Annotated in this window: 101 protein-coding genes (2 of these 101 running past the window's edge); 44 read left to right on the top strand and 57 right to left on the bottom strand. The window is 55.3% G+C overall.

The genetic code is table 11. The features are described from left to right. Positions 1-1,620 carry the 3' portion of a transketolase gene (tkt, locus tag AWR26_RS07200; RefSeq protein WP_064564604.1) on the top strand. Its footprint begins 375 nt before the window's first position, so only the last 1,620 of its 1,995 coding nucleotides appear in the window; the start codon falls outside the window, past its left edge; it ends in the stop codon at positions 1,618-1,620. 57 nt (positions 1,621-1,677) lie between these two features. On the opposite strand, the gene AWR26_RS07195 is transcribed toward tkt, so the two are convergent. The 3 genes from AWR26_RS07195 to aegA form a co-directional block, all read right to left on the bottom strand. Next, positions 1,678-2,718, bottom strand: a complete 1,041-nt coding sequence (locus AWR26_RS07195; protein ID WP_064564602.1) for a DUF1176 domain-containing protein — start codon at positions 2,716-2,718, stop codon at positions 1,678-1,680. Between the two features lie 123 nt (positions 2,719-2,841). Then, the gene (nudK, locus tag AWR26_RS07190) at positions 2,842-3,417 is read right to left on the bottom strand and encodes a GDP-mannose pyrophosphatase NudK (protein ID WP_064564600.1); all 576 of its coding nucleotides are present in this window, start codon (positions 3,415-3,417) and stop codon (positions 2,842-2,844) included. Between the two features lie 67 nt (positions 3,418-3,484). Next, positions 3,485-5,464 carry a formate-dependent uric acid utilization protein AegA gene (aegA, locus tag AWR26_RS07185; RefSeq protein ID WP_064564598.1) on the bottom strand — a complete coding sequence of 660 codons (1,980 nt, stop codon included), beginning with the start codon at positions 5,462-5,464 and terminating at the stop codon, positions 3,485-3,487. 448 nt (positions 5,465-5,912) lie between these two features. On the opposite strand from aegA, the gene acrD reads away from it, so the two are divergent. Beyond that, entirely contained in the window at positions 5,913-9,026 is a 3,114-nt protein-coding gene (gene acrD, locus AWR26_RS07180) for a multidrug efflux RND transporter permease AcrD (RefSeq protein ID WP_064564596.1), read from the top strand. Between the two features lie 96 nt (positions 9,027-9,122). On the opposite strand, the gene ypfM is transcribed toward acrD, so the two are convergent. Continuing rightward, entirely contained in the window at positions 9,123-9,182 is a 60-nt protein-coding gene (ypfM, locus tag AWR26_RS07175) for a protein YpfM (RefSeq protein ID WP_100181659.1), read from the bottom strand. A 186-nt stretch (positions 9,183-9,368) separates the two neighbouring features. Here ypfM and AWR26_RS07170 point away from each other — a divergent pair, with 186 nt between their 5' ends. The 4 genes from AWR26_RS07170 to AWR26_RS07155 all read left to right on the top strand — a co-directional run bounded on the left by AWR26_RS07170 (position 9,369) and on the right by AWR26_RS07155 (position 11,603). Further along, positions 9,369-9,806, top strand: a complete 438-nt coding sequence (locus AWR26_RS07170; protein ID WP_064564594.1) for a GNAT family N-acetyltransferase — start codon at positions 9,369-9,371, stop codon at positions 9,804-9,806. A gap of 91 nt (positions 9,807-9,897) precedes the next feature. Next, the gene (locus tag AWR26_RS07165; protein WP_043952732.1) at positions 9,898-10,254 is read left to right on the top strand and encodes an ArsC family reductase; all 357 of its coding nucleotides are present in this window, start codon (positions 9,898-9,900) and stop codon (positions 10,252-10,254) included. 3 nt (positions 10,255-10,257) lie between these two features. Next, positions 10,258-11,385, top strand: coding sequence for a succinyl-diaminopimelate desuccinylase (gene dapE / locus AWR26_RS07160; protein WP_064564592.1), 1,128 nt, complete (start codon positions 10,258-10,260; stop codon positions 11,383-11,385). A gap of 17 nt (positions 11,386-11,402) precedes the next feature. Beyond that, positions 11,403-11,603, top strand: coding sequence for a YpfN family protein (locus tag AWR26_RS07155; protein ID WP_007370882.1), 201 nt, complete (start codon positions 11,403-11,405; stop codon positions 11,601-11,603). A gap of 45 nt (positions 11,604-11,648) precedes the next feature. Here the strand turns inward: AWR26_RS07155 and ypfH are convergent, their stop codons facing one another. From ypfH to dapA, 6 genes are all read right to left on the bottom strand, one after another. Beyond that, a complete protein-coding gene (gene ypfH, locus AWR26_RS07150) occupies positions 11,649-12,341 on the bottom strand; it encodes an esterase (RefSeq protein ID WP_064564590.1) in 693 nt (230 codons plus the stop codon). A 76-nt stretch (positions 12,342-12,417) separates the two neighbouring features. Next, a complete protein-coding gene (locus AWR26_RS07145) occupies positions 12,418-14,433 on the bottom strand; it encodes a tRNA(Met) cytidine acetyltransferase TmcA (RefSeq protein ID WP_064564589.1) in 2,016 nt (671 codons plus the stop codon). Positions 14,434-14,442: 9 nt separating this feature from the next. Continuing rightward, a complete protein-coding gene (ypfJ, locus tag AWR26_RS07140) occupies positions 14,443-15,309 on the bottom strand; it encodes a KPN_02809 family neutral zinc metallopeptidase (RefSeq protein WP_064564587.1) in 867 nt (288 codons plus the stop codon). Between the two features lie 130 nt (positions 15,310-15,439). After that, on the bottom strand, positions 15,440-16,153 hold the full coding sequence (gene purC / locus AWR26_RS07135; protein ID WP_007370878.1) for a phosphoribosylaminoimidazolesuccinocarboxamide synthase: 714 nt from the start codon (positions 16,151-16,153) through the stop codon (positions 15,440-15,442). Between the two features lie 109 nt (positions 16,154-16,262). Beyond that, positions 16,263-17,297, bottom strand: coding sequence for an outer membrane protein assembly factor BamC (gene bamC, locus AWR26_RS07130; RefSeq protein WP_064564585.1), 1,035 nt, complete (start codon positions 17,295-17,297; stop codon positions 16,263-16,265). A gap of 16 nt (positions 17,298-17,313) precedes the next feature. Next, a complete protein-coding gene (dapA, locus tag AWR26_RS07125) occupies positions 17,314-18,192 on the bottom strand; it encodes a 4-hydroxy-tetrahydrodipicolinate synthase (RefSeq protein ID WP_064564584.1) in 879 nt (292 codons plus the stop codon). Between the two features lie 145 nt (positions 18,193-18,337). Here dapA and AWR26_RS07120 point away from each other — a divergent pair, with 145 nt between their 5' ends. From AWR26_RS07120 to focA, 14 genes are all read left to right on the top strand, one after another. Then, positions 18,338-18,910, top strand: a complete 573-nt coding sequence (locus AWR26_RS07120) for a glycine cleavage system transcriptional repressor (protein ID WP_043952726.1) — start codon at positions 18,338-18,340, stop codon at positions 18,908-18,910. Further along, positions 18,910-19,380, top strand: coding sequence for a thioredoxin-dependent thiol peroxidase (bcp, locus tag AWR26_RS07115; protein WP_007370874.1), 471 nt, complete (start codon positions 18,910-18,912; stop codon positions 19,378-19,380). The genes AWR26_RS07120 and bcp overlap by 1 nt, the downstream gene beginning before the upstream one ends. Before the next feature lie 267 nt (positions 19,381-19,647). Then, complete coding sequence (locus AWR26_RS07110) at positions 19,648-20,268, top strand: 4Fe-4S dicluster domain-containing protein (protein WP_064564582.1); 621 nt, start codon at positions 19,648-19,650, stop codon at positions 20,266-20,268. Then, positions 20,268-22,289: a hydrogenase 4 subunit B gene (gene hyfB, locus AWR26_RS07105; protein WP_064564580.1), complete on the top strand. Its 2,022-nt coding sequence runs from the start codon at positions 20,268-20,270 to the stop codon at positions 22,287-22,289. Before AWR26_RS07110 ends, hyfB begins: the two co-directional genes overlap by 1 nt. Positions 22,290-22,302: 13 nt before the next feature. After that, positions 22,303-23,250: a respiratory chain complex I subunit 1 family protein gene (locus AWR26_RS07100; RefSeq protein WP_139227918.1), complete on the top strand. Its 948-nt coding sequence runs from the start codon at positions 22,303-22,305 to the stop codon at positions 23,248-23,250. 16 nt (positions 23,251-23,266) lie between these two features. Next, positions 23,267-24,706, top strand: coding sequence for a hydrogenase 4 subunit D (locus AWR26_RS07095; protein WP_064564576.1), 1,440 nt, complete (start codon positions 23,267-23,269; stop codon positions 24,704-24,706). 11 nt (positions 24,707-24,717) lie between these two features. Next, the gene (gene hyfE / locus AWR26_RS07090; RefSeq protein ID WP_043952721.1) at positions 24,718-25,368 is read left to right on the top strand and encodes a hydrogenase 4 membrane subunit; all 651 of its coding nucleotides are present in this window, start codon (positions 24,718-24,720) and stop codon (positions 25,366-25,368) included. A gap of 4 nt (positions 25,369-25,372) precedes the next feature. Next, positions 25,373-26,956: a hydrogenase 4 subunit F gene (gene hyfF / locus AWR26_RS07085; RefSeq protein WP_064564574.1), complete on the top strand. Its 1,584-nt coding sequence runs from the start codon at positions 25,373-25,375 to the stop codon at positions 26,954-26,956. Between the two features lie 68 nt (positions 26,957-27,024). Further along, entirely contained in the window at positions 27,025-28,686 is a 1,662-nt protein-coding gene (locus AWR26_RS07080) for a hydrogenase large subunit (protein ID WP_139227917.1), read from the top strand. Between the two features lie 11 nt (positions 28,687-28,697). Then, complete coding sequence (gene hyfH / locus AWR26_RS07075) at positions 28,698-29,246, top strand: hydrogenase 4 subunit H (RefSeq protein ID WP_064564570.1); 549 nt, start codon at positions 28,698-28,700, stop codon at positions 29,244-29,246. Further along, complete coding sequence (locus tag AWR26_RS07070) at positions 29,243-30,019, top strand: NADH-quinone oxidoreductase subunit B family protein (RefSeq protein WP_064564568.1); 777 nt, start codon at positions 29,243-29,245, stop codon at positions 30,017-30,019. Before hyfH ends, AWR26_RS07070 begins: the two co-directional genes overlap by 4 nt. Then, the gene (locus AWR26_RS07065; RefSeq protein WP_064564567.1) at positions 30,012-30,425 is read left to right on the top strand and encodes a formate hydrogenlyase maturation HycH family protein; all 414 of its coding nucleotides are present in this window, start codon (positions 30,012-30,014) and stop codon (positions 30,423-30,425) included. The genes AWR26_RS07070 and AWR26_RS07065 overlap by 8 nt, the downstream gene beginning before the upstream one ends. 267 nt (positions 30,426-30,692) lie before the next feature. Next, complete coding sequence (locus tag AWR26_RS07060) at positions 30,693-32,642, top strand: sigma 54-interacting transcriptional regulator (protein ID WP_064564565.1); 1,950 nt, start codon at positions 30,693-30,695, stop codon at positions 32,640-32,642. Positions 32,643-32,765: 123 nt separating this feature from the next. After that, entirely contained in the window at positions 32,766-33,623 is an 858-nt protein-coding gene (gene focA, locus AWR26_RS07055) for a formate transporter FocA (protein WP_064564563.1), read from the top strand. 40 nt (positions 33,624-33,663) lie between these two features. Here focA and AWR26_RS07050 read toward each other — a convergent pair whose 3' ends face one another. Further along, entirely contained in the window at positions 33,664-34,725 is a 1,062-nt protein-coding gene (locus AWR26_RS07050; protein WP_064564561.1) for an AI-2E family transporter, read from the bottom strand. Positions 34,726-34,948: 223 nt separating this feature from the next. Here AWR26_RS07050 and bepA point away from each other — a divergent pair, with 223 nt between their 5' ends. Both bepA and arsC read left to right on the top strand, forming a co-directional pair. Next, complete coding sequence (bepA, locus tag AWR26_RS07045) at positions 34,949-36,412, top strand: beta-barrel assembly-enhancing protease (protein WP_064564560.1); 1,464 nt, start codon at positions 34,949-34,951, stop codon at positions 36,410-36,412. Between the two features lie 12 nt (positions 36,413-36,424). Continuing rightward, the gene (gene arsC, locus AWR26_RS07040) at positions 36,425-36,784 is read left to right on the top strand and encodes an arsenate reductase (glutaredoxin) (protein ID WP_064564558.1); all 360 of its coding nucleotides are present in this window, start codon (positions 36,425-36,427) and stop codon (positions 36,782-36,784) included. A gap of 83 nt (positions 36,785-36,867) precedes the next feature. Here arsC and AWR26_RS07035 read toward each other — a convergent pair whose 3' ends face one another. From AWR26_RS07035 to upp, 3 genes are all read right to left on the bottom strand, one after another. Then, positions 36,868-37,569 (bottom strand): DnaA inactivator Hda, encoded by a 702-nt coding sequence (locus tag AWR26_RS07035; protein WP_216637211.1) that lies wholly within the window; start codon positions 37,567-37,569, stop codon positions 36,868-36,870. Between the two features lie 96 nt (positions 37,570-37,665). Then, the gene (uraA, locus tag AWR26_RS07030) at positions 37,666-38,955 is read right to left on the bottom strand and encodes a uracil permease (protein WP_064564556.1); all 1,290 of its coding nucleotides are present in this window, start codon (positions 38,953-38,955) and stop codon (positions 37,666-37,668) included. A gap of 109 nt (positions 38,956-39,064) precedes the next feature. Then, a complete protein-coding gene (upp, locus tag AWR26_RS07025) occupies positions 39,065-39,691 on the bottom strand; it encodes a uracil phosphoribosyltransferase (RefSeq protein ID WP_043952709.1) in 627 nt (208 codons plus the stop codon). A 235-nt stretch (positions 39,692-39,926) separates the two neighbouring features. Here upp and purM point away from each other — a divergent pair, with 235 nt between their 5' ends. The 4 genes from purM (at position 39,927) to ppx (ending at position 45,534) form a co-directional block, all read left to right on the top strand. Next, positions 39,927-40,964 (top strand): phosphoribosylformylglycinamidine cyclo-ligase, encoded by a 1,038-nt coding sequence (purM, locus tag AWR26_RS07020; RefSeq protein WP_043956809.1) that lies wholly within the window; start codon positions 39,927-39,929, stop codon positions 40,962-40,964. Further along, positions 40,961-41,602 carry a phosphoribosylglycinamide formyltransferase gene (purN, locus tag AWR26_RS07015; RefSeq protein WP_064564554.1) on the top strand — a complete coding sequence of 214 codons (642 nt, stop codon included), beginning with the start codon at positions 40,961-40,963 and terminating at the stop codon, positions 41,600-41,602. The genes purM and purN overlap by 4 nt, the downstream gene beginning before the upstream one ends. A gap of 326 nt (positions 41,603-41,928) precedes the next feature. Next, entirely contained in the window at positions 41,929-43,989 is a 2,061-nt protein-coding gene (gene ppk1 / locus AWR26_RS07010; protein ID WP_064564552.1) for a polyphosphate kinase 1, read from the top strand. Positions 43,990-43,992: 3 nt separating this feature from the next. Next, positions 43,993-45,534 (top strand): exopolyphosphatase, encoded by a 1,542-nt coding sequence (gene ppx / locus AWR26_RS07005; protein ID WP_043952706.1) that lies wholly within the window; start codon positions 43,993-43,995, stop codon positions 45,532-45,534. Positions 45,535-45,546: 12 nt separating this feature from the next. Here the strand turns inward: ppx and AWR26_RS07000 are convergent, their stop codons facing one another. Continuing rightward, the gene (locus AWR26_RS07000; protein WP_064564550.1) at positions 45,547-47,763 is read right to left on the bottom strand and encodes an EAL domain-containing protein; all 2,217 of its coding nucleotides are present in this window, start codon (positions 47,761-47,763) and stop codon (positions 45,547-45,549) included. A gap of 344 nt (positions 47,764-48,107) precedes the next feature. Here AWR26_RS07000 and AWR26_RS06995 point away from each other — a divergent pair, with 344 nt between their 5' ends. Next, the gene (locus AWR26_RS06995; RefSeq protein WP_071531982.1) at positions 48,108-48,299 is read left to right on the top strand and encodes a YfgG family protein; all 192 of its coding nucleotides are present in this window, start codon (positions 48,108-48,110) and stop codon (positions 48,297-48,299) included. A gap of 136 nt (positions 48,300-48,435) precedes the next feature. On the opposite strand, the gene AWR26_RS06990 is transcribed toward AWR26_RS06995, so the two are convergent. From AWR26_RS06990 to AWR26_RS06970, 5 genes are all read right to left on the bottom strand, one after another. Beyond that, entirely contained in the window at positions 48,436-49,707 is a 1,272-nt protein-coding gene (locus AWR26_RS06990) for a DUF4062 domain-containing protein (RefSeq protein WP_064564548.1), read from the bottom strand. A 19-nt stretch (positions 49,708-49,726) separates the two neighbouring features. Further along, entirely contained in the window at positions 49,727-51,715 is a 1,989-nt protein-coding gene (locus AWR26_RS06985) for a tetratricopeptide repeat protein (RefSeq protein ID WP_064564546.1), read from the bottom strand. Positions 51,716-51,830: 115 nt separating this feature from the next. After that, complete coding sequence (locus tag AWR26_RS06980) at positions 51,831-52,148, bottom strand: type II toxin-antitoxin system RelE/ParE family toxin (RefSeq protein WP_064564544.1); 318 nt, start codon at positions 52,146-52,148, stop codon at positions 51,831-51,833. Then, the gene (locus AWR26_RS06975; protein WP_064568972.1) at positions 52,149-52,409 is read right to left on the bottom strand and encodes a type II toxin-antitoxin system Phd/YefM family antitoxin; all 261 of its coding nucleotides are present in this window, start codon (positions 52,407-52,409) and stop codon (positions 52,149-52,151) included. Positions 52,410-52,684: 275 nt separating this feature from the next. After that, positions 52,685-52,933, bottom strand: coding sequence for a helix-turn-helix domain-containing protein (locus tag AWR26_RS06970; protein ID WP_064564542.1), 249 nt, complete (start codon positions 52,931-52,933; stop codon positions 52,685-52,687). 107 nt (positions 52,934-53,040) lie between these two features. On the opposite strand from AWR26_RS06970, the gene AWR26_RS06965 reads away from it, so the two are divergent. The 4 genes from AWR26_RS06965 to AWR26_RS06950 all read left to right on the top strand — a co-directional run bounded on the left by AWR26_RS06965 (position 53,041) and on the right by AWR26_RS06950 (position 55,376). After that, complete coding sequence (locus AWR26_RS06965) at positions 53,041-53,271, top strand: helix-turn-helix domain-containing protein (protein WP_064564540.1); 231 nt, start codon at positions 53,041-53,043, stop codon at positions 53,269-53,271. 89 nt (positions 53,272-53,360) lie between these two features. Beyond that, complete coding sequence (locus AWR26_RS06960) at positions 53,361-53,579, top strand: helix-turn-helix domain-containing protein (protein ID WP_064568971.1); 219 nt, start codon at positions 53,361-53,363, stop codon at positions 53,577-53,579. Between the two features lie 46 nt (positions 53,580-53,625). Continuing rightward, on the top strand, positions 53,626-54,489 hold the full coding sequence (locus AWR26_RS06955; RefSeq protein ID WP_064564539.1) for a potassium channel family protein: 864 nt from the start codon (positions 53,626-53,628) through the stop codon (positions 54,487-54,489). 2 nt (positions 54,490-54,491) lie between these two features. Then, a complete protein-coding gene (locus AWR26_RS06950) occupies positions 54,492-55,376 on the top strand; it encodes a hypothetical protein (protein ID WP_064564537.1) in 885 nt (294 codons plus the stop codon). Positions 55,377-55,545: 169 nt separating this feature from the next. Here the strand turns inward: AWR26_RS06950 and guaA are convergent, their stop codons facing one another. Next, positions 55,546-57,123, bottom strand: coding sequence for a glutamine-hydrolyzing GMP synthase (gene guaA / locus AWR26_RS06945; protein ID WP_064564535.1), 1,578 nt, complete (start codon positions 57,121-57,123; stop codon positions 55,546-55,548). A gap of 112 nt (positions 57,124-57,235) precedes the next feature. Then, entirely contained in the window at positions 57,236-58,702 is a 1,467-nt protein-coding gene (guaB, locus tag AWR26_RS06940) for an IMP dehydrogenase (RefSeq protein WP_043952699.1), read from the bottom strand. Positions 58,703-58,860: 158 nt separating this feature from the next. Between guaB and xseA the strand changes: the two genes are divergently transcribed. The 3 genes from xseA to AWR26_RS06925 all read left to right on the top strand — a co-directional run bounded on the left by xseA (position 58,861) and on the right by AWR26_RS06925 (position 61,665). After that, on the top strand, positions 58,861-60,234 hold the full coding sequence (xseA, locus tag AWR26_RS06935) for an exodeoxyribonuclease VII large subunit (RefSeq protein ID WP_064564533.1): 1,374 nt from the start codon (positions 58,861-58,863) through the stop codon (positions 60,232-60,234). A 64-nt stretch (positions 60,235-60,298) separates the two neighbouring features. Beyond that, positions 60,299-61,324, top strand: coding sequence for a M4 family metallopeptidase (locus AWR26_RS06930; protein ID WP_064564531.1), 1,026 nt, complete (start codon positions 60,299-60,301; stop codon positions 61,322-61,324). Beyond that, entirely contained in the window at positions 61,324-61,665 is a 342-nt protein-coding gene (locus AWR26_RS06925; RefSeq protein ID WP_064564528.1) for a protealysin inhibitor emfourin, read from the top strand. Before AWR26_RS06930 ends, AWR26_RS06925 begins: the two co-directional genes overlap by 1 nt. Here AWR26_RS06925 and AWR26_RS06920 read toward each other — a convergent pair. The 12 genes from AWR26_RS06920 to AWR26_RS06865 form a co-directional block, all read right to left on the bottom strand. Continuing rightward, positions 61,662-61,877, bottom strand: coding sequence for a zinc ribbon domain-containing protein (locus AWR26_RS06920; RefSeq protein ID WP_064564526.1), 216 nt, complete (start codon positions 61,875-61,877; stop codon positions 61,662-61,664). The two genes, AWR26_RS06925 and AWR26_RS06920, sit on opposite strands and share 4 nt — an antisense overlap. Before the next feature lie 297 nt (positions 61,878-62,174). Beyond that, complete coding sequence (locus AWR26_RS06915) at positions 62,175-63,314, bottom strand: hypothetical protein (RefSeq protein WP_064564524.1); 1,140 nt, start codon at positions 63,312-63,314, stop codon at positions 62,175-62,177. Positions 63,315-63,649: 335 nt separating this feature from the next. Next, entirely contained in the window at positions 63,650-65,125 is a 1,476-nt protein-coding gene (gene der / locus AWR26_RS06910) for a ribosome biogenesis GTPase Der (protein WP_007370824.1), read from the bottom strand. Between the two features lie 120 nt (positions 65,126-65,245). Then, complete coding sequence (gene bamB / locus AWR26_RS06905) at positions 65,246-66,424, bottom strand: outer membrane protein assembly factor BamB (RefSeq protein ID WP_007370823.1); 1,179 nt, start codon at positions 66,422-66,424, stop codon at positions 65,246-65,248. Positions 66,425-66,434: 10 nt separating this feature from the next. Then, positions 66,435-67,055, bottom strand: coding sequence for a YfgM family protein (locus AWR26_RS06900; protein WP_007370822.1), 621 nt, complete (start codon positions 67,053-67,055; stop codon positions 66,435-66,437). 36 nt (positions 67,056-67,091) lie between these two features. Continuing rightward, positions 67,092-68,366 carry a histidine--tRNA ligase gene (hisS, locus tag AWR26_RS06895; RefSeq protein WP_007370821.1) on the bottom strand — a complete coding sequence of 425 codons (1,275 nt, stop codon included), beginning with the start codon at positions 68,364-68,366 and terminating at the stop codon, positions 67,092-67,094. A gap of 108 nt (positions 68,367-68,474) precedes the next feature. Continuing rightward, positions 68,475-69,593: a flavodoxin-dependent (E)-4-hydroxy-3-methylbut-2-enyl-diphosphate synthase gene (gene ispG, locus AWR26_RS06890; protein WP_035888176.1), complete on the bottom strand. Its 1,119-nt coding sequence runs from the start codon at positions 69,591-69,593 to the stop codon at positions 68,475-68,477. Positions 69,594-69,619: 26 nt separating this feature from the next. Next, positions 69,620-70,630 carry a cytoskeleton protein RodZ gene (gene rodZ, locus AWR26_RS06885; protein ID WP_064564522.1) on the bottom strand — a complete coding sequence of 337 codons (1,011 nt, stop codon included), beginning with the start codon at positions 70,628-70,630 and terminating at the stop codon, positions 69,620-69,622. Between the two features lie 292 nt (positions 70,631-70,922). Next, positions 70,923-72,089, bottom strand: a complete 1,167-nt coding sequence (locus AWR26_RS06880; protein ID WP_064564520.1) for a bifunctional tRNA (adenosine(37)-C2)-methyltransferase TrmG/ribosomal RNA large subunit methyltransferase RlmN — start codon at positions 72,087-72,089, stop codon at positions 70,923-70,925. A 170-nt stretch (positions 72,090-72,259) separates the two neighbouring features. Next, positions 72,260-72,691 carry a nucleoside-diphosphate kinase gene (gene ndk / locus AWR26_RS06875; RefSeq protein WP_004144312.1) on the bottom strand — a complete coding sequence of 144 codons (432 nt, stop codon included), beginning with the start codon at positions 72,689-72,691 and terminating at the stop codon, positions 72,260-72,262. A gap of 150 nt (positions 72,692-72,841) precedes the next feature. Next, on the bottom strand, positions 72,842-75,103 hold the full coding sequence (pbpC, locus tag AWR26_RS06870; protein ID WP_244256248.1) for a peptidoglycan glycosyltransferase PbpC: 2,262 nt from the start codon (positions 75,101-75,103) through the stop codon (positions 72,842-72,844). Positions 75,104-75,164: 61 nt separating this feature from the next. After that, positions 75,165-80,123 carry an alpha-2-macroglobulin family protein gene (locus AWR26_RS06865; RefSeq protein WP_064564518.1) on the bottom strand — a complete coding sequence of 1,653 codons (4,959 nt, stop codon included), beginning with the start codon at positions 80,121-80,123 and terminating at the stop codon, positions 75,165-75,167. A 281-nt stretch (positions 80,124-80,404) separates the two neighbouring features. Here AWR26_RS06865 and AWR26_RS06860 point away from each other — a divergent pair, with 281 nt between their 5' ends. The 4 genes from AWR26_RS06860 to AWR26_RS06845 all read left to right on the top strand — a co-directional run bounded on the left by AWR26_RS06860 (position 80,405) and on the right by AWR26_RS06845 (position 85,038). Then, positions 80,405-81,949, top strand: a complete 1,545-nt coding sequence (locus AWR26_RS06860) for a PTS transporter subunit EIIC (protein ID WP_064564516.1) — start codon at positions 80,405-80,407, stop codon at positions 81,947-81,949. Between the two features lie 12 nt (positions 81,950-81,961). Beyond that, entirely contained in the window at positions 81,962-83,323 is a 1,362-nt protein-coding gene (locus AWR26_RS06855; RefSeq protein WP_064564514.1) for a 6-phospho-alpha-glucosidase, read from the top strand. A 98-nt stretch (positions 83,324-83,421) separates the two neighbouring features. Continuing rightward, on the top strand, positions 83,422-84,264 hold the full coding sequence (gene sseA / locus AWR26_RS06850; protein WP_064564512.1) for a 3-mercaptopyruvate sulfurtransferase: 843 nt from the start codon (positions 83,422-83,424) through the stop codon (positions 84,262-84,264). Continuing rightward, positions 84,265-85,038: a MurR/RpiR family transcriptional regulator gene (locus tag AWR26_RS06845; protein ID WP_043952686.1), complete on the top strand. Its 774-nt coding sequence runs from the start codon at positions 84,265-84,267 to the stop codon at positions 85,036-85,038. A 30-nt stretch (positions 85,039-85,068) separates the two neighbouring features. On the opposite strand, the gene sseB is transcribed toward AWR26_RS06845, so the two are convergent. The 11 genes from sseB to trmJ all read right to left on the bottom strand — a co-directional run bounded on the left by sseB (position 85,069) and on the right by trmJ (position 93,834). Next, positions 85,069-85,845, bottom strand: a complete 777-nt coding sequence (gene sseB / locus AWR26_RS06840) for an enhanced serine sensitivity protein SseB (RefSeq protein WP_064564510.1) — start codon at positions 85,843-85,845, stop codon at positions 85,069-85,071. A gap of 75 nt (positions 85,846-85,920) precedes the next feature. Beyond that, on the bottom strand, positions 85,921-87,207 hold the full coding sequence (pepB, locus tag AWR26_RS06835) for an aminopeptidase PepB (RefSeq protein ID WP_064564508.1): 1,287 nt from the start codon (positions 87,205-87,207) through the stop codon (positions 85,921-85,923). 98 nt (positions 87,208-87,305) lie between these two features. Next, complete coding sequence (gene iscX, locus AWR26_RS06830; protein ID WP_007370809.1) at positions 87,306-87,506, bottom strand: Fe-S cluster assembly protein IscX; 201 nt, start codon at positions 87,504-87,506, stop codon at positions 87,306-87,308. Position 87,507: 1 nt separating this feature from the next. After that, positions 87,508-87,843 (bottom strand): ISC system 2Fe-2S type ferredoxin, encoded by a 336-nt coding sequence (gene fdx, locus AWR26_RS06825; RefSeq protein ID WP_007370808.1) that lies wholly within the window; start codon positions 87,841-87,843, stop codon positions 87,508-87,510. Position 87,844: 1 nt separating this feature from the next. Next, a complete protein-coding gene (hscA, locus tag AWR26_RS06820) occupies positions 87,845-89,695 on the bottom strand; it encodes a Fe-S protein assembly chaperone HscA (RefSeq protein ID WP_007370807.1) in 1,851 nt (616 codons plus the stop codon). An 18-nt stretch (positions 89,696-89,713) separates the two neighbouring features. Then, the gene (hscB, locus tag AWR26_RS06815; protein WP_064564506.1) at positions 89,714-90,229 is read right to left on the bottom strand and encodes a co-chaperone HscB; all 516 of its coding nucleotides are present in this window, start codon (positions 90,227-90,229) and stop codon (positions 89,714-89,716) included. Positions 90,230-90,300: 71 nt separating this feature from the next. Continuing rightward, positions 90,301-90,624: an iron-sulfur cluster assembly protein IscA gene (iscA, locus tag AWR26_RS06810; protein ID WP_007370805.1), complete on the bottom strand. Its 324-nt coding sequence runs from the start codon at positions 90,622-90,624 to the stop codon at positions 90,301-90,303. 17 nt (positions 90,625-90,641) lie between these two features. Beyond that, positions 90,642-91,028, bottom strand: a complete 387-nt coding sequence (gene iscU, locus AWR26_RS06805) for a Fe-S cluster assembly scaffold IscU (protein ID WP_007370804.1) — start codon at positions 91,026-91,028, stop codon at positions 90,642-90,644. A 30-nt stretch (positions 91,029-91,058) separates the two neighbouring features. Continuing rightward, positions 91,059-92,273, bottom strand: a complete 1,215-nt coding sequence (iscS, locus tag AWR26_RS06800; RefSeq protein ID WP_043952681.1) for a cysteine desulfurase — start codon at positions 92,271-92,273, stop codon at positions 91,059-91,061. A gap of 118 nt (positions 92,274-92,391) precedes the next feature. Continuing rightward, a complete protein-coding gene (iscR, locus tag AWR26_RS06795) occupies positions 92,392-92,883 on the bottom strand; it encodes a Fe-S cluster assembly transcriptional regulator IscR (protein WP_007370802.1) in 492 nt (163 codons plus the stop codon). Positions 92,884-93,105: 222 nt separating this feature from the next. Then, positions 93,106-93,834 (bottom strand): tRNA (cytosine(32)/uridine(32)-2'-O)-methyltransferase TrmJ, encoded by a 729-nt coding sequence (gene trmJ / locus AWR26_RS06790; RefSeq protein WP_007370801.1) that lies wholly within the window; start codon positions 93,832-93,834, stop codon positions 93,106-93,108. Between the two features lie 118 nt (positions 93,835-93,952). Here trmJ and suhB point away from each other — a divergent pair, with 118 nt between their 5' ends. Continuing rightward, positions 93,953-94,756, top strand: a complete 804-nt coding sequence (gene suhB, locus AWR26_RS06785; protein WP_043952679.1) for an inositol-1-monophosphatase — start codon at positions 93,953-93,955, stop codon at positions 94,754-94,756. Between the two features lie 102 nt (positions 94,757-94,858). Here the strand turns inward: suhB and AWR26_RS06780 are convergent, their stop codons facing one another. Then, complete coding sequence (locus tag AWR26_RS06780; RefSeq protein ID WP_064564504.1) at positions 94,859-95,839, bottom strand: nickel/cobalt transporter; 981 nt, start codon at positions 95,837-95,839, stop codon at positions 94,859-94,861. Next, entirely contained in the window at positions 95,830-96,468 is a 639-nt protein-coding gene (locus AWR26_RS06775) for a DUF1007 family protein (RefSeq protein ID WP_064564503.1), read from the bottom strand. Before AWR26_RS06775 ends, AWR26_RS06780 begins: the two co-directional genes overlap by 10 nt. 124 nt (positions 96,469-96,592) lie before the next feature. Between AWR26_RS06775 and csiE the strand changes: the two genes are divergently transcribed. Then, positions 96,593-97,870 (top strand): stationary phase inducible protein CsiE, encoded by a 1,278-nt coding sequence (csiE, locus tag AWR26_RS06770; protein WP_064564501.1) that lies wholly within the window; start codon positions 96,593-96,595, stop codon positions 97,868-97,870. Here the strand turns inward: csiE and AWR26_RS06765 are convergent. Together AWR26_RS06765 and rcnR are read right to left on the bottom strand one after the other, a co-directional pair. Then, the gene (locus tag AWR26_RS06765; protein ID WP_064564499.1) at positions 97,867-99,018 is read right to left on the bottom strand and encodes a 3-phenylpropionate MFS transporter; all 1,152 of its coding nucleotides are present in this window, start codon (positions 99,016-99,018) and stop codon (positions 97,867-97,869) included. The two genes, csiE and AWR26_RS06765, sit on opposite strands and share 4 nt — an antisense overlap. 89 nt (positions 99,019-99,107) lie before the next feature. After that, positions 99,108-99,380 (bottom strand): Ni(II)/Co(II)-binding transcriptional repressor RcnR, encoded by a 273-nt coding sequence (gene rcnR / locus AWR26_RS06760; RefSeq protein ID WP_007370795.1) that lies wholly within the window; start codon positions 99,378-99,380, stop codon positions 99,108-99,110. Between the two features lie 141 nt (positions 99,381-99,521). Here rcnR and AWR26_RS06755 point away from each other — a divergent pair, with 141 nt between their 5' ends. Continuing rightward, entirely contained in the window at positions 99,522-100,418 is an 897-nt protein-coding gene (locus AWR26_RS06755; protein ID WP_064564497.1) for a nickel/cobalt efflux protein RcnA, read from the top strand. Between the two features lie 71 nt (positions 100,419-100,489). Here the strand turns inward: AWR26_RS06755 and glyA are convergent, their stop codons facing one another. Next, on the bottom strand, positions 100,490-101,743 hold the full coding sequence (gene glyA / locus AWR26_RS06750; protein WP_043952673.1) for a serine hydroxymethyltransferase: 1,254 nt from the start codon (positions 101,741-101,743) through the stop codon (positions 100,490-100,492). Between the two features lie 312 nt (positions 101,744-102,055). On the opposite strand from glyA, the gene hmpA reads away from it, so the two are divergent. Further along, positions 102,056-103,240, top strand: a complete 1,185-nt coding sequence (gene hmpA / locus AWR26_RS06745; protein ID WP_064564495.1) for an NO-inducible flavohemoprotein — start codon at positions 102,056-102,058, stop codon at positions 103,238-103,240. A 38-nt stretch (positions 103,241-103,278) separates the two neighbouring features. On the opposite strand, the gene glnB is transcribed toward hmpA, so the two are convergent. From glnB to purL, 5 genes are all read right to left on the bottom strand, one after another. Further along, entirely contained in the window at positions 103,279-103,617 is a 339-nt protein-coding gene (gene glnB / locus AWR26_RS06740) for a nitrogen regulatory protein P-II (RefSeq protein WP_002438074.1), read from the bottom strand. A 74-nt stretch (positions 103,618-103,691) separates the two neighbouring features. Then, positions 103,692-105,029, bottom strand: coding sequence for a two-component system response regulator GlrR (glrR, locus tag AWR26_RS06735; RefSeq protein ID WP_007370790.1), 1,338 nt, complete (start codon positions 105,027-105,029; stop codon positions 103,692-103,694). Further along, a complete protein-coding gene (gene qseG / locus AWR26_RS06730; protein ID WP_064564494.1) occupies positions 105,026-105,763 on the bottom strand; it encodes a two-component system QseEF-associated lipoprotein QseG in 738 nt (245 codons plus the stop codon). Before qseG ends, glrR begins: the two co-directional genes overlap by 4 nt. Next, positions 105,763-107,196, bottom strand: coding sequence for a two component system sensor histidine kinase QseE/GlrK (gene qseE, locus AWR26_RS06725; protein WP_071892623.1), 1,434 nt, complete (start codon positions 107,194-107,196; stop codon positions 105,763-105,765). The genes qseG and qseE overlap by 1 nt, the downstream gene beginning before the upstream one ends. A gap of 534 nt (positions 107,197-107,730) precedes the next feature. Further along, on the bottom strand, positions 107,731-111,618 hold the full coding sequence (gene purL / locus AWR26_RS06720) for a phosphoribosylformylglycinamidine synthase (RefSeq protein ID WP_064564491.1): 3,888 nt from the start codon (positions 111,616-111,618) through the stop codon (positions 107,731-107,733). Between the two features lie 269 nt (positions 111,619-111,887). Here purL and mltF point away from each other — a divergent pair, with 269 nt between their 5' ends. After that, the gene (gene mltF / locus AWR26_RS06715) at positions 111,888-113,447 is read left to right on the top strand and encodes a membrane-bound lytic murein transglycosylase MltF (protein WP_007370785.1); all 1,560 of its coding nucleotides are present in this window, start codon (positions 111,888-111,890) and stop codon (positions 113,445-113,447) included. Between the two features lie 39 nt (positions 113,448-113,486). Here mltF and tadA read toward each other — a convergent pair whose 3' ends face one another. Then, positions 113,487-113,972 carry a tRNA adenosine(34) deaminase TadA gene (tadA, locus tag AWR26_RS06710; RefSeq protein WP_405055567.1) on the bottom strand — a complete coding sequence of 162 codons (486 nt, stop codon included), beginning with the start codon at positions 113,970-113,972 and terminating at the stop codon, positions 113,487-113,489. Between the two features lie 91 nt (positions 113,973-114,063). After that, positions 114,064-114,699 carry a phosphatidylglycerophosphatase C gene (gene yfhb, locus AWR26_RS06705; RefSeq protein ID WP_043952667.1) on the bottom strand — a complete coding sequence of 212 codons (636 nt, stop codon included), beginning with the start codon at positions 114,697-114,699 and terminating at the stop codon, positions 114,064-114,066. 359 nt (positions 114,700-115,058) lie between these two features. Here yfhb and AWR26_RS06700 point away from each other — a divergent pair, with 359 nt between their 5' ends. After that, positions 115,059-115,343: the beginning of a MurR/RpiR family transcriptional regulator gene (locus AWR26_RS06700; protein ID WP_007370782.1), read on the top strand. 564 nt of this gene lie beyond the right edge of the window; 285 of the gene's 849 nt are visible here — the first part of the coding sequence; the start codon lies at positions 115,059-115,061; its stop codon lies off the right edge, out of view.

Here is a 115,343-nt window from a genome sequence, read left to right as displayed (position 1 = left end):
GCGATTGCCGAACGTACGCTGGCCGCGCAGTTTAACCGCCCCGGCCACGATATCGTCGATCATTACACCTATGTCTTTATGGGCGACGGCTGCCTGATGGAAGGCATCTCCCATGAAGTCTGTTCGCTGGCGGGAACGCTGGAGCTGGGCAAGCTGATTGGTTTCTACGACCACAACGGCATCTCCATTGATGGCGAAACCGAAGGCTGGTTTACCGACGACACCGCCAAACGCTTTGAGGCGTATCACTGGCATGTGATTGGTGATATTGACGGCCACTCTCCGGAAGCGGTGAAAAAGGCCATCGAGGAAGCACAAAGCGTGAAGGATAAGCCGTCGCTGATTATCTGCCGCACGGTAATTGGTTTTGGCTCGCCGAATAAAGCCGGTAAAGAGGAGTCGCACGGCGCTGCGCTGGGTGAAGAAGAAGTGGCGCTGACCCGGCAAAAACTGGGCTGGAAATACCCGCCGTTCGAAATTCCCAAAGAGATCTATCAGGCGTGGGATGCCCGCGAACGCGGGACGAAGCAGCAGCAATCATGGAATGAGAAACTGGCGGCCTGGGAGAAAGCGTACCCGGAACTGGCTGCCGAGTTTAAACGCCGCATGAGCGGTGGTCTGCCGGAATCATGGGAGAAAACGACCAGCGAATGGATCAATAATTTGCAGGCGAATCCGGCGAAAATCGCTACCCGTAAAGCCTCGCAGAACACGCTGAATACGTATGGTCCGGTACTGCCGGAGCTGCTTGGCGGCTCAGCCGATCTGGCGCCCAGCAACCTCACCATCTGGTCGGGCTCTAAATCGCTAAAAGAAGATCTTGCCGGTAACTATATTCACTATGGCGTGCGTGAATTCGGCATGACCGCCATTGCTAACGGCATTGCCCACCACGGCGGCTTTGTGCCTTACACCGCCACCTTCCTGATGTTTGTCGAATATGCGCGTAACGCAGCGCGCATGGCTGCGCTGATGAAGGCGCGGCAGATTATGGTCTACACCCATGACTCCATCGGTCTGGGGGAAGATGGCCCAACGCACCAGGCCGTTGAACAGCTTGCCAGCCTGCGATTAACGCCGAACTTCAGCACCTGGCGGCCGTGCGATCAGGTAGAAGCGGCGGTCGGCTGGAAGCTGGCCATCGAGCGCCATAACGGCCCGACAGCGCTGATTCTGTCGCGGCAAAACCTGACGCAAATGGAGAGAACGCCGGAGCAGGTGCAAGCCATCAGCCGCGGCGGCTACATTCTAAAGGAGAGCAGCGGGAAGCCGGATCTGATTCTGATTGCCACCGGTTCAGAGATGGAAATCACCGTCAAAGCCGCCGAGCAACTGAGCGCCGAAGGCGTGAATGTGCGCGTGGTTTCCCTGCCCTCAACGGATATCTTTGATGCCCAGGATGAAGCGTGGCGCGAATCGGTACTGCCGTCGGATGTCAGCGCGCGCGTTGCGGTGGAAGCCGGGATCGCCGACTACTGGTACAAATATGTCGGCCTGAAAGGGGCGATTGTCGGCATGACCGGCTACGGTGAATCCGCTCCGGCAGAAAAACTGTTCCCGTACTTTGGTTTTACCGTCGAAAACGTGGTGGCGAAAGCCAAAGCGGTACTGAAAAAATAAACCTGCGGCGCGCCACGGCTGGCGCGCCCTTTATTTCACCATCCGTCGCGGCTCGCGCTAGCGCGTCACCCACAGCGTGGGCCACGCATCAGGGCCATGCCAGTTATCGCAGGCCGGTTCCTGAGCGTAACGCACCAGGCGAAAACGCTGGCCATCAAAACGCCAGCGGCTCGACACGCCGCAATCCTGCAAACCACGACCTTTCGACAACGTGTTCAGCTCGCCGCTTTTCTCGTCAAATACCGCGTTCATCAGCTCCATCTCATCGTTGCCATTATCCGGCGTAAACGGCAGATGCAGGCGAACGGGCCGTGAGGCGAACGGTTTTTGCCGCGACACCAGCCACGCCAGATCGACAATGTTATACGCACCGGCTTCACAGTCGATTATCAGCAACGCTTTGTCATCGGTGAGTGCCGAAACGCGAACCTGGCGGCGCATCGGATCCAGCGAACACTGGCTGTTGTTCATGCGCCAGTTGCCGTAATCCAGCAAGTCGTTTAGTTCCGCTTGGGTCAGCGGTGTCGGGGCCGCGTTAGCCTGAGCCACCTCTTTCAATGCGGGCGCAGGCGGGACGCTAAGCGGCGGGCCATCGCCTTTTTTAATCCACGCCGTTTCGCTGCCGACGCGTTTTTGCAGCGAATCAATAAACAGCAGCGCGGCTTTCAGCCCCACCAGCGAAATCGTCCCTTTGCTGCCCTGTAGGGTAATGGCCTGCCCTTCCTGGATGGTTTGCAGAAAACGGGCGATGGTTTCGCTATCACTGGTTATCAGATGCCAGGAGGTGATTTGCCAGCGTGCTCCGGCCAGCGTTAACGGTTGTTCGTCAAGCTGCAGGCGGCCAGCGATGGGCGGCTCTTTGGCCGCAGGCAGATCAAGCCCGCCCAGATCGATACGCAGCGTGGCATCGGTTCGCGCACCGGCGCTACGCTCTAACGTCATCACCAGTCCATGGTGTTCGCCGGTGTTACGCGCAACGCAGAAATTCTGGTTATTGCAGGTCACCTGCCAGTCGGAGAAAGATTGTTGTGCAGGCGCAGCCCACAACGGCGCAGAGAAAAGCCCGAACAGCAGAGTGAAAACGCCGCGATAACGCATGAATGGTACAACCCCGGAAGAAGAGACGCAGAACCTGCGTATCTTCTATCTCCGGCTTCGCTTGCTCAATCGGATTTATCGGATAGTTTCATCTGAAACCTCCGGCAATTAACCCTTTAAAATTCAGTCCATTAACCCGGATAATTTCAGGTACTGCAATAAAATCACCGTCTTGCCATCGCGAATCTCGCCGCTGGCGACCATTTCCAGCGCCTGGCTGAACGGAAACTCCAGCACTTCAATATCTTCATCTTCCACGCCGCCGCCATTATTGACCCGCTGCGCATCGACATATTCAGCAATAAAAAAGTGTACCAGCTCAGTCACGCCGCCCGGCGACATATAGAGTTCGAAGACTTTACGCACCTCGCCGACCTGATAACCGGTCTCTTCAATCGTTTCCTTACGGATACAGACTTCCGGTTCATCGTCATCAAGCAAACCGGCGCAAGTTTCAATTTGAGTCCCATGCGCGTTGCAGTTAATCCAGGCCGCCACCCGGAATTGACGAATTAACACAACGCTCTGTTTTTCGGGGTTATATAACAATATTGTCGCGCCGTTACCCCGGTCATAAACTTCACGTTTATGACGGATGACCTCTCCGTTCCTTCGCGTCAGGTCATAGGTAATATTGCGTAGAACAAAATAGTTTTCAGAAAGGATTTTATCTTTAATGACTTTAATTTTCAGTGACATACAGGCTCCGCAGCGCTAACACTTAGCGTTATAATATGCCGAAGAGCCTGTTTTGTCGCGCCGGGTGTTAATGCTTATCCGGCGTTTTTACCCCTAACCAGTCCAGCATGCCTTGCGCGGCATGACGCCCTTCCGCCATGGCCGTCACCACCAAATCGGCGCCGCGTACCGCATCGCCACCGGCGAAAATTTTCGGGTTGCTGGTCTGGTAACGGTACGGGCTGTTAACGCTGGCGGCAATACGTCCCCACTCATCCATGCGCACGCCCTGGCGCTCCAGCCACGGCATGGAATGAGGGTTAAAGCCAAACGCCATGATCACCGCATCGGCAGGCATGACAAACTCGCTGCCCGCAATCGGCACCGGGCGACGACGCCCTTTCGCATCCGCTTCGCCCAGTTGCGTTCGCAGCAGACGAATACCGCAAACTTTGCCGCTTTCATTCAGCTCCACGTTCACGGGTTGCACATTAAATTCGAATTCCGCCCCCTCATCGCGAGCGTTTTTCACCTCTTTTTTCGAACCGGGCATATTGGCTTCGTCGCGGCGATACGCGCAGGTCACTTTGCTCGCCCCGTGGCGCAACGCCGTACGCACGCAGTCCATCGCCGTATCGCCACCGCCCAGCACCACGACATTCAGGCCTTCGGTATTGATAAACGGCTCTTCCGCAATTTCCGGCAGCCCCATCAGTTGTTTCGTATTGGCAATCAAGAACGGCAGCGCATCATACACGCCAGGCGCGTCGTCGTTCGGCAGATTGGCCTGCATCGAACGGTACGTTCCCACGCCGATAAACACCGCGTCGTAATCACTCAGCAGCGTATCCAGCGCAATATCCTTGCCGATTTCGCAGTTCAGCTCGAAACGGATGCCCATCGCGCTGAAGATCTCCCGGCGGCGCGCCAGCAGCGACTTATCCAGTTTGAAGGAGGGAATACCAAAGGTCAGCAGACCACCAATTTCGGGGTGACGGTCAAAGACGGTCGCGCTGACGCCATGACGCGCCAGCACATCCGCGCAGGCCAGCCCGGCAGGACCGGCGCCGATAATAGCGATATGTTTATCCACTGCCTGCACCTGGCCTAAATCCGGCCGCCAACCCTGCGCCAACGCCCGATCGGAAATGTAACGCTCGATATTGCCGATGGTCACCGCGCCATACTCGTCGCGCACCGTGCAGGCGCCTTCACATAAACGATCCTGCGGGCAGACGCGACCGGTTATCTCCGGCAGGCAGTTGGTTTGATGGGAAAGCTCAACGGCGGAGGCAATATCGCCCTCTTTCACCCGCGCAACCCACTGCGGAATATGGTTATGCAGCGGACAGGTCCATTCGCAGATGCTGTGTTCGCCGCAGCTCAGACAGCGTTGCGCTTCACGCTGCGCCTGGTCAGCGCGAAACGGCAGGTAGATTTCATCAAAGCCGCACTTGCGTGCCGCCAGCGGCAGTTTATCCGGCTCTCCGCGCGCGGGCGTTTTACGCATCTGCCGCACCTTGCGATCGTCAAAAGCGGGTGTCAGCGCCGCAACGCTGTGCCACGGCTGAACTTCATGGCTTGCGGTACGCAGACGGCGTGTTTTTGCCAGATTCGCCAGCACGTCGCTATTCACCAGTTGCAGCGCGTCTGCCGGACAATGTTGCGCGCAGGCCGGACCTTCAGCGCGCCCCGCGCAGAGATCGCATTTGTGCGCTGTCGCTTTTACCTGACCTTCGCCAACGGGCGTGACCAGCACTTGCATGGTGCCGAACGGACAGGCGACAACGCAGGATTTGCAGCCAATACATTTCTGCTGGTTAACCTGCACCGAATCATCGACGCGGCTAATGGCGCCGTTCGGGCAACTGCGGGCACAGGGCGCCGTTTCACAGTGATGACAGGTCACTGCGCTGCGCTGCTGCTGATGTTTAATAACTGTAATTCGCGGATGAAATTGTTCGGGGCTTAATACATGTTGCTCATCGTTATGCGCCATCACGCAGGCAACTTCACAGGCTCGACATCCTATACATTGTTGGCTGTTCGCCATAATAAAACGATTCATGGCAACCTTCTTTTTATTTAATTTGTTTAACCCTGGTTTTAATCAGGCATTGTATTTACCGGGAGTCTTAAAGACAGGCAATGTTCAATTGCCCAGAAAGGTTATCTATTTGTCACGAACTTGTAGCAGATCAATTTCCTGACGCATTTAGGAACAAATACGTCTGCTTGCAGGGCTAAAAAAAGGCGCCGTGTAGCGCTACCATCAGGCGGGTGTTTTTTTCCGCCAATAGCGCAAATAATCAATAACTGTGAAAAAACGTCTTTAGACTGGCGAAATGGCGGGAGAAAATTTGGGTTAAAATAGCTTCGGCAACGATACGCCTTAAACAGGCATGATAATTTACATTTTCTCCTTTTTTTCTCCACGATTGGTTTCGGCATTGCCGCTACATTGATGCAAGCAATGTGACTATAACGATACGCAGCGATATGAGGTTTTCTTTCTGATGGCGAATTTTTTTATTGATCGCCCCATTTTTGCGTGGGTGCTGGCGATCCTGCTCTGTCTTACGGGGACACTTGCCATTATCTCTTTACCTGTCGAGCAATATCCTGATTTAGCACCACCGAACGTTCGTATTACTGCTAACTACCCTGGCGCTTCGGCGCAAACGCTGGAAAATACCGTCACCCAGGTTATCGAGCAGAATATGACTGGCCTCGATAATCTGATGTATATGTCATCACAAAGTAGCTCAGCTGGCCAGGCGACGGTGACGCTGAACTTTAGCGCCGGAACCGACCCGGATGAAGCCGTGCAACAGGTGCAAAACCAGTTGCAGTCCGCGCTGCGTAAGCTGCCGCAGGCGGTACAGAATCAGGGCGTAACGGTGCGTAAAACCGGTGATACCAACATCCTGACCATCGCCTTCGTCTCCACCGACGGATCGATGGATAAACAGGATATCGCCGATTATGTCGCCAGTAATATTCAGGACCCAATCAGCCGCGTCAACGGCGTCGGCGATATCGATGCGTACGGTTCGCAATATTCGATGCGCATCTGGCTCGACCCGGCAAAACTCAACAGCTACCAGCTCACCGCCTCCGACGTGACCAAAGCCATTTCGTCGCAGAACGCGCAGATCGCTGTCGGCCAGCTTGGCGGTACGCCTTCCGTTGACCGCCAGGCGCTTAACGCCACCATCAATGCGCAGTCGTTATTACAAACGCCGGAACAGTTTCGCAATATCACACTGCGCGTCAACCAGGATGGATCTGAAGTACAGCTGGGCGATGTGGCAACGGTGGAACTGGGCGCAGAAAAGTATGATTACTTAAGCCGTTTTAATGGGAAAGCCGCCTCCGGTCTGGGGGTAAAACTGGCCTCCGGCGCTAACGAAATGGAGACCGCCGAACTGGTGATTAACCGGCTTAACGAGCTGGAACCCTTTTTCCCGCATGGTCTGGAATATAAAGTTGCTTATGAAACCACGTCGTTTGTAAAAGCCTCCATTATCGACGTGGTGAAAACCCTGCTGGAAGCGATCTTGCTGGTATTCCTGGTGATGTATCTGTTCCTGCAAAACTTCCGCGCCACCCTGATCCCCACCATTGCCGTACCGGTCGTGCTGCTCGGTACGTTCGCGGTGCTCTACGCCTTCGGTTACAGCATCAACACCCTGACCATGTTCGCCATGGTGCTGGCTATCGGTCTGTTGGTGGACGATGCGATTGTGGTGGTCGAGAACGTCGAACGCATCATGACCGAAGAGGGGCTTTCGCCCAGGGAAGCGACGCGCAAATCGATGGGCCAGATTCAGGGGGCGCTGGTCGGGATTGCGATGGTGCTGTCGGCGGTGTTTGTGCCGATGGCTTTCTTTGGCGGCACCACGGGCGCTATCTACCGTCAGTTCTCCATCACCATTGTGTCGGCGATGGTGCTGTCGGTACTGGTGGCGATGATCCTCACCCCAGCGCTGTGCTCGACGCTGCTGAAACCGCTGCACAAGGGCGAGTTGCACGGTCAGAAAGGGTTCTTCGGCGCATTTAACCGTGTTTTCGACCGCAACGCGCATCGCTATGAGACTGTGGTGGGGAAAATCCTCCATCGCAGCCTGCGCTGGATTCTTCTCTACGTGCTGCTGATTGGCGGCATGGTGTTCCTCTTCCTGCGCCTGCCCACTTCGTTTTTGCCGCTGGAAGACCGCGGGATGTTTACCACTTCCGTGCAATTGCCGAGCGGCTCAACGCAACAACAGACGCTAAAAGTGGTGCAAAAAGTCGAAGATTACTTTTTCACCCATGAAAAAGAGAATGTCGAATCGGTCTTCTCTACCGTCGGCTCCGGCCCCGGGGGGAACGGGCAAAACGTTGCACGTCTGTTTGTCCGCCTGAAAGACTGGGATGCGCGTAACCCGACAACCGGCAGCGCCGCCGCCATTATTGAACGCGCCACCAAAGCGTTTAACCGCATTAATGAAGCCCGCATCTTTGCCAGCAGCCCGCCAGCCATCAGCGGGTTGGGCAGTTCCGCCGGTTTTGATATGGAGTTGCAGGATCACGCCGGAGCGGGCCACGATGCGCTGATGGCGGCGCGCGACCAGCTACTGGAGATGGCAGCGAAAGATCCGGCGCTGACCCGCGTTCGCCATAACGGCCTCGACGACAGCGCACAGTTGCAAATTGATATCGATCAGCGCAAAGCGCAGGCGTTGGGCGTGTCGATTGATGATATCAACGACACGCTGCAAACGGCCTGGGGTTCCAGCTACGTTAATGACTTTATGGATCGCGGCCGTGTGAAGAAAGTCTACGTGCAGGCCGCCGCGAAGTACCGCATGTTACCGGACGACATCAATCTCTGGTACGTGCGCAACAGCAGCGGAACGATGGTCCCTTTCTCAGCCTTTGCCACCTCGCGCTGGGAGACCGGTTCGCCGCGCCTCGAACGTTACAACGGCTATGCCGCGCTGGAGATTATCGGGGAGTCCGCTCCCGGCGTCAGTACCGGTACGGCAATGGATGTGATGGAGAAGCTGGTCAAACAGTTGCCGACCGGTTTTGGGCTGGAGTGGACGGCAATGTCCTATCAGGAACGGCTCTCTGGCGCGCAGGCTCCTGCGCTGTATGCCGTGTCGCTGCTGGTGGTGTTCCTGTGTCTGGCGGCACTGTATGAGAGCTGGTCGGTGCCATTCTCGGTGATGCTGGTCGTGCCGCTCGGCGTGATCGGTGCGCTGCTGGCGACCTGGCTGCGCGGGCTGGAAAACGATGTTTATTTCCAGGTGGGCCTGCTGACGGTTATCGGCCTGTCGGCGAAGAACGCCATTCTGATTGTTGAATTTGCCAACGACATAAATGCGAAAGGTGAAGATCTGCTGGTTTCAACGCTGCATGCGTGCCGCCAGCGTCTGCGCCCTATTTTGATGACCTCGCTGGCCTTTGTCTTCGGCGTGCTGCCGATGGCGACCAGCACCGGGGCCGGTTCCGGCAGCCAGCATGCGGTTGGTACGGGCGTTATCGGCGGGATGCTCTCCGCCACCCTCCTGGCCATCTTCTTCGTACCGCTGTTCTTTGTGTTGGTGCGTCGCCGCTTCCCGCTGAAAGAGCGCGCGCAATAAGGCCAGCAAAAAGGCGACTCCGAAGAGTCGCCTTTTTTTATGTGATTAGTCACATTTTATTTTTAAGCCGTCACTGCTTAACGATTCGTCAGGAAATTATTTACGAAGCATACCTTCGATAAAATCTTTCCAGTTCCCCAGTTCATGTTCAATCATAACAACCTCTCTTATTATTGCCGCCATTCTACTAAACACCCTGATGACTGTGAAGGTATTTTAACTGATTGCTTCACTCATCATTAGCAGGGTATTTTTAATGGAGCTGTGTTAACTATGCGCCGGCAATTCGGTTTTTACTGTGAGTGATAGCAATATTCCACAGGCTCTATAAGGATAAATAAAATGGCGATCACATTGTACGATAAATCCGCAATTGAAGGTGTTGACTGGCAGGAAATGGCAGCGCTGCTCGCCGCCGGTGGGCTCAATCAGCGCGATCCGGCGTTAGTCGAACAGGCATGGCGTAACAGTAGCTTCTGCTGGTTCGGTTACCATGAGGGGAAACTGGTCGCCACGGCGCGCGCCATCAGCGATCTGACATGGGCCAGCTATGCGGCGGATATTGTTGTTGCGCCTGAAATGCAGGGCCGCGGTTATGGTAAGCAGTTAATGATCAGTATTGTTAATACGTTATTACCCTTCGGCAAAATATTTATATATTCAGTTCCGGAAAAGACAGGATTTTATCAACAATATGGTTTCCGTTTTTTAACCACTGGAATGGTATGCGCAACATCTGAAACTTTATTCAAAATGGAGCAAAGCGGTTACATTCGTTAAAACCGTATTAGCAGAAGAATGATATTTTCATTACATTTCGTTATTCTAATTTCTTGTGCAAATATCCAAAAATGAGACAACAGGATTCACCATGATCACAATGTACGGCATTAAAAATTGCGACACCATCAAAAAAGCGCGCCGCTGGCTGGAAGCGAATCAGGTGGAGTATCGCTTTCATGATTACCGCGCTGACGGCCTTGATGCCCAATTATTACGTACATTTATTGATGAACTTGGCTGGGAAGCCCTGCTGAATACCCGCGGAACCACCTGGCGTAAGCTGGATGAAAGCCTGCGCGCCACCATTACTAACGCGGATGCCGCCGCCGCGCTGATGCGCGAAATGCCGTCAATCATCAAACGCCCATTGCTCTGCGCGCCCGGTAAGCCTATGCTGCTGGGTTTCAATGAATCCAGTTATGAGAAGTTTATCAACGAGGTGTAGTTTATGTCGTGCCCGGTTATTGAGCTGACACAGCAGCTTATTCGTCGCCCTTCTCTGAGTCCAAATGATGAAGGTTGCCAGGCGTTAATGATTGAACGTCTGCGCGCCATCGGTTTTACCATTGAGCCGATGAATTTTGGCGACACGCTCAACTTCTGGGCATGGCGCGGCCAGGGAGAGACGCTGGCGTTCGCCGGGCATACCGATGTGGTGCCTGCCGGCGATGCCGATCGCTGGATCAACCCGCCGTTTGAACCGACCATTCGCGACGGCATGCTATTTGGCCGCGGCGCGGCAGACATGAAAGGTTCGCTGGCGGCGATGGTAGTCGCCGCAGAACGTTTTGTCGCACAGCACCCGCAGCATAAAGGACGCCTTGCCTTTTTGATCACGTCTGATGAAGAAGCCAGCGCCGCCAACGGTACGGTAAAAGTGGTTGAGGCGCTGATGGCGCGCAACGAACGTCTCGATTATTGCCTGGTCGGCGAACCCTCCAGTTCGGAAGTGGTTGGCGACGTGGTGAAAAATGGTCGTCGCGGCTCCCTGACCTGCAACCTGACAATTCACGGCGTGCAGGGCCATGTGGCTTACCCGCATCTGGCCGATAACCCGGTACACCGCGCTGCGCCAATGCTCAACGAGCTGGTGGCAATTGAGTGGGATCGCGGCAATGAATACTTCCCGCCGACCAGTATGCAGATTGCCAATATCAAAGCCGGCACCGGCAGCAATAACGTCATTCCTGGCGATCTGTTTGTGCAGTTTAACTTCCGCTTCAGCACCGAACTGACCGACGAGATGATTAAAGCGCAGGTGCAGGCGCTGCTGGAAAAACATCAATTGCGCTACACCGTAGAGTGGTGGCTTTCCGGCCAACCCTTCCTGACCGGGCGCGGCAGGCTGGTTGATGCGGTGGTGAACGCTATCGAGCACTATAATGAGATCAGACCGCAACTGTTAACCACAGGCGGCACGTCCGATGGGCGTTTTATCGCGCGTATGGGCGCGCAGGTCGTTGAACTGGGGCCGGTGAACGCGACCATTCATAAAATCAACGAGTGTGTGAATGCGGCGGATTTGCAGCTGCTTGCCCGCATGTATCAACGCATTATGGAACAACTCATTGCCTGACGGGTCTGGAGGATTGCATGGACTGGCTTGCTAAATATTGGTGGATTCTGGTGCTGGTGTTTTTGCTCGGCGTACTGCTGAACGTGATCAAAGATCTTAACCGCGTCGATCACAAAAAATTCCTCGCCAATAAACCCGATCTGCCGCCGCATCGTGATTTCAACGACAAGTGGGATGACGATGATGACTGGCCGAACAAAGACCAGCCGAAAAAGTAACCCCCCGCTAACGCATTCACCCCCTGCCGGGGGTGAATTTCGCTTTTACAGGAATTCAATAATATCGTCATCGTTCGGCTTACCGGCGCTCAACGCTTCGTCAAAGTAGTGTTTCGGCACGGTGTAACGCAGATGATTTAACGCCAGTTCGATACTGCGATTGTCAATTGCATGGCCTAAATCATCGACGATATCCAGCGTCACATCCCCGCCAAGACACAGCAATGCTTCCTGTGCGCTTACCGCCCACGCCAGGTCAATCACCCGATCTTCACCGCCATGAATAAGATGGATCGTCTGGGCACTGACCGCATTTTCCGGCAGGCTGGCGTAACGACCGTTAAAAGCGATCACCCGAGATGCCAGATCCGGCTGCGCCTTCATCCCTTCCAGCGCCATAATTGCGCCCTGCGAGAAACCGATAAGCGCCGTCGCCAAAGGGCTCACGCCGCTCTGCTGCTGCCAGTAACGCACAATGTCGATAAACTGCGGCATCACCGCATCTACACGCTGCTGGCGATTCTCTTCCGTCACACCCTCAACGGAGAACCATTGGCTCCCCGGACCTGCGGCTTCAATGCCGCCAATGCTGACAATCAGCGCCTCGGGGAAGTGCGGAACAAACCAGCTACCAATTTCGCCCATGGAGACCGGATTATCGCCAACACCATGGAACAACAGCAGGAGCTGTTTCGCCGGGGCGAGTGGGCTTTGCACAACAAAATGGTCATGTTTCATGATGGTCTCCTTAATCGTTGAGTGCAGTTTACGCCCGGCAGTTATAATGACCATGCCATTTAACTGAATGAGATAGTTAAAAAAACTGCATTTTCTGCACCTGTTCTTTCAGGGTAAGGGTGCGCCGCGCATCGAGCTGTTGCAGTGCCTGTGCGGCTTCACTCCGCTGCTGCGCCAGCAACGCTTTGCGCCCGTGAAGCGAAAGGCGCTGGCACACGGTCTGCTCGCTCTCCCCGTCTGAAAGCTGCCCGCGCAGCGCCACCAACGGTAACGCACTGTGTCGCAGCAGACGGGATAACGCGCCGACGGCGGCAGAGAGCGGACGATGAGCAAAAGCAAACCCGGCCAGCTCCTGCCAATCCTCTTCATTAAGGGTAGACGCCTGCACGACGGGCAAAGACAACTTTTCCTCGCGCCAGGGCGCAAGCCAGGGAAGATCGCGCGCCAGACGCTGCTGCTCACGTTCCGCCAGCACCTGGCCTGACGTCGTCAGGGGCAATATGGCCATCGCCGTATAACAGCCACTACTGGCTTCCTGATGGCTGCCCAGACGTACCAGCACAAACCCGCAACGCTGCCAGAAACGCCACAGCGCGGGCGTAAAGCCAAAGCTGACCGACAGATAATCGCAGCCGTCGGCCTGCGCCTGCGCACGGGCAATTAGCGCCCGGCCAATGCCTTCACGCTGGCAACCGGGATGCACGGCGATACGGCTGACGCGCAGCCCACGCAGCGTGGCGGCAAGCGGGTTTCCGCCATGCGCCGCCAGCGATTGCGCCACCAGGTTGCCGCGGGGACGACGAAAACCGGCCCACACCGCCTGGCTCAGCGTCGGGCTCAATCCGCCCTCATCCACCAGCCAGAGTGCAGCCACCACGCTCTGTGCCTTTTGCGCCAGCCAGAAATGTTGCCCTGGCGCATCCATCATGCGTCGCAGATCGAGGGGCGAAGTGCGGTAGTGGGCGCTCGCCAGCAGACGGTATAACGCCGCAGGCCGCGAAGGCGTTTTCTGCCAGGCATCTTGCGCCAGCGGCAAAATTGTCACCTCACCTGCGGGCGCCTCGCCAATCTGCGCATCATCAAACAGCAGCAGGTTTTCAATCACCTGCTCCAGCGGGCAACCTGATGCCCAGCGCAGCGGCGTATTCAGTGCCTCAAATTGCAGATGGGGAAAGCCGGCGCAGAATTTCAGCAGAAACCCCTGCCCGGTGCCTTCATAGCCCTGAACCGTGGTAGTAAGCAGAACATGCCGAAAGGCGGAGACGAGCGTATGCAGCAAAGGGCCGGGGATAGCAGCCGCCTCATCCACCACCAGCCAGCCTGGATGGCTGCCGCTGTGCGCAATCCGCTGCGCCAGCGCATCCGGTGCCATAAAAGAAAAATGTTCTCCGGCGTAAGCCGCCAGCACATCCGTGGCGGCACGTGCAGGTGCAGTTACCGTGGCGGGAGCCGACAGCCGCGCAATGTGCATACCCGCCAGCGCCGATTTCCCTCTTCCGCGCGGCGCAGTGACAACCATCACGCCGGGCGGCATCGTCTGTAATCGTGCGAGGATCCGCACCTGCTCCTGCGCTGGCGCCCCGGTTGCGGGATGCCAGTCGGCACGCGGAATTTCAGCGGGGAGAGTGAAAGGTTGGCCTTCGCGCCAGATCAGCACCTGGTTGTCAGCCAGTACGGTTCGACAAAAATGCCCGACAAAAACCGGTACCGGAATGGGATCAAAGGTATCGCTCCAGCGTGCGCTGTCAGCATCCGGCTGTTGCGGCCACACGCTGAAGGGCGGCGTAAGCAACACCAGCCAGCTACCGGCGGTTAATGTCCCGGCGAGCGCAGCAAAAGCGGCGACATCAAAACCCGTGCGGGCGTCAAACACCGCATGTTGAAACTCGCGCCCCAGCAGCGTGGTCAGCGCGCGCGGCGCGCAGTACAGCGGCCAGGATACGGCATCGCCCACCCACAGCCAGTCTCCGGGAAGCGTTTCGCGCAGCGTGCTGGCCTGCGCTTCACACCAGCCGGGCGAGCCGCTGACCACCAGCAAGCGGCGGATGCCCTGCCGCGCCATCTGTGCGCTCAGTTCAGCAAACGGTGACATAGCAGAAGGTCAGAGACGCCCGCTGAAGGTGTCGCACTGCGCCGGATCGCCGCTGTCCATACCGCGTTTAAACCAGCTGTAACGCTGCGCGGAAGTGCCATGGGTGAAGGTCTCCGGGAATACAGCTCCCTGGCTGCGCTGCTGCAACCGATCGTCGCCTATCGCCTGCGCGGCATTCAGTGCCTCTTCCAGATCGCCTGCCTCCAGCACACCTTGCTGCTGCATGCTGTGCCCCCAGACGCCCGCATAGCAATCGGCTTGAAGCTCCATGCGTACAGAGAGTTCATTGGCCTCTTTTTGCGTCGCATTCTGTTGCAGGCGACGAACTTTGGCTTCTGTTCCCAGCACTTTCTGCACGTGATGCCCCACTTCATGGGCAATAACGTAGCCCTGGGCAAAGTCACCGCCCGCGCCGAGTTTATTTTTCATTTCGTCATAAAAGGAGAGATCAATGTAGACCTTGCTGTCCGCCGGGCAGTAGAACGGCCCCATGATCGATTGCCCTGTGCCGCAGCCAGTATTGGTATGGTTGCGATACATAACCAGCTTAGGTTGCGGGTAGGTTCGCCCCATCTTTTGGAAAATTTCGCCCCAGGTATCTTCCGTCGAAGCGAAAATCACGCTGGTGAAACGTGCGGATTCATCTTCCTGCGGGCTGATACTCCGTTGCTGCTGCGGAGCGGTATTGATCGGCTGCCCGGTGAGCAAACCTGTCAGATCAACGCCGTAATAGCTGGCCACCATCACCACAAACAGCAGGATCAACCCTCCTTTGCCGCCCGGCAGGCGAAACCCCGGCCCGCGCATTGATGGCCCGCCCGACTCATTGCGCCGGTCCTCTACGTTGCTACTTTCTCGACGCCCTTGCCAGCGCATAACTTACTCCCTATCCCAATGATGGACACTGTATATATGATCGTAGGCGCTCAGGGAAGGATTAGCACGGGAAAAAAGATGCGGAAATCCAGAGGATGCAGGCATCCTCTGGCGATAATGCGGAGTGGATTTAGTCTAATTTCACGCCCAGACGATGGGCAACGGCTTCATAAGCCTCGATCAGGCCGCCGAGGCTCTGACGGAAACGGTCTTTGTCCATTTTGTCCAGCGTCTCTTTGTCCCACAGGCGGCTACCGTCCGGTGAAAACTCATCGCCGAGCACCACTTCACCTTTGAACAGGCCGAACTCCAGTTTGAAGTCGACAAGAATCAGGCCAGCATCATCGAACAGTTTTTTCAGCACGTCGTTCGCTTTGTAGGTCAGCTCTTTCATACGCGCGAGGTTTTCTTTGTTCACCCAACCGAAGGTTTCGCAGTAGGATTCGTTGACCATCGGATCGTGCATGGCGTCGTTTTTCAGGAACATATCGAACAGCGGTGGGTTCAGCTCGATGCCTTCTTCAATGCCCAGACGCTTAACCAGCGAGCCAGCCGCGCGGTTACGGATCACGCACTCAACCGGCACCATATCCAGCTTTTTCACCAGGCATTCGGTATCGGAGAGCAGTGCTTCCATCTGGGTCGGGATGCCCGCTTCCTGCAATTTGCTCATAATGAAATGGTTGAACTTGTTATTCACCATGCCTTTACGATCGAACTGCTCAATGCGCGCGCCATCCCCTGCTGACGTATCGTTACGGAATTCGAGCACCAACAGATCCGGGTTTTCGGTACTGTATACGGTCTTCGCTTTGCCGCGATACAACTCAGCTTGCTTTTGCATCTTTCTTACTCCAGGTGTGATGATTTAGAGACGATTTCGCTATTTTACGCCGACGCACACGTTTGCGTCACCAAAATTAAAAAAGGCCGGAGTTTTCCGGCCTTAGGGATTAATGGTTGAACGCTGACTGGAATGCCGCGACCAACGCATCGTTTTGCGACTGCGTCAGAGTATGACCTTTCGGATCGATAAACTGGAGGCTGCTGCGGTTGTCCAGATCGCCGACCTGCAACTTGTAGTCGCCGGCGGAGAGGCCCGGATCGCGCGCGCCCAGATCCCGCCAGCCGCTGTCAGACAGTGGCTTGTAGGTCACGGAAAGGCTGCCGGTAGAACGGGTGCTGTCGGTCACTTTCATGCCCACTTTTTCCAGCACGCCCGGCAGGCGCTGCCATACAATGTTGAACGGACCACGTACCACCAGCATTGGCAGACCGGTATCATCCGCGCTGCTCTGGACGTCCAGCGAGGTAACGCTGCGTTTTTCAGCGGCGTTCTGCGCGTCGGTGGCGGATTTATCCAGACCGCCGGAGATGACGTTCAGCATTTCGGTGCTGTAGCGCTGCAACGATGCCGCGTCAGCCACCGGTTTGCCCGCCTGCTCCAGGTTCAGCAGCTTAACCACCACTGCCTGCTGATAGCCCTGCGGTTTCACCGAGATTTGATAACGGCCGCGATACTGCTGATCCTCATCCAGACGGTTCCAGTCAACCCAGCCGGTGGTCAGGCTTTGCGACGCATCGTCACGTTTGTCGATGCTGTAGTTTTGCGCCTGAATAATGCTGACAACCTGCGGCCACAGCGTGCTGTTGCGGCCATTTTCTACCATCAGCGTTGCGGTATCACCCGTAAACTGGGTACGCGCGCCACTCACCAGCGCCAGCGGCTGTGCCGGCGGGCGGATATCCAGCGCTTTACCGACTGCGCCGCTGCCGTTCGTGACAGGGATATTGTAATCACCGTTTTGCAGCGGAAGGATCATTCCTGCCGGCGCATGAAGTTCAGCAAGCGGTGCAGCATCCAGATAGGATTCGTCACCGCTAACCTGACGCTTGTAACGTGAATCGGAACTACAGGCGGCGAGCAACATCACAAGTGAAACACCCGCTACCTTCGCCAGGCGCGACTTCTGTACTGAGTAAGCCATCAAATCTCCCTAAACTTTACAGCAGACCGGCATGCTTAAGCGCTGCACGGACAACCTCACGACCGCTATCGGTGATCGGCGTCATCGGCAAACGTAGCGTATCGGTTGCTACAAGTCCCAACTCCTTACATGCCCATTTGACCGGGATCGGATTGGGTTCGACAAATAGTTTGTTGTGTAACGGCATCAGACGCTGGTTAATCACGCGCGCTTCGGCGAAATGCCCCTGGATCGCCAGTTTGCACATTTCGGCCATGTCTCGCGCCGCGACGTTAGCGGTCACGGAAATAACGCCGTTGCCGCCGAGCTGCATAAAGTCCAGCGCGCTGGCATCATCACCGCTCACCAGAATAAAGTCGTCTGAAACCAGCTCTTTGATCTGATGAACACGCGTTAAGTTCCCGGTTGCTTCTTTAATACCGACAATATTTTTAATTTCCGCCAGGCGACCCACGGTTTCCGGCAGCATATCGCAACCGGTACGCGACGGCACATTATACAGAATTTGCGGCAGGTCAGTATGTTCGGCGATGGCTTTAAAATGCTGGAACAGACCTTCCTGAGTAGGACGGTTGTAATACGGCGTGACGGTCAGACAGCCAACAATGCCGCTGTTATTAAAGCGCTTCGTCAGGCTGATGGCTTCTGCGGTGGCATTTGCGCCCGTCCCGGCAATAACAGGGATGCGCCCTTCGGCCAGTTCCACGGTCATCATCACCACATCGGCATGTTCTTCGTGGCTTAGCGTGGCGGATTCACCGGTAGTCCCTACCGATACGATCGCCGAGGTTCCGTTGGCGACATGATAATCAATCAGTTTCTTCAGGCTTGAGCGGCAGACTTTACCTTGCGAATCCATCGGCGTGACAAGCGCGACAATACTTCCCGTGAACATGGGCCATCCTCTGTGCTAACAAGATTCTCAATGGTACGTGCGGTGCTGTAAGAAAAGCAAGAGACCTGAGGCTCAGTGGCGGTTGTATGCCGGTTTTTTTTATGCTTTCCTTATGATTACCTCACGTTTGACAGGAAGCACAGGTTTGACGACCTCATCACAACATTTTTTGGTTATCACTGCGCTGGGGGCCGACCGGCCTGGCATTGTGAACACGATCACACGCCACGTCAGTAGCTGCGGTTGTAATATTGAAGACAGTCGCCTGGCGATGCTGGGGGAAGAGTTCACTTTTATTATGTTGCTTTCCGGGTCGTGGAATGCCATTACGTTGATTGAATCCACCCTGCCGCTGAAAGGCGCAGAGCTGGATTTACTCATCGTCATGAAGCGTACCGACGCCCGTCCACGCCCTGATATGCCCGCCACCGTTTGGGTGCAGGTTGACGTTCCTGATTCACCGCATTTGATCGAGCGCTTTACGGCGCTGTTTGACGCACACAAGATGAATATTGCCGAGCTGGTTTCGCGCACGCAGCCGGGAAATAAAGATGATGTCCCGCAGTTATTTATCCAGATCACCGCTCACAGCCCGGCCTCAGAAGACGCATCAAATATTGAGCAGGCGTTCAAAGCCCTATGTACAGAACTGCACGCGCAAGGCAGTATAAACGTCGTTAACTATTCTCAGCATGATGAACAGGATGGAGTTAAGTAATGAATCCACTGAAAGCCGGTGATATTGCACCGAAATTTAGCTTGCCCGATCAAGACGGAGAACAAGTAAATTTGACCGACTTCCAGGGACAGCGTGTTCTGGTTTACTTCTACCCGAAGGCGATGACACCAGGATGTACTGTCCAGGCCTGCGGCCTGCGCGATAACATGGACGAGTTGAAGAAAGCGGGCGTAGAAGTGCTGGGTATCAGCACGGATAAGCCTGAAAAACTGTCCCGTTTTGCCGAAAAAGAGTTGCTCAATTTTACGCTGCTGTCTGATGAAGACCATCAGGTATGCGAGCAGTTTGGCGTCTGGGGTGAAAAATCCTTTATGGGTAAAACTTACGACGGCATTCACCGTATCAGCTTCCTCGTGGATGCAGACGGCAAAATTGAACATGTGTTTGATGATTTCAAAACCAGCAACCACCACGACATCGTGCTGAACTGGCTGAAAGAAAACGCCTGATTGCGCCTCCTTTTCCGAGGGCGAATCCCCCCGATTCGCCCTTCTCGCTTCTCTCTTCGCGCCTTATTTGAAGTCGATCACATTTCGTCCCCGCGCCTCGACACTAGTGCCGACAGATTATTTTTCGCTCAGCGCTGACCATCACTTTTGTCCGCTCCCGGCCACGCAAAAACACACAACCACCTGAAATATAAAGATTTAACATTCTGGCACACCTTGTGCTAAGGCAGGTTCAACGAATTTTGCCTTCATTAACAAGGAGCCGTCATGAACCGCTTTGTGATTGCCGATCCCGAGTGGTGTATAGGATGCAACACCTGCCTTGCTGCGTGTTCGGATGCCCATAAACTTCAGGGATTACAACAGCATCCGAGGCTCACACTGGTGCGAACGCAGACGAAAACCGCACCCGTGCTCTGCCGCCACTGCGACGACGCGCCCTGCAAACAGGTGTGCCCGGTCAACGCCATCTCCTTCCAGGATGAGGCGGTTTATCTCAATGAAACTCTGTGTATCGGCTGCAAGCTGTGCGGTCTGGTCTGCCCATTCGGCGCGATCACGCCATCCGGCAGCCGTCCACTGAATATTCCCGCGCGTTACGAACATCATTTGCCGGAAGAGCAACTGCGCGATGTGCCCGCCAGCCCGAACACCGACCACCCTTTTTTGCGCTGGAATGCGGGCGTGCAGACCATCGCAGTGAAATGCGATCTCTGCCACTTCCTGCCGGAAGGACCATCCTGCGTGCGTGCCTGCCCGACCAACGCCCTGCATCTGGTGACGGATTCCGCGATGCTTAAGCAATTAAAAACCCGCAGAGAGCTGGCCGCTCTGAGTTCGACAGAGATCACTTTCGCGGCCGTTTCCCCTTCGTCGGAGCAACGCTAATGGATGCACTGCAATTATTGATGTGGTCAATCGTGCTGTACGTTGCTGGCGGCGTGGCCTCGCTGTTGCTCTCCCGTCAGCAAATTCTGGCCATCAACGTCGCCGGCATCTCGGCAATGCTCGGCGGATTATTAGGTATTGCCAGCGCACTGGTCGCACTTGGCGGCGGCGAAACGCTCGTCTGGCAGGCCGCCGGGCCGTTTGATTTCGCCCATTTTATGGTGCGCCTCGACAATCTCAGTGCCTTTATGCTGCTGGTGATTTCCTTGCTGGTCACGCTGTGCGGGCTTTATTCGCTGGCCTATGTCCGCGAATACCTCGGTAAAGGGCCGGGTGCGATGGGGTTCTTTATGAACCTGTTTATCGCCTCGATGGTCGGGCTGGTGGTGATGGACAACGCCTTCTGGTTCATTGTGCTGTTCGAGATGATGTCGCTGGCCTCGTGGTTTTTGGTTATCACCGACCAGGATGACGAATCGATCCGCGCCGGGATGCTCTACTTCTTTATTGCCCACGCCGGTTCTGTGCTGATCATGATCGCCTTCTTCCTGATGTGGCGGCAAAGCGGCAGCCTGGATTTCGCCAGTTTCCGTACCCTGTCGCTGTCACCGGGTACCGCTTCGGCGGTGTTCCTGCTCGCCTTCTTCGGCTTTGGTGCCAAAGCCGGGATGTTGCCGCTGCACAGTTGGTTGCCACGCGCTCACCCGGCTGCACCGTCCCACGCCTCGGCGCTGATGTCCGGCGTAATGGTGAAAATCGGTATCTTCGGCATTATCAAAGTCGGCATCGACCTGCTCGGTCATAGCGGCATTCCGCTGTGGTGGGGCGTGGTGGTGCTGGCTTTTGGCGCAGTCTCTTCGGTGCTCGGCGTACTGTATGCGCTGGCCGAGCACGACATCAAACGCCTGCTGGCGTGGCACACGGTGGAAAACATCGGCATCATTTTGATGGGCGTCGGCGTCGGCATGGCGGGGATTGCGCTGCACCAACCGGTGATTGCCGCTGTCGGCCTGCTGGGCGCGCTGTTCCACCTGCTCAATCATGCCTTGTTTAAAGGGCTGCTGTTTCTTGGCGCCGGGGCGATTATCTACCGTCTGCACAGCCGCGATATGGAAAAAATGGGTGCACTGGCGAAACGGATGCCGTGGACAGCGGGCGCATTTCTGGTGGGCTGCCTCGCCATTTCCGCAATGCCGCCGCTCAACGGTTTTATCAGCGAGTGGTACACCTACCAATCGCTCTTCTCCCTGACGCGCATCGACGCCATCATTCCGCGCCTCGCCGGTCCCGTCGCGATAGTGATGCTGGCGATCACCGGGGCGCTGGCCGCGATGTGCTTCGTCAAAGTTTACGGCATTAGTTTCTGCGGTAACCCGCGCAGTGAAAAAGCCGATCAGGCGCGGGAAGTGCCGTGGCCAATGATTGCCGCCATGCTGGCGCTGGCGCTGCTCTGCATTGTGTGCGGCGTCGGTGCCAGCGTCGTCGCGCCGCACCTGTTGCAGGTTGCGCTTTCACTTACCGCCAGCACGTCTCTTGCCGTCACTCAGGGCGCAACGCTGGTTCCCGGCGACGCACAACAGGCCATGCTGACACCCTCCACCCTGTTCCTGCTGTTGATTGCTCTGCCGCTACTGCCCGGCCTGTTCTGGTACATCAACCGCCAGACGCGCGGCAACTGGCGACGCAGCGGCGATGCCTGGGCCTGCGGTTACGCATGGGAGAAAGGCATGGCACCTTCAGCAGGCAGCTTTACCCAGCCGCTGCGGGTGATGTTCGGCCCGCTGTATCGCCTGCGTAAACAGCTCGATCCCACCACGCCTCTGCAACAAAGCCTGGGAGGCATTACGCAGATAGCCAGCCGTACCGAACCCTTCTGGGACGACAAAATTATCCGCCCGCTGGTCAGCATGACTCAGCGTATTGCCCGTCTGGTGCAGTACCTGCAAAGCGGGGATTTCCGTCTCTATTGCCTGTATATGATTGCCGCGCTGGTGATCCTGCTGCTGACGATTGCGCTGTGAGGAGGGAATGACGATGTTAGAACAGACTTCTGCATGGTCACTGGGGGTGTTTGCGCTGTGCCAGGCTGCCCTGTTACTGGCGCTGACGCCGCTGTTTACCGGTATTTCGCGCCAGATCCGCGCCCGTATGCACTCAAGGCGCGGGCCGGGGATCTGGCAGGATTACCGCGACCTGCAAAAACTTTTGAAACGCCAGGCAGTGGCACCCGCCTCTTCCGGGTTGATGTTCCGCGTGATGCCGTGGGTGCTGCTCAGCAGTATGTTGCTGGTAGCGATGACATTACCGCTGTTTATCCGCACCTCGCCCTTCGCTGGCGCAGGCGATCTGATCACCCTGATTTATCTTTTTGCGCTGTTCCGCTTTTTCTTTGCCCTTTCCGGCCTTGATACCGGTAGCCCCTTCTCCGGCCTCGGTGCCAGCCGCGAACTGACGCTGGGCATCCTGGTGGAGCCGATGTTGATCCTTTCGCTGTTGGTGCTGGCGCTGCTGGCCGGTTCCACCAATATCAGCGCCATCAGCAACACGCTGGCATCAGGCTGGATCTCGCCGGTCGCCACGCTGTTGGCATTACTCGCCTGCGGGTTCGCCTGCTTTATTGAGATGGGCAAAATCCCCTTCGATGTCGCAGAAGCCGAACAGGAGTTGCAGGAAGGGCCGCTGACCGAATACTCCGGTGCGGGTCTGGCGCTGGTGAAATGGGGCATCGGGCTGAAACAGGTCGTAATGGCCGCGCTGTTTCTGGCGCTGTTTTTCCCCTTCGGCAATGCCGCCAGTCTGAGCATCGGCGCGATAGTGCTGTCGCTGGTTATCACGCTTATCAAATTGCTGGTGGTGTTCGTTCTGGCGTCGCTGGTGGAGAACTCGCTGGCGCGCGGACGCTTTTTGCTGACGCATCACCTTACCTGGCTCGGCTTCAGTCTGGCTGCGCTGTCGTATGTTCTCTGGTTAACCGGTCTGTAAGGAGCACAGGAAAACGATGGAAACTCTTGCTTTGACGACGCTGCTGCTGCCCTTTATCGGCGCGCTGATCGTCTCACTGGCTCCCCGGCGAACCGCCCCGCAGCTCGCCACGCTGTTTGCCCTGCTGGCGACGGCGGCGACGCTGTCGCTGGCGCTCAGTTTCTATAGTGCCGGGCGCGAAGCGGTGGATATTCCGCTGCTGGCGGCAGGCCAGATAGCACTGTTTGGCCTCACGGTCGATCGCGTCAGCACACTGATCCTGTTTGTGGTGGTGTTCCTCGGCCTGTTGGTAGCGCTCTACTCAACCGGCTATCTGACGCGCGGTAACCGCGAACATCCGCACGATGGCAGCAACCGCTACTACGCCTTTTTGCTGATTTTTATCGGCGCGATGTCCGGGCTGGTGCTCTCTTCGACGTTGCTGGGACAACTGCTGTTTTTCGAAATTACCGGTGGCTGTTCCTGGGCGCTGATCAGCTATTACCAGAGCGAAAAATCACAGCGCGCGGCCATGAAAGCGCTGCTGATCACCCATGTTGGTTCGCTGGGATTATATCTGGCCGCCGCCACGCTGTTCCTCAACACCGGCACCTTTGCCCTGAGCGCCATCAGCCAGTTGCAGGGCACGCCAACCTTGCTGGTGTATGGCGGCATTCTGTTTGCCGCCTGGGGGAAATCAGCCCAGTTGCCGTTACAAGCCTGGCTGCCGGATGCGATGGAAGCGCCAACCCCGGTGAGCGCTTACTTACATGCCGCGTCAATGGTGAAAGTCGGCGTCTATATTTTCGCCCGCGCCATCGCCGAAGGCGGCCAGATACCGCATGTCATCGGCTGGGTCGGCGTGACGATGGCGACGATAACGATGGTCTACGGCTTTTTGATGTACCTGCCGCAAAAAGATATGAAGCGGCTGCTGGCGTGGTCAACCATTTCGCAACTGGCGTGGATCTTCCTCGCGCTGTCGCTCTCCACCTTCGGTTCGCCGCTGGCCTTCAAAGCGGGGATTGTTTACATCTTCAACCACGCGTTCGCCAAGAGCCTGTTCTTCCTCGTTGCTGGCGCACTGAGCTATAGCTGCGGCACGCGCCTGTTGCCGCGCTTGCGTGGGGTGATGCGCACGCTGCCGCTGGCGGGCATCGGCTTTTGCGTTGCCGCGCTGGCCATCACTGGCGTTCCGCCGTTTAACGGCTTCTTCAGCAAATTTCCCCTCTTTGCCGCCGGGTTCGCGCTGTCGAATAGCTACCCGATCCTGCTGCCGGTGATGGTGCTGGCGCTGGTGGAATCGGTCGCCAGCTTCGGCTGGTTTATCTACTGGTTTGGCCGCGTCGTACCGGGCGAAGCGAGTGAAGAGGTGGCACAGGCCGCACCGTTGCCGTGGGCAATGAAACTGGTGCTGGTCATTCTGATTGTGATGTCGCTGTGCTCTAGCGTGATTGCTGCGGCGTGGCTTGGATAAGGGAGTCGATGATGACGGGAACTTTGCTTGTTAACAATCTGGCGGGGCTGATGATGTTCACCTCGCTGCTGGTCACCTGCGCCAGACGCTACTCCGTCTCCTGCTGGTTGTATGCCCTGCAATCACTGGTGCTGGTCTCCATCTTTTTCACGCTGTCGCAGTTGCTGGATGCGGAACAACTGCTGATGTGGTCGTTCAGCGCCTTCTTCACCAAGGTGCTGCTGGTGCCGCTGATTATGGGTTATGCGTTTCGCAAGATGGCGCCGGATGGCGCAGGGGAACGGCTGTTTGGCCCGGCGACGCTGGTGCTGATGGCTGCCGCCATTGTGCTGCTGTGCTGGTTTGTCGTCCGTCCGGTACAACTGCCGATGGTCGCCCAGCTTAAACCAGCGCTCGCCGTCGCCCTCGGCCACTTCCTGTTAGGTCTGTTGTGCATCATCAGCCAGCGCAACATTTTGCGCCAGGTGTTCGGCTACTGCCTGATGGAAAACGGCTCGCACCTGGTGCTGGCGCTGCTCGCCTGGCGCGCGCCGGAACTGGTTGAGATCGGTATCGCGACGGATGCCATTTTCGCCGTGATTGTGATGGCGCTGCTGGCAAGGAAAATCTGGCGCACCCACGGCACGCTGGATGTTAACAACCTCACGGCGCTGAAGGGGTAATACCATGAGTCATGCATTGATGTTCACGCTGTTGCTGTTGACGCCGCTGGTTGTCTCTGCGCTCTGTTTTGCCTGCCGGTTGAGCGGGAATGCGGCGCGGACGATGGTCACGGTGGTGCACTCACTGGGCATTACGCTGTTACTGATTGTCGCTTTGTGGACGGTGGCAGAAGCCGTGCAGGAAGGGGAAATCTTCGGCGCGCACCGCTGGCTGCACATTGATAGTTTGAGCGGTCTATTTTTGTCGCTGCTGGGAATTATCGGTTTTCTCACCGGGCTGTATTCGATTGGCTATATGCGCCATGAAGTTGATCACGGCGAGATCAGCGTATCCACGCTCTGTTACTACTACGGTTTCTTTCATCTGTTCCTGTTCACCATGTTACTGGTTGTGACCAGCAACAACCTGATTGTGATGTGGGCAGCAATTGAAGCCACCACCCTCAGTTCAGCATTTCTGGTGGGTATTTACGGCCAGCGCTCCTCGCTGGAAGCGGCGTGGAAATACATCATCATCTGTACCGTTGGTGTGGCGTTTGGTCTGTTCGGCACCGTGCTGGTGTACGCCAATGCCGCCAGCTTTATGGCCGAGCCGGATCACGCCATTTTCTGGACGGAAGTGCTGAAAGAGAGCAGCAAACTCGACCCGACATTAATGGTGCTGGCATTTGTCTTTGTGCTGATCGGTTTTGGCACGAAAACCGGCCTCTTCCCGATGCACGCCTGGCTGCCGGATGCGCACAGTGAAGCGCCCAGCCCGGTGAGCGCCCTGCTCTCGGCGGTGCTGCTCAACTGCGCGCTGCTGGTGCTGATTCGTTACTACATCATTATTTGTCACGCCATTGGCGACAGCTTCCCGAATACGCTCCTGCTGGTGTTCGGCATGCTGTCGGTTGGCGTTGCCGGCTTCTTCATTCTGGTTCAGCAGGATATGAAACGCCTGCTGGCCTACTCCAGCGTGGAAAATATGGGGCTGGTGGCAGTGGCGCTCGGTATCGGCGGGCCGCTCGGCATCTTCGCCGCGCTGCTGCATACCCTCAATCACAGCCTCGCCAAAACGCTGCTGTTCTGCGGTTCCGGCAATGTGTTGCTGAAGTACGGTACCCGCAATCTGGATGTGGTGTGCGGCATGTTGAAAGTGATGCCGCTGACCGCCGTGCTGCTTGGTGGCGGTGCGCTGGCGCTCGGCGGTATGCCGCCATTCAACATCTTCCTCAGTGAATTTATGACCGTCACCGCCGGGCTGGCGGCTGAGCACCTGGTGGTAACGCTGGTACTGCTGTTGCTGCTGACGCTGGTGCTTGGCGGGCTGGTGCGCATGGTCGCCAAAGTGCTGTTCGCCACGCCGCCGCAACAGGTTGCCAGCGGTGAACTGGGCTGGCTGACCACCGTTCCGATGGTGCTGTTACTGGTGATGATGCTGGTGATGGGCACCCATATTCCACAGCCGGTCAGCCGTTTGCTGGCCGGTGCCTCAAGCATCGTACTGTCCGGCGACGATGAGCGCCCCACCCGGCTGAGCTGGCTGTGGGCCACGTTTGAGACTACCGCCACATCGGCAACACCATCGCACGTCCAGGGAGAGTGAAAGTGAGTTATTTAGCAAGCGTGAACCACCAGCAGCCGCGCGGCAATGCCTGCCTTGCGGCGTTGAAAATGCAGTTTCCCGGCGCGGTGCTGGAAGAGGAACGCCAGACCTTCGAACAAGTCACCATTACGGTGAAAATCAACCTGTTGCCGGAGATTGTTCACTATCTCTATTACCAGCATGATGGCTGGTTGCCGGTACTGTTTGGCAACGACGAACGCAGCCTGAACGGCCATTATGCGGTCTATTACGCGCTGTCGATGGAAGGGGCGGAAAAGTGCTGGATCGTGGTGAAGGCGCTGGTTGATGCCAATACGCGGGAATTCCCGTCGGTGACGCCGCGCGTGCCCGCTGCCGTGTGGGGCGAACGTGAGATCCGCGATATGTACGGGCTGATCCCGGTCGGCCTGCCGGATCAACGTCGGCTGGTCTTACCGGACGACTGGCCGGACGATCTGCATCCGCTGCGCAAAGACACCATGGATTATCGCCTGCGCCCGGAACCGACCAGCGACACGGAAAATTACACCTTTATCAATGATGGCGGCAATTCTGCGCGCATCGTACCAATTGGCCCGCTGCATATCACTTCTGACGAACCAGGCCACTTCCGTCTGTTTGTCGATGGTGAGCGGATTGTCGATGCCGATTACCGTCTGTTCTATGTGCATCGCGGCATGGAGAAACTGGCGGAAACCCGCATGGGCTATAACGAAGTGACGTTCCTTTCGGATCGGGTTTGCGGTATTTGCGGTTTTGCCCACAGCGTCGCCTACACCACCTCGGTGGAAAACGCGCTGGGCATTGTGGTGCCGCAGCGTGCGCACACCATCCGCTCGGTGTTACTGGAAGTGGAGCGGCTGCACAGCCACCTGCTTAACATTGGTCTTTCCAGCCACTTTGTCGGTTTCGACACCGGGTTTATGCAGTTTTTCCGCATCCGCGAGAAGTCGATGACCATGGCGGAGCTGCTGACCGGCTCGCGCAAAACCTACGGTCTGAACCTGATTGGCGGTATTCGCCGCGACATTCTGAAAGAGCAACGCGTGAAGACCATCCAACTGGTGAAAGAGATGCGCGCCGAAGTGACACAACTGGTGGATATGCTGCTCTCGACGCCGAACATGGCACAGCGCACCCAGGGCGTCGGCATTCTTGACCGCCAGGTCGCGCGGGATTTCAGCCCGGTGGGGCCGCTAATTCGCGGTAGCGGTTTCGCCCGCGATCTGCGCTTCGATCACCCTTACGCCGACTACGGCAGCCTGCCGAAAACCCTGTTCACCTGGCCGGATGGCGATGTCTTCTCGCGCGTGATGGTGCGGGTAAAAGAGGTGTTTGATTCGCTGGCGATGATTGAGTTTGGCCTCGATAACCTGCCGGATACGCCGCTGCTGACCGAGGGCTTCAGCTACCAGCCGCATAAATTCGCCCTCGGTTATGTTGAAGCGCCGCGCGGGGAAGATGTGCACTGGAGCATGCTCGGCGACAACCAGAAGCTCTACCGCTGGCGCTGCCGTGCGGCCACCTACGCCAACTGGCCGGTGCTGCGCTATATGCTGCGCGGCAACACCGTTTCCGACGCGCCGCTAATTATCGGCAGCCTCGATCCCTGCTACTCGTGCACGGACCGCGTCACGCTGGTTGACGTGCGTAAACGTAAATCGACGACCGTGCCCTATAAAGAGATCGAACGTTACGGCATTGAACGTCGCCACTCGCCGCTGAAGTAAGGAAAGAAACGATGCTGAAATTGTTGAAGACCATTCTCAGGGCGGGCGAACCCACGGTGAAATACCCGTTTGCACCGCTGGAGGTGTGCCCCGGTTTTCGCGGTAAACCCGAACTGGATCCGTTGCAATGCATTGCCTGCGGCGCCTGCACCACCGCCTGCCCGGCAAATGCGCTGACCATGGAAACCACGCCAGAGGAAAACCGCCGCGTCTGGCAGTTGTTTATTGGCCGCTGCATTTACTGCGGCCGTTGCGAAGAGGTGTGCCCGACGCGGGCGATCCATTTGTCAGAAGAGTTTGAACTGGCGGTCACCCGCAAAGCCGATTTGTATGTGCGCGCGACATTTCGTTTGCAGCACTGCACCGAATGCGGCGTGCCTTTCGCGCCGGAAAAATCGGTCGCGCTGGCGGTTGAACTGCTGACACTCAGCCAGAACAACCCGCAACTGGCCGATTCCCTGCGTGCGCAAGCATGCATCTGCCCGGCCTGTCGGCGTCGCGCCGCGCTGGAACACCACAACAGCACCAACATTCATTACTATCTTGAGGAGCAAGCATGAGTTCCGACCTGAAGATACTGTCGCAGCATGTCAGCCAGCCGGTGCAGCTTGATGAGTCAGCGCAAAAAATCAAACAGCTTCTACTGCGCGATATCCAGCGTTCCGCCTATGTTTACCGTGTGGATTGCGGCGGCTGCAACGGCTGTGAAATCGAGATTTTCGCCGCCATTACGCCGCTGTTCGACGCCGAGCGCTTTGGCATCAAAGTGGTGGCTTCGCCGCGCCACGCCGACATCTTGCTGTTTACCGGCGCGGTGACCCGCGCGATGCGCATGCCCGCCTTACGCGCCTGGGATGCCGCGCCCGATCATAAAATTGCTATCTCCTACGGCGCTTGCGGCGTCGGCGGCGGGATTTTCCACGATCTGTACTGCGTGTGGGGCGGCAGCGACACCATCGTGCCAATTGATGTCTGGATCCCCGGCTGCCCGCCGACACCAGCGGCCACCATTCATGGTTTCGCGGTAGCGCTAGGCCTGCTGGAGCAGAAACTGCACGCGGTTGACCATATCCAGACACCTGACGAAACGGCCAGCGTCAACTGGCCTGCCCTGCCGCTGGCGCTGCGCGTGGCCCTTGAGCGCCAGGCGCGGCAACTGGCGGGTTATCGCCAGGGGCGCGAAATCGTCGATCATCTTTTTGCGTTGCTGAGCGAAGGCGAGATCGGCCAGCGCGCATCACGGGTGAATGCCTGGCTGCAACAGGCGGCGGATCCCCGGCTGACAGTGATCGTGCAGCAATTAATGCGTGAGCTGGAGCGCCACCATGTCTGAGCAAACGGCGCAGGTGATGTTCTGGACGCTGCGGCAAAAGTTTGTCGATGACAGCGTTGAACTGGAGGAGAAAAGCCGCCAGGTGATGTACTACTCGCTGGCTATTGGTCATCACGTTGGGGTGATCGATTGCCTCAACGTCGCGCTGGCCTGCCCGCTGGACGCCTATCAACAGTGGCTGCCGCTGATGGAAGACGCCGATGCGCGGCGCAAAATGCAGGGGCTGCTCACTTTCGGCGAAATTGTTATCGACGCCAGCCATGTCAATCTGCTGGCACCCGATTTCGCGCGGCTGGCCAAAACGGCGGAGGAACCGTGGCGCGGCTGGAGCCGCCAGCTATTACAACACTTACAGGATATGGCCAACGAACCCGCACTCTATTTAATGGTGCGCCGGGTGGATTAATTTCATTCACCTTGTTTATACGTGAAGCCTGTAACATTACAAATTAGAGGGGTATTGTACCCTTGTGCTGGTTTTTACGTCCGAGGACATAACAACAGTGAAAACCGGTTAACTGGTGAGAAAACTGCTTTTATTTGCATGCTTTTTAGCAGGTCATTCAGGTTGCAGTCAGGGAAAACGCAGCGAATCTGGCATCAGCCAGGCAAGGAAAGGCAACGCACCTGCGGCATAAATGACGCTCGCTAAATCTGGAAGGGCGACGTATCCATGATCTTACAGCAGTTGCTGGAACAGAATGAAAAGGCTTCACTTCTTCAGGCGTTTATCCCCCTGCCGCCCCCCTTCAGCCCCGTGCAGTTTATTGAATTACGTCTCAATAACGCCCCTTTCTGGCGCTGTTTTGATGATGGCAGCGCGGCGTTTTGCACGGCCGAATACAGCGGCACAATCAGCGACAGTTCGCTGCATATGGTGCTGCTGGAAGGCAGCGAGGTGGCGGAACTGCGCTTTGTGCGCACCGACGGCGGCACGTTCAATCCGCAAGAGAATGCGCTGTTTGCCTGGCTGACGCGGCTGGCGACGCAGGCGCTGGAGGAGATGCTGGCGAGCGAAAAACTCCGCCAGTCGGTTACGGCGTTGCGCGAAGAGCGCGATCATCACCGGGTACTGGTGGACATCACTAACTCGGTGCTGTCGCACCTCGATCTTGACGATCTGGTGGCGGATGTTTCGCAGGAGATCCACCGCTTTTTCGGCATCGATAATATTCGCATGGTACTGCGCGATACGCTGCATTCACACCAGCTTAACTGCCACGTCACCCATTTTCCCAGTTGCCCGCCTGAGACGGAGCGATTCCCGCTACGTAGCGAAAGCCCGGTGTTGCTGGCCGCACTGAACGAACATCACAGCGCGCTGCTCCAGCAGGATCAGGATGCGGCGCTGTGGCACAGCGATGCGATGCTCAGCCAACTGGCGCTGCAGGGGCTGAACACGGTGTTTATTTTGCCGCTGGCCTACAGCCACCAGTCCACGGGCGTGCTGCTACTGGCGCACCACGAGGCATCCGTTTTCAGCGAACAAAATTGTCGATTGCTACAGCAGATCGCCGACAGAATTGGTATCGCCGTCGATAATGCCGACGCGTACCGCAAAGTTATCCATCTGAAAGAGAATCTGAACAGCGAAAACCGTCAGCTCAACGAGCAGATCGCCTCCAGCCAGAGTTTCGGCGACATTATTTACCAGAGCGAGGCGATGCGCGATGTGCTCCAGCAGGTCAATATTGTCGCCCTGAGCGACAGCACGGTGCTGATCCTCGGCGAAACCGGCACCGGGAAAGAGATCATCGCCCGCGCGCTGCATCAGATGAGCCCGCGTAAAGATAAACCGCTGGTGAAAATCAACTGTGCCGCGATCCCCTCCAGCCTGCTGGAAAGCGAGCTGTTTGGTCACGACAAAGGCGCCTTTACCGGCGCGATCAACACGCATCGCGGACGCTTTGAAATGGCCGATGAGGGCACGCTGTTCCTTGATGAGATCGGCGATATGCCGCTTGAACTGCAACCCAAGTTGCTGCGCGTATTGCAGGAGCGCGAGATCGAACGCATCGGCGGCAACCGAACCATCCCGGTGAATGTGCGGGTGATCGCCGCCACCAACCGCGATCTGCGCCAGATGGTGATCGACCGCGAGTTTCGCAACGATCTCTTTTATCGCCTGAATGTCTTCCCGCTGGTGCTGCCGCCGCTGCGCGAGCGCCCGGATGATATTCCGCTGCTGGCGCGCTATTTCACGCAGAAACTGGCGCGTCGCCTGAACCGCACCATTGATACCATCCCGGCGGAGACTCTCCGCCAGTTAATGCGCTACGAATGGCCCGGCAACGTGCGTGAGCTGGAGAACGTGATTGAACGCGCGGTGCTGCTCTCACGCGATAACACGCTGAATCTGCACCTCAATGCGCAGCCGGTCAGTATGGTGCAGCCGGTGGTTCACGATCCTTTTCCCTTCCCGCTGCCGAAAGTGGCGGAGATGATGCACCCCGAACCGCCGGAAAATGACGAAGAGGAGCGGGCGCGCATTATTCAGGTACTGCGCGAAACCAACGGCATCGTCGCCGGCCCTCGCGGTGCGGCTGCGCGGCTTGGCATGAAGCGCACCACGTTGTTATCGCGCATGCAGCGCCTCGGTATTGCGGTACGCGAAGTGCTGTGATCATTTCTGTGAACGGGTTGACACTTTCCCGCTGATTCTCCTGCCCCGGCTGGTACGGGCTATGCATATGACGGCGAGTGGCCTGAAGCCACGCCTTCATTGACATTGCATCAGGAGAATCAAATGGATACCGGCAGCGCGTTTGACCTGCGACTTCCTGCGGAAATGGCAAAAGTCGCCGAACAGTCAGGTTTGTATAAAGTCAGCAAGAAGAAAGAGTTGTCGTTCTTTCTCGCGGTAACGGCGGGCGTATTTATCTCGATTGCTTTTGTCTTTTATATCACCGTCACTAGCGGGCCTGCGCCTGCCACCGCGCTGGCAAAACTGGCGGGCGGCGTCTGTTTCTCGCTGGGGCTTATTCTGGTGGTGGTGTGCGGCGCGGATCTCTTTACCTCAACCGTGCTGACGGTGATGGCGAAAGCCAGCGGCCTGATAAGCTGGCGGCAACTGATCGGCAACTGGATCATTGTTTATCTTGGCAATCTGGTCGGCGCGCTGTTTTTTGTCGCGCTAATTTGGTTTGCCGGGCAGACGATGAGCAGCAACGGCCTGTGGGGGCTGAACGTGCTGCAAACCGCCGATCATAAAATGCATCACACCTTTATTGAGGCGGTGTGCCTCGGGACGCTGTGTAATCTGATGGTCTGCCTGGCGGTGTGGATCAGTTATTCCGGCCATACGCTGACGGACAAGATTATGGCGATGCTGCTGCCGATCGGCATGTTTGTCGCCAGCGGTTTTGAACACAGCATTGCCAATATGTTTCTGCTGCCGCTGGCGGTCATTATCCGCGATTTCGCCCCGGCAAGTTTCTGGGCGGCGGTGCACAGTTCACCGGATAACTTCCCGGCGTTAACCGTCAGCAAGGTGATTACCGATAACCTGATTCCGGTTACCCTTGGCAATATTATTGGCGGCGGGGTGTTAGTCGGCGTGACGTACTGGATTATCTATCTGCGTAATGACCATGCCGGGCATTAAGCCCGATGCCGGGCGGCTGCGCGTGCGCCGCCCGGTAGCGCTACTCTTCGATGGCAGGCGAATCCGGCCAGGCGTGGATCACCGCCTGAATCAACGTGGCGAGCGGAATGGCAAAGAAAACGCCCCAAAAACCCCAGAGCCCACCGAAAATGATCACCGACAGAATGATCACCAGCGGGTGCAGGTTTACCGCCTCGGAGAACAGCACCGGCACCAGCAAATTGCCGTCCAGCGCCTGAATAATCAGATACACCGCAAAGCAGCTCCAGAACTCAGTGCCGAGGCCAAACTGGAACAGCGCCACGCCGACCACCGGAATGGTGACCACAAAAGCGCCGATGTAAGGGATCAGCACCGAGAAACCGACCAGTACCGCCAGCAGCAGCGAATAATTAAGGCCAAACAGAATGAAACCAATCCAGGTAGCGATGCCGACGACAATCATCTCCAGCACTTTGCCGCGAATATAGTTGGTGATCTGCTGGTTCATCTCTTTCCACACCTGCCCCGCCAGCCCACGATTGCGCGGCAAGACGCGGCGCACAGCGTTGAGCATCTGCTCTTTATCTTTGACGAGGAAGAAGACCATCAGCGGCACCAGCACCAGATAGACCGCCAGCGTCAACAGCCCCACCAGCGAAGCGAGGGAGTATTTCACCACCGAGTCGCCCATTGTCAGCATGCGCGAGCGCATATTTTCCGCCATCGCATCAATAATGCCCGCATCCATTAGCGCCGGATAACGGCGCGGCAGCGTGGCGGCGAAATCAGAGAGTTTGCTCAACATGCCGGGCATGTCACGGATCAGGTAAATTCCTTGCTGCCAGGCTATCGGCATCACCACAAAGGCCATCACCAGCAGAATGCCGACAAACAGCACCAGCACAATCGACGCCGCCCAGCTGCGCGAACAGCCGATTCTTTCCAGACGAACGGTTGGCCACTCCAGCAGGTAAGCGATAACCAGCGCCACCAGCAGCGGCGCAAGCAGGCCGCTAAAGAAGAAGAGAATACAGAATCCGGCAAGCAGAATGACCAGCAGCGCAATCGCCTCCGGGTCGCTGAAGCGACGGCGATACCACTGCATCAACATTTCAAGCATAACGTTCCTTCATGAGCCTTGTGGGCTGAGGGGTAAGAAGTGGAATTGTATCGAAATGTCACAAAAAAGACTTCGCTTTTCGTACGCTTTACGGGAAACATAACAGGCGACCGTTCGGGATGTTTTTTCCCGGCGAAGACCGCTAAACTTGCCGGGCATTTAAGCCGGAACGACGCAAGAAAAATCCGGTCATACAGGTGTTTTCAAATATACAGGTGAGGTTATGTTCAGGCAGTTGAAACGAACGCTGGTCGCAACCCTTATCGCTACAGTGGCGGCAGGTACGGTTATTCCGGCATGGGCCGATTCGGCAGACAGCCTGCCAGACATGGGCACGTCCGCCGGCAGTACGCTCTCCATTGGCCAGGAGATGCAGATGGGCGACTACTATGTGCGCCAGCTGCGCGGCAGTGCGCCGCTGATTAACGATCCGCTGCTGGTGCAGTACATTAATGCGCTGGGCATGCGGCTGGTGGCACATGCTGACTCGGTAAAAACCCCCTTTCACTTCTTCCTCGTCAATAACGACGAAATCAACGCCTTCGCCTTTTTCGGCGGTAATGTCGTGTTGCACTCTGCGCTTTTCCGTTACACGGACAACGAGAGCCAGCTCGCCTCGGTGATGGCGCACGAAATTTCCCACGTCACGCAGCGCCACCTGGCGCGCGCGATGGAAGATCAAAAACGCAGCGCCCCGCTCACCTGGGCCGGCGCGCTGGGTTCAATCCTGTTAGCCATGGCCAGCCCGCAGGCTGGGATGGCGGCACTTACCGGGACGCTGGCGGGTACGCAGCAGGGCCTGATCAGCTTTACCCAGCAGAACGAGCAGGAAGCGGATCGTATCGGCATCCAGGTGCTGCAGCGTTCCGGTTTCGACCCGCAGGCGATGCCGACGTTCCTCGAAAAGCTGCTCGATCAGTCGCGCTATTCGACCCGTCCGCCGGAAATTCTGTTAACGCACCCGCTGCCGGAAAGCCGCCTTGCCGATGCGCGTAACCGCGCCAACCAGATGCGTCCGGTGGTGGTTCAGTCTTCGGAAGCGTTCTACATGGCCAAAGTCAGAGCGCTCGGCATGTATAACTCCGGGCGTAACCAACTGACCGACGATCTGCTGGATGGCTGGTCGAAAGGCAATGTGCGTGAGCAGCGCGCCGCGCAATATGGCCGCGCCTTGCAGGCAATGGAAGCGAAAAAGTTCCCTGAAGCGGCGAAAGCATTGCAACCGTTGCTGAGCGCCGATCCGAATAACGCCTGGTATCTCGATCTGGCGACCGATATCGATTTGGGACAGAACAAAAGCGCCGATGCGATTAAGCGCCTGAACGCCGCCAGCGACTTGAAAACCAACCCGGTGTTGCAGCTCAACCTGGCGAACGCCTACCTGGAAGGCGGTCAACCGGCGGAAACGGCGCGGATCCTCAACCGCTACACCTTTACCTATAAAGATGATGTGAATGGCTGGGATCTGCTGGCGCAGGCGGAAGCCGCGCTCGGCAATCGCGACCAGGAGCTGGCCGCCCGCGCGGAAGGCCTGGCGCTGGTGGGCAAACTGGATCAAGCCATCACACTATTGAGCAGCGCCAGTTCGCAGGTGAAACTCGGCAGCCTGCAACAGGCACGTTATGATGCGCGTATTGATCAGTTGCGCCAGTTGCAGCAGCGCTTCAAACCGTATCAGAAGATGTAACAAGGAGAAGAGATGTCAGACGCGGTGCAAATCTACCATAACCCTCGCTGCTCAAAGAGCCGTGAAACCCTGAACCTGCTGAAAGAGAATGGCATCGAGCCGCAGGTGGTGCTCTATCTGGAGACGCCGCCGGATGCGGCAACCATCAAACAACTGCTGCAGATGCTCGGCATGTCCAGCGCGCGGGAACTGATGCGCACAAAAGAGGATCTGTATAAATCCCTGAACCTTGGTGATAACCAATTATCCGAACAGGAATTGGTGCAGGCGCTGGTGGATAACCCGAAGTTGATTGAGCGCCCGATTGTGGTAGCTAACGGCCAGGCGCGTATCGGCCGTCCGCCGGAGCAGGTTTTAGAAATTACAGGTTAAATGTGCTTGCCCGGTGGCGCTACGCTTACCGGGCCTGTAAACCGCGCAGGCCGGATAAGACATCGCCGCCATGCGGCCATGATTTATAACTTGAGAATATCTTTCACAAACGGGATGGTCAGCTTGCGCTGGGCGGTAATGGAAGCGCGATCCAGCACGTCGAGAGTATCGAACAGCGTACGCATTTCTCTGTCCAGCCGTTTGAGCAGAAAACGGCCCACATCTTCCGGCAACTCAAAGCCACGAATGCGTGCTCGCAGTTGCAGCGCCTGCAATTTGTCCTCATCGGAGAGCGGTTGCAGCTTGTAGATCTGCCCCCAGTCCAGGCGCGAAGCCAGATCCGGCAGGCCAAGATTCAACTGGCGCGGCGGACGATCGCCGGTGATCAGCAGCCGGGTTTTGCCCTGTTCAAGAATGCGGTTATAGAGGTTGAAGATCGCCATTTCCCACGGCTCGTCACCGGCAATGCATTCGATATTATCGATACACACCAGCGAGAGTTGATCCATCCCCTCCAGCACTTCCGGCACGAACCAGGTGCGCTTATCCAGCGGCACATAGCCAACGGCATCGCCGCGTCTGGAGAGCTCCGCGCACGCGGCGTGCAGCAAATGGCTACGCCCGGCGCCTTCACGCGACCAGAAATAGATGTATCCGCTGTGTGCCTGGCGCAGAACGTTTTGCAACGCCGCCAGTAAAGAGGGGTTATCACCCGGCCAGAAACTCGCGAAGGTTTCATCATCGGGTAAATATAATGGCAAAGAGAGCTGTGCCGGTGTGTTCAGAGGGACCTCAACAGGGCTTACAAAAAACGCAGCGAGTTTACCATAAAACATGGCAAGGTTTGAACCGGGCGCGAAACCCGGTTCAAACGGCAGGCATTAACCCTTCGCGGCGTCGTTGTCCTGCGCGTCCAGCACCACTTCTTCCGGGCGCAGTACGCTAATCAGTTTGAAGATCAGGCTAAGGCAGACGCCAACAATGGTCGCCAGCGCCATGCCTTTCAGTTCCGCCGCGCCGATGTGCACTTTCGCGCCGCTGACGCCGATGATCAGGATGACGGACGTGAGGATCAGGTTTTGCGCTTTGCTGTAATCGACTTTCGATTCAATCAATACGCGAATACCGGATGCGCCAATCACGCCGTACAGCAGCAGCGATACGCCGCCCATGACCGGAACCGGGATGATCTGGATCGCCGCCGCCAGTTTGCCGACGCAGGAGAGCAGGATCGCGATGATAGCCGCGCCGCCGATAACCCAGGTGCTGTAAACACGGGTGATGGCCATTACACCGATGTTTTCACCGTAGGTGGTGTTCGGCGTGGAACCAAAGAAGCCGGAAATGATCGTCGAGAAACCGTTAGCAAACATCGAACGATGCAGGCCGGGATCGCGGATCAGATCTTTTTTGATGATATTCGCCGTCACCACCAGGTGACCCACATGCTCGGCAATCACCACCAGCGCCGCAGGCAGAATGGTGAAAATGGCAAACCACTCGAAACGCGGAGTATAGAACGTCGGTAGCGCAAACCAGTGCGCCTGCGCGATCGGCGTGGTATCGACAACGCCCATGACGAAGGAGAGCGCATAGCCCGCCAGCACGCCGATAAGAATCGGGATAATCGCCATAAAGCCACGGAACAGCACCGAACCAAATACCGTTACGCCCAGCGTGACAATCGAAATGATCACCGTTTTGCTATCCGCGCTCTGGCCTTCAGCCGGCAGCAGACCCGCCATATTCGCCGCCACGCCGGCCAGCTCCAGGCCGATAACCGCCACGATAGCGCCCATTGCCGCAGGCGGGAACATCACATCCAGCCAGCCGGTACCGGCTTTCTTAACAATAAAGGAGACGATGCAGAACAACACGCCGCACATAATGAAACCGCCCAGCGCCACTTCATAACCGAGCGGCAACAGCAGCAGTACCGGCGAGATAAACGCAAAGCTGGAACCGAGGTAAGCCGGAATTTTCCCCTTACAAATGAAGAGATAAAGCAGCGTCCCGATACCATTGAACAGCAGCACAGTGGCCGGGTTAATGTGGAACAGGATTGGCACCAGCACGGTCGCGCCAAACATGGCGAACAGGTGCTGCAAACTAAGCGGGATCGTCTGCAAAAGCGGCGGTCTTTCACTCACCCCGATAGCACGGCGCGTCATAATGTTTTTCCTCTGAGTGTTGTTGTTTATCTCCCCGTCCTTTGCGGCGGGCAGTTTATGAATCCAAAAAAAAGCCGACTATCAAAGTCGGCTTTCGATTTGTCATGCGTTACTTCGTACCAAAGATTTTGTCACCGGCATCGCCGAGGCCCGGAATAATGTAGCCGTGCTCGTTGAGGCCTTTGTCGATCGACGCGGTATACAGTTCGACGTCCGGGTGCGCTTTCTCCAGCGCCGCCAGACCTTCCGGCGCGGCAACCAGCACCAGCACCTTAATGCTGTGACAGCCCGCGTTTTTCAGCAGGTCGATAGTGGCGATCATTGAACCGCCGGTCGCCAGCATCGGATCAACCACCAGCGCCATACGCTCATCGATGTTGGATACCAGTTTCTGGAAGTACGGTACCGGCTCCAGCGTTTCTTCATTACGGTAGATACCGACCACGCTGATGCGCGCGCTCGGCACATGCTCCAGCACGCCTTCCATCATGCCCAGACCGGCGCGCAGAATCGGCACCACGGTAATTTTTTTACCTTTGATCTGCTCAACCTCCACCGGGCCGTTCCAGCCTTCGATGGTCACTTTTTCGGTTTCGAGGTCAGCCGTCGCTTCATACGTCAGCAGGCTGCCCACTTCTGAGGCGAGTTCACGAAAGCGTTTGGTACTGATATCGTTTTCACGCATCAACCCAAGCTTGTGTTTGACGAGTGGGTGTTTAACTTCCACGACCTTCATACTCTTCTCCTTTCCCCTGACAGGTGGCAGCCACAAAAAAAATCGCCGGATTATACCGCTTTTTTTCCGTTGTGCTACAGGTAGCCGCTTGATCGCGATCAATCAGGCTGGAAAATAGTATATCGGAACTTATAAGGTACGCCCGGCAATAATAGGCTCGCAAACGTTTGCCTGGGCTGCTAGAATTGCGCCGAATTTTATTTCTACCGCAAGAAAACGCGTGGGGACTGAAGCAGTGACCGATAAAACCTCTCTCAGCTATAAAGATGCCGGTGTTGATATTGATGCAGGCAATGCTCTGGTTGACCGAATCAAAGGCGTGGTGAAGAAGACCCGCCGTCCGGAAGTGATGGGCGGTCTGGGCGGCTTCGGCGCGCTGTGCGCTCTGCCGCAAAAATATCGTGAACCGGTACTGGTTTCCGGCACTGATGGCGTTGGCACCAAGCTGCGTCTGGCAATGGATCTGAAACGTCATGACACCATCGGTATCGACCTGGTCGCCATGTGTGTGAACGACCTGGTGGTACAGGGTGCTGAGCCGCTGTTCTTCCTCGACTATTACGCCACCGGCAAGCTGGACGTGGATACCGCCGCCAGCGTGATCAACGGCATCGCCGAAGGTTGTCTGCAATCCGGCTGTGCGCTGGTTGGCGGCGAAACCGCAGAGATGCCGGGCATGTACCACGGTGAAGATTACGACGTGGCCGGTTTCTGCGTGGGCGTGGTAGAGAAAGCAGAAATTATTGACGGCTCCAAAGTGGCCGACGGCGATGTGCTGGTGGCGCTGGCTTCCAGTGGTCCGCACTCCAACGGTTACTCGCTGGTGCGTAAAGTGATCGAAGTGAGCGGCTGCGATCCGCTGACCACCCAACTGGAAGGCAAACCGCTGGCCGATCACCTGCTGGAACCGACGCGTATTTACGTGAAATCGGTGCTGGAACTGATTGAAAACGTTGATGTACACGCTATCGCTCACCTGACGGGCGGCGGTTTCTGGGAAAATATCCCGCGCGTACTGCCGGATAACACCCAGGCCGTTATCGACGAATCCTCCTGGCAGTGGCCGGCGGTCTTCAACTGGCTGCAAAGCGCCGGTAACGTAAGCCGTCATGAAATGTACCGCACCTTCAACTGTGGCGTCGGTATGGTTATCGCACTGCCTGCTACGGAAGCGGATAAAGCCATCGCCCTGCTCAATGCCAAAGGTGAAAACGCGTGGAAAATCGGTATTATCAAAGCATCCGATTCCAGTGAGCGTGTGGTCATTGAATGAAAAACATTGTGGTGCTGATTTCCGGTAACGGAAGCAATTTGCAGGCGATTATCGATGCCTGCAAACAGAAGAAAATCAACGGCACCCTGCGGGCAGTATTCAGTAACAAGGCCGACGCGTTCGGCCTTGAACGTGCGCGGGAAGCCGCAATTCCTGCGCATGCCCTTCTTGCCTCGCAGTTTGCCAGCCGCGATGCCTTCGATCGTGAACTGATGCATGAAATTGACGCCTACGCGCCGGATGTGGTGGTGCTGGCAGGTTACATGCGCATCCTTAGCCCGGCTTTTGTTGCCCATTACGCCGGACGTCTGCTGAATATTCACCCTTCCCTGTTGCCGAAATATCCAGGTCTGAACACGCACCGCCAGGTGCTGGAAAATGGCGATGAAGTACATGGCACCAGTGTGCATTTTGTGACGGAAGAGCTGGATGGCGGCCCGGTCATTTTGCAGGCCAAAGTCCCGGTATTTGACGGCGACACGGAAGAGGAGATCACTGACCGCGTACAAGCGCAGGAACACGCGATTTATCCGCTAGTGGTAAGCTGGTTCGTCGATGGTCGCCTGACCATGAAAGACAACAGCGCGTGGTTGGATGGTGTTTGTTTACCGCCCGAGGGTTATGCGGCTGACGAGTAAGCCTGTTTTTCTTGCCGGATGGCGCGATGCTTGTCCGGCCTACACTCTTTTCCCGGGTCGATTATTGGCCGGATAAGGCGAAGCCGCCATCCGGCGTCAAAAGCGCCGAATGTATTCTTATCCTCGCCATATCTTCATCACATCACGCAAGAAAATAGATAACTGTCATACTTTTTTGGCACAGTTGGACTTCTGTGAGCAAAGCTCGCCATAATAAGTTGTGTCATACGAAGGGACGCCAGCAACGTTCACCTGTAAGTCGCGGACACCGTAAGAACGAAAAGGCCTTGGCTGTGTCCCGAGTAAGAACCGGAGTGTAAACAGGAATGGGTCAGGAAAAGTTATATCTCGAAAAAGAACTAAGCTGGTTGTGCTTCAACGAACGTGTTCTCCAGGAAGCGGCAGACAAAAGTAACCCGCTAATCGAGCGCATGCGTTTTTTGGGAATCTATTCCAATAACCTCGATGAATTTTATAAAGTGCGTTTTGCCGAGCTGAAACGCCGGTTGATCATCAGCGAAGAGCAAGGCACCGCCACCAACTCACGTCATCTGCTGGGCAAAATTCAGTCCCGCGTGCTGAAGGCCGATCAGGAGTTCGACAGCCTCTACAACGACCTGCTGCTGGAGATGGCACGCAACCAAATCTTCCTGATCAACGAACGGCAACTGTCACAAAACCAGCAAAGCTGGCTGCGCAGCTACTTCAAGCAGTATCTGCGTCAGCACATTACGCCGACGTTGATAAACCGCGAAACCAACCTGGTGCGCTTCTTAAAAGATGATTACACCTACCTGGCGGTCGAGATCATTCGCGGCGACAATATCCGTTACGCCCTGCTGGAGATCCCGTCGGACAAAGTACCGCGTTTCGTGAATCTGCCGCCGGAAACACCACGTCGCCGCAAGCCGATGATCCTGCTGGACAACATTCTGCGCTACTGCCTCGATGACATCTTTAAAGGCTTCTTCGATTACGATTCGCTGAATGCCTACTCGATGAAGATGACCCGTGATGCCGAATACGATTTGGTGCATGAGATGGAATCGAGCCTGATGGAGCTGATGTCGTCGAGCCTGAAACAGCGTTTGACTGCCGAACCGGTGCGCTTTGTTTACCAGCGCGATATGCCCGATGCAATGGTAGAAATGCTGCGCGAGAAGCTGACCATTTCCCGTTATGATTCCATTATTCCCGGCGGGCGTTACCACAACTTTAAAGACTTTATTGGCTTCCCGAATGTCGGCAAAGCCAACCTCGTCAACAAACCGATGCCGCGCCTGCGTCACCTCTGGTTTGACAAATTCCGCAACGGTTTCGATGCCGTTCGCGAACGCGATGTGCTGCTCTATTACCCCTACCACACCTTCGAACACGTGCTGGAGCTGCTGCGCCAGGCGTCATTCGACCCGAGCGTGCTGGCGATTAAAATCAATATTTATCGCGTGGCGAAAGACTCACGCATTATTGATTCGATGATTCATGCGGCGCACAACGGCAAAAAAGTAACCGTGGTGGTGGAGCTGCAGGCGCGTTTCGATGAAGAAGCCAACATCCATTGGGCGAAACGGCTGACGGAAGCGGGCGTACAGGTGATCTTCTCGGCTCCGGGTTTAAAAATTCACGCCAAACTGTTCCTCATCTCTCGCATGGAAGGTGAAGAAGTGGTGCGCTACGCACATATTGGTACCGGGAACTTTAACGAGAAAACTGCGCGGCTGTATACCGACTACTCGCTGATTACGGCCGATGCACGCATTACCAATGAAGTGCGCCGGGTGTTTAACTTTATTGAGAACCCGTATCGCCCGGTGAATTTCGATTACCTGCTGGTGTCGCCGCAAAACTCGCGCCGCCTGCTGTATGACATGATCGATGCCGAGATCGCCAACGCGCAGAATGGACAGCCTTCTGGCATTACGCTGAAGCTGAACAACCTGGTGGACAAAGGGTTGGTGGATCGCCTCTATACCGCCTCCAGTTCCGGCGTGCCGGTGAATCTGCTGGTGCGCGGGATGTGTTCGTTGATCCCGGAGCTTGAAGGCATCAGCGAAAATATTCGCGTGATTAGCATCGTTGACCGCTATCTTGAGCACGATCGCATCTATATTTTTGAGAACGGCGGCGATAAGCGAGTCTGGCTCTCTTCCGCTGACTGGATGACCCGTAATATCGATTACCGTATCGAAGTGGCGGCACCGCTGCTCGATCCCCGGCTTAAACAGCGCGTTCTGGATATCATTGACATTCTGTTCAGTGATACGGTAAAAGCCCGGTACATTGATAAAGAACTGAGCAATCGCTACGTGCCGCGTGGCAATCGTCGCAAAGTACGCGCGCAATTGGCGATTTACGACTACATCAAATCACTCGAGCAGCCTGATTAATCTATGCCGATACAAGAAAAGATGCCCCGCCCGGAGGAGTTCGCCGCGGTCGACCTGGGTTCCAACAGTTTCCATATGGTGATTGCACGTGTGGTGGATGGGGCGATGCAAATCATCGGCCGCCTGAAGCAGCGCGTGCATCTGGCGGATGGTCTGGACAGCAATAACATGCTGAGTGAAGAGGCAATGGAGCGCGGGCTTGCTTGCCTGTCGCTGTTTGCCGAGCGCCTGCAAGGGTTCGATCCCTCCAGCGTCTGCATCGTAGGCACGCACACGTTACGCCAGGCGCTGAACGCCACGGAGTTTCTGAAACGTGCCGAAAAAGTGATCCCCTACCCGATTGAAATCATTCCGGGCAACGAAGAAGCACGACTGATTTTTATGGGCGTGGAACATACGCAGCCGGAGAAAGGCCGCAAGCTGGTGATCGATATCGGCGGCGGTTCGACGGAGCTGGTTATCGGTGAAGATTTCGAACCGAAGCTGGTCGAAAGCCGTCGCATGGGCTGCGTCAGCTTTGCGCAGATGTATTTCCCCGGCGGTACCATCAATGGGGAAAACTTCCGCCGCGCGCGCATTTCCGCCACGCAAAAGCTGGAATCGCTGGCCTGGCAGTTCCGCATCCAGGGCTGGAATGTGGCGCTGGGCGCGTCCGGCAGTATCAAAGCGGCGAATGAAGTGCTGATCGCCTCAGGCGAGAAAGACGGGTTTATTACTCCGGAGCGCCTGGAAAAACTGGTTGATGAAGTGCTGAAGTATAAAAACTTCAACGAACTGAGCCTGCCAGGGCTTTCTGAGGAACGTAAAGCGGTGTTCGTGCCGGGCCTCGCCATTCTGTGCGGCGTGTTCGATGCGCTGGCGATCCGCGAACTGCGTCTCTCCGACGGTGCGCTGCGTGAAGGCGTGCTGTATGAGATGGAAGGCCGCTTCCGTCATCAGGACATTCGCAGCCGTACGGCGCAAAGCCTTGCCAGCCAGTACAATATTGACCGCGAACAGGCTCGCCGCGTGCTGGAAACCACCACGCAGATGTACGATCAGTGGCAGGCGCAAAATCCCAAACTCAGCAACCCGCAACTGGCGGCGCTGCTGAAATGGGCGGCGATGCTGCATGAAGTGGGGCTGAACATCAACCACAGCGGTATGCACCGCCATTCGGCGTACATTCTGCAAAACAGCAACCTGCCCGGTTTCAACCAGGAACAGCAACTGATGATGGCGACCCTGGTGCGCTGTCATCGTAAAGCGATCAAACTCGACGAGCTGCCGCGCTTTACGCTCTACAAGAAGAAGCAATTTTTGCCGCTGGTTCAGTTACTACGCCTCGGCGTGCTGCTGAACAATCAGCGTCAGGCGACCACTACGCCGCCGACGCTGTTTCTGAAAACCGATGAGAATCACTGGACGCTGCGCTTCCCGCATGACTGGTTCAGCCAGAACGCGCTGGTACTGCTGGATCTGGAAAAAGAGCAGGAATACTGGGAAGCGGTCACCGGCTGGCGGTTAAAAATCGAAGAAGAACAGGCACCGGAAGTGGCGGCCTGAGCCGCCTTCCGCTTACGCTTCGACCAGCGTCTCCAGCGGAACGGGCTTACCAATCAGATAACCCTGTAAATAATCGATACGCAGCGCGACAGCCGCGCTGCGTATCTCTTCGCTTTCAACATACTCCGCCACAACCTGCATTTTTTTCATCCGCGCCAGATGGCAGATAGAGGCGACAACCTGATAGTCCAGGCTGTTTGCAACCATATTGCGGATAAAACTGCCGTCTATTTTCAGCATATCGGCGTTCACATCTTTCAACTGGGCGTAGCTGGCATAACCGGTACCAAAATCATCAATGGCAACCCGGCACCCCATTTTTTGTAACTGGGCGAGCGTTTGCCCGGCCTGCTGGATATTCAGCATCATGCTGCTTTCGCTGATTTCAAAAATAAGCTGCCACGCTTCGATAGCGTAATCCCGCAGCAGGGTTTTTACCTCCTGCGCGAACTGTGCGCGGCAGACAGAGGCCGGGGAAAGGTTGATTGAGAAACGTTGTGCGGGCAATGTCTTGCGGTTATGCGCCATAAAGCGCAGCACATTTTCAATTACCCACAAATCAATCCGCGACGACAGACCGAACTCCTGCGCCACCGGTAAAAACTCACTCGGTCGGATGCAATGCTCCGGATCCTCGCCCAGACGCAGCAGAATTTCATAGTAGTTATCGCCGCGTACGCCGGAAACCAACTGCGCCATTAGCAGAAAATGATTCCCTTCCAGCGCCTTTTGCAGACGATTCATCATCTCGACTTTGCGCTTCAGGCTGCGCTGCATGTTTGCCACGCCCCGGTTTTGCAGGTTTTCCGGCCGGTTGGTGACCAGCGAAATATCGGCGGTGGTAATCATCTCCCCAAGCAGCAGATAGAGATGCTGAACGGGCGAACGAACATAGCAATAGCTGATGCCAACGGGTAACTGCACCTGCATCTCGTCCCAGATGAAAAGGAACTGTTTGATGCGCGCATCCAGTTCATCAATACGCGTCTGCCAGGAGTGGGTATTCAGGCGAATCACCAGATCGTGACCCGAAAGCTGATGAACGGCCTCCCCCTTCTGTAACAACGGCTTTAACCAGTTAGCCAGGTGCTGTTTAAACTGGATGCGAAACATCACGCCATAGTTGCGGCCTAAAAGTTCAAGCGCCGGTATGCGCAGGAAATAGAGCACCGACCACGGGGTATTCGCCAGCTCGCGGCTTAGCGCCCGCAGATTCGGCAGATGGGTCATCGGATCGACCGACGCCAGCCGACGGGTGCGGTTAAGCACCGAACGCCGCCGGTTCGCGATTCCCGCCAGCGCGAGGATCATGAATGTAAATGTCAGGTAACGGGAAGAAATGATAGCGATCTGCACTTCTCTGGAAGCAAAACAGGACAAACTGCGATAAAAATAGTGGACCGTCAGAATCAGCAGCGGCGACCAGACAAACGACATAAACCGGAAGCCGTAACGCATCGATCCCCACAGCATCACCGGCAGCAGCAGCGAGAGCGTATAGTTGGTGTTAAAGATAGTGCTGCAACCGGTAGAAGGCACTAACAGCTGGTACTGCAACCCCAGCACCAGACAGAACCAGACGCACAGTTCCAGCCAGGTCACTTTAGGATCAAATTCCATGCGCAGCTGGGAAAACCATGAGCGTGCATAACGTGGGTGGCGAATGATGCGGATCAGTAAATAACTTAATGTGATGCCCGTTACCGCGCCGGCCAGTAGCCCCTGATATGTGATCAACAGAGACAGATCCAGCACCATTTTCGCCGGCTTGCTCAACTGCTTGCCGAAGAGATTCAGCCAGTTCCCCAGTTCCAGAAGAAGCAGATATAACGTGGCAGGGCATAATACGTGCCAGAGAATGCGCTGATAAATCAGTGATGACGTACCATATGTGACCAGATGTCGGCGAGTGACAAATATTCGATAACCGACCCAGCTAAACAGGACAGGAATCAGTTCTTGCACGCTTTTCAGGAGCGTTCCCAATGGTCCCAAATGCCAGTTATGCCAGATTAACGCAACGATCATGCCTGGCAGCACGGCCCAGCCATAAAATGTCATCAGACTGATCAAGAGCGACATTGGCAGGTAATAGAGAATAACGTTCTGCCCGTAAATCGACGTAAATACATTAGCCAGACTAAATAATGGATAAAGGATAACAGGAAGAACGAACGGCAATGCCCACCATTTATTCTTTAGATAATTATACTTATTAATTAAAGACATAGACACTCAAAGAAGGCAGCCTGATCCGGGCTGAAATTTCAGACAGGCATCCAGCCTGACTTCACAAGGCACAAGGGGAAAGCGGCCGTTTAGCAACAGGGAGAAATTTTAGTTCTAAGCGGTAAGTGAAAATTGATATAAATCAAAAGAAAGGTATCAGTGAGTTTTATTTCCATGTGATTAGTCTGTATTTTTGTTTTTATATTCTCGGCGTAAATATTTAATTTCTCTTATATAATCCCGGACATATGTTTTAACGGACTGCAGGCTTAATTGACCTTCCCCGGAGACTGTGCCTTAATAGCCTTGTCGCCCGTTAATCGGGTATTCCTAAAGGAACCACAGTGAGTCAGGCAACCAGTATGCGAAAACGACATCGATTTGACAGTCGCATGACCCGTATCGTACTTCTCATCAGCTTTGTCTTTTTCTTCGGCCGTTTCGTCTATTCCACCATTGGCGCCTGGTATCATCATCAGGATAAAGTCCAGTCGCAGCAAATCAGTCAGACTATCGATCCCACCGCACAACGTTAAGATTTAACCCGTTTTTTTGAACACGCTAAAACGCGTGGGCTTTTGCACGCCTTTTAAAAACAGCAAAAAAAATCGCCAGCAAATCGGTGAATATTGCTGACGATAAAGGGACGCATTACGTCTGATGGTGCTTACATCACGCCGTCGGGTCGAAACTGGCAAGAAACACATCGGCCTTTTGCGATTTAGCTTGCAGGTTAAAGCGTTGCAGGATGATATCCGCCGCAGGCCCAGGATTAGGGCTCACGTAAATACCCGGCCCGGAGATGCCGGATTCGGTCAGCGCCTTTAACACATGGGCATCACGCAAAGCATGCCCGACAACTGCGACTTTGCGGCCCGCCAGGCTCTGTTTGATCACCCTAAAGAACGCTTCATTAGCCATCACGTTCTGTAAATCCAGCGCCGTCAGCCGCAGACTTTCCAGTTCGGAGATTGTGCCACTCAGCTTAATGATCGAGACTTTGCCCTTTTCCGGCGGTTTCGAATCGGACGGCGTAATGACCACATACGGAATGCCGCTCGTCATGCAGGCAAGTTCGAAGAGTTGATCATAGTTGGTGGTGAGGATAGTTTTGAACTTCTTCACAGCCTCAAAATGGGCCTCTGTTGGCCAGACCTTCTGCGGTGTGTCCAGTAACGCTTTAATATCCTGCAGCAGTGCATCGCGCCCGCGCTGGCTTTCGTAATATCCCGCCACTTCGTCAAACGAGTAGCGGGTGTAAATATCTCTGGCAGCAATATCCGGCCAGAGCTGCGCGGCCAGGCTACTGGTAATCAGATTCGCCGTCGGATAACCGGCAGATATCGACAGCCCTGCGCCGCCGAGAAGCACCCACTTATCATCGTCATGCACCTGCAACGCTTCGGCTGATTGCACAGCGGTATGCGGCGGCGTTAACTGCGTATCGCGCAGACGCAGCAGCTCTTTCAGCGCCGTCTGGGTACAAAAATCCACCAGCGCCTTCGCCACTTTATCAGCAAGATCCTTCGCTAACTCAAATTCCGCGCGAAAATGCCCCGTGTCCCACGCGGCTACTGCCTCGCGAAACGCATCCCGCAGCGTGTCCTCTTTGCTTCCATATTCCAGCTTTTTTATAAAGGGCAACACGGGAATGTTCAGCGCGCGAGCGGCGTCATATTCAAGATGCGTGACGGATTTCCCCTCTCCACCGCCATAACCGCTCTTCGGCTCCCAGCCGTAACTGTCGCCAAGAAGCAGGACAAACAGGTGACAATCGCGGATTTTCGGCTCAATCACCTCCCAACTGGTCTGCCCGTTTGGGCTAAACTCTTCGGCATTTACCGGCTCAAAACCGAGAAAATTCAACCGATCAACCACCTGCTGCCGCTCGTTGCGCAGATCCTTCATCGTGCTGCTAATGAACACGCGTAGTTTATTGGCCATTTATTGCCCCTTAGATTTATCAACGCCTTCCCGCAGCCTCAAACAACGACTTCTCCGCGACGCGCGCCAGCCAGTCGCAATACGCGCTGCCAGCATCTGCCGGCAGATTTTGCCGGTGCGCGGCAAAATCCTCGTCCATGCCGAAGATTTTCCACACCAGCGGCGCAAGACGCGCCGCCGGGCTACCATTGCGTTCAGCTTCGCGCAGCAACTCCAGCGTGCGGCTTTGGTATTCGGCCAGCGCCGCAGACTGATAATCAAAGGCTTTTCCCAGCCCGGAGAGATACATCAGTTTCGGCACCTCAATCTGCGGCCACTGGAGCGCCATATGCAGCGGCCAGTCGAGCATCGCCCGCTCACCCCACATCGCCTCGCGCGGCGTGGTTTTATTCACTACCAGCGTCAGCGTAAACGCCTGCGCCAGCTCGCCCAGATAAATATCCATTGCCTCGGCAGACGGGCGCAGATAAAACGCATCCAGCGGTTGCTGACGCGTAAGCCCGATGACAGCGAGCAGGCGCTGTTCAAGATCGAGCACCAGCGCGCCCAGCTCAGCCTGTTTACTGTGGCCCGCTTCGCTGGCTTTTTTCGTGCGTGTTGCGCAGTCCCACAGGCTCAACGTGATGTGCCACTCGCGCTGTTCTCCTTCCCCGCTACACCCCACGGCACCGGTAACAAAGTAGTTCATGGCTGGCGGGACGATATCAAACAGCGCGTTGCCATCCATTTCACCACCAATCAGCACCGGCCCGCCGCCCTCCACCACCTGCACATAAAAACGGCTGGCGTAGTCGCTCCAGTAGTGCGCCGCTTCGGCAAAATAGAGCGGGATCGCCCGCGACAGACGGCCAATATCATCCTCGCGCTGTGATTCGCTGCGTTCAGGGCCGTCGTAGAGTTTCGACAGGGCAAAGAAACCGACAGTCGGTGCATCTTCCGGCTTCTGTGCGAACAACCAATTGGCGTTGCACAGACCGTAATGCCAGATCGGTTGAGTGAGCGACAGTGTGCTGAACGTCAGTTCGGAAGCATCAGCAGGCGTGGAAGTAGCCGCGTGCTTCTGCATCTCCTGAAAGGCTTTGGCGAATTCATCAAGATGCTGTTTCAGTGGCATATACCCCAGCGCGTACATCCGCGCCAGCAGCTTTTCGCCCTCCTCGACATTGCCCAGCGCCTGCCAGGCTCGCAGCAGATTAAGACCGGCCATTGGCTCGTGGCGGTGTTCGTCATATACCGGAGCCACCAGTTCGGCGATCAGCGGGATCTGCCCGTTATTGCCGAGATCGCCGGAAATCATCATTAGCGCACTGCCGTCATACAGACCGGCACTCAGTACTTCCTGATAGAGTGTGCGGGCAGCAGCAATATCCTGATGTTCCAGATAATGACGCGCCAGCCATAACTGCGCACGCCAGCTACCAGGCAGTGCAGACGCGGTTTTCAGCGCGGCAACATAGGCGTTTTCCCCGCCGCGCTCCTGTTGAATGCTCACCCACCATAACAGGCCGTTGTCCTGATTAGGATCGGCCTGAATCGCCTGCCACAGCGTCTCTTCCGCGCGCTGCTCTTCACCGCGCTCGGCAAACACTTTGGCTAAATTGGTCAGCAATGTGCCGGTTTCGCCCACTTTGGCGATACCCGCCCGCAGCGTATTTTCCGCCGCCACCAGCTCGCCATTTTTCATCAGCACGATGCCCTGGATGGTGTGGCTGCGCTCGGGAAGATAGTCAATCTCCACCAGGCGTTCGGCGGCGGGGATCAAATCCGTAGCAAAACCATCGTTCAGCCCGTTAATGATCACCTGATAGAGCTCGGCAGCGTCGTTGCGTTTCTCTTCCAGCGACGGCAAAAAAACCTTCTCGCGCCACTCGCTGCGCGGGATCTGCATCTCCCGCCCGTAGGCATCGTACGCCACGATCAGCTCGTCGTTTTGCGGTGGTTCAGTAACGTGGGTTTCGGTTTCCGGCGTTTTTTTGCCGCTAATGGCAGAAAGGAGGCGTTTAAACATGGCGTTTGCCTTGTCGGTTGGTGGGTTTTTGGCTGTATCAGCGTAGACCTTAACCGTCGCCGCGTCTAAAGAAAAGCCACTAAATACGAGGGGTTAGTGAGGAAAATGGGTGAATTCAAAAAGATTTCGAGAGTCTTTCAGCCAAATGATGAACGGGAACCCGGCTTTGATGTAATACAGCAAGTACAGCAATGCCCTGGCGAGCAACAATGTAATAAATCATATGGCTGTTACAGGGAAAACTGTAGACACCGGCACCAAGCTCTTCTTCCCTTTTTAGACCCATCGTTGGCATTCCCGCTATTTTTTCCAGCATCTGGCGCATATTTGCCAGGTAATCCCGGGATTGTTGTTTGCCAAAGTTCCTGAACGTGTAATCGCGGATCTCTCGCAGATCACGTTGTGCCTCTTCCGTGAGTATGTATGCTGCCATTTAGTCTTTATCCGCATCCAGCAATTCAGAGAAAAATGCGTCACCATCAACAGTATTGCCAATAGTTATATCGCTGCGAGCGCGTTGAATTTTTGCCTGCAACAATTGCAATTTCATTGCTTCAATTTCCTGGTAGTCTTCTGCTGAGACAACCACCGCCACCGGCTTACCGTTGCGGCTGATCTGCACGGGTTCGCGCTGCACTTTTAACAGCATGTCACCAAACTGAGTTTTTGCTTCGTTCGCGGTCAATGAGTACATCGCCATCACCATTTTCGTCTGAATCGTTCGATTCGTTCATTATAGATAGCGAACAATAAAACGTCACCCATTAAAGCATCATTTGTCGTGGGTTCTATGTCGCGAGTTTATTGACCTCGACCTGTTCAACTGGCATAGACGAACTTCATGCAGATGAATACGGCGGGAAAGACGGCATCAGCGACAGCTTGGGCGACAATGTTGTAGAGAAATGGATGTATTGAGTGAAACGGTAATGACCTAAAACGAGTCATTACCGTTTAACGCTTCACCGTTTATACGCCCTGCTCTTCGCGCACACACTGCCCGGATTTACGCTCCTGGTAACGCGACGGCCAGATGACTTCTGGCTGGGTATTCAGAGCTTCGGCAATTAGCCGCTCCCCTTTCGGCCAGTGCCGGGTTAAGGCATTGGCGAGCGTGGATGAAGCCAGACCCGACTCACGAGAAAGCGCCGCCAACGATGTTCCTTTCTTCTTTAAGCCCGCAATAATATCTGCCGTATGCCAGTCCTGTTGATCCATGGATCTTCTCCTTTCATGTTGACTATGAGTCACATGATAGCACAACATTTTAGAATTGTGACTAATAGTCCGTGGACTTATAGTCATCAAAAGCCAATGCTGTGAGCATGAAAAATGCCGAAGATATCAGAGCCCTGCTGGGACAACGTGTTAGAACTCTGCGCATGGAGGCAGGGCTTTCGCAGGAAAGTTTTGCCGAGAAATGCGGGCTTGATCGCACCTATATCAGCGGTATCGAACGCGGAACCAGAAACCCAACGCTGGAAGTCCTTTATATTCTTGCAACTGCCCTTCACACCGAACTCGCTACTCTGTTCGTTTTTAACGAACCCGGCTGATCGATTTTGCTAATAAGATCAACCAAGCAGCCTGTTATGTGACTCATCGTCCGTGGTCTGATAAGCAACGAAGTACGATGCTGTCGAGCATGGAAAATACAAAAGACATCACAGTGCGTTTCGGGCAACGCGTAAAAACCCTTCGCTTACAGCTCGGACTTTCTCAGGAAGCGTTCGCAGATAAGTGCGGGCTAGATCGCACTTATATCAGTGGGATAGAGCGAGGGGTCAGGAACCCAACGCTGGAAGTTATCGCAGTAATTGCGGATGGTCTTGGGATAGGATTGGATGCTATGTTTAGATTTTGATTTTTTTGCACAAATCCCATTAAAAATAAAATAGATGAGAGATCAAATGGCAGCCAATAATTTTTTTCTTCCTGAAAATAAAAATGTACACTCTCAAAAAGATTTTCTTGAAAAAGAAGAACAAGGAACGTGGGAATCAATAAACTATTACCCTGATGAGTTTAAGTCACCAAACAACACACCATTAATTATTAATGGTAAAAACTTTATAAATATCTCCTTTAAAAATACACTAATAAGAAACGTTAATTTCATTAACTGTTCATTTTCAAATTGTTTACTAATAGGTTCTGTAATTGAATCATGTGAGTTTGTTGATTGTGAGTTTTTAAAAACCAACACGCACAAAATAAAAATCAAGAACTCACTGATTGATCCTCGACAATTTTCGAAAAACTTCGAGCTAAAGCATGATGCAAACATTGCAGTTGATTTATTCCAGGAGCTATATAAAAACTCTAAAAAAGAAGAGCAGCCTCATTACGCTAACGAAAGTCTATACAGAATGAAAGAAGCCCTAGGTTATAACTTAAACTATAAACTTAAGGTCAAAAAAATTACACCAATACAATTTCTGTACGAAAAAATAATAGATAAAATTAATAAAATCACGACTGGATATGGTTTAAAATTAAGTAGAATATTACTATTCGTATTAGTATCCATCCTTTTATTTTCATTGCTAAATTTTTGTTTCAGGGAGGACTTTCACAACGGAAATAATCCCAACGCAAATAGTTTTGTTGATGCAATTTATTTTACGTGTGTGACGATTACTACGTTAGGATATGGAGACATTACACCTACAAGTATAACAACAAAGATAATTATAATTTTCGAATCATTATTTGGTTTTTTATTCTTGTCATTGTTCGTGAGTGCATTTATCAATAAAATATTGAGGTCATAATTGTGTACGCATCTGTACTATTTGGTTCCAAAGCAAAAGGTCTCTCTGATGAATATAGTGACAATGATCTATTAGTTATTTGCCACGATGATGAAAGAGATGCAATTTCAAACAATAGAATTTATTCTAACTATAACATCTCGTTTTTCTCATTTAAACAACTTCATATGATGAGGGATGTTGGCTCATTATTTCTGCAACATATAAAAAAAGATGGGATCATCCTTTACGATAAAGATAACGAATTTAAAAAATTTCTTGATACATGTAATCTAATCTTACCAACCAAGAATGAGATAATGAAATGTGAATCGACTTTATTTTTTATTAAATCAATCCCATATGAACAAGAACTTATAAACTGGAAAGCCGATTTTCTTTATTGTGTCTCACGAGACTATTTAATAAAAAAGTTGGCATTAAACGGCAAACTAGCATTTAGCATTGATGAAATAGTAAGCTCATCTATAAAATGGCTGAATTTTGAAATTGAAGAGTTGTCTGACCTGAAAACACTCAGGAAAATTAAGACAATACATAGAAGCACATCTGTAGATTTTTTAACGAAGGAAAGCACGACAAAATTAACCAATAACTGGTTGCATACTTTGAGTTGCAAATGCAATATTAGTATGGCAAACAGCGATAAAGGAATATTTGATGCTCTTTACAAGGAAACTTACAACTCTACATATGAAGCTCTGAGAACACTAGAAGCATTATCTTTACTTGCTGACAAAAAAGGGTTAAACCATATAGAACAGACTATGATAATGAAATATTTACACTTTCCCAACATGTATAAATCCTTACAAAAATCGAAGTCTCCACTTATAAATAAATATATAAAAGAACTTTATAATTTATTAAATCTGCGCGAGCAGTAATAATAAGACTAATACTACGAGGGTAAAAATATTTCGCATTACTATTCGTACATTTCAATTTATTTGTCTATTTGATGTCTTATCCTTTGGATCTGCCAATATAAAACACCAGCAGCCGCAAAGCTTGCTGGTGTTTTCAGATTTCAGCGCTTAATCAGCAGGAACTAACTCATTCCCACTCGATCGTAGCTGGCGGCTTCCCGCTGATGTCATACACCACGCGGGAAATGCCGTTGACTTCATTGATGATGCGGTTGGAAACGCGGCCGAGGAAATCGTACGGCAGGTGTGCCCAGTGTGCGGTCATAAAGTCGATGGTTTCTACGGCACGCAGGGAGACAACCCAGTCGTATTTACGACCGTCGCCCATCACGCCGACGGAGCGGACCGGCAGGAAGACGGTGAAGGCCTGGCTTACTTTGTTGTAGAGGTCAGCTTTATGCAGCTCTTCAATAAAGATCGCATCAGCGCGACGCAGCAGATCGCAATACTCTTTCTTCACTTCGCCCAGTACGCGGACGCCAAGGCCCGGCCCCGGGAACGGGTGACGGTACAGCATGTCGTACGGCAGACCGAGTTCCAGACCAATTTTACGCACTTCGTCTTTGAACAGCTCTTTCAGCGGCTCAACCAGGCCCATCTTCATCTCTTTCGGCAGGCCGCCCACGTTGTGGTGAGATTTGATGACGTGCGCTTTACCGGTTGCAGATGCGGCAGATTCGATAACGTCCGGGTAGATAGTGCCCTGCGCCAGCCATTTCACGTCTTCCAGTTTCAGTGCTTCTTCGTCGAACACTTCCACGAACACGCGGCCGATGATTTTGCGTTTTGCTTCCGGATCGTTCTCGCCAGCCAGTGCTGAAAGGAAGCGACCTTCTGCCGGAACATGAACAATGTTCAGACCGAAGTGGTCACCGAACATGTCCATCACCTGAGCGGCTTCGTTCAGGCGCAGCAGGCCGTTATCAACGAATACGCAGGTCAGGTTTTTGCCGATGGCGCGGTGCAGCAGCATCGCGGTGACGGAGGAGTCCACGCCGCCGGAAAGGCCGAGGATCACTTTATCGTCGCCAACCTGCTGACGAATGCGTTCAACCGCGTCGTCGATAATTTTTGCCGGGGTCCACAGCGCTTCACACTGGCAGATATCGCGCACGAAGCGCTCCAGCATACGCAGGCCCTGGCGGGTGTGGGTCACTTCCGGGTGGAACTGCACGCCGTAGAAGCGTTTTTCTTCATTCGCCATGATGGCGAACGGGCAGCTTTCGGTGCTGGCAACGGTTACGAAATCGGACGGAATGGCCGTCACTTTGTCGCCGTGGCTCATCCACACGTCCAGCAACACTTTGCCTTCGGCGGTCAGGGAGTCTTCAATGCCGCGAACCAGCGCGCTGTCGGTCTGCACTTCAACCTGTGCGTAACCGAATTCACGCTCGTTAGAACCTTCAACGTGGCCGCCAAGCTGCATCGCCATAGTCTGCATGCCATAGCACACGCCGAGCACCGGAACACCCGCTTCGAACACATACTGCGGTGCGCGCGGGCTGTTCTCTTCGGTGGTACTTTCCGGGCCGCCGGAAAGGATGATACCGCTTGGGTTGAAGTCGCGGATCTGCGCTTCGGTGACATCCCACGCCCACAGTTCACAGTAAACGCCCAGTTCACGCACGCGGCGCGCAACCAGCTGGGTGTACTGAGAACCGAAGTCGAGGATGAGAATACGATGTTTATGAATGTTGTCCGTCATTGACGTTACTTCCGAGGCAAGTGGCAATGAATATACTCGTCGTCTTGCAGGCTGAACCTGAACAGAGAGTATGAAAGTCAGCGCCCGGTGAAAGCACCGGGCGCGGAAATCATTAAGAACCCATGCGGTAGTTCGGGGATTCCTTGGTGATGGTCACGTCGTGAACGTGGCTTTCCTGGATACCGGCACCGCTGATGCGTACAAATTCCGCTTTAGTACGCAGGTCATCGATAGTACCACAGCCGGTCAGACCCATACAGGAGCGCAGGCCGCCCATCTGCTGGTGAATGATCTCTTTCAGGCGGCCTTTATAGGCAACGCGACCTTCGATACCTTCCGGCACCAGTTTGTCGGCAGCGTTATCGCTCTGGAAGTAACGGTCGGAAGAGCCTTTGGACATCGCGCCCAGAGAACCCATACCGCGGTAAGATTTGTAAGAACGGCCCTGGTAGAGTTCGATTTCACCCGGGGATTCTTCAGTACCCGCCAGCATGGAGCCAACCATGACTGCGGCAGCGCCTGCGGCGATAGCTTTGGCGATGTCGCCGGAGAAACGGATACCGCCGTCGGCGATAACCGGAATGCCAGTGCCTTCCAGCGCTTCAACCGCGTCGGAAACCGCGGTGATCTGCGGAACGCCTACGCCGGTTACGATACGGGTAGTACAGATGGAGCCAGGGCCGATACCGACTTTTACCGCACTCACGCCCGCTTCCGCCAGAGCGCGTGCGCCTGCGCCAGTCGCAACGTTACCGCCGATGATTTGCAGATCCGGGTATTTAGCACGGGTTTCGCGAATGCGCTGCAACACGCCTTCGGAGTGGCCGTGAGAGGAGTCGATCAGCAATACGTCAACGCCTGCGGCAACCAGCGCGTCAACGCGCTCTTCGTTACCGGCGCCCGCGCCAACTGCCGCGCCAACGCGCAGACGGCCCTGCTCGTCTTTACAGGCGTTCGGTTTACGTTCTGCTTTCTGGAAGTCTTTAACGGTGATCATGCCGCGCAGGTGGAAACTTTCGTCAACGACCAGCGCTTTTTCAACGCGTTTTTCGTGCATTTTGGCGAACACCACTTCGCGGGATTCCCCTTCGCGAACGGTTACCAGGCGCTCTTTCGGCGTCATGTACACGCTCACCGGCTGAGTCAGATCGGTAACGAAACGCACGTCACGACCGGTGATGATGCCGACCAGTTCGTTGTCGCCGTTCACTACCGGGTAACCGGCAAAGCCGTTACGTTCGGTCAGTTCTTTTACTTCGCGCAGGGTGGTGGTCGGCAGAACGGTTTGTGGATCTTTAACCACGCCGGATTCATGTTTCTTCACGCGGCGAACTTCTTCCGCCTGGCGCTCGATAGACATGTTTTTGTGAATAAAGCCAATGCCGCCTTCCTGTGCCAGCGCAATCGCCAGACGCGCTTCAGTCACGGTATCCATCGCCGCAGAGAGCATAGGAATGTTCAGGCGAATGGTTTTGGTGAGCTGCGTGCTCAGATCGGCAGTATTCGGCAGAACGGTGGAATGAGCGGGAACGAGGAGGACGTCGTCAAACGTCAGTGCTTCTTTAGCAATACGTAGCATGGGCAATATCTCTGACCTGGGGGGTTAAATATTGCCGTGGCATTATACAGAGCGTAACCGATTGCATCCACACTTTTTTGAGAAAAAACTTGCCATCCCCTCGTATCGGGTTACTATCGACTGAATAACCTGCTGATTTAGAATTTGATCTGGCTCACATGTCGTCGTTCCAATCTCCCTCAATTTATACCGTCAGCCGCCTGAACCAGTCGGTGCGCTTACTGCTGGAACGCGAACTCGGTCAGGTGTGGATCAGCGGGGAAATCTCCAATTTTACCCAGCCCGCTTCCGGCCACTGGTACTTTACCTTAAAAGACGATACCGCTCAGGTGCGCTGCGCGATGTTCCGCAACAGCAACCGCCGCGTTACGTTTCGCCCGCAGCACGGCCAGCAGGTGCTGGTTCGCGCCAACATCACGCTGTATGAACCGCGCGGGGAATACCAGATTATCGTCGAAAGCATGCAACCGGCCGGTGAAGGCTTGTTGCAGCAAAAGTATGAGCAACTGAAAGCCAAACTCGCCGCTGAAGGGTTGTTCGATCAGCATTTTAAGCAACCGCTGCCCTCGCCTGCGCATTGTGTTGGCGTGATTACGTCGAAAACCGGCGCGGCGCTGCACGATATTCTGCACGTGCTGAAACGCCGCGATCCGTCTCTGCCGGTAGTCATCTATCCGACTGCGGTGCAGGGCGAAGACGCGCCGGGGCAAATCGTGCGTGCCATTGCGCTGGCGAACGCGCGTCAGGAATGCGACGTGCTGATTGTTGGTCGCGGCGGCGGTTCGCTGGAAGATCTCTGGAGTTTTAATGACGAACGCGTAGCGCGTGCGATTTTTGCCAGCCGCATTCCGGTGGTCAGCGCCGTCGGCCATGAAACCGATGTCACGATTGCCGATTTTGTTGCCGATCTGCGCGCGCCAACGCCTTCGGCCGCAGCGGAAATTGTCAGCCGCAACCAGCTTGAACTGCTGCGCCAGGTACAGGCGATGCAGCAGCGCTTAGAGATGTCGATGGATTATTATCTGGCTGGCCGCAACCGCCGCTTCGCCCTGTTGAACCATCGTCTGCAACAACAACACCCGCAGTTACGGCTGGCACGCCAGCAAACGGTGCTGGAGCGTCTGCAACAGCGCATGCAAAACGCGCTGGATACGCAGTTAAAACGCGCTTCTGCCCGTCAGCAGCGCGTGATGCAGCGTCTGAATCAGCAAAACCCGCAGCCGCGGATTCATCGCGCGCAAAGTCGCGTACAGCAGCTGGAATATCGCCTGAGCCAGAACATTCGCGACCGTTTAAGCACCACGCGCGAACGCTTTGGTTCTGCAATTACCCATCTGGAAGCCGTCAGCCCGCTGGCGACACTGGCGCGCGGTTACAGCGTGACCACCTCCCCGGATGGCGAAGTTCTGAAAAAAACCCGCCAGGTGAAAGTGGGCGATAAGCTCACCACCCGCCTGAATGACGGCTGGGTGGAGAGTGAAGTCAGTAACGTGACGCCCGTAAAGAAACCGCGCCAGCATAAATCACCTTAATTTGTACGATTAATCTATAAGCTGCCCCTATACTTTTGTTGTTCTTTTCATCAAGGAGAGCGACATGAAAACACGCCCGTTTAGCAGCGTTATACCGCCCTATATTCTTCGCCGCATTATCGACCACGGTTCAGAAGTGCAGCAGCGCTGCGCGCAACAAACGTTAACCCATGTACAGACATTGATGGCCCACAGCCACGGCAAGCCCAGCGCGCCGCTGGTCACCTCGCCCGGTGAACTGGTACGCGATATTTATGATGCGCAGCAGAAAGAGAGCCTGCCCGGTAAGCAGGTGCGCTACGAAGGCCAGCCGTCGAATGGTGATGTTGCCGTGGATGAAGCTTATGACTATCTCGGCGTTACCCACGAGTTTTTCTGGCAGGTTTTACACCGTAACTCACTGGATAATAAGGGAATAGTGCTGAACGGCACCGTGCATTATGGCCAGCAATATCAGAACGCTTTCTGGAATGGTCAGCAGATGGTGTTTGGCGACGGCGACGGTGAAATCTTCAACCGCTTTACCATCGCTATTGATGTGGTTGCGCATGAACTCAGCCACGGCGTCACAGAAACAGAAGCTGCGCTGATCTATTTTGAACAATCTGGCGCGCTTAATGAGTCGTTATCGGATGTTTTTGGCTCGCTGGTGAAGCAGTACCACAAACAGCAAACCGCGGATCAGGCCGACTGGATCATCGGCGAAGGGCTGCTGGCAAAAGGGATTAACGGCAAAGGTCTGCGTTCGATGTCTCATCCCGGCACCGCCTATGATGACCCGCTACTGGGTAAAGATCCGCAGCCTGCACATATGAAGGACTTTGTGAAAACCCGTGAAGATAACGGCGGCGTGCATCTGAATTCCGGTATTCCCAACCGCGCGTTTTACCTTGCTGCGACGGCGATTGGTGGCTATGCCTGGGAGAAAGCCGGTTACGCCTGGTACGATACCGTTTGCGATAAAGCGCTGGCGCAGAATGCCGATTTCGCTGCCTTTGCGAAACTGACCATTCAGCACGGCGAAAAACGTTCGGGCCAACAGGTTGCAGACGCAATCGAGAAGGCCTGGAAAGAGGTTGGAGTGTTGTAATGAACGAACCCGAATTGACCGATGATGCGGTGGTTGAAGTCGCCCGTGAAGGCGGGCTGGCTTATATTCCGAAGCTGAGCGGCACGCGAAAAATCGTGATTGCTCAGCTTAACGCGGAACAACGCCAGCGCCTGGTCAATATCCTGCATCAGACCCTGCCGCTCGGGCAACCGCCCGGGCAGCCGGATTCACCGGGGCGCGGCGATCAGCGTTTTTACCGTTTGCAGATAACCTGGACCACGCAGCAGACCGATGTGCTGTTGCTGATCCCGGAAAGTAAAGCGCCACCGTCGCTGGTGGAACTGTGGCGCGATGGCGAAGCCTGCATCTGTAAGCCTTAAAGCGGGGTAAACTCGACGCGTTTTTTAGAGATTAACCCGTGGCCGTGCTGGCAGAAAAAGTCCACCGCGCCGCAGGCTTTTAACACTTCCAGGGGCTGATGGCACTCCGGGCAGTTTGCCTGTACTTCAATATCGTTGCCGCAGCCGTTGCAATGCGCATGCGTTCCCACCAGTTCCAGCGGGTTGTGGCAGGTCGGGCATTTGAGATCCATAACGCTCTCCTCGTTTATTTTTTCACTCCCCTTATCATACACCTTAAGTGACAAAATCCGCCGGGTTCACTTCATCAGCCAACTCGTAACACTTCCACGAACTAAATCTAAAGACTCTGATTTGCAATTGTGGTGGTTGTATTTGCAATGAAAGCGAAAGGCTTTGCAAAAAAAGCCCCAACAACCCAAGCTTCAACATATATTCAACCAGGCATCATTCATTATTCTATTTATTTTTAGACGTTACTTTTTATAAAGAAATAGCCCCTTATTCAGGGGCAGGATTTGAAGCAGAATCTAAAGCGAACTTTTCTTCGCTCCCTCAACCTCTTCTTTACAAGTACTATCATTAGTAAAATTATATTGTAGATATAAATATCCGGTATCGGTACCCGTCGCCCGTACATCGAGAGATACCATACTCAAATTGTTTTTTAATGAAGAGCCTTTTTCCCCTTTCCACTCCGCAGATAAAATACGCTCTTTTTTATTTAATCCCATCACCCAATCTTGTGGTTCTTTCCAGAGGGAACCAGAAAGAAGATAATCTCTTTTGTCGGCTTTACCATAGATAGAGGTTAAGGCATTACTTAACTCCTCAAACTTCGATTTCAAAGCAATTCCATAACTGTCCGTATTAATGCTTTTACCTACAGCGCGTATTTGACAAAGCCCTACTTTGGGGGAGATCTGAAGCCCGAATACCTCGAAATCAGCATTTTGCTTAGGCAATTTCGATGTAGTGTAAAGGTTAACGCTATTTTCTAAAAGCTTAAGTTCAGCCCCGGTCATATCTTCAATATTTTGTTTTGACAAGCCAGCTTCTAACCCGAATGGCCCTTCTGCTGGAGGAAGTTTCGGTGATTGTTGAGGCGTACTATTTTGCTGAGCGGGTTCCTTGTCGACTTTTGCATTACTCATCGGTGGTGTATCAACTTTGATCTCAGCCAGGCCATATTTAGCGATTAAATATTTCTGCTGAAGCATCGCCATGCTTTGTTCTTGCGTAGCAACCGTCGACAATTTCAAAGCCTGGATTAATCCGCCAGAGTACTGGTTAGCATCGGCCTTCGCTTCATCGATTCTGCTATTAAGAGTGTCCATTTCGGCTTTAATGGAGTTGGCAAGTTCCGGGTCAGGTTTTACGCTACTGACGGCTATGTCAATCTTCGCCCCTGCTTCAATCGCATTAATACGCTGTTCCAAAAGAGCCTTATTAGTCTCTAAAACTTCCAGTCTTGCTGTAACCAGATTCTTAATTAGCCCACCCGCAAACTGCTTACCTGTCTCATTCGCAGCAGAGATTTCAGTTTCCGTGCGTGATAATTCATTTTTTAGGTTTGCGACTTCCTGTTTTTGCTCAGAGGTCAATTCCTTTGGGCCACACCCTGTCAACAGGGTTAATGCTATCAATGTTGCTACAACCGTTTTTTTCATATCCCTATCTCATCTTTGAATAATGAGATTAATCCTAACAGGAAGTTTTTTTCTTTTAAACGATTGCAGACCTATCGTCCTCGCTTCGGAAGGACTCGTTATATAAATTGAAAAAGTTGACAGGTTACGGCCTGGAAGTAATTTCATCTGACGAGCCATGCGCCTAACCGGCGCAGGAAAAACAAATAGCCGGTGCCACTTGAAGCATGAAGTGAGAAATCACTACTGCTTTAAATACACGTTATGATTTGTCCGGGCTTAAAACATAAAACCCCTACTTGTTGGCTAGCCAACTTTCGGGGTTCGCTTCAGATTTGCGGGTTTCAGACGAGTAATTACTTACTCTTCTTAATGTGCTTAATCAGGCGCTTACGCTTACGTAACTGGTTCGGCGTCAGGGTGTTGCGCTTATCCGCAAACGGGTTTTCCCCTTCCTTGAACTGAATACGGATTGGCGTACCCATTACATCCAGCGATTTGCGGAAGTAATTCATCAGATAGCGTTTATAGGAATCCGGCAGATCTTTCACCTGGTTGCCGTGGATCACCACAATCGGCGGGTTATAACCACCGGCGTGGGCATATTTCAGCTTCACGCGGCGACCGCGCACCAGAGGCGGCTGATGATCTTCCGCCGCCATATTCATAATACGGGTCAACAGCGCGGTGCTGACGCGACGTGTGGAGCTGTCATACGCTTCGCGTACGGATTCGAACAGGTTGCCAACACCGCTACCATGCAGTGCAGAGATAAAGTGCACGCGGGCAAAGTCAATAAAGCCGAGACGGTAATCCAGCGTCTCTTTCACCTGCTCTTTCACTTCCTGGCTCAGGCCGTCCCACTTGTTGACGACAATCACCAGCGAGCGGCCGCTGTTAAGGATAAAGCCCAGCAGCGACAAATCCTGGTCAGAGATGCCTTCGCGGGCATCAATCACCAGCAATACCACGTTGGCGTCTTCAATCGCTTGTAGAGTTTTGATAACGGAGAATTTTTCCACCACGTCGGTGATCTTACCGCGCTTACGCACACCGGCGGTGTCGATAAGTACGTACTCACGTTCATCGCGCTGCATCGGAATGTAAATACTGTCGCGCGTGGTGCCCGGCATGTCGTACACCACCACGCGATCTTCGCCGAGAATGCGGTTAGTGAGTGTGGACTTACCGACGTTCGGACGACCGACAATCGCCAGCTTTATCGGCAGATCCTGCGGGTTGAACTCCTCTTCCGGCTCTTCTTCTTCGCCATTTTCACGGGCTTCGAACTGCGCCCAGTATTCGGCGTCTTCATCCACCTCTTCCGGCGGATTCAGTTCGTCCATCCACGGCATCAGCACGTGTTCCAGCAGGCTGGTGACACCGCGCCCGTGAGAAGCGGCGATAGCATAAATCTCACCAAGACCCAGCGCGTAGAAATCCGCTGTTGCCTGATCCGGATCCAGACCATCGGTTTTGTTAGCAACAAGGAAAGTCGGTTTTTCGCGTGAACGCAAATGCTTAGCAATAGCCGTATCCGCTGGCATCAGACCCGCACGGGCATCCACCATAAACAGCACGACATCGGCTTCTTCAATCGCCAGCAGCGACTGTTCCGCCATGCGCGTTTCCACGCCGTCTTCAGTGCCATCGATACCGCCGGTATCGATACAGATAAATTCGCGGCCTTCTACTTCAGCACGACCGTACTTACGGTCACGAGTCAGACCCGGGAAATCGGCCACCAGCGCATCACGGGTGCGTGTTAAGCGGTTAAATAGCGTGGATTTTCCAACGTTAGGGCGCCCGACAAGCGCGACCACAGGTACCATGTTTAAAGCCTCATTACAGGAAATTCATTAGCAAAACGGCGCAATTTGCGCGGCGTTTTAAAAACAGGAAAACGGCTCCTGCAACAGGAGCCGTCTTCGGAAACGACAACCTCAGCGCAGTTAGCGCGAGAGTGCGTACAGCGTGCCGTCTTTCGCCTGGATCAGCAGCTTGCCGCCAGCAACGACCGGTTCGGTCAGGAAACCGGAGCTGTCGACTTTCTGCTGCGCGACGAAACGCCCGTCTTCAACGTTGATCCAGTGGACATAACCTTCACTATCGCCTGTCACAATGTAACCATTATACAACGCCGGGGCAGTAAGGTTACGGTGCAGCAGATCGCTTTGCGTCCATAGGGTCACGCCACCGTCGGTGGTCAGCGCCAGAACGCGGTCATTCTGATCGATGATGTAGATGCGATTACCATCAACAACGAAGTCGCTCACTGAGCCCAGCTCACGTTTCCACATGATCTGGCCGCTGCGCAGATCCAGCGCCGTCAGGTTGCCGTTATAAGCCAGTGCATAAACAACGTTGTCCACCACAACCGGCGTGGTATCCACATCGCTCAGGCGATCGATTTCAGTCGGGCCGTTCGCCTGGGAGATGCGCTGCTGCCAGATCATCTGGCCCTGCTGCATCAGTACCGCGCTCACACGACCGTTATCGCCGCCGACAATCGCAGCGCCAAAGGCGGTGGTCGGTGCAGATTCACCGCGCAGAGAGAGCGCAGGCATATCCAGGTTGACCGTCCATTTCACCGCGCCGTCGCTTTCATTTAGCGCCTGCAACTGGCCGTTACTGGTATGAATCAGCACCAGACCGTCGCTCACTACCGGGCGGGAAAGTGCTTCACCAGCAACTTTTGCCTGCCAGGCCTTCGAACCATCGCTGGTATTGAGGGCATAAACCTGCGCTTTCTCAGTACCAACGTACACATGGCCGCCAGAAACGGTTACACCGCCGGAAAGCAGCGCAGCGCGCGTGGAGAACCAGCCGTCTTTCTCTGCCAGATTGACCGACCAGATTTCATGGCCGTCTTCAATGCTGACCGCTTTCACCACGCCGTGACGATCGGCGGCATAGACTACGCCGTCAGCAAATGCCGGGTGCAGATTAGAATAGAAATCGCCGATACCGTTGCCGACGGAAGTGCTCCACGCGGTTGTCGGGGTGAACTGATTTTCAACCACCGGTAGCGGGGACATTTTGACAACATCTTCTTCGCTATTGAACAGGGAACAGCCGCTCAATAACGTCACGGAAAGCAGCCCTGGCAGAAGTAATTTACGCAATTGCATCGGGTCCCTCTTAGATGGACAAATTATTAATTTTCATCTGCATCATTTCGCTGAGCGCAGGAGAGGCATTGTTTTTAATGCCGTTTTCCCATGCGGTGCGCGCACCTTGTTTGTCGCCTTTGCTCAACAGCGCTTCACCGCGCAGATCGGCAACAATTGCCGACCAGCTTTCGCCTTTAACGGCATCCAGCGTTTTGAGCGCAGCGTCTTGCTGCTTCTGCTGCACCTGAACACGCGCCAGACGGACGTTGATCATCGATTGCAGATTTTCATCACTGGTCGCGGCAAGCCCCTGTTGCAATTGCGCGGCTGCTTTATCCAGTTCATTTTTTTCTACGTATTGCTGTGCCAGTTCCAGTGAAGCCAGCGCACCATAAGTGTTTTTGTTGTCAGCGGCAAATTTCTCCGCAGCTGTGAACGACTCTGGCTTATCAGCCTGAAGCGCGGAAATCGCGTTTTCATAGGCCTGCGATGAAGCTCTCGCCGTATCTGCCTGATGGCCGTTCCAGTAACGCCAGCCCATCAGCGCACCAATACCCAAAACAACCCCAACAGCCAGCGCTTTGCCATTTTCGGCAAAGAAGCGCTTGATAGCGTCAACCTGGTCGTTTTCGTTCTCGTAAATTTCCACGCAATCCTTCTCCTTAACGATAATTCACCGGCGAGATTAGCCCAGTAGTGTGCGCAAATGCGCTGCAACGCTATCCTGCGTTACCGTACTCTGTTCACCAGAGCGTAAATCCTTCACCACAACATTACCGTCGGCGATTTCAGACTCGCCGAGCACCAGTGCGACGCGAGCGCCCCACTTATCTGCACGGGCGAATTGCTTTTTGAAATTGCCGCCGCCGTGGTTCATCATCAGCCTCACGCCAGGCAACGCATCGCGTACCTGTTCGCCCAACTGCATTGCAGCGGACTGCGTATTGGCGCCAGACGCCACCAGGTATATATCGACAACGGATTCTGCTTTAAATTCCGGATTAACCGCCTGAACCAACAAAACAAGTCGTTCAAGGCCCATCGCGAAGCCAACCGCCGGAGTCGCGCGACCACCAAGTTGCTCAACCAGGCCGTCATAACGACCGCCTGCGCAGACAGTTCCCTGCGCGCCAAGGCTGGTTGTCACCCATTCGAAAACGGTGCGGTTGTAGTAGTCAAGACCGCGCACCAGACGCTGGTTAACGGTATATGCGATACCGGCGTCATCAAGGAAAGCACACAGCCCGGCGAAATGTTCGCGGGATTCGTCGTCGAGGTAATCACCCAGTTTCGGCGCGTCGTTCAGCAGCGTCTGGATGTCCTGATTTTTAGTATCCAGCACGCGCAGCGGGTTGGTATACATGCGGCGCAGGCAATCTTCGTCCAGCTTATCTTTATGCTGTTCGAGGAATGCGACCAGCGCATCGCGGTAAGTCGCGCGCGCTTCCAGCGAACCAATAGAGTTGAGTTCAAGGGCAACGTGAGAGGCGATACCCAACTCACGCCACCAGCGGGCGGTAAGCATAATCAGCTCCGCATCAATATCCGGCCCTTGCAGACCAAACACTTCGACACCCAGCTGATGGAACTGGCGATAGCGCCCTTTCTGCGGACGCTCGTAGCGGAACATCGGCCCGACGTACCACAAGCGCTGTTCCTGATTGTACAGAAGACCATGCTCGATGCCGGCGCGTACACAGCCCGCCGTACCTTCAGGACGCAGCGTCAGGCTATCGCCGTTGCGATCGTCAAAGGTATACATCTCTTTTTCAACCACGTCGGTCACTTCGCCGATCGCGCGTTTGAATAACGGGGTCTGCTCTACAATCGGCAAACGGATTTCACTGTAACCGTAGCTGCCGAGCACGTTTTTCAGGGTGCTTTCAATGCGCTGCCAGATGGCGGTTTCGCCAGGCAGATAATCGTTCATGCCGCGAATGGCTTGAATATTCTTTGCCACGTTTATTCTCTTTATGAATACAAAAAATGAACCCTCAGGGCAGCGACGAGTCAGGGTCGCGCCGGGCGGGTTCATCATACACGGGAAGCCAGCCGCTTCCCAGCTACGTTATTTTTCTACCTGTTGCACGTCGATGCGGCGCGCTTCATCCAGGATCGACGCTTTTGCGCGAATACGGGCCTCAAGCTGCGCGATCATATCTGCGTTATCAAGACGATCTTTGCGCACGCCGTCTTCATACAGGCCGCTTTTCTTATTACCGCCCGTCACGCCGAGCGTGGAGACCAGCGCTTCGCCAGGGCCGTTCACCACGCAGCCGATAATGGAGACATCCATCGGCGTAATGATATCTTCCAGCCGCTGTTCCAGCGCGTTAACCGTACCGATCACGTCGAACTCCTGGCGGGAGCAGGTCGGGCAGGCGATAAAGTTGATCCCGCGGGAACGAATACGCAGTGATTTCAGAATATCAAAACCGACTTTGATCTCTTCCACCGGGTCGGCGGCCAGCGAAATGCGCAGCGTATCACCGATGCCTTCAGAGAGCAGTAAACCAAGGCCAATAGCGGATTTCACTGCGCCTGCGCGGGCGCCGCCGGCTTCGGTGATCCCGAGATGTAACGGCTGATCGATCTGCTTCGCCAGCAGACGATAGGATTCAACGGCAAGGAAGACGTCAGAGGCTTTCACGCTGACTTTGAATTGATCGAAGTTAAGACGATCGAGGTGATCCACATGGCGCATTGCAGATTCAAGCAGCGCCTGCGGCGTCGGTTCTCCGTACTTTTCCTGCAGATCTTTTTCCAGCGAACCGGCGTTAACGCCGATGCGGATGGGAATATTTTTATCACGGGCGCAGTCAACCACCGTGCGGATACGTTCTTCGTTACCGATGTTGCCTGGGTTGATGCGCAGACAGTCAACGCCATATTCGGCCACTTTCAGCGCAATACGGTAGTCAAAATGGATGTCCGCCACCAACGGAACACTCACCTGCTGTTTGATAAGTTTGAAAGCTTCTGCCGCATCCATCGTGGGGACAGAAACACGAACAATATCCGCGCCGACGCGCTCCAGCGCCTTGATTTGATTGACCGTCGCTTCCACATCCGTGGTGCGCGTGTTGGTCATTGATTGCACAGCGATGGGAGCCCCATCGCCGATAGGCACGTTCCCAACGTAAATCCGTTTCGATTTCCGACGTTGAATCGGGGCCTGGTTATGCATGAAAAATCTCCCGCGTTGCCCGTCTGTTACTGTGTTGCTGATTGTTCGGCATTGAGGGTCAGACGCGCAACCTGGTTAGTTCTGATAAAACGACTCAGATCGACAGGTTTTCCCTGATACTGGATCTGTACTGCTGCCGGTGCGCCAATTTTCAATTTATACGGCGCCTGACCGGTCAGATTCAGCGTGGCATCTTTACGTTGCAGGCCGCTAAACAGTTTTTTACCGGTCGCATCGCTCACTTCGAGCCAGCAGTCTGCATTGAAACTCATCACCAGCGCATTGGTATCGGCGACAGCGCCAGCAATACCTGCCTGATCGGTAGGCAGTTGCCCATTGTTGGCGGTTGCAGCAGGCTGCTGAGCTGATTCAACATTCGCCTGAGACGGAGAAACTACCTGGTTCTGGTTAGCGGTATTCACCGGCGCTTGCTGCGCGGTAGTTGGCGCCTGCGCGGTGGTTGCCGGAGCCGGGGCTTCAATCGGCGTTGAGGAGTTATCATCCGTCGCGGCGGCAGTGGCAGGATCGTTGTTCAACGGTACGCTTTGCGCGTTATTGTTGCTGTTGCTGGCATTAAGTTCCGCAGAGGATTGATCGGCCATCGTGCTGATCTCTTCCTGCTGCGCTTTATGATTCTGCCACCACCAGGCGCCCGTCAACCCCACCACCACAAACAGCACCAGCCAGGTAAAACTCATCAACCAGCCATCGCGTTTTTTGCGCGGTTTGCCTAAAGCAAAGGTCTGCATCGGAGCAACTTTCGCCGCTCTGATCGGCGCTTGCTTCTCGATCATCGGCAGTAATTCTTCTTCGGGGATGTGCACAAGGCGGGCATATGAGCGGATATAACCACGCACAAACGTCGATGCCAGATCGGCAGGCGATCGATCTTCTTCGATATCGCGTACCGTGGAGACCTTCAGACACAAGCGTTCTGCAACCGCCTGTTGGCTGAGTCCAAGTTGTTCACGGGCGCTGCGCAGACGAACGCCAGTGGTTTGTACTTCGTTTTGGTCTTGAGTGGCTTCAGTATTCATTCGCTACAACTACTGGTACGTGAAAAGTAAACATTCAGGCGCGTGTGGCCGCAATGCCCACACGCGCCGCGAAATAACCGGGTCAGTTAAACGTAGACCCACAGTATAAGACTGTCAGGCTCGTCATAACAGAACAGCTTTAGGCACTTTTTGCTAAGCCGTTGTTCCATCACTACATACTGCCCTAAAGTCAGGAGAAACGCACCGTAATTATTATTAGCCTGCATACGTACAGACTAAATATTCGACATATGTATAAAATGCAGCACATTCTTTGTGCTGCATAGCAGCCTTACAGCGTCTTCACTGCGATCGTTTCACCCTGCATACGCTTACGCATTGTACGCTTGGTGCGGTCGATCACATCGCCCGCCAGCTGACCGCAAGCGGCATCGATATCATCGCCGCGCGTTTTACGCACGATAGTGGTAAAGCCATAGCTCATCAGCACCTTGCAGAAACGATCGATACGGCTATTGGAGCTACGACCGTACGGCGCACCCGGGAACGGGTTCCACGGAATCAGGTTGATTTTGCACGGCGTATCTTTCAGCAGCTCGGCCAGTTCATGCGCATGTTCCGTGCCATCGTTTACATGGTCCAGCATCACGTACTCAATGGTCACACGGCCCTGATTGGCGTTGGATTTTCCAATGTAGCGACGAACGGCGCCGAGGAAGGTTTCAATATTGTACTTTTTATTGATCGGTACAATTTCATCGCGGATTTCATCGTTTGGCGCGTGCAGGGAGATAGCCAACGCAACATCAATCATATCGCCCAGCTTATCCAGCGCCGGAACCACGCCTGAAGTCGAGAGTGTGACGCGACGTTTAGAAAGACCAAAACCGAAATCATCCAGCATGATCTCCATCGCCGGTACCACGTTCGTCAGGTTGAGCAGCGGCTCGCCCATGCCCATCATCACCACGTTGGTGATCGGGCGAGTGCCGGTGACTTTCGCTGCGCCGATAATTTTCGCCGCACGCCACACCTGACCAATGATTTCGGAAACGCGCAGGTTGCGGTTAAAACCCTGTTGCGCGGTAGAGCAGAATTTGCACTCCAGAGCACATCCCACCTGTGAAGAGACACAGAGCGTCGCACGGTCTTCTTCCGGGATATAAACGGTTTCAACGCGCTGATCGCCAACGGCAATCGCCCATTTGATGGTGCCATCGGAAGAGCGTTGTTCTTCCACAACTTCCGGGGCGCGAATTTCAGCCACTTCTTTTAATTTGTTGCGCAGAACTTTGTTGATGTCGGTCATCTCATCAAAGTCGTCGCTGCAATAGTGATACATCCACTTCATCACCTGGTCGGCGCGGAAGGGTTTTTCACCTAAGTTTTTGAAAAATTCACGCATCTGCTGACGGTTTAAATCCAGCAGGTTAACTTTTGCGTCTTTGTTTGGAACCGTGAGAGCGTCGTTCTCAGGCATGACAATTTGTTCAGACATATTTTATTCCGGCCTCGTTATTACACGTTATGGCCCGTGGAGGGTTGAAAAGAAGCGCCCCAGGCAAGCGTCTGCTCATCCTGGGGCGCAGTATTGTACAAATTCTGACGCACAGATACCACGTTTGCACGCGGCATTTGCGAAAGAAAAGTGTAAAACTCGTTACACGATTAGCGCGTGCGCGGGCAAACTTCGCCTTCAGCAAAGAAGAAAGCGATTTCGCGGGCCGCAGATTCTACAGAATCGGAACCGTGCGTACCGTTTTCGGTGAAGCTGTCTGCGTAGTCAGCGCGCAGAGTACCGGCCAGCGCGTTCGCCGGATTGGTTGCGCCCAGCAGATCGCGGTGACGCTGCACGGCGTTTTCACCTTCCAGTACAGAAACCACGATCGGGCCAGACGTCATGAACTCAACCAGACCGTCAAAGAACGGACGACCTTCATGCTCAGCGTAGAAACCGCGAGCCTGTTCAACGGTCAGGTGCAGCATTTTGGTGCCAACGATTTTGAAACCAGCCGCTTCGAAGCGAGAGAAGATGCTGCCAATAACGTTTTTTGCCACCGCGTTCGGTTTGATGATGGAAAAAGTACGTTCAATAGCCATGTTTACCTCTGTAAGTTGTTCTGTTGCCCTGAATAGGTGTGGCGCGGATTATAAAGAGCAACACGGGCGTTGCCTATGGATGAAGGTAACATTTTTTTAAAATGAGACGAGTTTTAGCAACACTGTTCACCAAACTCGCCATTTGCTCGGTTATTGCACAGTAAACTGCACTGTCGCAACCTGTCCCGCATCATCCATAACCAATAACTGATATTCACCAGCTTTATCAAGCCGCAGATTCAATAAACTCGTATGCATCGTTAACGGCTCGCCATTTAAAAACCACCAGCGCTCCCCTTCTCCGCCACTGCTTTGCAACGGCAGCAGCGCAAATGTCTGTCCTGGAACACGCCTGATCACCGCCCCTTCCCGCACGCCGCTCAGTAACAGCGGTGGCGGCGCGTTGTCATCGCGCGGCGGACAATGGGGATCGGCGGCAGGCAAGCGCGCTGCGCGACGTTCACTGGCGGGCAACCAGGGTTCCAGCGGTCGCGGCCAGACAATCCAGGTTTTCTGCTGCGCATCCGGACAATCCGCCGCCACTCTGCGCCCGGTGCTGTTTAACCACAGCGGAAAGCGAATGCCGTGCAACCCTTCCTGTTCGGGCATCAGCAGCGTTGGCGGCTGGCTACCATCCAGTAACCACGTTGCCAGACGGCGGCGACAATTGCTGTCTCCCTCTGGCAGGCTCTGCCCACCCGGCCAGCAGATGATGCCGCTGCTTACGAAAGCGGGGCGCGGATCGCGCGGCAGTCGGGATTGTTCTATTGCCGAACGCGGTTGCAGCAGGTTGTTAACCTGATTCAACAGCGGCACTGCGCTGGCGAAACCAAACTGGCCGGCAACAGGTGTACCGTCCGGCCGCCCGGTCCAGATGCCGATGACATAGCGGGCATTAATACCTATCGCCCATGCATCGCGGTAGCCATAGCTGGTACCCGTTTTCCATGCCAGCGGTGCTACCTGCGGCAGCGCTTCATCCGGTACCGGCTGCGCTTCGCCAGCCAGAATACGGCGGATAATCCACGCAGCACCCGGCGACATCAACCGGCGTTCTTCCAGCGGAGCATCCGGCGTCATACGTAATTTTCCCGCATTGCCGTGGCGGGCAAAGGCGCTGTAGGCCGCCGCGATATCTTCCAGCCGCGCCCCTGCGCCACCGAGGATCAACGCCAGATTGGGCTCCGCACCGGCAGGCAGAATCAATGGCAGGCCGGCATTGCGCAGGTTAGCGGCGAAGGTTTTCGGGCCATAGGCCTCCAGCACCTGTACCGCAGGCAGGTTCAGCGATCTCACCAGCGCTTCGCTCATACTCACCGGGCCATGAAAGCCGCTGTCGAAGTTACCGGGGCGATAATCCCCTACCCGGCGCGGAACGTCCTGCAATAACGAGGCCGGATGAATCAGACCGTCATCAAGCGCCAGGCCATAAATAAAGGGTTTTAATACCGAACCCGGCGAACGGATAGCGCGGACCATATCGACATGGCTAAAGCGGCTGTCATCATTAATATCCACCGATCCGACCCAGCCACGCACCTTCATATTGGTATGATCGACAACGATCATTGCCAACGAACTGCGCGGCGGTAAACGCGACTTTACGCCCAGCGCCATCTCTTCCAGTTGCCGTTGCAGGCTGGCATCAAGCGTGGTCGTTACCTTCAGCGCTTTACTGGATGCCAGCATGCGCCGGGCAAATAACGGTGCCAGTTGCGGCATCTGTCGCGGAGCCAGCCACACCGGCTCTTCGCGTGACTCTTTCACCTGCGAGGCCGGCCACACTTTTTGCGCCACCATGCGATCCAGCACTTTGTCACGCGCCGCCTGCGCGCGTTGCGGCCAGCGATCCGGCCGTAAACGGCTGGGAGCTTGCGGCAAAACGGCCAACAGCGCCGCTTCGGAATAGCTAAGTTTCGCCGGTGATTTCCCCAGATAGGCCCAGCTCGCCGCGCCAACCCCCTGTAACGTGCCGCCAAAGGGTGCGCGATTTAGGTACAGAGTAAGGATCTCGCGTTTGGAAAGGTGCCACTCCAGTTGCATCGCTCGCCATAGCTGGCGGATTTTGCCGCCAAAGGTACGCGGATGCGGATCCAGCAATCTGGCGACCTGCATGGTCAGCGTGCTGCCGCCAGACACCACGCGCCCGGCACGCAGATCCTGCCAGGCAGCCCGCAAAACGGAAAACGGATTAACACCGGGGTGCGCCCAGAACCAGCGATCTTCATACTGAATGAGCGCCTGTAAGTAGTGCGGCGAAACCTCTTCGATGGTCACCGGGTAGCGCCAGATGCCCTCCGCGTCGGCAAAACGCCATAGCGGCGTTCCGTCTTCAGCCACCACCACCCGTGCCGGAGCAACTTCATTCAGCGGCAACGGCCAGATTCTGTCCGCAGCAATAACGCCGAGCATCAGTAGCAACAGCCCTCCCGCCAGCCAGCGCCAGCGGGTATGTAACAGAAGTTTTTTCACGTTACGGGACAATAATCATCGGGCTGCGAGTCGCACCGATTGCCCGCCACTGCGGAACGTACATCGATTCCACTTGTGGCGCCGGCACCTGATATGTCCCCGGAGTTACCGCGCGCGCCAGGTAGACCAGCGTTACCGGCTGGCCTTCGCTTACTGGCACGGCAGCCACAAAGCGATCGTCGCGGAACTCCATATGCTGAATGTCCGCCTGCTGCATCCGGTTAAGCAGTTCCTGTACTTCGCTACCGCTCTCCTGGAGGCTGGCGCTGCTGCTCGCGAGGTTCTGGTTTTCCAGCTCCAGACCGGCAGGCAGTAAATCCACCACCAACGCATCCGGGACATTCTGGCTGGCGCTCACCTCCAGCCAGACCAGCACCAGCTCGCCACTTTTCAACGATGAGAGTGATTTGCTCCGTCCGTCGGTGCCCAGCACCGTGCGTTCAATGTGCAGCACGTTGTCAGAAGGCGCAGGTGCCTGCATCGGATAGCCGCTACTGTCCAGGCGCAGCCATAACGGTGAGCTACCGCTGTTGGTCACCTGCAGCGCCGCCAGTTGATCGGCATCGAGGTTGCGGGTTTGCGCTTTATCGCCACTGAGTACCGCCGTCTCCAGCGAGGTTTGCGCCTGCCACGCCCCGGAGGCATTTTGCAGATTACGTCCGGCCATAAATAAGGCATTGCTTTCCTGCGTGGATAACCAGCGCTGCCCGTAAGCCTGTTCTGAGAGCGTTGTCAGCAGGCGCGTTTGCTCCTGTTCCAGCAGCGTATTCTCTTGCAGCAGTGCCAGCATCAGCGCATTGTCGCGCAGCTCGCTGCCATAATCCGCCAGCCAGCGATTATCCTTCGCCCGTGGGGTTTTCAATGCCAGAGCCAGCGCCTGTTCGCTGCGTTGCGCGTCGCCCATCAGTTTTAACGCCACGCCCAACTGCATCAGCGGTAACCCTGCTTTGGCCTGGTCGTGACGCTGCCAGATTTCGCGCAGCGCACCCAGTGGCGCTTTCTGCTGACGCGCCAGTACCAGACCGGCATAGCTTTGCACGGCAAATTTCGTTGCCGGGAGATCGTCGCTATAGCGCACCGCCATCGTTGCAGGGTCCTGCAGGTAACGCAGCAAGCGGTTATTCGCGTTGTTCAGCGCCTCCGCCGGAACGCTGTATCCTTGCGCCGAGGCGCTGACCAGAAAATCGGTGACATACGCCGTCAGCCAGTACTCTTCCGGACCGCTCTTATCCCACAGCGAGAACCCACCGTCGTCGCGCTGCATCTGCAGCAGTCTGGAGATACCGATATCCACCGCTGCGCGCCGCTGTTCGTCGCTGTCGCCTTTAATACCGAGCGCTTTAAGCTGCGCGGCATTGGTATAAAGCGACGGGAACAGCCCGCTGGCGGTTTGCTCAAGGCAGCCATACGGATAAGCTTTTAGCTCCTGAATATAGCGAGCGATATTCAGTGGCGGTTTGCCGCTCAACAACAGACGCCCCTGAAGCGTGGCCGGTGAAATGCCTGCCAGATGCTGTTCCGGCGCATGCCAGCTCTCGCCAGGTTTAAGCATTGCGCCGCTGTTGACCGTTTGTGCAGCAAATGGCGGGCGCACACCGATTTTCCACTGCTTCTGTAACGGGGCGAAGGTTTCGCCTGGCAGCGTCAATCCGCTGATTTGCGCGTTAATGTCGCCGTCGCCAAATCCGTCCAGCGCCCGTACCGGAATAAACACGGTGGTGCGTTCACCCGCTGACAAAGTGAGCGGCTCCGGCGATTGACTTTCCAGCGCCAGTAATCCCCCGGCGCTGAGGGCAACATTGAGCGTTTGCGGCCGATCGGTCAGGTTGGTGAGATCCAGGGTCAGGCGCGACGTGTCGCCGCTACCAAGGAAACGCGGCGTGTTCAGTTCGGCTATCACCGGCGCGGCCACCACCACTTTGCTTTCGCTGCTGCCAAAATCCTCTGCCGACCACGCCTGCGCCATTACGCGTAACTCACCGTTGAAATCGCCAATCGGTAACGTCACCGTGCCTTCGCCATTTTCATCCAGTTGTACTGGCTGCGCCTGCTGGGCAATGATAGTGACGTGATTGACCGGCGGTTTTCCGCCGCGATTCATTTCATCGCTATCACCGCCGAAGCGCAGCGTAGCAAGGCGACCTTGCCCTTCTATCACCTGGCCGTAAATATCATAAATATCCGCGCCGTAGCGTTTCTGCCCGAAAAAAGCCTGCCACGGATCCGGCGTCACGTAGTCGGTAATATTCAGCACGCCGCTATCTACGGCGGAGAGCAGCACATTCACCTGTTTCGGGGTTTCGCCGTTTTTCACCGTCGCCTTCACTTTAACGGTCAGCGGCTGGTTGGGACGCATTTTTGGTGGTGTATCCAGCGCAATGTCGAGTCGGCGGTTTTCATCGCCCATCGGCAAGTGCAGCAAACCGACCGAGCGTTTTGGCGTGGCGGATTTCGATTTATCGCCCGGGCGGATCACCAGCGTGCTGAGGTAGAGATCGTGACGCTGCCATTTTTGATCGAGCGGAATACTCAGATCGAGGCCATCGGCCGGCACATCAATCTCTTTCCACCACAGCGGCCCCTCACTGGATTCGATCATCGCGTAACCTTTACCTGCGGCTGGCGCGGTGATGTGCAATTTCACGGTATCGCCCGGTTTATAACCCGGTTTGTCCAGCTTCATAGTGACGCGATCAGGCCGCGCGGCGCCCGCACCGTCGCTGTTGTCCTGCCAGCTATAACCGGCCCAGAAACGTACGCTGCTGATGGTGTCGTTTGGCCCTTTCACTTCCAGGCGGTAAGAACCCCAGTCCACCGGGAAACTCACCTTGCCGGTTTCATCCGCCGCAAGGCTGAGGCTCTGTTCGCCTTCCACCAGATCTTTCTGGTTGAATTGCGACTGCCAGCCTTCGCTTTCCGACCAGTTCCAGAAATAGTCGCGCCGTTCGCGGATCAGGCGCACCTGCAAATCATTAACCGCCTTTTTCGTCCCGGCGGCATCGGCATAGACGATATCGAACGCTGCGTTGCTGCCTTCATCAACAATCGGCTGATTGACGGTGGTGTCAGTGCGGTAGTCGTAAACGGCTTTAGCGGCAAATTGCGGACGGATCCCGGGCAGCGACGACGCAGGCCAGATGGCCTGTTCCGCGCGGCGCGTAACCGGACGCCCGCCCGATTCCAGCAGGCTGGCCTGCAAAATCACCTGTAACGGCGAGTGCGTTTCCTGCCACTGACTCGGCGTACTGACTGCACCCTGACCTTCGTTATCCAGCGTCAGATGCACTTCATCCAGGCTGCGGCTCAGGTTCTCTTCAGCGATATCGCCAAACTGGAAGCCTGGCAGCGCGGCTACCGCTTCGCGCAGAGGACGCAAGAACAATTGCCCCTGCAATGTATTGCCGCTGGCGGGCGCGCCATAGAGGTAGTGACCATTAACGGTGAACACCACATCTGCGGCCGGATCCACCGGCGTTGGCTGCGGCGTAATGTTCAGCGCCATGCGCTCCGGCATAAAGTCTTCAACATGGAAACCCCACTCACGCGGCAGGTTATCACCGGTGTTGGCGCGAATATGCCACATTCCCGTTTGTGCGCTGGCATCCAGCGCATAAGTAAAGTGATACAGGCCATTTTGCGGCTGGCTAACCACTGTGCGGACCACCTGGCCGTCCGGTTTGACCACTTCGAGTTTGACCGGCTGCTCCGCCAGTGGTTTACCGTCGCTATCGCGTAGCAGGCCATTAAGGATCACCGTTTCACCGGGGCGATACAGATCGCGCGGGCCAAACATAAAGAACTGTTTGCTGTAGCCCGGCTCGCCCGCAATAGCGAATTCGGCCAGATCCAGCGCCGGTAATTTTAGATCCAGCAGCGTGGTTTCACCCTCTTTGCGCGCCAGCACCAGCGCAGCTTCTTTATCGCTGTTCAGGGTAGCGTGCCCATCAGCATCGCTGGTCGCCTGCGCCAGGGTTTGCCCCTTCTCATTCAGCAACGACACCTCAATGCCGGAGAGCGCTGCGCCGTTTTCCAGCCCCTGGGTGAAAATATCCAGCCGGTTATGGTAACGGTGCATCGAGAGGCCGATATTGCTGAGGGTGAACAGCGTGGCGGCATTGCTGTAGTTGTAGTGACCGGCCTGATTCATCACCGCGATATAGACGCCAGTCTGCTGCAACGGCTGGATACCGCTTAACGGCAGCAGCAGTTTTTCCCGGGTGTTGCGCGCCGGGTTGAGATCAAAGCGGCCGGTGTAGACCAGATCGGCCATTTTTAATAGGGTGTCCGACTCCCAGTTCGAAAGCGAGTTGCGATACTCCCACTGGCTGATAAACGCCGCCAGCGACTCCGGCTTCACGCGATAAAAGTTAACATCAACATTATTGACGTTCAGCGCCATAACGGGCAGCCCCTCCACGACTTTACCCGGCAGCAGCGAACCCCGGCTGGCAAAACCGACGCTTGGCTGAACGTCGCGCGTGGCGATGGTTTTCTCATAATCGATGCCGAAGGTGGCTTTATTCAGCGCCACCAGCCCACGATCGACCGATACCAGCAGTTCGCGATTCGGCTCCAGGTGCCGCAGACGCAGCTCTTTCAGGTTGGGCGCCAGCTCCCATGCGCCATCCACCTTGCCGCTCTTTTTATCCACCAGATGCACGGTTGAGGCAAAATTCTGCGCGGGATCGAGCGGGACCGAGAAAGTCAGCACCAGCGTGGCGGCGCCGTCCAGTTGCACTTCAGACGCATCCAGCAGCGTCAGCGGCTTGCCTTCACTGCGGGCAGCAAGCTGAGCCAGCTTCTCTTTGTCCGGCGCGGCAGGAGGCGTTTTTTGCTCAGCGCTGGCAGAAGACGCGGCAGGCGCGTTGGCTGCTTTCGGTTTATCGTTGTTATCACAGCCAGCAAGCGTAAGGGTGGTCAGCAGCGCAGCAGTCAGCGCCGCAATACGTAGCGGTTTCATTCGTTATCCCTGGTTCATTAACCTGTTGAAAGAGGCCCACCTAGTATTATGCGCAGCCGCATGAATTACAAAATGTCTGATGAATTCTGGAAAGCGCCTCGCAAAGGCGGCGTTCTCATCACGCTGGCACTGTTACGGGGATCACAGGTCGTAACGTAACATGTTACGTTACGAGTCATTTGTTTTTAAAACAATAAGATAGCTGGATAAATATCGCTTCAGACTGCTAACGTTATGTGGTCTGTGCACCGTTGTGCGCGGTTCTAATAAGAGAGATCACTATGTCCAGAGCCGTGAATGCCCTACAAAATTTTGGTAAGTCCCTCTTTGGTCCGGTACTCATTTTGCCCATCGTCGGCCTGTTTATTGCCTTCGGGAATATTTTTGGCAATGGCAACCTGGCCGAATATTTGCCATTCCTCGGTCACCCGTTTATTCAGCACATCGGTCAGTTGATCGCGAAATCCGCTGTCTCCGTGCTCGCCAACCTGGCGCTGGTATTTGCCGTGGGTATCCCCGTCGGGCTGGCTTCGCGGGATAAAGGCTACGCCGCGCTGATTGGTCTGGTGACGTTTATTGTGTTCATCAATGCCATGAACGTGACGTTGCAAATGCAGGGTGCGCTGGCTCCCGCCGATCAAATGAAAGCGGCAGGCCAGAGCATGGTGCTTGGGGTACAGGTGCTGGAAATGGGTGTGTTTGCCGGGATCCTGACCGGTGCGCTCAGCGGTTATCTGTACAACAAATATTCCGGCGTGCAGTTTTCCGGCGCGATGGCGATTTACTCCGGCCACTGCTTTGTGGCGATGATTATGCTGCCGGTGTCGATGGTGCTCGGCGTGGTAATGAGCGAGCTGTGGCCCTTCGCCCAGCATGGTATCAGCACGCTGGCGCTGGCGATTAAAGGTGCCGGGCCATTTGGCGTGGCGGTGTACGGTTTTCTTGAGCGCATTCTGGTGCCGACCGGGCTGCATCATCTGGTCTATACCCCGTTTCTTTATACCGAACTGGGCGGTACGGCGGATGTTTGCGGTAGCACTTATCAGGGCGCGCGGAACATTTACTTCGCGGAAATCGCCTGCCCTGGCGTGAAGCAACTTAGCAGCACGGTAGTCTGGGATGCGCGCGGTATCAGTAAAATGTTCGGCCTGCCGGCCGCCGCGCTGGCGATGTACGTGACGGCAAAACCGGAGCGCAAAGCGGCCGCCAAAGCGATTTTGATCCCCGCAGCACTCACTTCGCTGCTGGTCGGCGTGACGGAACCGATTGAGTTCTCTTTCCTCTTTGTTGCGCCGCTGCTGTTTGTGGTGCATGCGGTGCTGACCGGGATCGGCATGATGCTGTTCTCGTTGTTCGGCGTTCATGCCATCGGCGCGAACGGCATCATCGATTTTATTCTCTACAACCTGCCTCTCGGTATCCAGAAGTCGAACTGGCCAATGTATATCCTCGTTGGCGTCATTATGTTCACCCTCTACTTTGTCATCTTCCGCTTTTTGATTCTGCACTTCGATATGAAAACGCCAGGCCGCGAGGAAGAGAACGAAGAGACGCGCCTTTACAGCAAGCAGGATTACCAGGCGAAAGGCAATAACGACGCGATGGGCGAAGCGATTATCGCCGGGCTGGGCGGGCGCGCCAACATTGAGGTGGTGGATAACTGTTACACCCGCCTGCGCGTCACGGTGAAAGATGCGGCGGTAATTAACGAACCGCAACTGAAAGCGACCGGTGCAAAGGGCGTGATCAGACAAGGTAATAACGTTCAGGTGGTCTACGGGCTGCATGTCAAAAAAATGCGAGAAGCCGTTGAGATGTTTCTCTGAAGGAGTCCAGAAATGGTAAAACCCCCGTTTATTTTATCCATCGCCGGTGGCGGCAGCACCTATACACCGGGCATCGTGAAAAGTCTGATGGTTCAGTTGGAAGCATTCCCGCTGGCGGAAATTCGTCTCTACGACATTGATGCTGCGCGGCAAAACACCATTGCGCCGGTGGTGGAAAAAGTGATCCGCGACCACAGCCAGCGCATTAAATTTACCGTCACGAATGATGCGGAAACGGCATTCAGCGGCGCGCATTTCGTCTTTGCCCAGATGCGCGTTGGTCAGTACAAGATGCGCGAACAGGATGAGAAGATCCCGCTGCGTCATGGTGTGGTCGGCCAGGAAACCTGCGGCCCCGGCGGGCTGGCCTATGGCCTGCGTACCATTCTGCCGATGGTCGAGCTTATCGATCAGGTTACGCGCTACGCGCATGAGAAAGCGTGGATCGTCAATTACTCTAACCCTGCGGCGATCGTCGCTGAAGGGGTGCGTCGGCTGCGCCCGCAGGCGCGGGTGCTGAATATTTGCGATATGCCGGTCGCCGCGATGCGCAATATGGGGGCGATCCTCGGCGTCGACCGCCACAAGCTGGAGGTCGATTATTTTGGCCTGAATCACTTCGGATGGTTTACGCAGGTGCGCGTGGATGGTGAAGATCGCCTACCGGAATTGCGCGAACACGTTGCCCGCTTTGGCCTGCTGACCGAAGACGCCGCGCAAACGGATCCGCAGCACGCCGATCCGTCATGGGTGAAAACCTGGCGCAATATCAAGCCGATTATGGATCACTTCCCGGAGTATCTGCCGAACCCGTATTTGCAGTACTACCTGATGCCAAACGAGATCGTCGCGCACCAGGATCCTGGCTACACGCGCGCCAATGAAGTGATGAACGGGCGCGAAAAGAAACTGTTTACCGCCGCGCAGGAGTATCAACGCAGCGGAGTCCTGCCCGATGCGTTTCATGTTGGCGTCCACGGCGCGTTTATCGTTGATGTGGCCTGCTCGCTGGCGTTTGATCTTCGCCAGCGCCACCTGGTGATTGTGGAAAATAAAGGGGCTATCGCCAACCTGCCGTACGACGCAATGGTAGAAGTTCCGGCTTACATCACTTCCTCCGGGCCGGAACCGGTGCGCATGGGTGCGGTGCCGCTCTTCCACCAGACGCTGTTAATGCAGCAACTGGCCTCGGAGCAATTGCTGGTTGAAGCCACCATTGAAGGCAGCTACGAAAAAGCGCTCCAGGCGTTTACCCTGAACCGCACGGTGCCGACCATGCAGCATGCCAAAGCAATTCTCGATGAGATGATTGAGGCTAACCGCGACTACTGGCCTGCGCTGCAAAAAGCGTGGGAAAACGGCAAAGCGGTATAAAAATACCGAGTTGGCTCGCGGGTTTAGCGAAGGTGGCTTGTCGGGGGATGAAAAAACGTTAACAATTCAGAGTAATCATTGATGACACGGAGATCCCCATGTCCACCTCTTTTTTTGTCGCGGCCGACTGGCTGATAGAGCATAGCGATGATCCTGAAATCCAGTTGATCGACGCCCGCATGGCGCCGGTTGGTCAGGAACATCGCGATATGCGTGCAGAGTACCGTGACGGGCATCTTCCCGGCGCGGTTTTTTTTGATATCGAAGCCCTTTCCGACCACAGCACCTCCTTACCGCATATGCTGATGCGGCCGGAAGCGTTCGCCGTGGCGATGCGCGAACTGGGCATCAGCCAGGATAAACACCTGGTGGTGTATGACGAAGGCACATTGTTCTCCGCGCCGCGCGCATGGTGGATGCTGCGCAATTACGGCGTGGAGAATGTCTCGATTCTCGCGGGCGGTCTGGCCGGCTGGCAGCGTGATGCCCTGCCGTTGCAGAAAGGCGAGGTGCCGCTGCCGGAATCCGACTTTAACGCCAACTTCGATCCGTCCGTGGTGAAAAAGCTGACCGATGTGCTGCTGGCAAGCCACGAAGGTACCGCGCAGATTGTCGATGCGCGCCCTGCCCCGCGTTTTTCCGGCGAAGTTGATGAGCCGCGCCCGGGTCTGAAGCGCGGGCATATTCCCGGCGCACTGAACGTGCCGTGGGTTGATCTGGTGGTCGATGGCGAGCTGAGAACCACCGCCGAGTTGGCTGCTATTTTCCGCCGCCAGGGCGTTGACCTGAACCAGCCGATTATTGCCAGCTGCGGCTCCGGCGTCACGGCGTCCGTGGTGATCCTTGCGCTTGCGACGCTGGGCGCGACTAACGTGACGCTGTATGACGGCTCCTGGAGTGAATGGGGCGCACGCGACGATTTGCCCGTCGAACCGGCCTGAATGGACAACCGGCTTGCGCCCTTGCTGACGCGCGGGGCATCACTGACCCGCGCGGAATATCGTGTTCTTGCCCACCTGACGGAACATCCGCTACTGGTGGGTAATATCACCGTGCGCCAGCTGGCACTGGCGACTTACGTTTCCACCGCCACCATTATCCGGCTCTGCCAGAAACTGGGCTTTAGCGGCTACAGCGAATTTATCTGGCACTGCAAACAGCTTTTGTCCGACACGCCGCATATTGCGCAGCAACATCATGAAGGTCATGACGCGCTACCGGCGCTGTTCCCGCAGTTTATGGCTAATTACCAGCGCACCTTTCAGTGGGTAACGGAAGAGAAGCGTCACCGCTTCGCCGCGCTGCTGCGCGATCGGGAGAGTTTTTTCCTCTATGGCGCGGGGTTCTCTTATCTCTTCGCCGAGTATTTAACCAAGAAGCTGCAGGTGCTGGGCAAGACGGCGTTTATCTCCGGGCCTGGCGACAGCCGCAATATCTTTCTCAGCAATGCCGCGCGTTATCAGGTCTTTATTGCCGTATCGCGCAGCGGCGAAACCGAGCAGGTGCTGGATAAAGCGCGGATTGCGCGCACGGTTGGCATGACGGTCGTTGCCTTTACTCGCGCGTCAGCAAACACGCTGGCGGAACTGGCGGATGTGCATTTTGCGCTGTATGACGAAGCGGTGCACTTTGCTGCTGAAGCGGCGGGCATTACATCGTTTGAGTCGAATCTGGTGCTGTTGATGGATCTGTTGCTGCTGGAAGCAACACAATAAACGGGCGGTACATGTCGCACCGCCGGTTCATCAGATAATGCGGTTGTTTTTGAAATCGCGCAGGAAGCTGCCCCAACGGCGTTCATAGAACGGCGTGATGTGCGCCAGCATAAAGTGGCTGATGCCTTTCTCGCCTTCCACCACCTGGCAAATATCGATCGGTTCATCCCCTGGAAGCGTATCTGTCGCGACGCTGCCCGCTGCATGGATGATCTCTTCGATGTCCCCTTCCGCTTCAATGCCAATCAGCAGGTTGGGTTGCTCGTCGGCCTTCTCTTTAATTGAGCAGAGAAACGCGCGTTTAACGGTTTTGATGCTTTTAAACAGCGTGGTCAGTGAATCGACCATTTGCGCAGGCGGTTCAGCCACTTCGGAAAGCAGCAGCGCTGTACCGCCTTCCAGCACCTCCTGCTGGCTGAGCGGACTGCTTTCTGCGCCCACCAAATGGCTTAACTCGCGCGGCGTGAACTCTTTGCCAGTGGGTAATTTAGCGTTGAGAAATAGCGTCTCTCCCAGCGTCATTTCAAACAGCGTACGCGCAGGCATGACCACAAATGCCTGTTCGTCGCTCACGGCCTGCTGTAAGGCTTCCAGCGAGGTAAAGAACGGAATGACCGAGTTACCGTCATCTTTTTCCCAGTGCTGTAAATCCAGCGCGCTATCTTCGACAATCGCTTCACCTTCCGCTGCCGTGCCCGGCACCCAGACGGTGGATTCCAGCAGCGTACGGAAAAAAGCCGGACGGTAAGCGGGCTCGGTCGCCGCTTGCTCCAGCAGGGTTTCTAATTCGTTTTTGCTTTCGGACATAGGTTCTCTGATTCGTTGTAGTCCATGGCTTTGTAGGCCGGATGAGCGTAACGCCATCCGGCACAACAATGACGCTTACCCGGCGGTCAATAAATTCGCGATGGTGCGTACGCCAAGCCCGGTCGCACCGGCCGCCCACTGTTCCACTGCCGCTTTGCGGTAAGTGGCGGAGCAGTCGATATGCAGCCAGCCATGCTGATAATTTTCAACAAAGTGCGACAGGAACCCGGCCGCCGTGCTTGCCCCGGCCGGGAAAGAACCGCTGGCGGTGTTGTTCAATTCTGCAAAGCTGGACGGCAGTTGGTTGCGGTGGAACTCCGCCAGCGGCAGACGCCAGAACGGTTCATTTTCCGCCGTCGCACTGTTGAGCAGACGGCCAGCCAGCGCATCATCAAAGCTGAACAGCGCGTGGTAATCGTTACCCAGCGCGGTTTTCGCCGCGCCAGTCAGCGTTGCGGCATCAATGATAAACTGTGGTTTTTGCGCAGAGGCATCAATCAGACCATCCGCCAGCACCAGACGCCCTTCAGCATCGGTGTTCATGATCTCTACGGTTTTGCCATTGCGATAATGAATAATATCGCCCAGTTTAAAGGCATTACCGCTGATCAGGTTGTCGGCGCAGCAGAGGTACAGTTTGACGCGTTTATCCAGCCCGCGCGTGATGGCGAACGCCAGCGCGCCGGTCACCAGCGCCGCGCCGCCCATATCGGATTTCATAGAATCCATCGATGAGGTTGGTTTGATGCTGTAACCGCCGGAATCAAAGGTGATGCCTTTGCCCACCAGCGCAGCATATACCGGCGCATCCGGATTACCCGTCGGGTTGTAGTCCAGCGCCAGCAATACCGGCGGGCGCTCAGAACCGCGACCAACGGTGTGCAGGCCAAGGTAATTTTGCTCGCGCAGATCTTCGCCTTTGGTGATGCGGTAAGAGACGTTTTCACCGCCTACGCTGTGCAGCAGATCGACCGCGCGCTGCGCCAGTTGTTCCGGCCCTAACTCTTCTGCCGGCGCGTTGATGATGTCGCGAACCCAGTCGATGGTTTGCAGGCGGCTATCCAGCTCTTTTTGCCCGGCTTCGTCCAGCGGCGCCCACTCCACTTTGCGCGTGCCTTTCGGCCCTTTGTAACCGGCCCAGAACGCCCAGCTACGATCCGCGTCCCAGCCTTCGCCGCTCAGCGCAACGTGTTTAATGCCGAGGCCGTCGATTTTGCGCGCGGCGCGCTGAATCAGACCTAAATCGTCTTTTCCATTCAAATGCAGAACGATGCCGTCGTTATTGATACTCCAGGAGGCTTTCTCACCCCAACGCGCATCCGCGCTTTGCGTGGTGAGTGTCACTTTCATAGCTTCTGTCATTATATTTATCCTTATCGGCAGGTGCCGGATGGCAATGTTGCCTTTTCCGGCCCACGTATGCATGAAAACGGGCCGCCCGAAGGCAGCCCGTGAGATGATTATGATGCTTCGTCTAACCAGACTAGCAGAATCGCTTCGAGAATTTTTTCATTCGATGCGTTCGGATCGTCGTCAAACTCTTCCAGCTCGCAGATCCACTGATGCATATCGGTGAAACGTACGGTTTTCGGGTCCACGTCCGGGCGGCTATCATACAGCGCCTCGCCGATTTCGCGGCTGTCGGTCCATTTCAGTCCCATATCAGTGCTCCCGCGCGTGGTTGATGGTGTAACGCGGGATCTCAACCACCAGATCTTCATCGGTGACGCGCGCCTGGCAGCTTAAACGGCTGTCCGGCTCCAGACCCCAGGCTTTATCCAGCATGTCGTCTTCGTCTTCGCTGCTTTCCGGCAAAGAGTCAAACCCTTCACGCACGAGGCAGTGGCAGGTGGTGCAGGCACATGATTTTTCGCAGGCGTGCTCAATCTCGATACCGCCGCGCAGGGCAACATCAAGAATGGTTTCACCGCTCTTCGCTTCCAGAACTGCGCCATCCGGACAGAGATCCTGATGAGGCAGAAAAACAATTTTAGGCATATTAAACCTCGTCGACGGAATGGCCTTTCAGCGCGGTACGCACGGACTGATCCATACGGCGTGCGGCGAATTCCTGGGTTTGTTTATCTACGTTTTTAATGGCTTGTTCTATCGCGTCGGTATCATCGCCGTCGGCAACGCTGCGCAACTGCGCAACCGCCTCGTCGATAACCTCGCGCTCTGCGGCGCTTAACAGCGCGGCATCAGCGGCGAGCGCGCCGGTCAAGCTTTCCAGCACGCGCGCGGCTTCCACTTTCTGCTCCGCCAGCATACGCGCTTTCACGTCCTGCTCGGCGAAACTCATGGAGTCTTTAATCATATTGGCGATTTCGCCGTCGGTCAGACCGTAGGATGGTTTCACCTGGATCGAGGCTTCCACGCCGGTGGATTTCTCCATCGCAGTGACGCTCAACAGACCGTCTGCATCCACCTGGAAGGTGACGCGAATATGCGCCCCACCCGCCGGTAGCGCAGGAATACCACGCAGAGCAAAACGCGCCAGCGAACGGCAATCCGCCACCAGCTCCCGCTCACCCTGCATCACATGGATAGACATTGCGGTCTGGCCATCTTTAAAGGTCGTGAACTCCTGGGCGCGAGCCACCGGAATCGTGGTGTTGCGCGGAATAACTTTTTCCACCAGTCCACCCATGGTTTCCAGCCCCAGCGACAGCGGGATAACATCCAGCAGCAGCATTTCGCTGTCCGGCTTGTTGCCGACCAGAATGTCCGCCTGGATTGCCGCGCCAATCGCCACCACTTTATCCGGGTCGATGGAGGTCAGCGGCGTGCGGCCGAAAAATTCACCCACGCGTTCACGCACCAGCGGTACGCGGGTGGAACCGCCCACCATCACCACTTCCAGCACATCCTGCGCTTCCACGTCCGCATCTTTTAACGCACGACGACAGGAGAGCAGCGTACGTTTGACAAGCGTTGAGATCATCTCTTCAAACTGCGCGCGAGTCACCACGCCCTGCCAGCCAGCGACATCAACAGTCGTGCTGTCGGCATCGCTCAGCGCAATTTTGGCAGCAATTGCCGCATCCAGAAGTTCACGTTGCTGGCGCGCATCGCTGCGATCGGTAATGCCTGCCTGCTCGCTGATGTAATCTGCCAGCAGGTGGTCAAAATCGTCGCCGCCGAGCGCGGAATCGCCGCCGGTCGCCAGCACTTCGAACACGCCGCGGCTCAGACGCAGAATCGAGATATCAAAAGTGCCGCCGCCAAGATCGTAAACGGCGATAACGCCTTCTTTACCGGAATCCAGACCGTAGGCAATTGCTGCTGCGGTCGGCTCATTGAGCAGACGCAGCACATGCAGCCCGGCCAGACGCGCAGCATCTTTGGTGCCCTGACGCTGTGCGTCGTCGAAATAGGCAGGAACGGTGATCACCACGCCATCCAGCTCGCCGGAGAGCGTCTCCTGCGCGCGGGCAGCCAGCGCTTTCAGAATATCGGCAGAAACGCGGATCGGGTTGACCACGCCGCCGCGCGTCACAATCATCGGCAGGCCGTTTTCACTGGCCTGGAATTGCCACGGCAGATGCGGGTAACGCGCCTGAATATCCGCCAGACTGCGGCCCATCAGGCGTTTTACGGAGCTGATGGTATTGACCGAATCCAGCGCTGCATTGGCGCGCGCATCGTAGCCGACAACGTGGCTGTCAGCCTGGTAGTTAACCACTGAAGGGAGTAAATGGCGCCCGGCGCTGTCGGCCAGCGTTTCCGCCTGACCGCTACGCACGGTGGCAACCAGCGAATTGGTGGTGCCGAGATCGATGCCCGCTGCCAGACGACGCTGATGCGGCGCGGCGCTCAGACCCGGCTCACTGATTTGTAATAAGGCCATTATGTGCTTCCAAAAAAATTAAAAACCGAGCAGTTTTTCTTCGAGTTGTTCTGTTGCGCTGCGCAGTTTATCGAGAAAACGCAGTTTACGCACGGTATCCGCCGCGACGTCCCACGCCTGATTATCGAGTTGTTCCACCATCTGCTGGTGGCGGGCGTCGTACATCCCTTTTACCCGCTTCTGGAACGTCTCCAGCCGGGCGCTATCTTCCGCACGCTCAATTTCATCCAGCTCTTCGCGCAGCTCAAGCTGCTCCATCAAAAAGGCCGTGTCGCGAACGGTGTGCTGTTCAGAAGCTAAATCGAAGCCGTGCAGCGACAGCAAATATTCCGCGCGGGAGAGCGGATTGCGCAGGGTTTGCCACGCCTGATTAATGGTAGCGGATTGTTGGACCGCAGCCAGTTGTTCCGCCTGCGGGCGGCTGGCAAAGCGATCGGGGTGGAACTGCCGTTGCAGATCCTGGAAACGTGTCGCCAGCGCCTGAACGTCAAGCGGGTATTGGGCCGGCAACCCAAAGAGGGTGAAGTAATCCATAACAATTCCGGGTGTGCAATCGAAGCAAACCCCACGCGCAGCATGCTGCGGTGGGGTCAATGGGTAGGCGATCAGACGTTGAAGCTTTCGCCGCAACCGCACTCATCTTTGACGTTAGGGTTGGTGAATTTAAACCCTTCGTTCAGGCCTTCTTTGACAAAGTCCAGTTGAGTGCCGTCGAGGAATTGCAGGCTTTTGCCGTCAACCACAACCTTCACGCCTTTGTCTTCGAACACCGTATCTTCTTCGGTCGGCGCGTCAACAAACTCCAGCACGTAGGCCATACCAGAACAACCGGAGGTTCTGACCCCCAGACGCAGACCAAACCCTTTGCCACGGTTGGCCAGGAAGGTATTTACTCGCGCGGCAGCACTGTCGCTCAGGCTAATGGACATGACAACAACCTCCTGCCTTATTTCGCTTCTTGTTTGCTTTTGTAGTCCGCAATCGCGGCTTTGATCGCATCTTCCGCCAGGATAGAGCAGTGGATTTTCACTGGCGGCAGCTCCAGCTCTTCAGCGATATCGGTGTTTTTGATCGCCTGCGCTTCGTCCAGAGACTTACCTTTCACCCATTCGGTGACCAGCGAGCTGGAAGCAATCGCCGAGCCGCAACCGTAGGTTTTGAAACGTGCGTCTTCGATGATGCCTTTATCGTTAACTTTGATTTGCAGCTTCATGACGTCGCCACACGCTGGCGCGCCAACCATGCCGCTACCGACGCTGTCGTCACCGTTGTCGAACGAGCCAACGTTGCGCGGATTTTCGTAGTGATCGATTACTTTTTCGCTATAAGCCATGATTAAATTCTCCTGTTTCCGCAACCGTTATTAGTGATGAGCCCATTCGATGGAGTTGATATCCACGCCCTGTTTGAACATTTCCCACAGCGGAGAGAGTTCGCGCAGACGGCCGATGGATTTCCGCACCAGTTCGATGGTGTAGTCGATCTCTTCAACGGTGGTAAAACGACCTAAAGAGAAACGGATAGAGCTGTGCGCCAGCTCATCGCTCATACCCAGTGCGCGCAGCACGTAGGACGGTTCCAGGCTTGCGGAAGTACAGGCAGAACCGGAAGAAACAGCCAGATCTTTCAGCGCCATGATCAGCGACTCGCCTTCAACGTAGTTAAAGCTGACGTTGAGGATGTTCGGTGCGCCGTGCTCAAGATCGCCATTCAGGTAAACTTCTTCGATATCGTTGATACCGTTCCACAGACGGCTACGCAGACCGCGCAGACGCTCCATTTCGCTCGCCATCTCTTCTTTGGCGATACGGTAAGCTTCGCCCATGCCAACGATCTGGTGAACAGGCAGCGTACCGGAACGCATACCGCGCTCGTGACCGCCGCCGTGCATCTGCGCTTCAATACGGATACGCGGTTTACGGCGTACGTACAGGGCGCCAATGCCTTTCGGCCCATAGATTTTATGGCCGGAGAAAGACATCAGATCCACTTTCAACTGGCTTAAGTCGATCGGCAGTTTGCCGACGCTCTGAGTGGCATCAACGTGATAAACGATACCGCGAGCGCGGCACATTTCGCCGATGGTGGCGATATCCTGAACCACGCCGATTTCGTTGTTCACGTGCATGATGGAGACGAGGATGGTGTCGTCACGCATCGCCGCTTCCAGCTCTTTCAGATCGATAATGCCGTTGCGCTGCGGGGCGAGGTAGGTCACTTCAAACCCTTCGCGCTCAAGCTGGCGACAGGTGTCCAGCACGGCTTTGTGTTCGGTTTTGCTGGTGATGATGTGCTTGCCTTTTTTCTGATAAAAGTTGGCTGCACCTTTGATCGCCAGGTTGTCGGATTCGGTCGCGCCGGAGGTGAAGACGATTTCGCGCGGGTCGGCACCCACCAGTTCAGCGATCTGGTTACGGGCGATATCTACCGCTTCTTCAGCTTGCCAGCCAAAACGGTGTGAACGGGAGGCTGGGTTACCAAAGGTCCCGTCCAGAGTGAGAAACTGCATCATTTTCTCGGCAACACGCGGATCCACCGGCGTAGTTGCGGAGTAATCGAGATAGATCGGTAATTTCATTGCTCTTTAAACTCCGTACATCGCTCTAATGCAAGGAATCAGGCAACCGGCTGGATGTACGACCGTGTTAACGGGGCACATCGATGTGCCCCGGCCCAATTCTGAATACTGTTTTTTATTATGCGCGCAGTTTTACGTCGATAGCGTCTTGTGCGCGGGTGGTGCGATGGGATTCAGTGCTGTGCTGACGATCGGACACATCGAGAATTTCCTGGTTATTGACCAGTTCACCCAGTGTGATGTTGTTGAGGAAACCGGTCAGACGGTCGCTCAGATCGCGCCACAGCGCATGGGTCAGACACTTATCGCCACCCTGGCAGCCGCTTTTACCCTGGCAACGGGTTGCGTCTACCGATTCGTCAACAGCGCTGATCACTTCGCCCACGGCGATGCTGCTCGCATCTTTACCCAGCAGATAACCACCGCCAGGACCACGCACGCTGGCCACCAGGCCATTTTTACGCAGGCGGGAGAACAGCTGCTCCAGGTAGGACAGGGAAATTCCCTGACGCTCAGAAATATCAGCCAACGGAACCGGGCCCGCTTCGGAGTTGAGTGCAACGTCCAGCATTGCGGTCACGGCATAACGCCCTTTCGATGTCAGTCTCATGTCTTACAAGCCTCAAACTCGCCCCTGCCCGGGGTATATTATTTAATATGTTAATGTTGCATAGCGGTTGCAAGTCTGACATTCCCGACTAAATTGGTCAACTATTTAGTTGACTAAATTAGTCAGGTATTTGGCTTTTCGTGCTCAACATACATGCCGGGTGGCGCATTGCCCTTTCCGGCCTACGGGCGCGGGGCTTGTAGGCCGATGAGCGCAGGCAAATCACGCTTTATGCTGCTGCTCAATAGAGGCCAGAATACCACGCAGGATATTCAGTTCCTGGCTTTCCGGACGCGCACGCGTGAACAGACGACGCAGCTTGTTCATCACCTGGCCGGGATGATTTTCGCGGATAAAACCGGTCGCCAGCAGCGTCTTTTCCAGATGCTCATAAAAGCGCTCAAGATCGTCGACCAGCGGGTATGGTGTCTCTTCATGTTCTGCAGAAGATTCGCTCTCCTGCGTTGCCAGCCAGGCCATACGCACTTCATAAGCGATAACCTGCACCGCCATCGCCAGGTTCAGCGAGCTGTACTCCGGGTTAGCGGCAATCGCCACGTGATAATGGCACTTTTGCAGCTCTTCATTTGTCAGGCCTACGCGCTCGCGGCCGAACACCAACGCCACCGGCGCGTGTTCTGCTTCCGCGACGCTTTTTAATCCACATTCGCGCGGATCGAGCATCGGCCACGGCAGCGTACGTGAGCGGGCGCTGGTGCCAACCACCAGGCTACAGCCGGCTAATGCTTCATCCAGCGTATCGACAATGTGCGCACTGCCGATGACATCGCTAGCACCTGCAGCCAGCGCGATGGCCTGTGAATCCGGTTTAACCAGCGGGTTAACCAGCCACAGATTCGTCAACCCCATTGTTTTCATTGCACGGGCAACAGAGCCCATGTTGCCGGTGTGGGACGTTTCCACCAGTACGATTCGAATATTTTGCAGCATAGATTTTCAACGGCTAAAGAATATTCGTGCATATTATCATAAACCGAAGACATATTCCGAATTGGCTGCTATCATGTGCGCCGTTTTCCCGTTCTTTAACATCCAGTGAGAGAGACCGATGCATCCGATGCTGAACATCGCCGTGCGTGCTGCGCGCAAGGCGGGTAATTTAATTGCCAAAAACTACGAAACTCCCGACGCCGTAGAAACCAGCCAGAAAGGCAGCAATGATTTCGTGACTAACGTTGATAAAGCTGCTGAAGCAGTGATTATTGACACCATCCGCAAATCTTACCCGCAACACACTATCATTACCGAAGAGAGTGGCGAGCACGAAGGCACTGACCAGGATGTGCAATGGGTTATCGATCCACTGGATGGCACCACCAACTTTATCAAACGTCTGCCGCACTTCGCGGTATCAATCGCCGTTCGTATTAAAGGCCGCACCGAAGTTGCGGTGGTTTACGATCCGATGCGTAACGAACTCTTCACTGCAACACGCGGCCAGGGCGCACAGCTTAACGGCTACCGCCTGCGCGGCAGCACTGCACGCGATCTGGATGGCACCATTCTGGCGACCGGTTTCCCGTTCAAAGCAAAACAGCACGCGACGAGCTACATTAACGTGGTTGGCAAACTGTTTACCGAATGCGCAGACTTCCGCCGCACCGGTTCCGCAGCGCTGGATCTGGCCTATGTTGCCGCGGGCCGCGTTGATGGTTTCTTTGAAATCGCGCTGAAGCCGTGGGATTTCGCTGCGGGCGAGCTGCTGGTGCGTGAAGCGGGCGGTCTGGTCTGTGATTTCACCGGCGGCCATAACTACATGATGACCGGCAACATCGTTGCGGGTAACCCGCGTGTCGTAAAAGCCATGCTGGCCAACATGCGCGAAGAACTGAGCGACGCGCTGAAACGCTAAGAGGTTTATTGCCCGATGGCGCTGCGCTTATCGGGCATACAGCATCCATGGTTCGTGCATGTCTTCCTGGCCGGATAAAGCGTAAGCCGCCATCCGGCACGATCAAAACGGCCGCAAACCACCGCCCGGCGGTAGCGCGCTAACCCACATCACCAGCGCCGCACTTATCAACAATACGCCTCCCGCCAGAGCCAGCGTTGTCCAGCCAACCTGTCGCCATAATACCGGCGTCTGCTGGCCGCTGAGTTTTACCGCTAACTGGCGAAAACCATGAACCAGCAGCGCCAGCGCACTGATGGTCAGTGACGTGCCCGCCGCCATCACCAACGCTGATGCCACGCCCCAGGCAAAAACGCCAATCACTTTGCTGAACAGCAACACCATGATCGCACCGGAGCACGGGCGCATCCCCATGGATAACACAATCATCAATCTGGCTCGCCAGTCTTCACCGCTTTGCAGTTGCGAAGAGGTCGGCAGATGCTGATGCCCGCAGCCACAGCCGTCGTGATGGACATGATGCGGCGTAAACGCGCGAAACACCGGTTTTTGCCGCAGCGCAAACAACTTTTTCAGCGCTCGCCAGCACAGCATCAGCCCCAGCACGCCGACCAGCAGGTAACTGCCCTTCTCCAGCCAGTAACCGCTTAAATGCAATTGTCGTGCGGGCAACGCCAGAATGTTCAGCACCACTACCACTAACGTCACTGCCACCAGCCCCTGCAACAGCGAGGAAGCCAGCGTCAGCATAATGCCGGAACGCAATTTCGAGGGATGCGTGGCAAGCCAGGTGGCGATCACCACTTTGCCGTGTCCTGGCCCCAGCGCATGCAATACGCCATAGACAAAGCTGAACAACAGCAGCGAACCGCCCGCTTTGGTCGGGTTTTCCTCCACAGCTTTCAGCAATGCACTCATTTGCATATTCACATTGCGCTGCCAGATCGCGCTTTTAATCATCACCTGCGGCCACGCCTGCCACAGCCAGAAACCGGCAATGAGCGCGCAGAGCATAAACAGCAGCAGTGGCCACCATGCCAGCAGGCGGCGGGAGCGGGGACGAACACCGGATATCACTGACATGAGAGGGTCACCGTCTGCGCAAATTGTTTGCCTAATTCCATGTCTTCCTCCGGCGCATCGGCTTTGTCCAGCGACTGTGCATAATTCAGCACCTCTTCGCCGGGTTTAGGGGTATGAACGGCCAGCTTACAGGATTTTTGCAACTCCGCAGGCAGCGCCGCATCGCTCGCTTTGTCGTAACTCATATCGACAAAATAGGTGGGATCAAAGGTAGAAAAAGTATATTGCTGGCCGCTAAGCGGCTGCGGTTCGGCGAGCGGCAAGATAAACGTCAGCACCGCCTGATGCCCTTCCCGCTCCATACCGTATTCCGTCGGTCGGTTGAGGAATTTTACTTTCTGCCCGTTGTGCCAGACCTCAGTAAAATAGTGCTGACCAAGTACATTCGCCATCACTTCCGCCGCCAGTTTTTTCCACACCTCATCGCCCGGCTGCGCATTGCCCGCATCATAAAGCAGATCCGCTGAAGTGATCTCATCCATCGTCCAGCGCATTTTCAGGCCGGAGAAGTGGCCATTCTCCGCTAATACTTGTGTTTTCAGCTTGATAAAACTGTGCGGGTGCGCGCTTACCGTAAACGATAAAAGCGCGAGAAACACACTCGTGACGCATTGTTTAACTGCTTGCATCTGTTCCTCACGTGAAAAATTCTGTGATGCTCTCCGGCAATCCTGAATGAAAGCACCGCGGCTTCGCTATCGCTGAGCATACCTTTAACTACGCTTATCAAACACCCTAACTGGAATCTGACAGATGACTATTGTAATGACACCGCCATCTGCGCTCTCCAGTCCGCAGCGCCGCTGCCAGGTGCTGTTGATGCTCGCCCTGCCGGGGCAAAGCGTCAGCCTGGAACATATCAGCGCCATGAATGGCGTTGATGATGCCGCAGCCCGGCAGGATATTGACGAGACCAACAGTGAAATCCAGCGTTACCACCGGATTTCCATTGTGCGCCAACACAACGGCAGTTATCGGATTGAAGGCGCTCCCCTCGACCAGCGCTTATGCCTGCTGCACTGGCTGCGTCGCGCGCTGCGGCTGTGCCCGCAATTTATCACGCAACAGTTTACTCCGTTGTTAAAAACGGCGCTTAAACAACAGGGCATTGCCCGAACCCTGTATGACGACACCAATCTGCGCGCCTTAATTAACCTCTGCGCCCGTCGTTTACAGCGCTCGATTGAGTGCCGGGATATGGAGTTTCTCTGTCTCTACTTGCAGTATTGTCTGTTGCTAAACCATCACGGACAGACGCCGGAATTTACCCCCGTGCAGCAAACCTGGGCGCAAATGCGCGCCGAATACCTGGTCGCTCACGATATTGTGCGCCACTGGCAGCGCCGGGTAGCGGCGGTGCCACAGGAAAATGAGCACCTGTTTCTGTCGCTGCTCTTTATGCTGGTGCGCACGCCCGATCCGCTTCGCGACCAGCATCAACAGGATCGCCGTCTGCAACAGGCGATTGCCCGGATGATTGCCCGTTTTCACCAGCTTGCCGGGTTACATTTTAGCGATGAGCAAGGCTTAACCGCGCAGCTTTATATTCATCTGGCGCAGGCGCTGGATCGCTGTCTGTTTGGCATCGGCATTGATAACAGCCTGCCGGAAGAGATCCATCGCCTCTATCCACGTCTAATGCGCACTACGCGTGAGGCATTACAGGAACTGGAAGAGGAATACGCGCTACGCTTTAGCGATGAAGAAGCGGGACTGGTCGCGGTGATTTTCGGCGCCTGGCTGATGCAGGCGACCGATTTGCATGAGAAGCAAGTGGTGTTGCTTACCGGCGATGACACGGCGCGCGAGCAGCAGATTGAGCAACAGCTACGCGAGTTAACGCTGCTGCCGCTGACCATCAACTACCTGCCGCTGGAGGAGTTTCGCAATGTGGGCGCACCAAAGGATGTGTCGTTAGTCATCACCCCTTACACCACACCGCTGCCGCTCTTTTCCCCGCCGCTCATTCATGCCGTCGAGGCGCTGAGTTCGCAGCAACAACAGCATATTCGCACCATGCTGGAAGGTTAGCTGGCAACCGGCTGCTGGGCGACCACTTGCGGTCGCAGGAACAGCGCCGGGATTGCCAGCAGCGCCATCACGAAAAACAACCCCTGATGCAGATATTCGAACAGGAAGCCGGCAAACATGGTCATTACGGCAATACTGCCGCCCATCGCCACGGCGGAATAAATCGCCTGTAGACGGATCACTTCGCTGCCCTTACGGGCGGAGATATAACGCATCCCGGCGAGATGGCAAACGGTAAAGGTTCCGCAGTGCAGGATTTGTGCGGCAATCAGCCACGGTAACTCGGTGGTCCAGCCCATCAAACTCCAGCGCACCAGCCCGCAGACGGCGGAAAGCAGCAGCAGATCGCGGGCGCTGAAGCGACGGAAAAGCCGGTTGCTGAGGGCGAAGATCACCACTTCAGCCACCACGCCTAACGACCAAAGGTAACCCACCGTCGAGGCGGAATAACCGGCCGATTGCCAGTAAATCGCGCTGAAACCGTAGTAGGCGGCATGCGCCCCCTGCAACAGCGACACACATGCGAGAAAACGCCAGTTTTGCACAAACAGCGCACGCCAGGCTGACCAGCCAGCACCGTCCTGATGGCGGCTTTCGCCCTGCGGCAAAATGGACGGGCGCAGCAGCATCCCCAGCAGCATTGAAGCGGCACCCAGCGTCAACATCGCCAGAATCGCCCGATAATCATAGAGGCTCACCAGCTTACCGGTTAGCGCCGAGCCAATCACAAAGGCGATCGATCCCCATAACCGGACCCGGCCATAATCCATCGGAAACTGTTTTTGCCAGGTGCCCGCCAGTGCGTCGGTGAGCGGTACTAACGGTGAGAAAAAGAGGTTGAAACCGACAATGATCACCGCCAGCCACGCAACATGGCTGCCAGCATAAAACGCCAGCGCAAACAGCAGCGTTGCCAGCGCGAGCACGCGCAGTGCGGTGATTAAACGGGAAGGATCACTCACGCGCGGCGCAATCAGCAGGCTCCCGAGGAAACGAGCCACCAGACCTGCGCCAAGCAGCATGCCAATGATTTCCGGCGTCAGGCCAACGCCTTTGAGCCAGACGCTCCAGAAGGGTAAGAAAATGCCGTAGCTAAAAAAGTAGGTGAAGTAAGCGAGCGCCAGCCAGCGCGTGGACTGCAAGACCATGATTTCCTCCTGAATGGTGGCGATAGTCTGGAGGCAAATGGCAAGGCTTGCAAGTAACAATCAGATAACACGCGCGCTCGCGCAAGGTATCAACGGATATAGGAATCGAGTACGCTGAGCACCACGTCGAGATCGGCCTCGCGCTTGATTTCATCGTTTTCGTGGACAATATGATCCGTCAAATGGCCTTTGATCACTTCGCGCATCAAGCCGTTCACTGCACCACGAATGGCGGCAATTTGCTGTAAGACCTGCGAGCATTCATGGGGCTCGTCGAGCATTTTTTTCAGCGCCGCTACCTGCCCTTCAATTTTGCTGGCCCGCGCTTTCAGCTTTCGTTTATCCCGGATGGTATGCGACATACAGCCCTCAACTCATTCATACGTAACTGCGTCAGCATACCACGCATTAACTGGGGGGGAGTTTATTTCTACTGGGGGATAGTATTTTTTACTGGGGGGGAGTAGATTAAAGCGCACAAAATGTTATCAAGAATTATTCTCATGAATGACTTCACCACCCTTTTTCAGCAAGGGAATGCCTGGTTTTTTATCCCCAGCGCGATACTGCTCGGCGCGTTGCACGGCCTGGAACCGGGCCACTCAAAGACGATGATGGCGGCCTTTATCATCGCTATCAAAGGCACCGTCAAACAGGCGGTGATGCTGGGGCTGGCAGCCACGCTGTCGCACACTGCTGTCGTCTGGCTGATTGCGCTGGGCGGCATGTATCTCAGCAGCAAATTCACGGCGCAATCTGTAGAACCCTGGCTGCAAATGGTTTCTGCGGTGATCATCATCGGTACCGCAGCATGGATGTTTTTACGCACCTGGCAGGGTGAGCACGCCTGGAAAAAGGGCCATCACCACGACCACGATCATCACCACCATCATTCTCACGATCATCACCATTATCATGAGCATTCGCATCACAGCCGCGGGCTGATCTTCCAGCCTGTTCAGGCCGTCAGTCTGGCGAAACCGGCCATTCTGTCGATGCGTAAGGTGGTGAAAGAAGAGGAGTATCAGGATGCGCACGAACGGGCGCATGCCAGAGATATTGAGCGTCGCTTTAACGGGACGGAAGTGACCAATGGTCAGATCCTGTTGTTTGGTCTGACTGGCGGGCTGATCCCCTGCCCGGCGGCGATCACCATTCTGCTGATCTGTATTCAGCTCAAAGCGCTAACGCTGGGCGCTACGCTGGTAATCTGCTTCAGTATCGGCCTTGCGCTGACGCTGGTCGCGGTCGGCGTCGGCGCTGCCTTTAGCGTACAGCAGGCGGCGAAACGCTGGTCCGGCTTCAACACGATCGCCCGTAAAGCCCCTTACTTCTCCAGCGCGCTGATTGCGCTGGTCGGAATGTATATGGGCATTCACGGTTACGCCAGCTTGCACTAATGCGCCTTTGCCAGCCGACAGGCGTAAAAAAAGGCCGCTCAATGCGGCCTTTTTGCTTTCAGATCTAATGGTTACGCGTAAACCGGGAAGCGTGCGCAGATATCCAGCACTTTCTGTTTGGTGCGCTCAATAACCGCTTCGTCATTGATGCTGTCCAGCACGTCACACATCCAGCCAGCCAGCTCTTTCACTTCCGCTTCTTTGAAACCGCGACGGGTAACTGCCGGGCTGCCGATACGGATACCGGAGGTGACGAACGGGCTCTTCGGATCGTTCGGCACGCTGTTTTTGTTAACCGTGATGTTTGCACGGCCCAGCGCGGCGTCTGCTTCTTTACCGGTCAGGTTTTTGTCTACCAGATCCAGCAGGAACAGGTGGTTGTCCGTACCGCCAGAAACCACTTTGTAGCCGCGGCTCAGGAACACTTCAACCATCGCTTTGGCATTTTTCGCGACCTGCTGCTGGTAGGTTTTGAACTCTGGCTCCATCGCTTCTTTCAGCGCCACCGCTTTACCGGCGATCACATGCATCAGCGGGCCGCCCTGGCCGCCAGGGAAGACGGCGGAGTTCAGTTTTTTGTACAGCTCTTCGCTACCGCCTTTCGCCAGGATCAGGCCGCCGCGCGGACCCGCCAGGGTTTTGTGCGTGGTGGTGGTCACAACGTGCGCATGCGGAACCGGGTTCGGATAAACGCCTGCGGCGACCAGGCCAGCAACGTGCGCCATATCGACGAACAGGTAAGCGCCGATGCTGTCGGCGATTTCACGCATTTTCGCCCAGTCAACCACGCCGGAGTAAGCAGAAAAGCCGCCGATGATCATTTTCGGTTTGTGCTTCTGCGCTTGTTCATTCAGATCGTTGTAATCGATATGGCCAGTTTCATCGATGCCGTAAGGTACGATGTTATACAGCTTACCGGAGAAGTTCACCGGAGAGCCGTGAGTCAGGTGACCGCCGTGCGCCAGGTTCATACCCAGCACAGTGTCGCCCGGCTCCAGCAGAGAGGTGTAAACCGCAAAGTTCGCCTGCGAACCGGAGTGCGGCTGCACGTTAGCGTAATCGGCGCCAAACAGCTCTTTTGCGCGATCGATCGCCAGCTGCTCAACGATATCCACATATTCGCAACCGCCGTAGTAGCGCTTGCCCGGATAGCCTTCAGCATATTTGTTCGTCAGCTGAGAACCCTGAGCCTGCATCACGCGCGGGCTGGTGTAGTTTTCGGAGGCGATCAGTTCAATGTGCTCTTCCTGACGTACTTTTTCTTGCTCCATAGCCTGCCATAATTCGGCATCATAATCGGCAATGTTCATTTCACGCTTTAACATCCGCATCTCCTGACTCAGCTAACAAAACAACTCTTTTCGAAGGCCCAATTTGGGGAACGGCTCACAGTATAACTGATTAATAACCCGATAACAGGTCTTGACAAAGGTTTTTACGCAAACGTTTGGCTCCGCACCAGACAAGGGTTTGAGCGATAACGCCATCCGGTGAGAAAACGGATTTCTTTTCAGGTTTGTGATGCAAGTTATTCACGTTCAAATCCCTTTACATTGTCGGCTCTTTACAAGCCCGTGCGCTGCGCTATAAGATGCATTTAAAATACAACTTTAAAAGTTAACCAAAAAGGAAGCACCATGCTCGACGCCCAAACCATCGCAACGGTAAAAGCCACCCTTCCCTTGTTGGCCGCAACCGGCCCCAAACTGACCGCCCATTTTTATGACCGTATGTTTACGCATAATCCGGAGCTGAAAGAGATCTTCAATATGAGCAATCAGCGCAACGGCGATCAGCGTGAAGCGCTGTTCAATGCCATTGCCGCGTATGCCAGCAATATTGATAATCTCGCCGCCCTGCTGCCTGCGGTGGAAAAAATCGCCCAGAAACACACCAGCTTCCAGATCCAGCCGGAGCAGTACGACATCGTTGGTGCGCATCTGCTGGCGACGCTGGATGAGATGTTCAGCCCGGGCCAGGAAGTACTGGATGCATGGGGAAAAGCCTACGGCGTGCTGGCGGGCGTCTTTATCAATCGCGAAGCACAAATCTACAGCGAGCACGCCGAAAAAACCGGCGGCTGGCAAGGCACTCGCGCTTTCCGTCTGCGTGAGAAAATCCCGCAGAGCGCGTTGATCACCAGTTTTGAATTTGAACCTGTCGATGGTCTGCCGGTGGCGGATTATCAGCCGGGGCAATATCTCGGCATCTGGCTGAAGCCGGAAGGTTTTGCCCACCAGGAGATTCGTCAGTACTCGCTGACCCGCCAGCCGAATGGCAAAACGTACCGCATTGCCGTGAAACGCGAAGCGGGCGGTCAGGTTTCGGAATGGCTGCACGACGAAGCCAAACCGGGCGATATCGTCCATCTGGCCGCGCCTGCCGGGGATTTCTTTATGGCTATTCCGGCCACTACGCCGGTAACGCTGATTTCTGCCGGTGTCGGCCAGACGCCGATGCTGGCGATGCTGGATCATCTGGCCCAAACGCAGCATCGTGCGCAGGTTAACTGGTTCCACGCTGCGCTTGATGGTCAGGTTCATGCTTTTGCTGAGGAAGTCAGCCAGCTTGGCGCTTCACTCAATAGCTTCTACCAGCATGTCTGGTATCAGCAGCCGCAGGCGGCCGATCGCGGTCGTTTTCACAGTGAAGGGTTAATGGATTTAACCGCGCTGGAAGGGAAATTCAGCGACCCGGCGATGGAATTTTATCTGTGCGGCCCGGTCGGATTTATGCAGTTTGCCGCCCAACAGCTTGTGTCGCTCGGCATTGCCAAAGAGAAGATTCACTACGAATGCTTTGGCCCGCATAAAGTGTTATAAGTCAGTTTCCCTCACCCTGCGGGGTGAGGGGAAAAACATCAAATCGCGGCGTCGTCTTCTTCGCCCGTACGGATGCGCACCACGCGCGCCACATCAAAGACAAAGATTTTACCGTCACCGATTTTGCCGGTTTGCGCCGTGCGGATAATGGTATCCACACAAGTATCGACGATATCGTCAGTCACCACGATTTCAATTTTCACTTTTGGTAGAAAGTCCACCATATACTCGGCGCCGCGATAAAGCTCGGTGTGGCCTTTCTGACGACCAAAACCTTTCACTTCGGTCACCGTCATCCCGGTGATGCCGACTTCCGCCAGCGCTTCGCGCACATCATCCAGTTTGAAAGGTTTAATAATCGCATCAATTTTTTTCATGGTCTTTCCTTACACGCTTTTACCAGTCTGCTGCATCGTAATCGGTTGCTCACAGTAGCATAATCATTTCGCCATTACTCTTTAAAGTCATTGGCGTCCAGCTCATGCCGGGAGAGCAATTTGTAGAACTCGGTGCGGTTGCGCCCCGCCATACGGGCAGCATGCGTCACATTGCCTTTGGTGATTTGCAGCAGCTTGCGCAGATAGTTGAGTTCAAACTGGTTGCGCGCTTCAACAAAGGTCGGCAGCGCGGTGTTTTCGCCTTCCAGCGCCTGCTCGACCAGCGCGTCGCTGATTACCGGCGATGAGGTCAGCGCCACGCACTGCTCAATCACGTTCACCAACTGGCGCACGTTACCAGGCCAGGAAGCGGTCATTAAGCGCTTCATGGCATCGGTAGAAAAGGCGCGCACAAAGGGTTTATGCCGATCCGCAGCCTGGCGCAGCAGGTGATTAGCCAGCAGAGGAATATCTTCCGCACGCTCGGCCAGCGCTGGCAGCTTGAGGCTCACCACATTCAGACGATAGTAGAGATCTTCGCGGAATTCACCGCGCGCCATCGCTTTCGGCAAATCACGGTGCGTCGCCGAAATAATGCGCACATTAATATCGATATCGCGGTTACTGCCGAGTGGACGTACTTTGCGCTCCTGTAACACACGCAACAGCTTGACCTGCAACGGGATCGGCATATCGCCAATCTCATCAAGAAACAGCGTGCCGCCTTCTGCGGCCTGGAACAGACCTTCACGGCTGCTGACCGCGCCGGTAAAGGCGCCGCGCGCGTGACCAAACAGCTCCGACTCCAGCAATTGCTCCGGCAGTGCGCCACAGTTAATGGCGATAAACGCGCTTTTGCTGCGCGGGCTGGCATTGTGGATCGCCTGCGCCAGTACCTCTTTGCCGGTTCCGCTCTGGCCGTTAATCAGCACGCTCACATCCGATTGCGCCACCATACGCGCCTGCTCAAGCAGACGCAGCATTAGCGGGCTACGGGTGACAATGGTTTCGTGCCACCGATCGTCGCTGGCGGAACCGCTATGTTCCAGCGCATCATCGATGGCTTTATACAGCGCATCTTTATCCACCGGCTTGGTCAGGAAACTGAAAACGCCCTGCTGGGTGGCGGCCACGGCATCAGGGATCGAACCGTGCGCCGTCAGGATAATCACTGGCATTCCCGGCTGCACGCGCTGGATCTCAGCAAAAAGCTGCATGCCATCCATCTCATCCATGCGCAAATCGCTGATCACCAGATCGACCTTTTCCCTCGCGAGAATGCGCAACCCTTCCTGTCCGCTTTCTGCGGTGACGACGCTGTAGCCTTCGCTGGTGAGGCGCAGCCCCAGCAGCTTCAGCAATCCAGGATCGTCATCCACCAACAACAAGTGGGCAGGTTTACGGCTGGTCATGGTTTCACATCCTCCTGAGTCGCATCCGTTTTCGGCGTGTGAACATTATCGGGCAGATCGGTAGCGGCAGGTTTGCTGCGCGTGGAAAGGCGGCGTTCAATATCGGTGAGAGTTTCCAGTTTGCGCGTGGTCGTTTCCAGTTGCTCGCGCAGCAACTGTTGTTGCTGACGCAGGCTGTCCAGCTCGCTGTCGGTGGATTGCTGAAGTTTACCGTAGCGGCTGCGCTCATCGGCGAGCTGCAATTTCGAGGCTTCGCCGTCGCGCCAGAGCTGGAAGATCGGACGAACCTGCGCCGGGATAACCGGGCTTAAGGCGTCCAGCTTGTCGTTATATTCCCGACGTTCCAGCGGCGAAATCTTCGCGCTGGAGAGCAAAATACCGCGTCGGAAAGTGGCCTGCCAGCTTTCATCGGACCAGGAACGCGCTTCTGCACGCGCTACCGCAGGCGCTAAACGCTGGGCGCAATCCATGCTGCGCAGCCAGTAGAGTGGGTTATTGTCAACGTCCGGTCCCGATAACGACCAGATATCCTCACAGTCCGTTGCCAGGAAATCCGCCAGTTGATGCTCAGGAAGTCTCACTTGCTGGTCGTCATGAATGGCGCTTTGCGGCTTCTGCGTCACGCAGCCCGCCAGTAACAGGCAGGGAAGCGCGCGAAGCCAGACGTTTTGCTGTGTAACCGCGTTAACCACGCGAGAAAAGAGATGCGACATACTCACCAGATATAGATTCATTAAATGGATTTTTCCGGCGTATTAAGCGGTAACTCAATACGGAAACAGACATCGGCTTTGCCGTCCGCCACCAGTTGCAGTTCACCCTGCATACGGCGGAGGCAATCTCTGGCGATACTTAACCCTAACCCGCTTCCTTTCACCGCCCCTTTCCTTTGGTGGCTTCCCTGGAAGAAAGGTTCAAAAATCATCTCTCGTTCGCTTTCGGGGATCGGCGTACCGGTATTTGCCACCTCAATACAAAGCCGATTACCGGCTGTAAAACTGCGTAGATAAATGGTACCGGATTCAGCACCATAGTGCACCGCGTTGGAGTAAAGATTATCCAGCACGCTCATCAACAGCATCGGTTCGGCCTGGCAACTTGACGCATCCAGCGCGATCTCGGTATGCATCATTTTAGCTCGCGCCGGTAAACTGTGAGCGGAGATCACCATATCAATCAGCGGCTCCAGCTCCACTTGTTCCAGTTCGACCGCGCCATCCGCCAGTTTGCGGTTGTAATCGAGCAGTTGTTCAATCAGCTTTTGTAGATTGCGGCTGCTGGCATCGAGGATCTCCACCACCTCTTTCTGCTCCGCCGTCAGCGGCCCAACCACTTCATCAGCAAGCAGTTCTGTTCCTTCGCGCATGCTGGCAAGCGGCGTTTTGAGTTCATGGGAGAGATGGCGTAAAAATTGATGACGCTGGGATTCCAGCCAGGCCAGCCTTTCACTGAGCCAGATAATACGTTCGCCCACATAACGCAGTTCACGCGGCCCTTTAAACACCACGGAATGCCCCAGAGATCGCCCTTCGCCCAGCCGGTTGATCATGCGTTCGATTCCCTTCACCGGGCCGATGATCATGCGGGTAAACAGCAACACCAGGCCAAGGCTCACCAGGAACAGCACCAGCGCCTGCCAACCGAAAAATTGTCCGCGTTCAGCGATCTCCAGTTGCAGTTGCTGACCGCGCGAGAACACCACTGCGCGAGTGGATTGCACCATATCCGTATTGGCGGCGGCAAAGGCTTCAAGCTGCGCAGAAGCCGCTGCCGACGGGCCGCTGTTTTTACACTGCAACTGGGCAAGATCGCTGAGATCCTGGCGTAACGCCTGGTAGAGTTTGTCATCCGGCAGTACGCCCGCGTGCGCATCAAGCATCTCGCTGTAGCGTTTACGCTGATTCTGGTAAACCCGCGCCAGCGTCGCATCATCCAGCACGCAATACTGGCGATAGCTGCGCTCCATTTCGAGCGCCGCATTGGTCATCGCTTCGCTGCGACGCGCATCAATCAGCGTGGTGCGGTTGGTTTGCAGCGCCTGCGCGCTGAGCGCGTTCAGGCTTTGCCACGCCTGCCAGGCCAGAACCAGCAGCGGTAATAAAATCAGCAGGAACGCCATCATGACCAGTTGGCGCAGCGAGCGGGGAAAAACAGGCCAGCGTTTCAATGCAGTACTCTCACAGAAAAAGATACCGGAATGCTAACTGATTTAGTAAATGCCAGAAACAACAAAGCCGGGCTTTAACCCGGCTCTGTTTAAAAATTAGGCGGTGCCTAACTCGACGTTTCGCCCGATATCTGATAAAGCTACGCAATGATCAGCAGTTGGACGGCAGGCACCTTTAAGTGCGTCATTCTGAGTTTATGTAGCGCGTCCCGAAGGGGCTGACATAAGAAAGTGAATGAGCCACTGCCTGTTATTATGCATGTATTATGCCAATTTATAAATCATTATTTTAATATACTGATTATAAATGAATTTTTATCACAAGGCGGTAAAGCAAAAATGTTTATCATTTCACCAACATGTCGCTAATCAGCAACACCCACTCAGCGCCGAAAATAATGCATTAATAATCAATAAATTAAGTGTCGCCTTTTAGAGACAGTAAGGAATATCTGTTGTCGGGAAATACCGACAGTTGAGCGGGCAAAAAAAAGCCCTCTTCCCGAAGGAAGAGGGCTTGTCTGCAACAGACGATTAACCCAGCTGTTTACGGGCGTTGCGGAAGATGCGCATCCACGGGCTGTCCTCGCCCCAGTTTTCCGGGTGCCAGGAGTTGGAGACCGTACGGAATACGCGCTCCGGGTGCGGCATCATGATGGTCACGCGGCCGCTTTCGCTGGTTACCGCCGTAATACCGTTCGGCGAACCGTTCGGGTTAGCCGGGTAGGTTTCCGTTACTTTGCCGAAGTTATCGACATAACGCAGCGCCACCAGCCCTTTGCTCTCAAGCTGAGCCAGATGCCCCGCGTCACGCACTTCGACACGCCCTTCACCGTGAGAAACCGCGATCGGCATTTGTGAACCGACCATGCCGGCCAGCAGCAGCGACGGGCTTTGCGTCACTTCAACCAGGCTGAAACGCGCTTCAAAGCGATCGGAGTGGTTACGCACAAAGCGCGGCCACAGTTCGCTGCCCGGGATCAGTTCACGCAGGTTAGACATCATCTGGCAGCCGTTACATACGCCCAGTGCCAGCGTCTGCGGACGATGGAAGAAGGTTTCAAACTCATCGCGTACGCGGTCGTTGAACAGAATCGACTTCGCCCAGCCTTCGCCAGCACCCAATACGTCGCCGTAAGAGAAGCCGCCGCAAGCCACCAGCGCGTGGAAGTTTTCCAGACCAATGCGCCCGGCCAGCAGATCGCTCATATGCACGTCGATAGCATCAAACCCGGCACGGTGGAAAGCTGCCGCCATTTCCACATGGGAGTTAACGCCCTGCTCGCGCAGCACCGCCACCTTCGGACGTGCGCCGGTGGCAATAAACGGCGCGGCGATATCGTCATTGATATCGAACGACAGTTTCACGTTCAGACCCGGATCGGCGTCATTGGCTTTCGCGTCATGCTCCTGATCCGCGCATTCCGGGTTGTCGCGCAAGCGCTGCATCTGCCAGGTGGTTTCTGCCCACCACATACGCAGCGTGGTACGGCTTTCGCTGAACACCGGCTGGCCGTTCGCTTCGATAACAAAACGGTCACCGGAAACGGCGCGGCCGAGATAATGAACATTGTCGCCCAGACCGTAGGCCGCCAGCACGCTTTCCACCGCCTCACGATCGGCGGCACGCACCTGAATTACCGCGCCCAGCTCTTCGTTAAACAGTGCCGCCAGACGATCGCTGCCCAGCGCCGCAATGTCGGCATTCACGCCGCAGTGGCCGGTAAAGGCCATTTCAGCCAGCGTGACCAGCAAACCACCATCGGAACGGTCGTGATAGGCCAGCAGTTTACGATCGGCAACCAGCGCCTGAATCGCATCATAGAAGCCTTTTAATTGCTCAACGTTACGCACATCCGCCGGTTTGTCGCCCAGTTGACGGTAAACCTGCGCCAGCGCCGTCGCACCCAGCGCGTTGTTGCCGTTGCCAAGATCGATCAGCAGCAGGGCGTTATCTTCCGTTGAAAGCTGCGGCGTCACCGTGTGGCGCACATCTTCCACGCGGGCAAAAGCAGTGATCACCAGCGACAGCGGCGAGGTCATCTCACGCTGCTCGCTGCCTTCCTGCCAGCGGGTTTTCATCGACATGGAGTCTTTACCCACCGGAATGGTCAGCCCCAGCGCCGGGCAAAGCTCTTCACCAACTGCTTTTACCGCCGCATACAGGCCTGCGTCTTCACCCGGGTGACCGGCTGCTGCCATCCAGTTGGCGGAGAGTTTGATACGTTTGATATCGCCAATCTGCGTTGCCGCAATATTGGTTAATGCTTCACCCACTGCCAGGCGAGCGGAAGCGGCAAAGTCCAGCAGCGCAACCGGCGCACGTTCGCCCAGCGCCATCGCTTCGCCGTAGTAGCTGTCAAGGCTGGCGGTAGTGACCGCGCAGTTAGCAACCGGTACCTGCCACGGGCCAACCATCTGATCGCGGGAAACCATGCCGGTTACCGTACGGTCGCCAATGGTGACAAGGAAGGTTTTTTCCGCCACGGTCGGCAGATGCAGCACGCGGTTTACCGCATCAGCCACAGAGATACTTTGCGTATTGAAGGCATCGCCGGTCGCCTGCCGGGTTTCTACGTCACGCGTCATTTTCGGCGTTTTACCCAGCAGCACATCCAGCGGCATATCGATCGGCTGGTTGTTAAAGTGCTTGTCATTCAGCATCAGGTGCTGCGCTTCGGTGGCTTCCCCGATCACCGCGTACGGCGCGCGTTCGCGGCGGCAAAGCTCGTCAAACAGCGCCAGTTGATCGGCGGCAACCGCCAGCACATAGCGCTCCTGCGATTCGTTACACCAGATTTCCAGCGGGCTCATGCCCGGCTCATCACTGAGGATATCGCGCAGTTCGAAACGACCGCCGCGACCGCCATCGCTCACCAGCTCCGGCATAGCGTTCGACAGACCGCCCGCGCCAACGTCATGAATAAAGAGGATCGGGTTGGCATCACCCAGCTGCCAGCAGCGGTCGATCACTTCCTGGCAACGACGCTCCATCTCCGGGTTGTCACGCTGTACGGAAGCAAAATCGAGATCCGCATCAGACTGGCCGGAGGCCATAGAAGACGCCGCGCCGCCACCGAGACCGATGTTCATCGCCGGGCCACCCAGCACGATCAGTTTCGCGCCAACGGTGATCTCGCCTTTCTGTACGTGATCCGCGCGGATGTTACCGATCCCGCCTGCCAGCATGATCGGTTTGTGGTAGCCGCGTAGCTCTTCGCCGTTGTGGCTGTTTACTTTCTCTTCATAGGTACGGAAGTAACCGTTCAGCGCCGGACGACCAAATTCGTTATTGAACGCTGCGCCGCCCAGCGGGCCGTCGGTCATAATATCCAGCGCGGTAACGATACGCTCCGGCTTACCAAAATCCTCTTCCCACGGCTGTTCAAAGCCCGGAATGCGCAGGTTGGAAACGGAGAAGCCTACCAGCCCGGCTTTCGGTTTCGCGCCGCGACCGGTCGCCCCTTCATCGCGGATTTCGCCGCCGGAACCGGTCGCCGCACCCGGCCACGGTGAAATCGCCGTCGGGTGGTTATGGGTCTCCACTTTCATCAGGATATGTGCCGGTTCCTGATGGAAATCGTAACGGCCTTCCCCGCGATCGGCGAAGAAGCGCCCCACTTCCGAACCTTCCATGACCGCCGCGTTGTCTTTGTAGGCTGACAGCACGAAGTCCGGCGTTTGCTCGAAGGTGTTTTTAATCATTTTGAACAGCGACTTCGGCTGCTGCTTACCATCAATCACCCAGTCGGCGTTGAAAATCTTGTGGCGGCAGTGCTCGGAGTTCGCCTGAGCAAACATATAGAGTTCGATGTCGTTCGGGTTACGTCCCAGACGGGTGAACGCATCCTGCAGGTAATCAATTTCGTCTTCCGCCAGCGCCAGGCCAAGACGCAGGTTCGCGTCGATCAGCGCCTGGCGGCCTTCGCCAAGCAGATCAACGCTCTGTACCGGTGCCGGTTGATGGTGTTCAAACAGACGCGCAGCGTCCGCCTGCGAGGTGAACACACTCTCCATCATGCGGTCATGCAGTTCGGCGGCAACCTCATTCCACTGGGCATCGCTCAGACCCGCCGCGTCAACGTAATACGCCACGCCACGCTCAAGGCGATTGATTTTATTCAGTCCGCAGTTGTGGGCGATATCGGTCGCTTTGGAAGACCAGGGAGAGATGGTGCCAGGACGAGGCGTGACGAGCAGCAATTTTCCGGTCGGCGTATGGCTGCCAAGGCTCGGGCCGTATTTCAGCAGGCGCTGGAGCCGTGCGTACTCTTCTTCAGTAAGGCTCTCATTCAGATCGGCAAAGTGGGCATACTCGGCATAAATATTACTGACCGGGAGGTTGGCCGCCTGAAAACGCGCCAGCAGTTTGTTGATACGGAAAGCGGACAATGCAGGCGAACCACGCAGAATTTCCATCATAAGTCTCTCGTCTTCGAAGCGTCAGGGACGCTTTAAGTGTGCACCAGGGGGGAAAACGGGCGTCATTATAGAGAATAGTGCGCGGCGACGAAACCGTTTGCGTCGAAATAAACAACGTCTGATTTTTTAACAATAGCTGTCGCCGACTGCTCTAATTAGTTGCCAACTGGCGTTTTGTTGCGCAAAATGCCGCTCAATCACCGACAAACCCTGTTGTAACCACGGTAAAAAATATTCTGAAGCAAAGCACTGCGCAGAGAATTAACTAATTGAAAAAATTTAAGATTAATTATCTGCTCATCGGCATTGTCACCCTGCTGCTGGCAGCGGCCCTGTGGCCTTCCATTCCCTGGTTCGGTAAAGCCGACAATCGCATCGCGGCGATCAAAGCACGCGGGGAATTGCGCATCAGTACGCTTTCCAGTCCGCTGAGCTATGCCGTCATTGACGGGAAAACCAGCGGGCTGGATTACGATCTGGCACAGCATTTTGCCGATTACCTCGGCGTCAAACTGAAAGTGACCGTGCGGCAGAATATCAGCCAGCTTTTCGACGACCTCGATAATGATGACGCCGATATGCTTGCTGCTGGCCTTGTCTATAACAGCGAACGCATCAAAAACTACCAGACCGGCCCGGTCTACTACTCGGTTTCGCAGCAACTGGTTTATCGGGTTGGCAGCTATCGCCCGCGCTCGCTGCAATCGATCACTGCCGATCAGTTAACCATCGCCCCCGGCCACGTTGCGCTGGACGATCTGCGCGAGCTTAAAGAGAAAAAATACCCGGACTTAAGCTGGAAAGTGGACGAAAAACTGGGCACGACGGCGCTGTTAGAACAAGTTGTCGAGGGCAAGCTGAGTTATACCGTGGCCGATTCAGTGGCAATCAGTCTGTTCCAGCGCGTTCATCCGGAACTGGCCGTGGCGCTGGATATCACCGATGAGCAGCCAGTGACCTGGTTCAGCAAGCGCGATGACGACAATACGCTGTCAGCGGCGATGCTCGACTTCTTCAACAATATGAATGAAGACGGCACGCTCGCACGGCTGGAGGAGAAATACCTCGGCCACGGCGACGATTTTGACTATGTGGATACGCGCACTTTCCTGCGTGCAGTGGACAGCGTATTGCCCGACCTTCAGCCGATATTTGAAAAATACGCGCAGGAGATCGACTGGCGGTTGCTGGCAGCCATTTCTTACCAGGAGTCGCACTGGGATTCGCAGGCCACCTCGCCCACCGGCGTGCGCGGTCTGATGATGCTGACCAAAAACACGGCGCAGAGCCTGGGCTTAAGCGATCGAACCGATGCTGAACAAAGCATCAGCGGCGGTGCCCGTTATCTGCTGGATATGATGAGCAAAGTGCCGGATAGCGTGCCACAGGATGAGAAAATCTGGTTTGCGCTGGCGGCCTACAATATGGGCTATGCGCATATGCTTGATGCCCGCGCACTGACGGCGAAAACCAAAGGTAATCCCGATAGCTGGGCCGACGTTAAACAGCGGCTGCCGCTGCTGAGCCAGAAACCTTATTACAGCAAGCTGACTTACGGTTATGCCCGTGGTCATGAAGCTTATGCCTATGTGGAAAATATTCGTAAGTACGAAATTAGCCTGGTGGGTTATCTGCTGGAAAAAGAGAAGGTTGCCGCCAAAGCCCTGCAACTGGCGCAAAGTTATCCGGCAGTTTCGACAGATGAACTTAACCGTCCGGATTACGGTGTGATGCCCTTCAGCGCCCTGACGGCCAACGATGCCTTCCCGCGTAACCCGTTACTGGTGCCCGAAGCGCTGGTAAAAAATCCGCTTAAAGTTAATCGCTAGTTTTTCGATCGGCGTGAATTGCCGGACGGCAGCCTTGCTTTATCGGGCCTGAAGATTTGGCGAGTCCGTTGGCGATTTTTTCAACGCTTTTTTCTCCATCCGGCGCTGGCGGAAAAAGTCGCTCAGCATCGCCGCACACTCGTCGCGCAACACACCCTCTTCCATTTCAATATGGTGATTCATGCCCGGATGATGCAGCACATCCAGCAGCGATCCCGCCGCGCCCGTTTTGGCATCACGCGCGCCAAACACCAGCCGTCCGATGCGGCTATGCACCATCGCACCGGCGCACATCACGCACGGCTCCAGCGTGACATATAACGTGGTATCGATTAGACGATAATTTTGCAGCACCAGCCCGCCCTGGCGTAGCGCCATGATTTCAGCATGAGCGGTCGGATCGTGGCGGCCAATCGGCCGGTTCCAGCCTTCGCCGATCACCTGGTCGTTATAAACCAGTACCGCGCCAACGGGAACTTCGCCCTCATCCCAGGCTCGCTTTGCCAGCGTCAGCGCATAACGCATCCAGTACTCATGATTCAGTTCAGGGTTGGACAAAGGGAAGTACTCCAGTGATTCAGGCGGGGCGCATTATACACAGCGCCCCGGTCAGGCACTACTCCAGTTGTTGCAGCTCACCGCGCGGCGTAACCCGCCAGCGATGCTGGCAGAAATAGAGCAGCGGGTTATCCTGCTTGCTATCGCTATAGCCGCTGTACAGGCGCAGCGGCGTGCCGATTTTACGTTCTAACTGCGCAACCTTTTCATGACCAAGGCAGCGCATTGTTAACACCCAGCCGCCGTTACGCCGTTTGATTTGGCTGGCAATCAGGTTCACGCGCGGCAGCCAGGGCGTATCAAAATAGACTTGCTCCACCAGCGGTTGCGGCGAACCGGTAATCAACCAGATATCCGCATCGGCTGCCGCAAGGTAGTTGGTTAGCCTTGCCTGGACGACCGGAAATGCCGTTACGTGCCCGCGAAACCAGGTGACAAATTTCTGCTGGAGCGCCAGCAAATGGCGCTCGCTGTGACCAAACGTGCATCCCCACAGCAGCAAGCTCATCGGCCAGCGCGCGGCACGCCCTTTGATCAATAATCCGCCGATAATCACCGGCAACAGTGGCAATACCAGTAAGGCATTAAGCGGATGATGGCGCAGTAAATAGCGCAGAAATGTCCCAAACATATCCTGCTGATGCAGTGTGCCATCAAGATCAAAAAAAACGACGCGGCGCTCAGTGGTAGCCAAATGTTATCCCTCTGCCTGGTTTATCCCTGACCGCCAGCCTCCGGTTATGGCGATCGCTCTTTCATAGCCTAACAGATAGATCCTCACATTTCCGGTAACAGCCACCTCTGATAATCAACTGATGCCGTTGATTGCCGGATGCTCTACACTGCCAGCACGCAACCCTCCCCCACAGCCACAATGACGATATCTCTCCTGCGCGCGGTGAGCGGCCTGATCCTGGTCAAAAGCTGGTCATTGATATTTTGTATCAATAGAATTTTTAATTCATAATAATACGCTATTAATGGAATATTAAATTCTTTCGCCCGCTTAGCCGGGTGCAGCCACAGCGGCTGATAATACCTCCCGGAGACGTTATGAACTGTTTGATTCGCATTCGCCAGCGTTACCCTGGCCTGGCGCAGAGCGATAAAAAACTGGCGGAATTTCTGCTGGAAAACCCCGATCGCGCACGCCATTTAAGCTCACAACAGCTGGCAGCCGAAGCGGGCGTCAGCCAGTCGAGCGTGGTGAAATTCGCGCAGAAGATGGATTTTAAAGGTTTCCCGGCGATGAAGCTGGCGATCAGCGAAGCGCTGGCCAGCAATCCGAACCCCTACTCAATTCCGGTGCATAACAAAATTCGCGGCGACGATCCGTTG

The sequence above is a fragment of the Kosakonia oryzae genome (assembly GCF_001658025.2).
GTDB lineage: Bacteria > Pseudomonadota > Gammaproteobacteria > Enterobacterales > Enterobacteriaceae > Kosakonia > Kosakonia oryzae.
This window is presented reverse-complemented; position numbering and strand designations above follow the sequence as displayed.

What these genes read in the sequence shown, in the direction of transcription:
- AWR26_RS07195 (WP_064564602.1), bottom strand. Translation starts at nt 2,718, where the DNA reads ATGCGTTATCGCGGCGTTTTCACTCTGCTGTTCGGGCTTTTCTCTGCG.
- nudK (WP_064564600.1), bottom strand. Translation starts at nt 3,417, where the DNA reads ATGTCACTGAAAATTAAAGTCATTAAAGATAAAATCCTTTCTGAAAAC.
- aegA (WP_064564598.1), bottom strand. Translation starts at nt 5,464, where the DNA reads ATGAATCGTTTTATTATGGCGAACAGCCAACAATGTATAGGATGTCGA.
- acrD (WP_064564596.1), top strand. Translation starts at nt 5,913, where the DNA reads ATGGCGAATTTTTTTATTGATCGCCCCATTTTTGCGTGGGTGCTGGCG.
- AWR26_RS07170 (WP_064564594.1), top strand. Translation starts at nt 9,369, where the DNA reads ATGGCGATCACATTGTACGATAAATCCGCAATTGAAGGTGTTGACTGG.
- AWR26_RS07165 (WP_043952732.1), top strand. Translation starts at nt 9,898, where the DNA reads ATGATCACAATGTACGGCATTAAAAATTGCGACACCATCAAAAAAGCG.
- dapE (WP_064564592.1), top strand. Translation starts at nt 10,258, where the DNA reads ATGTCGTGCCCGGTTATTGAGCTGACACAGCAGCTTATTCGTCGCCCT.
- AWR26_RS07155 (WP_007370882.1), top strand. Translation starts at nt 11,403, where the DNA reads ATGGACTGGCTTGCTAAATATTGGTGGATTCTGGTGCTGGTGTTTTTG.
- ypfH (WP_064564590.1), bottom strand. Translation starts at nt 12,341, where the DNA reads ATGAAACATGACCATTTTGTTGTGCAAAGCCCACTCGCCCCGGCGAAA.
- AWR26_RS07145 (WP_064564589.1), bottom strand. Translation starts at nt 14,433, where the DNA reads ATGTCACCGTTTGCTGAACTGAGCGCACAGATGGCGCGGCAGGGCATC.
- ypfJ (WP_064564587.1), bottom strand. Translation starts at nt 15,309, where the DNA reads ATGCGCTGGCAAGGGCGTCGAGAAAGTAGCAACGTAGAGGACCGGCGC.
- purC (WP_007370878.1), bottom strand. Translation starts at nt 16,153, where the DNA reads ATGCAAAAGCAAGCTGAGTTGTATCGCGGCAAAGCGAAGACCGTATAC.
- bamC (WP_064564585.1), bottom strand. Translation starts at nt 17,297, where the DNA reads ATGGCTTACTCAGTACAGAAGTCGCGCCTGGCGAAGGTAGCGGGTGTT.
- dapA (WP_064564584.1), bottom strand. Translation starts at nt 18,192, where the DNA reads ATGTTCACGGGAAGTATTGTCGCGCTTGTCACGCCGATGGATTCGCAA.
- bcp (WP_007370874.1), top strand. Translation starts at nt 18,910, where the DNA reads ATGAATCCACTGAAAGCCGGTGATATTGCACCGAAATTTAGCTTGCCC.
- AWR26_RS07110 (WP_064564582.1), top strand. Translation starts at nt 19,648, where the DNA reads ATGAACCGCTTTGTGATTGCCGATCCCGAGTGGTGTATAGGATGCAAC.
- hyfB (WP_064564580.1), top strand. Translation starts at nt 20,268, where the DNA reads ATGGATGCACTGCAATTATTGATGTGGTCAATCGTGCTGTACGTTGCT.
- AWR26_RS07100 (WP_139227918.1), top strand. Translation starts at nt 22,303, where the DNA reads ATGTTAGAACAGACTTCTGCATGGTCACTGGGGGTGTTTGCGCTGTGC.
- AWR26_RS07095 (WP_064564576.1), top strand. Translation starts at nt 23,267, where the DNA reads ATGGAAACTCTTGCTTTGACGACGCTGCTGCTGCCCTTTATCGGCGCG.
- hyfE (WP_043952721.1), top strand. Translation starts at nt 24,718, where the DNA reads ATGACGGGAACTTTGCTTGTTAACAATCTGGCGGGGCTGATGATGTTC.
- hyfF (WP_064564574.1), top strand. Translation starts at nt 25,373, where the DNA reads ATGAGTCATGCATTGATGTTCACGCTGTTGCTGTTGACGCCGCTGGTT.
- AWR26_RS07080 (WP_139227917.1), top strand. Translation starts at nt 27,025, where the DNA reads ATGCAGTTTCCCGGCGCGGTGCTGGAAGAGGAACGCCAGACCTTCGAA.
- hyfH (WP_064564570.1), top strand. Translation starts at nt 28,698, where the DNA reads ATGCTGAAATTGTTGAAGACCATTCTCAGGGCGGGCGAACCCACGGTG.
- AWR26_RS07070 (WP_064564568.1), top strand. Translation starts at nt 29,243, where the DNA reads ATGAGTTCCGACCTGAAGATACTGTCGCAGCATGTCAGCCAGCCGGTG.
- AWR26_RS07065 (WP_064564567.1), top strand. Translation starts at nt 30,012, where the DNA reads ATGTCTGAGCAAACGGCGCAGGTGATGTTCTGGACGCTGCGGCAAAAG.
- AWR26_RS07060 (WP_064564565.1), top strand. Translation starts at nt 30,693, where the DNA reads ATGATCTTACAGCAGTTGCTGGAACAGAATGAAAAGGCTTCACTTCTT.
- focA (WP_064564563.1), top strand. Translation starts at nt 32,766, where the DNA reads ATGGATACCGGCAGCGCGTTTGACCTGCGACTTCCTGCGGAAATGGCA.
- AWR26_RS07050 (WP_064564561.1), bottom strand. Translation starts at nt 34,725, where the DNA reads ATGCTTGAAATGTTGATGCAGTGGTATCGCCGTCGCTTCAGCGACCCG.
- bepA (WP_064564560.1), top strand. Translation starts at nt 34,949, where the DNA reads ATGTTCAGGCAGTTGAAACGAACGCTGGTCGCAACCCTTATCGCTACA.
- arsC (WP_064564558.1), top strand. Translation starts at nt 36,425, where the DNA reads ATGTCAGACGCGGTGCAAATCTACCATAACCCTCGCTGCTCAAAGAGC.
- uraA (WP_064564556.1), bottom strand. Translation starts at nt 38,955, where the DNA reads ATGACGCGCCGTGCTATCGGGGTGAGTGAAAGACCGCCGCTTTTGCAG.
- upp (WP_043952709.1), bottom strand. Translation starts at nt 39,691, where the DNA reads ATGAAGGTCGTGGAAGTTAAACACCCACTCGTCAAACACAAGCTTGGG.
- purN (WP_064564554.1), top strand. Translation starts at nt 40,961, where the DNA reads ATGAAAAACATTGTGGTGCTGATTTCCGGTAACGGAAGCAATTTGCAG.
- ppk1 (WP_064564552.1), top strand. Translation starts at nt 41,929, where the DNA reads ATGGGTCAGGAAAAGTTATATCTCGAAAAAGAACTAAGCTGGTTGTGC.
- ppx (WP_043952706.1), top strand. Translation starts at nt 43,993, where the DNA reads ATGCCGATACAAGAAAAGATGCCCCGCCCGGAGGAGTTCGCCGCGGTC.
- AWR26_RS07000 (WP_064564550.1), bottom strand. Translation starts at nt 47,763, where the DNA reads ATGTCTTTAATTAATAAGTATAATTATCTAAAGAATAAATGGTGGGCA.
- AWR26_RS06990 (WP_064564548.1), bottom strand. Translation starts at nt 49,707, where the DNA reads ATGGCCAATAAACTACGCGTGTTCATTAGCAGCACGATGAAGGATCTG.
- AWR26_RS06985 (WP_064564546.1), bottom strand. Translation starts at nt 51,715, where the DNA reads ATGTTTAAACGCCTCCTTTCTGCCATTAGCGGCAAAAAAACGCCGGAA.
- AWR26_RS06980 (WP_064564544.1), bottom strand. Translation starts at nt 52,148, where the DNA reads ATGGCAGCATACATACTCACGGAAGAGGCACAACGTGATCTGCGAGAG.
- AWR26_RS06975 (WP_064568972.1), bottom strand. Translation starts at nt 52,409, where the DNA reads ATGTACTCATTGACCGCGAACGAAGCAAAAACTCAGTTTGGTGACATG.
- AWR26_RS06970 (WP_064564542.1), bottom strand. Translation starts at nt 52,933, where the DNA reads ATGGATCAACAGGACTGGCATACGGCAGATATTATTGCGGGCTTAAAG.
- AWR26_RS06965 (WP_064564540.1), top strand. Translation starts at nt 53,041, where the DNA reads ATGAAAAATGCCGAAGATATCAGAGCCCTGCTGGGACAACGTGTTAGA.
- AWR26_RS06960 (WP_064568971.1), top strand. Translation starts at nt 53,361, where the DNA reads ATGGAAAATACAAAAGACATCACAGTGCGTTTCGGGCAACGCGTAAAA.
- AWR26_RS06955 (WP_064564539.1), top strand. Translation starts at nt 53,626, where the DNA reads ATGGCAGCCAATAATTTTTTTCTTCCTGAAAATAAAAATGTACACTCT.
- guaA (WP_064564535.1), bottom strand. Translation starts at nt 57,123, where the DNA reads ATGACGGACAACATTCATAAACATCGTATTCTCATCCTCGACTTCGGT.
- guaB (WP_043952699.1), bottom strand. Translation starts at nt 58,702, where the DNA reads ATGCTACGTATTGCTAAAGAAGCACTGACGTTTGACGACGTCCTCCTC.
- xseA (WP_064564533.1), top strand. Translation starts at nt 58,861, where the DNA reads ATGTCGTCGTTCCAATCTCCCTCAATTTATACCGTCAGCCGCCTGAAC.
- AWR26_RS06930 (WP_064564531.1), top strand. Translation starts at nt 60,299, where the DNA reads ATGAAAACACGCCCGTTTAGCAGCGTTATACCGCCCTATATTCTTCGC.
- AWR26_RS06925 (WP_064564528.1), top strand. Translation starts at nt 61,324, where the DNA reads ATGAACGAACCCGAATTGACCGATGATGCGGTGGTTGAAGTCGCCCGT.
- AWR26_RS06920 (WP_064564526.1), bottom strand. Translation starts at nt 61,877, where the DNA reads ATGGATCTCAAATGCCCGACCTGCCACAACCCGCTGGAACTGGTGGGA.
- AWR26_RS06915 (WP_064564524.1), bottom strand. Translation starts at nt 63,314, where the DNA reads ATGAAAAAAACGGTTGTAGCAACATTGATAGCATTAACCCTGTTGACA.
- der (WP_007370824.1), bottom strand. Translation starts at nt 65,125, where the DNA reads ATGGTACCTGTGGTCGCGCTTGTCGGGCGCCCTAACGTTGGAAAATCC.
- bamB (WP_007370823.1), bottom strand. Translation starts at nt 66,424, where the DNA reads ATGCAATTGCGTAAATTACTTCTGCCAGGGCTGCTTTCCGTGACGTTA.
- ispG (WP_035888176.1), bottom strand. Translation starts at nt 69,593, where the DNA reads ATGCATAACCAGGCCCCGATTCAACGTCGGAAATCGAAACGGATTTAC.
- rodZ (WP_064564522.1), bottom strand. Translation starts at nt 70,630, where the DNA reads ATGAATACTGAAGCCACTCAAGACCAAAACGAAGTACAAACCACTGGC.
- AWR26_RS06880 (WP_064564520.1), bottom strand. Translation starts at nt 72,089, where the DNA reads ATGTCTGAACAAATTGTCATGCCTGAGAACGACGCTCTCACGGTTCCA.
- ndk (WP_004144312.1), bottom strand. Translation starts at nt 72,691, where the DNA reads ATGGCTATTGAACGTACTTTTTCCATCATCAAACCGAACGCGGTGGCA.
- pbpC (WP_244256248.1), bottom strand. Translation starts at nt 75,103, where the DNA reads ATGCTCGGCGTTATTGCTGCGGACAGAATCTGGCCGTTGCCGCTGAAT.
- AWR26_RS06865 (WP_064564518.1), bottom strand. Translation starts at nt 80,123, where the DNA reads ATGAAACCGCTACGTATTGCGGCGCTGACTGCTGCGCTGCTGACCACC.
- AWR26_RS06860 (WP_064564516.1), top strand. Translation starts at nt 80,405, where the DNA reads ATGTCCAGAGCCGTGAATGCCCTACAAAATTTTGGTAAGTCCCTCTTT.
- AWR26_RS06855 (WP_064564514.1), top strand. Translation starts at nt 81,962, where the DNA reads ATGGTAAAACCCCCGTTTATTTTATCCATCGCCGGTGGCGGCAGCACC.
- sseA (WP_064564512.1), top strand. Translation starts at nt 83,422, where the DNA reads ATGTCCACCTCTTTTTTTGTCGCGGCCGACTGGCTGATAGAGCATAGC.
- AWR26_RS06845 (WP_043952686.1), top strand. Translation starts at nt 84,265, where the DNA reads ATGGACAACCGGCTTGCGCCCTTGCTGACGCGCGGGGCATCACTGACC.
- sseB (WP_064564510.1), bottom strand. Translation starts at nt 85,845, where the DNA reads ATGTCCGAAAGCAAAAACGAATTAGAAACCCTGCTGGAGCAAGCGGCG.
- pepB (WP_064564508.1), bottom strand. Translation starts at nt 87,207, where the DNA reads ATGACAGAAGCTATGAAAGTGACACTCACCACGCAAAGCGCGGATGCG.
- iscX (WP_007370809.1), bottom strand. Translation starts at nt 87,506, where the DNA reads ATGGGACTGAAATGGACCGACAGCCGCGAAATCGGCGAGGCGCTGTAT.
- fdx (WP_007370808.1), bottom strand. Translation starts at nt 87,843, where the DNA reads ATGCCTAAAATTGTTTTTCTGCCTCATCAGGATCTCTGTCCGGATGGC.
- hscA (WP_007370807.1), bottom strand. Translation starts at nt 89,695, where the DNA reads ATGGCCTTATTACAAATCAGTGAGCCGGGTCTGAGCGCCGCGCCGCAT.
- hscB (WP_064564506.1), bottom strand. Translation starts at nt 90,229, where the DNA reads ATGGATTACTTCACCCTCTTTGGGTTGCCGGCCCAATACCCGCTTGAC.
- iscA (WP_007370805.1), bottom strand. Translation starts at nt 90,624, where the DNA reads ATGTCCATTAGCCTGAGCGACAGTGCTGCCGCGCGAGTAAATACCTTC.
- iscU (WP_007370804.1), bottom strand. Translation starts at nt 91,028, where the DNA reads ATGGCTTATAGCGAAAAAGTAATCGATCACTACGAAAATCCGCGCAAC.
- iscS (WP_043952681.1), bottom strand. Translation starts at nt 92,273, where the DNA reads ATGAAATTACCGATCTATCTCGATTACTCCGCAACTACGCCGGTGGAT.
- iscR (WP_007370802.1), bottom strand. Translation starts at nt 92,883, where the DNA reads ATGAGACTGACATCGAAAGGGCGTTATGCCGTGACCGCAATGCTGGAC.
- trmJ (WP_007370801.1), bottom strand. Translation starts at nt 93,834, where the DNA reads ATGCTGCAAAATATTCGAATCGTACTGGTGGAAACGTCCCACACCGGC.
- suhB (WP_043952679.1), top strand. Translation starts at nt 93,953, where the DNA reads ATGCATCCGATGCTGAACATCGCCGTGCGTGCTGCGCGCAAGGCGGGT.
- AWR26_RS06780 (WP_064564504.1), bottom strand. Translation starts at nt 95,839, where the DNA reads ATGTCAGTGATATCCGGTGTTCGTCCCCGCTCCCGCCGCCTGCTGGCA.
- AWR26_RS06775 (WP_064564503.1), bottom strand. Translation starts at nt 96,468, where the DNA reads ATGCAAGCAGTTAAACAATGCGTCACGAGTGTGTTTCTCGCGCTTTTA.
- csiE (WP_064564501.1), top strand. Translation starts at nt 96,593, where the DNA reads ATGACTATTGTAATGACACCGCCATCTGCGCTCTCCAGTCCGCAGCGC.
- AWR26_RS06765 (WP_064564499.1), bottom strand. Translation starts at nt 99,018, where the DNA reads ATGGTCTTGCAGTCCACGCGCTGGCTGGCGCTCGCTTACTTCACCTAC.
- rcnR (WP_007370795.1), bottom strand. Translation starts at nt 99,380, where the DNA reads ATGTCGCATACCATCCGGGATAAACGAAAGCTGAAAGCGCGGGCCAGC.
- AWR26_RS06755 (WP_064564497.1), top strand. Translation starts at nt 99,522, where the DNA reads ATGAATGACTTCACCACCCTTTTTCAGCAAGGGAATGCCTGGTTTTTT.
- glyA (WP_043952673.1), bottom strand. Translation starts at nt 101,743, where the DNA reads ATGTTAAAGCGTGAAATGAACATTGCCGATTATGATGCCGAATTATGG.
- hmpA (WP_064564495.1), top strand. Translation starts at nt 102,056, where the DNA reads ATGCTCGACGCCCAAACCATCGCAACGGTAAAAGCCACCCTTCCCTTG.
- glnB (WP_002438074.1), bottom strand. Translation starts at nt 103,617, where the DNA reads ATGAAAAAAATTGATGCGATTATTAAACCTTTCAAACTGGATGATGTG.
- glrR (WP_007370790.1), bottom strand. Translation starts at nt 105,029, where the DNA reads ATGACCAGCCGTAAACCTGCCCACTTGTTGTTGGTGGATGACGATCCT.
- qseG (WP_064564494.1), bottom strand. Translation starts at nt 105,763, where the DNA reads ATGAATCTATATCTGGTGAGTATGTCGCATCTCTTTTCTCGCGTGGTT.
- purL (WP_064564491.1), bottom strand. Translation starts at nt 111,618, where the DNA reads ATGATGGAAATTCTGCGTGGTTCGCCTGCATTGTCCGCTTTCCGTATC.
- tadA (WP_405055567.1), bottom strand. Translation starts at nt 113,972, where the DNA reads ATGCGTTATGCGCTGACGCTGGCAAAGCGAGCCTGGGATGAGGGCGAA.